Source organism: Enterobacter cloacae complex sp. SHL020 (assembly GCF_049236945.1).
In the GTDB taxonomy this organism is placed as follows: domain Bacteria; phylum Pseudomonadota; class Gammaproteobacteria; order Enterobacterales; family Enterobacteriaceae; genus Enterobacter; species Enterobacter dykesii.
On sequence record NZ_JBMKJF010000009.1, the window covers coordinates 57,672 to 166,500 of the forward strand.

Consider the following 108,829-nt stretch of genomic DNA (forward strand, 5'->3'; position numbering starts at 1 on the left):
GCGGCTTCGGCGGCCGGATCGAGCAGGCTGTCAGATACCGGGTATCCTGAAACGGCCTGCAGGCTCAGAGGGGTGATAAAGGCTTTACCGCCTTCCGTTATCGCGACCCGCACATCTGCCCCACGCTCGCGCAGACGACGCACCAGCTCCGGCGCTTTATAGGCGGCAATACCGCCGCTCACGCCAAGAACGATTTTTTTACCGGCCAGGCTCATCATGATTCTTTCCTGTTGGGTTTCACCAGAGAGCGGGCATTTTATCACAATCCCCAAAGCGGAGTGATTTTGTACTTCGTCCACTTTGCGAGGCGCTACGCAAGAACGCAATGTGGCCGTCGAGCGACGGATTGGCCTGTGGCAGCATGAGGTTAAAAAGGGGAGAAAGAGCATGGAAGAAGAGGATGAGCAGCTGCTGCCGCGCGAAAAACTGCTGCGCTATGGCGTCACCCTGTTAAAAGACGATGAACTGCTGGCGCTCTTTTTACGTACCGGCACGCCAGGAAAGACGGTATTTACGCTGGCAAAAGAGCTGATAGCACATTTCGGTTCACTGTACGGTTTACTGACCGCCGATCTGTCGCAGTTTAAGCACGTTGAGGGGATCGGCGTGGCGAAATATGCCCAACTGAGAGGCATTGCTGAACTCGCCCGCCGTTTTTACAACGTCCGCATGGAGAAGGAAGATCCGATCCTGACGCCCGCGATGACGCGCGAATTCCTGCAAAGCCAGTTAACCGATATCGAACGCGAGATCTTTATGGTGATCTTTGTCGATAACAGAAATCGGGTGCTGAAACATAGCTGTCTCTTTGCGGGGACGTTGAGCCACGTTGAGGTGCATCCGCGTGAAATTGTGCGGGAAGCAATAAAAGTGAATGCAGCGGGCGTGATCCTCGCGCATAATCACCCCTCTGGCTGTGCAGAACCGAGCAGAGCGGACAAAGAAATCACCGAACGCATTATCAAATGCTGTCAATTCATGGACATTCGTGTGCTGGACCATCTGATAATTGGCCGCGGTGAGTACATTTCTTTCGCAGAACATGGCTGGATTTAGGCTATTTCTCGCGATCCATCGGGATCTTTGTCTGTTCGGGACTTGAGCACACCGCCGAGTCAGCGTATACTACGCCACCTTTGAGAATCTCGGGTTTGGCATTTGGGCCTGGCAATCGAGAGTTCACTTAGAACTATGCGATGACCGGGCTGTAAAGCCTGACGAGGCGCCGATACCCCATACGAAGCTCGAGCTAATTTGATTTTTGGAGAATAGACATGTCCCGAGTCTGCCAAGTTACTGGCAAGCGTCCGGTGACCGGTAACAACCGTTCCCACGCACTGAACGCGACTAAACGCCGTTTCCTGCCGAACCTGCACTCTCACCGTTTCTGGGTTGAGAGCGAGAAGCGTTTTGTCACCCTGCGTGTATCTGCTAAAGGTATGCGTGTAATCGATAAGAAAGGCATCGATACAGTTCTGTCCGAACTGCGTGCCCGTGGCGAAAAGTACTAAGTACTTAAAGAGGAAATAAATCATGGCTAAAGGTATTCGCGAGAAAATCAAGCTGGTTTCTTCTGCTGGTACAGGTCACTTCTACACCACCACGAAGAACAAACGTACTAAGCCGGAAAAACTGGAACTGAAAAAATTCGATCCAGTTGTACGCCAGCACGTACTGTACAAAGAAGCTAAAATCAAATAATTTTAGTCTCCTTGTATCGAAAAACCCCGCAACTGCGGGGTTTTTTGCATTCTGTATCTCAACGGAGGAACCATGCCTGAATTACCTGAGGTAGAAACCAGCCGTCGCGGCATTGAGCCCCATCTGGTCGGCGCGACGATTCTTCACGCGGTGGTCCGCAATGGACGTCTGCGCTGGCCGGTGTCCGATGAGATCCATGCCCTGAGCGATAAACCCGTCCTTAGCGTACAGCGCCGCGCTAAATACCTGCTGCTGGAACTGCCCGACGGCTGGATTATTATCCACCTGGGGATGTCCGGGAGCCTGCGCATTCTTACCGAAGAGTTGCCTGCGGAAAAGCATGACCACGTCGATCTGGTGATGAGCAACGGCAAAGTGCTCCGTTACACCGACCCACGGCGCTTTGGCGCGTGGCTGTGGACGAAGGAGCTGGAAGGGCATAACGTGCTGGCGCATCTGGGCCCGGAGCCGCTCTCAGACGCGTTTAACGCGGAATACCTCAAGGCGAAGTGTGCGAAGAAGAAAAGCCCGATTAAGCCCTGGCTGATGGATAACAAGCTGGTGGTCGGCGTGGGGAATATCTACGCCAGCGAATCGCTGTTTGCGGCCGGGATCCATCCCGATCGGCTGGCCTCTTCGCTGTCTGCGCAGGAGTGCGAGCTGCTGGTCCGGGTGATTAAAGCCGTATTACTTCGCTCGATTGAGCAGGGCGGGACAACGTTGAAGGACTTCCTGCAAAGTGACGGCAAGCCGGGCTATTTTGCCCAGGAGCTGCAGGTGTATGGCCGTAAAGGCGAACCGTGCAGAGTCTGCGGCACGCCAGTGATTGCCACGAAGCACGCCCAGCGCGCCACGTTCTACTGCCGTCAGTGCCAGAAATAGGGTTACTTTAGCTTTTCCATCAATGCCTGGTGGACGTTAGTCGGCAGGAAATGTGTGACGTCGCCGTGATGACGCGCCACCTCTTTTACCAGAGTAGAAGAGATAAACGACCACTCTTTGGAGGGCATCAGGAAAACGCTCTCCAGCTCCGGCATCAGGTGGCGGTTCATGTGCGCCAGCTGCATCTCATACTCGAAGTCTGCCACCGCGCGTAAACCACGGATAAGAATGTTTGCCTGCTGAGCGCGGGCGAAGTTAGCCATCAGGTCGCTAAACCCGACCACCTCAACATTCGGCAGGTGCGAAATGGCATCGGTGGCGAGCTGTACGCGCTCGTTGAGGTCAAACATCGGCTTTTTGCTGGGGCTGGCGGCAATGGCCAGGATCACCTTGTCGAACATGCACGCCGCACGGGTGATGATATCAAGATGACCGTTGGTGATAGGATCGAAGGTACCCGGATAAATCGCTTTTGTGCTCATGGCTCACGTTTTCTCTGAGTAGCCGCGGCAGAGCGCCCACAGCTCGGTGTATTTGTTGAAAGTATACTGGGCATTCACTACCGCGAGTAACCAGCCCTGCTTGCCGTCCAGCACGCCACCACGCAGCAGCAGCGTTTTCAGAAACGCGCCCAGCGTGTGGGTGAAGATTCCCGTCAGCGAGGCCTTCTTGCCGCGCTGGTGACGCTCCTGCGCCCATGCGGTGGCATAGTTGAGCTGTTTACGCTGGAAGCTCGCGAAATCACGGCAGGTCAGGTGCAGCAAATCGCCCTTCAGGGGGATGACCTGAGCGCTATCGCAGCTCAGGGATTCATGCACCAGATTGTCGTTGTACTGATACCGCTCGCGCTCGTAGAGGCGCATCACGCGGTCAGGATACCAGCCGCTGTGGCGCATAAAACGGCCAAGGAAGTAGTTGCGGCGGGCAATGCTGTACACGGCGCCAGGCTGGGGCGAGGAAAGTACAGCCTGAATGGCCTGCTGAAGCTCCGGCGTGATGCGTTCGTCGGTGTCGAGCATCAGGACATAATCACCTGTGGCATACCCCTGTGCGCGCTGGCGCTGGATGCCGTAGCCTTGCCAGTCAGCGTCGACAAAGACGTTTGCGCCCGCTGCCCGGGCAACATCCACCGTGTTATCCGTACTTCCGGAGTCAAGAATGACTATCTCGTCAGCCCAGGCAACCGATGCCAGGCAGTCCGGAAGCAGGTCGGCGGCGTTTTTGGCGATCATGACGACCGACAGACGCGTTGACATTAGTGGCTCCGCTGGGGCAGATAAGGTTGCAGAAGCTGCAGCAGTCGGGTCAGTGCGCCCTGGTTCTGGTGCAGCACTTCGACGGCATGACGCCCGTACCACAGGCGATAATCTTCGTCAGTCAGAAGGGTCGATACCTCTTTGACCACCGAATCCGCATCGGTCACGGTAATTAAACCATCGGCCTGCTGTAATTTCGCGCAGATATCTTTGAAGTTAAACGTGTGTGGCCCCATCAGTACCGGAATGGCGTGGGCTGCCGGCTCCAGCGGGTTATGGCCTCCGCGTTCGACCAGGCTGCCACCGACAAACGCGAGGTCAGCAATGCCGTACAGCAACATCAGTTCGCCCATCGTATCGCCAATCACCACCTGGGTGCTGCCGGAAGGGATTTCACCGCTACTGCGCAGCGTGAAGCTGAAGCCGCCTTTCTGAACCATTTCACGGGCATCTTTAAAACGCTCCGGATGGCGAGGCACGAGGATCAGCAGTAAATCAGGGAATTTTTCCAGCAGCTTGCGGTGAGCCTGCAGGATGATCTCTTCTTCGCCATCATGGGTACTGGTCGCAATCCAGACCTGACGACGCGGGGCCCACTGGCGACGCAGCGTGATCGCGCGGGCGGCGAGTTCAGGGGTAACGGAAATATCAAACTTCAGGCTGCCCGTTACCGCAAGCTGGTTGCGTTTCAGGCCCAGAGAGATAAAGCGTGCCGCATCTTCTTCGTTCTGCGCGGCAATCAGCGTAATTTTGCTCAGCAGGCGGCGCATAAATTTACCCAGCTTGCCGTAACCTTTCGCCGAGCGCTCTGACAGGCGCGCGTTGGCAATGACCAGCGGGATTTTACGGGCATGCAGGGCGGAAATCATATTCGGCCACAGTTCGGTTTCCATCACGATCACCAGCTTCGGGCGCACGGTGTTGAGGAAACGATTCATGGCGCAGGGCAGATCGTAAGGCAGATAGACGTGCTGCACGTCTTTACCGAAAGCGGATAACGCGCGCTCCGAGCCGGTTGGCGTCATCGTCGTGACGGTGATTGGCAGCGAAGGGTAGCGGTGACGCAGGGCGCGAACCAGCGGGATCGCCGCCAGCGTTTCACCGACAGAAACGGAATGCAGCAAAATACCGTCCGGTACGACTTTATTGCGGCAGAAGCCATAGCGTTCAGCCCAGCGTTTACGATACGCAGGCGCTTTCCGGCTACGAAGCAACAGTCTCAGCCACACCAGTGGCTGAATGATGTAGAGCAGAGCGGTATACAACAATTCCAAGCGATTATCCGTTTTTTTAGTTTCGGCGGGCAAATTCTAAGCATTTAGGCCAGGTAAAGCTATCTCTTATGCCAGATACCGTTTCAAACGGAAATAACGTCGACCCAGCCGCCAGCGCAGACGCGGGCTTTTTGCACTTTTCCAGATGAGTTTCCAGATGCCTGTTTCGAAGAACTCTTTAATAATCATTGATTTCTTCTTCTCATCCTTCATGTTGTCGAAGGTGTGAATAATGCCCAGTCCCTCTTTGGCAATTTGCCAGTGGCAGGCAGGGATCCCTTTCACTTTATCCGGGTAGCGCTGATTGATGGCATCGAGCATCTGCAGGATTTTCATGTAGTGACGCGCGGAGCGAATCAGCGTGTCGTCATTATCCGGCATATGGGACACCGATGCGGAGTGAATGTAGTAGTCGTAATAACGTTCACTGGTGTACTGAACCCGCTCTGCCGCAAGCAGCACTTCGGTGGTCCACGGGATATCCTGATGGCGCAGGCCGGGTTCGAAATGGAAATTGTGTTTACGGATAAAGTCGTGGCGATAGATGTTCAACCAGGTGACGTGAAGGAATTTACGCGAATCCAGCGCCATTTTTAACCATGCTGGGCCTGCCATGACGCCAGTCGAAGGCAGTTTGTCTTCAGGGAAGATCGGACGTGAAGGTTTCTTGTTGTTTTCCCAGACGTAGTTCCCGTTACAGGTGGCGACATCCAGATCCTGCGTGACGGCCATATCCAGCAGGTGCTGGTACATGCCGGGTTTAAAGACATCATCAATATCCGGGAAAGAGAGATATTGACCCGTCGCAACGGCCAGACCGGTGTTACGCGCGATGGATACGCCCTGATTTTGCTGTTCTATAACCTGCATCTGCGGCAGTTTTTCTCGCCAGTTTTCGACGATCTCCATCGAGCGGTCAGTAGAGCCATCGTTGACAATGATGACTTCCATGCTGTCGATGCGTTGATTGACAAGGCAGGTAAAGAACTGATCCAGGAAAGCTTCACCGTTATAAACGGCAACCACCACGCTTAACAATGGGGCTGAATTTTGCATAAGAAACCTGATTATTTTTGATTGTCGACCAGAGCAATATATTGCTGGCAAATGGCATTGATACCGAACGACGCGATGGTTGCATCGCCAACGACCGGCGGGGCGGTATAAATATCCGCCAGCGTTTTTGCCAGTGATTCGTCATTTAACTCTGCCAGCCCGCGCGCTAAAGCGCCGGTGAGGATTTCGGCGGGGCCTCCGGGGCAATTTGTACTAACCGGTGGCGTCTGGCAGATAATGGCTTCGACCAGCACATTACCAAAACCTTCGCAGTCAGAACTTAACACTAAAAGGCGTGCCCCTTTAATCCAGGGATAGGGATTGGACTCGAACGGGCGGAAAACCGTTTTGTTTTCAATACCCAGCTCGGCAGCAAGCTGCTTGAGTTTTTGAATTTGAGCGTCAGATCCATTGCCCATCATGACCAGCGTTGTGTCAATTTTACTCAGGGCGAACGCACGTAAGAGTCGGTCGTGGCGTTTGTGCTCATGGAAGCGGCCAACATGAATAATGTAATCCTTTCCCTGCATCTCGAAGGGCGCATCCGCCAGACGCTGAATTTCAGGAATATCGAAAGGATTATGGATAACCGCTTTGCGTCGAAGATTGAGTGCCAGCGTCTCGGAAAGATCTTTCAACACGGCGCCTGAGACGGCGACAACGTTGCGGTTTTCGTAGGTATGACGGATTTTAAGATGTTTAAACCAGCGTGAAAGTCCGCTGCGATGGCGAAGATAGGAAAACGAGAACATGCCGTGCACGCAGAACCAGACTTTGTCTCGTTCCAGCGCGCGGCAGTGCGCCACAATGCGGTCTGTTTTGTGCAGGTGAGAGAACACCACATCAAATTTGCCGCTGCGTTCAGCCCGCTCAATCGCCTGATCCAGAAGTTGGGCGCGGCGTGGGATTTCCGTCAGCTTTCGCCACGGTTTTTTACATGTGTCCTGAACAACCTGATAATCGATGCCTTCCGGGATGGTGTAGTCGCACACTTTCCGCAGAGAGAATAGAGAGACCTGATGCCCCATTTCTATTAATCCACGGGAGAGTGTAAGAACCGTTTTTTCGGCTCCTCCACCGGGTAAACCATCAATAATCATTAGGATGCGCATTTTTAATCCAGTAATTTTTGATAAAGCGTAATAAGCTGACTTGATAGTTTTTCGGGAGTGGCGTCTTTTACACGTTCACGTGCCGCTCGTCCCATATTGTTATTTTTTTCCAGTGAAGGGATAGCGGCTACCGCTTCCTTCAATGTACTGATATCAAGTGCGTCACAATAAAATCCGTTCTGGCCTTGTTGAATAAACTCTGCACCACCGCAACTCTCTGAAGTAATGACGGGCAAGCCGCAGGCCATCGCTTCAAGAATGACGTTAGGAAAGGGATCATACAGCGTTGGCAACAGTAAACCATCGGATAGCTGATAAAAAGGCAGAGTTTCTTTTTGTACCCCCAGGAAACGGATTTGGCCCTCGCAGCCTAACGAACGGGCGAGGTCGCGATAACGACGTTCTGCTTTATCTTGCCCAACCACAATCAGCCAGGCTGATGTTCCAGCAATAGCGCGTATGGCGCTGGCTAATCCTTTTCGTTCAAACCCTGAGCCTACGAAACAGAACACAACGGCATCGGCTGGCAAACCAAATTGCTGGCGCAGCATCGCACGCTGTGCCTCCCGGGCCGGAACGAAGCGGCTGGAATCAATAGAATTATAAATCACATGAATTTTATTTGCGTCAATATCAAAGTCTTCAACGATTTCGCGTTTGATCATCTCCGCATTACAGATTACGGCTTTTAACTCAGGCGCCTGATACATTTCCCGTTCCGCACGCATCACGTAGCGGTGATAGCGGTCATACATCAGCATTTGCGCACGCCAGGCAGGTAAAATGCGCGCGCGCTGCAGCAGCCAGCGACGATGCACCCCATCACCCGCACGATAGATATCACAACCCGGGATGCGCTCATGGCTTTGAACAATATCAAACTGCTGTTGCTGCCACAGCGCGCGCGCGGCCTGTGCAAATCCGCGTTCCCGACTGATGCGACCCCATTTTTGAGGGTTGCAAATGTGGATATGCCAGTCGTCTTGCTTCTCTCCCTGCCACTCACGCGTGATGACGTTGAGCTCAAGGTTTTGATTGCTCAGAGCGGTGAGAGCGCGCGAAACGAAGCGTTCCGCTCCGCCATCAGGGCGATATTTTTGGCGAACAATGGCCAGACGATGGTGTTTCATGACAGATATCTCCTTGCAGCGGAGACGACTGCATCAACGGGAATGGCGTCGAGATAGCGTTCTTTCGTTTTGGTATCAATGGCATCCGGATCGGGTAGCGGGCCGTAATCGCCGGCCCAGATCACTTCCCCTTTAACCTGCCACGGTGACCAGAACGTCAGTTTTGATGGACCAAACAATGCCACGCAGGGCGTTTGCAGCGCGGCGGCCATATGCATTGGCACGGAGTCAACGCCAATAAAAAGACGCGCATGATCAATAAGTGAGGCCAGCTGGCGCAACGTTAGCTGGCCCGCCAGCGAGACGACTCCCGTCTTTGGCGAGGCGGCGATAATGCGATCGATCATCGCCAGCTCTTTTTTATCCGGCCCCGCGGTGAGCACAACCGTATGACCATCCTGCTGCAGTGCAGTAATGGTTTGCGCCATTTTGTCTTCGCTCCAGCATTTAAAGAACCAGCGGGACGTCGGCTGGATCACGATGTAGCTGTCGCCCACACCCGTCTGCGTCAGTCTTTGACGGGCATGATCCCAGTCTTCTGCAGTATAGGCCATGGTGACGGCAGGCCGCGGCGCGACCGGTAATGGTGCCAGAATGGAGAGATTCTGTTCGACCGTATGCAGGGATTTGTGGCCGTCGACAGAAACCAGAACGGTGTGACAAAAACGCCAGAAGGCGCTGTTGCGTTTGTTAAACGCGAATCCAAGGCGAACGGGAGCTTCGGTGAAACGGGTGACGATCGCGCTACGCCATTGATCGGCAAGGTTAATCACCAGATGATAATGCTGATTTCTTAACGCACACAGCAACTGCCACTCTTTTTGAAGATGCTTCAGCGTGCCAAGCTGTTTCCATTTACGATCGATTCCATAAATTGTACCGATCGCCGGATGCGCGGCGAGCATATCGCGCGTTTCTTCATACAGCAGGACATCGATCTGCGCCTGCGGCCATTTTTGACGTAGCGAATCAATGACGGGAGTGGTCAGCAACATGTCGCCATGATGGCGGAGTTTGATCAGTAAAATGCGCAAATCAGGTGTGTCAGGTAAGTTATTCATCATCATCTTATCGGCGTTGTACTGATGGCAATTCTAATAGACCTGATAGCGACTTGCACTCTTTCTCCATAATCTCAGTAATTTCCCCGGAAGGGTTTACTCATGCTTTGGAGAGTGCGTAACATAGCGCTAACTTTCCTGTCTTGCGGACTCATTATGAACAAACCAGCGTTTATCATCACAATTGATACTGAGGGCGATAATCTCTGGCAAAATCACCGCGTCATTAAAACGGAAAATGCGCGTTATCTGGCGCGTTTCCAGGCGCTTTGTGAGCGTTTCGGCTTTAAGCCCGTGTGGCTGACCAATTACGAGATGGCGATCGAGCCCGTTTTCATCGAATTCGCCAGGGACGCGATCGCCCGCGGTCAGGGGGAGGTGGGAATGCACCTTCACGCATGGAATAGCCCACCGGAACACGATCTCACGGGAGACGACTGGCGCTGGCAGCCTTATCTGATTGAATTTTCAGATGAGGTGCTGCGTGAGAAAGTGCTGTTCATGACCCGCCTGCTGGAAGAGACCTTCCAGACCAAAATGCTAAGCCACCGTGCCGGACGTTGGGCATTTGACAGTCGCTACGCAAAATTGCTCGTTGAACTGGGCTACCAGGTTGATTGCTCCGTGACGCCACGCGTGAACTGGCGCAATGCGAAAGGCGCCCCGCAGGGTAATGGCGGAACGGATTATCAGCATTTCCCCGACCACGCCTATTTCATGGATTTAGACAATATTTCCCGGGCAGGCAATAGCCCATTACTCGAAGTGCCGATGAGCATTCAGTATAAACACCCGGCGTGGTTGAACACGATCAAACAGGGTTACGACAGGCTTCGGGGTAAATACCGCTCTCCCTCTGTGAACTGGCTAAGACCGTCCGGTGGGAATGCGGCGCAAATGATTCAGGTCGCACAGCAATGTCTGTCGCAGGGAAGTGAGTACGTGGAGTTTATGCTTCATTCGTCGGAATTTATGCCTGGCGGAAGCCCGACGTTTAAAGATGAGGCGGCGATTGAAGGGTTGTATCAGGATTTAGAAGCGCTCTTTAGCTGGTTATCCGACAAGACGGTCGGGATGACGCTGGCGGAGTTTTATCAATACAAGAAAAAATAATGCCCGCCAGGCGGGCATTACCATTAACGTTGCCTGGTTTGCGAAAAAGGAGTACTCAGTGCAAATACGGTGACAAAGAAGATTACGGCCTCTGAACTCAATAGTATGACGTCCGTCAGGCCATAGAGTAACAAAAGAAGCATGGTCGTCAGTAGCAGACCATTTCTGTTTTTAAGGGCGTAAACGATCATCGATATATAGAAAAACACTAATATCGCCAGCCCGGGGATCCCCTGCAGAGAATATTTCTCAATAAACTCATTGTGCAGATGCACCCTGATAAACTCGAGTGCAGTCGCGAGATGTGGATGCCCATCTTTCACATATTGCTGTGTCCATACTTCGCGGTCTTCAACTGACTGCCCGAAAGGATGAGCCAGCCCGTTTTGAATACCTACATTCCACATAGAAAAACGTGCACCGAGTGAAGTTGCATCATTGCCTTTTTGATAATTTTCAACTTCAGCTTGTGTTTGTTGTATCTTTGGTAAAATTAATGGCTTGTAGCTGACGATAACAATACCCGCCACAATACATAAGAAAATCAGCGTAGATTTAAGGTGGATTCTTCTGAAATGGTAAAGCGTGAGTACAATCGCCAGGAGTAGATATAACCCCATTGCGGCACGGGTGCCCGTTAACAGAATAACGAAGTAAGATATTAAAATGATGAACCCTGCGGTTATATACAGTTTTATATTTTTCTGTAGATACAAGCTGTACACGAACGCCAGTGAAAGTACTGAGTAAACATAGGCCGACACGGTCGCACGATTTATAGCCATTTCGATACGCCCCATACCCTGTGAAGCCTGCCATAAGCCATAGCCAGTGGCGAGTATAAACCCTGCACCAGAGGCGTATAAAAAATATTTCTGGAAGGATGCCTTATCAATATAAGACTTAAACCGGTCAAGATAGAAGATAAGGATGCTCGCCAGGATCAACTTTTTACTTGCACCGAGATAATCGCTATAAACGTTCAGGCCTTCGCTATGATACTCATACACCAGATACCAGCCAAGATTAAGCAATCCAATCAATAAAATCGGCAATGCGATAGAAAAAGGACGCACTGTGATTTTTTTATATTCGCACGCTAAGCCGATAATGCTGGCATAAATCGCAATATAGAAAAACTCTCGCTGCTTACCTGAACTCAGCAGCGCCAGCGCAAGCGAAATAAGGCTCAAAATCAGCGTCAGCTGATAAAGCCGCAGTTTTACTTTTTCCATAATGCCTCAATGACCCTTTTTTTGTAGCTGAAACGTACATCTCTTGAGAAGAAGAAAGAGAGAGAATAAAGTGCATTGACCCGCTGTTTGACCAGTTTGAGTTGCAGGTCAGTCAGATGCTGTCGGTGGTTACGGTAGATATCAAACCAGTGACAATTAACAAGATGCTGAAAAGAACGAGGGAATGTTTTTTCCATTTGTAATGTGCATTCAACCAGCGTAGCGATTTTAGTGGCGTCGAGACGGCTCGACAAACTGTCGTTACGTTTGATGTAATAATAATGTCCCTGACGCTGATAGACTATTTTACTCGATTGCATCAGCATGCCGGGAAACACGGCGAAATCTTCATAGCAGACCATCGAAGGAATCGGGTTATTTACATACAATTTCCGATGAATGAATTGCCCGATGAGATGTGCCTGAAAATCTTTGTGCTGCAGGAACCGCTTTATTGCCTCATATTGCGACAAAGCAACCGGAGAGAACCCCTGCCACTCGGCTGTAATTTTTTTTGTGTCGCGAATTTCCAGCAGGCGCGTCAGTAGCATATCAGGGCGCTCTGTTTTGAGAAAAGCCACGGCGTCCCTGATGCTGCCCGGTTTCATCCGGTCATCGCTATCCAGCATGGTAATGTATTCACCTGTGGCCAGCGAGAGGGCACTGTTTCGAACATGGCCTACGTTACGGTACTCTACGTATCGGGATTGCGCATTCGGAAGCATTGGCAGCCACGCTTCAATAATATCCTGCGTTGAGTCACTGGAACTGTCGTTAAAGATAATGATCTCTACATCATCGCCCGCACCCTCAATCGCGTTTTGCAGGCTTTCTAGCGTAGTGTGAAGCGTATCTTTGGCGTTATGCGCGGCAATAATGATGCTTAGAAAAGCCATAATAATTAGTTTCCCTGAGCATCAAAGGAGTATGCTTCTGTATTAATTGTGGGTAACTCGCAAATGAAGTGTTTGAGTTCACGTAGCGCTTCGTCTGTTACAGCGAAGAGTTCTTCCCGGCCCTGTGAGAAGTAATATCGTGTTTCAAAAACATATGAGCAAATGTTGTCATCATTACCAATCAGCAATACGTTGCCCAGCGGACGCTGTTCATAGTGACAACAAGGCCCAAACAGTAAGATTACCGGCACACCGACAGCATCGGCAATGTAGACATTCCCCGAGTCAGACGCGATATAGCAATCCATTTTAGAAATGGCCCACGGCAGCTCTTCAAGCGAGATTTTGCCAATCAGATTAATAAAGTTGGGCAGTTCACCATAAGCGCGGGTGATGTCATCCATCCACGATTGTTCATTCGGCGCGCCAAAGACATAAAACTCGCAGGGCAGGTCGGCGAGACGATCGGCAATTTGCTTCCAGATGACAGGCGGAACGGTTTTCGCTTTATTCCCGGCTGCTACGCTGATGCCAATGCGGATCACGCCGGGTTTATCGAGGATTGCCGGATAGGTCGCAGGTTTGAAAAGCGGCTTTGTGGCGTGCTTTGGCGAGTCTTGCCAGGTTAAGGTTCGATCGGCCAGTTTGAGATAGTTCGTGACCGACAGCGTCTTTCTACCGTGCTCAACAGTACCATCTGCCGTTGCATAGAAAATACCGTGATACCATCTGCGCGTGTAAGTGCTTAAAAACTGTTTGTTTTTAGCGTTACATACGGAGGCGAAAAAGAGGTTCACGCTGTTGGGTTGCAGGAGATAGACATTGTCATAGCGGTTCATGATCCGGCAGGCAAAGACCAGCTTTCGCCACAGGTTACGCTTATGCTGCTCGATAAAAAAAATCTCGTCGATCGTCTCATCATGCTTTGCCAGCGCACCTACGCTACGGCTGATGAGCACGTCGCTTTTTTGCAGGTACGCCAGAAGGGGCGTTGCATTAACAAAATCGCCGATTTTTGCTGTCTGAATGACCAGATTTTTACCCGTCTCTTTGCGGAACAGCTTCCGGATAAGCTTCACCGGAAAGAGTAAAATCAGCAGAAATACGTAACTCATGCGTTAGATATCCCTGTTGGAAAGCCAACGGCTGCCCTGTAAAAATGAAAAAATAGCATCTGCGCTGATATCCTTCGTTTGCTGGGTCGGGCTGACCATCTGATGCTGGTTTTTGCCGTAACCCCCGATCAATCCAGGATCGGTCGGACCAAAAATCGTAATATTCGGACGATCCAGCGCCGCGGTTAAATGGCTTAAACCTGTATCAACGGAAACAACAGCATTCGCTCCCGCCAGCTGCGCTGCAACCTGCGCCAGCGTGAGTTTCGGCAATACTTCGACGTGTGAAAAGCCTGCTGCCAGACGCTCTGCGCGCTGCCGCTCATGTTCAGCGCCCCAGGGCAGTTTAATATGGATGCCGGTAGGTTGCATTAGTTCAATCAGGCTTCGCCAGTGCGTTTCCGGCCAGTGTTTATCGTCGCGCGTTGTGGCATGCAGGAAGACAAGATAAGGCTGAACACAGGGATCTGTATTGCGCAAAAAGTGCTGCGCAATGGCGTAGTCGCCTTGGGTTTCCGGTTTCGCATAGCCCAGGCTTTTTGCAAACAGCTCGCGGGTACGTTCAACGGCATGCTGTTGCTTTGCGATGCGGTGGCGGCGGTTATAGAACAGGGTCGCCAGCGGTTCGCGGGCGGAGTGCCAGTCCATGCCGTGCTTTACGCCGTGTGCCAGACGCGTCACCAGCGCGGCGCTTTTCACCAGCCCCTGGGCGTCGATGATAGCGTCGTAATGCTGTACCTGCACCGCCTCGCGGAAGGCCTTGCGTTCGGCTTTAATCGGCGCGGAGAACCACGCTTTGCGCCAGCGGCGAATCGCCACCGGTATCACGCGGTCAACCGCTTCATGCCAGGTGGGGATCTGCGCGAAGCCTTCTTCCACCACCCAGTCAAAACGAATGCCGGGAACGGCCCGCATGGCGTCCGTCAGTGACGGGAGCGTATGCAGCACATCGCCCATCGAAGAAGTTTTAACGATCAGTACCCGCATTCGTTATCCTTCTTCACTCAACAGCAGTTCGTTAAGCTCTTCGAGAACGCGCTCTGGCGTAATGTCGATCAGGCTCTGATGGTAGCCTTCTGCGGCATCGCCCTTGCGCACTTTGTGGTAGCCGGTGATCAGGCGGATGACGCGCGCTTTATGAGAAAGCGGGGGGGTGAAGTCCGGGCTGCTTGGGCCATACAGCGCCACCAGCGGGCGGTTGAGCGCGGCGGCGACGTGCATCAAGCCCGAATCGTTGCTGACCACAGCCTTACAGGCGGCAATCAGAATAACCGCCTGTTCAAGCTGCGTTTCTCCCGCCAGGTTGCGGCACCAGGCCTGCTGTTCATTACTGAGCGTCGCGAGAATTTCGTTGCCTGCCTCGTGGTCTTTTGCCGAACCGAACAGGACAATCTGATAGCCTTCGTCAATCAGCTGTTTCGCCAGCTCCGCATAGTGATAGTGCGGCCAGCGTTTTGCCGGGCCGAACTCGGCGCCGGGGCAGAAGCCAATCATCGGGCGTTCAGACGAAAGACCAAACGCGTTACAGGTCTGTGATTTTTCACCGTCGTTGACCTGAAGCTGTGGCCAGAGCAGCGGCTGCGGCAGATCTTTCGCACTGCGCATCACGCCTTTGTCGTAGGCCAGCGCCACATAGCGCTCCACCATCAGCGGCCAGGCCTCTTTATCCAACACCCGCGCGTCGTTCAGCAGGCCGTAGCGCATTTCGCCGCGCCAGCCGGTGCGATGTGGAATGCCCGCAAAGAAAGGCACCAGGGCGGATTTAAAGGAGTTTGGCAGGACATACGCCCGATCGTAGCGCTTCTCGCGCAGGCTATGGCCGAGCTTGCGGCGTTCGCCGATTTCCAGCGCCCCGTGGCCAAGCGGCATCGGGATGGCTTCATTCACTTCCGGCATACGCGACAACAGCGGACGGCACCAAGCGGGTGCCATCACGTCGATTATCGCCTGGGGATAGCGCGCCTTGAGCGTGCGATAGAGACTTTGCGACATCATCATGTCGCCCACCCATGACGGGCCGATCACCAGAATCTTCATACTTATGCGTCGCGGTTCAGCCAGGCCATATATTCCGTTACGCCTTCGGCAACGGTCTTGAACGGCTTGTCGTAGCCTGCGGCGCGCAGGTTGGTGAGGTCAGCCTGGGTGAACGCCTGGTAACGGCCTTTCAGCTTGTCCGGGAACGGAATGTACTCGATGCTGCCTTTTTTGTGATACGCCAGCGTTGCGTCAGCCACCGCCTGGAAGGACTCCGCGCGGCCGGTACCCAGGTTGAAGATGCCGGATACGCCGTTTTCCCAGAACCACAGGTTCACTGCGGCCACGTCACCCACGTAGACGAAGTCACGCTTAAAGCCGTCGCTGCCTTCGAACAGCTTCGGGCTTTCGCCGTTGTTCAGCTGGGTGTTCAGGTGGAACGCCACGCTTGCCATGCTGCCTTTATGGCCTTCGCGCGGTCCGTAGACGTTGAAATAACGGAAGCCGACGATCTGCGAGTTCGCTTCTGGCAGCACCTGACGCACGTACTCGTCGAACAGGAATTTGGAGTAACCGTAGACGTTCAGCGGCTGCTCGTACTCGCGGGACTCGATGAAGTCAGAGGTGCGGCCGCCGTAGGTTGCCGCGGAGGAGGCGTACAGGAACGGAATTTCACGCTCCAGGCAGTAGTGCAGGATCTCTTTAGAGTACTGATAGTTGTTGTCCATCATGTACTTACCGTCCCACTCGGTGGTGGAAGAGCACGCACCTTCGTGGAAGATGGCTTCGATCTCGCCGAACTCTTCGCCTGCCATAATCTGGATAAGGAAGTCTTCTTTATCCATGTAGTCAGCGATGTTCAGATCCACCAGGTTGACGAACTTGGTGCCGTCTTTCAGGTTGTCAACCACCAAGATGTCGGTGATGCCTTTGTCATTGAGAGCCTTAACAATATTGCTGCCGATAAAGCCCGCGCCGCCGGTAACGATGATCATAACTGTAACCTTTGAAGTGTGGAGCCCGGGGACAATCCCGGACGCTAATGTCTCTATCATATCATTAGTATGGCTGCCCTTCAGCCATTCACCTTCACAGCGCAGGGGTACGCGTGATTTATGCTGCAAAAACAACAAGAGATGACGTGTCATCTCGTCATGAACTATAGGTTTGGGTAATATGTCCCGAAATTTGCCGAGTCTGGAGAATTGCAATGCGTGGTGATTTTTACAAACAGTTAAACAGCGACCTCGACACCGCACGTGCGGAAGGGTTGTTCAAGGAAGAGCGTATTATCACGTCTGCCCAGCAGGCGGACATCACCGTTGCCGACGGCAGCCATGTGATCAACTTTTGTGCGAACAACTACTTAGGTCTTGCGAATCACCCTGAGCTGATTGCCGCTGCAAAAAACGGCATGGACACCCACGGTTTCGGCATGGCCTCCGTACGCTTTATCTGCGGTACGCAGGACAGCCACAAGCAGCTTGAGCAAAAGCTGGCGAGCTTCCTCGGAATGGAAGACGCGATTCTGTACTCCTCCTGCTTTGACGCCAACGGCGGTCTGTTTGAGACCCTGCTTGGCGCAGAAGATGCGATTATCTCCGACGCCCTGAACCACGCCTCCATCATCGACGGCGTACGCCTGTGTAAAGCGAAGCGTTTCCGCTACGCCAACAACGACATGGCCGAGCTGGAAGCCCGCCTGAAAGAGGCGCGTGAAGCTGGCGCTCGCCACGTGCTGATCGCCACCGACGGCGTGTTCTCCATGGACGGCGTGATCGCTAACCTGAAGGGCGTGTGCGACCTGGCGGATAAATACGACGCGCTGGTGATGGTCGATGACTCTCACGCGGTCGGTTTTGTCGGCGAAAACGGCCGCGGTTCCCATGAATACTGTGACGTGATGGGCCGCGTGGACATCATCACCGGTACGCTGGGCAAAGCGCTCGGCGGCGCGTCCGGCGGCTATACCGCCGCGCGTAAAGAGGTGGTCGAGTGGCTGCGTCAGCGCTCCCGCCCGTATCTGTTCTCCAATTCCCTGGCGCCGGCCATTGTTGCCGCCTCCATCAGGGTACTGGAGATGGTGGAGTCCGGCGCTGAGCTTCGCGACCGCCTGTGGTCCAACGCCCGTCTGTTCCGCGAAAAAATGAGCGCCGCAGGGTTTACCCTGGCCGGTGCTGCCCACGCGATCATTCCGGTGATGCTGGGTGATGCGGTCGTCGCGCAGCAATTTGCTCGCGAGCTGCAGAAAGAAGGGATTTACGTCACCGGGTTCTTCTTCCCGGTGGTGCCAAAAGGTCAGGCGCGTATCCGCACCCAGATGTCTGCGGCGCATACGCCTGAACAAATTGAACGTGCGGTAGAAGCCTTTACCCGCATCGGCAAACAGCTGGGCGTAATTGCCTGAGGACGTGTGATGAAAGCGTTATCCAAACTGAAAGCGGAAGAAGGGATTTGGATGACCGACGTGCCGGAGCCGGAAGTCGGTCATAACGATCTGCTGATCAAAATTCGTAAAACCGCCATCTGCGGTACTGACGTTCACATCTACAACTGGGACCAGTGGTCGCAGAAAACCATTCCGGTACCGATGGTTGTCGGTCACGAATATGTCGGCGAAGTGGTGGGTATCGGCCAGGAAGTGAAAGGCTTCCAGATTGGCGACCGCGTCTCCGGTGAAGGCCATATTACCTGCGGCCACTGCCGTAACTGCCGCGGCGGGCGTACGCACCTGTGCCGTAATACCATTGGCGTGGGCGTAAACCGTCCGGGCTGCTTCGCGGAATACCTGGTGATCCCGGCGTTTAACGCGTTCAAAATCCCGGACAATATCTCTGACGATCTGGCCTCCATCTTCGACCCGTTCGGCAACGCGGTGCACACGGCGCTCTCCTTCGACCTGGTCGGTGAAGACGTGCTGGTCTCCGGCGCGGGCCCAATCGGCATTATGGCGGCTGCGGTGGCGAAGCACGTGGGTGCGCGCAACGTTGTGATCACCGACGTGAACGAATACCGTCTGTCGCTGGCACGCAAAATGGGCGTCACCCGTGCGGTAGATGTCTCGAAAGAGAGCCTGACCGACGTGATGGAAGAGCTGGGCATGACCGAAGGCTTTGACGTGGGTCTGGAGATGTCCGGCGCGCCGCCGGCGTTCCGCACCATGCTCGACACCATGAATCACGGTGGCCGTATCGCGATGCTGGGTATTCCGCCGTCAGATATGTCTATCGACTGGAACAAGGTCATCTTCAAGGGGCTGTTCATCAAGGGCATCTATGGCCGCGAGATGTTCGAGACCTGGTACAAGATGGCGGCGTTGATCCAGTCCGGTCTGGATCTGTCCCCGATTATTACTCACCGTTTCTCCATCGATGAGTTCCAGCAGGGCTTCGACGCGATGCGTTCCGGCCAGTCAGGAAAAGTTATCCTGAGCTGGGATAAGTAATCAAAAAGGGGCCTCAGGCCCCTTATTTTATTGCTTCTTTTTCTCTTCGTCCGTCAGGTAGCGCACCTTGCGGGTGTAGTCCTGACCTTTGAACAGCAGTTTGTTATCCGGCGATTCAAGGTACTTCTGCCATTCGGAGAGAGGGAAGCCGCCGTGCGCGCCAATCACCTCTTTCGGTACCACGGCTTCCTGGCCGCCGATTTTTTTCGAGACCGGCCAGTTCATCCAGTCACCCAGGTTAACCGTTTTTAAATCCAGCATGTCCAGCAGCGCGGCGAGCGGCAGCTGATCGGTCGGCGGCTGCGTATCATCCATCAGCTCCCAGGTATCCTGGAACAGCGTCAGCCACAGCGGGCAGATACGGCGCCAGGTTGTTTTGGTTGCCGCAAGAAACGCGCCGTTAACGTGATCGACCAGATACGGGCGCACCGTCTCCTTGTAATACGCCGGCACTTTCTCCGCTGGCGCACCGTCCAGCTTGGCAATCATTTTGCCCTGACGGAAGCTGGAGTAGATGTGCATATCGGCCATGTTGATTTCGGGCATCTTGAGCAGGTTGAGATCGGAATCGATCATCAATACGCCTTCACCGCGCGCCTGCAGCGGGGCGTTAAGCTTCACCAGACGGCTGAGATAGATCTGCTTATAGCGGTAACTTTCCTCACGAACCGGAAGATTTAGCGTCACTACGCGGGTTTTAGGCGGCAGTACCCCAAAGGCGGATTCAGGCTGATCGCTGACGATGACGATTTCGCTCACCCCGGTGGCATAACGCTCCGCGAAGGTGGCAGAGAGCAAGGCTTCTTCGACAAAATCTGCGCCGGTACACGGAATCACAATAGAATCCACCGCTGCAAGCGCGCCCGTCACGGGCAGAGAGCTGTAAGGAATGTTGTGTCGCCCGGTGATATGACGATAGCGAGCATTAAGAAATTTAAACATAGTTATCTCGTTTGGTTAGTGCGCGCCAAGCACGGCTTCGACACCGCTGACATAGTTTTCGATAGCATAGGTATGACAGACGTTCTGGTATGCAGCCGCAGCCAGTCGAGCCCGCAGATCCGCGTCTGCCCAGATAATGTCCAGATGCTGTGCAAGCTGTGAAACATCGCCCCAGGGGAAGAGCAGCCCTGTCGAATCATGATCAATCAATTCCGCCGTACCGGTCACCTGAGAGCCAATAACGGGGATATTGAGAAGCATCGCTTCCAGCACCACGCGCGGCAGCCCTTCGCTTTTCGAGGCCAGAATAAAGGCGTCAAACGTAGCGAGGTAATCAAAGGGGGTATTCTGAAAACCGGTGAAGATGACGCGGGATTCAATTCCCAGCGCTCGGGCCTGTTCTGTTAAAGCGCGGCGTTCGGCACCTTCGCCGACCAGCACCATTTTCCATTTCGCCTCGGGATGCTTCTGGCTGAACTGTGCCAGCGCCGCCAGCGTGTGGTGATTGGCTTTGCGAGGGATTAACGACCCAATACTGCCGAACACAAACGTGTCGTCATCGATATTCAGGCGCTGGCGCATCGCGCGTCGATCAGGTAAAGGCTGGTTGATGTCGATGGCATTATTGACCGTCGTACACAGTTCGGGCCGGACGCCATGCTGAAGCAACACGCGTTCAACGCCGTGCGAGACGGCGATGATTTTTGTGGCATGGGCATTAACCAGCTTTACCAGCGACGGGGTCAAAACAGGCTCAATGCGGCAGTGCTGGATCAATCGCGCCTGCAGGTTCGCCGCCGCCAGATAGCCTTCCTCGTTTGAGCCCGGCTGGTTATTCATATAGAGCGTATCGAAACCGCCCTGCGTGAAAAGGGTCTCGATTTTGCTGACGTTTGGCCTGATGCGCCACATGATATCCACGTGACGCGTCAATGCCTTGCGGGCGCTGCGTGAGAAAAACAGCAGGCTACGTCCCGCTTCCTTCAACAATTTGGCCCAGACCGGCTGCGGACGTTGAGGGATCACGATGAGCGGGATGCCGATGCCGTTGAGCACCTGGCCAATCGTCTCACCTTCAGCACGACTATAATCACTGTAAAAACAACAGGTAATATCGAATTTATCGCGATTGATTCGCTTCAGGAGCTCAAGCATACTGTTGGTGCCTCCCCCCCATTCTTTACCCGTATCCAGGAGGAGAATTTTACTTTTGTGCGGCATGTCTGAATCCGTGTGCTACCCTTCACCTGACTGCATTATAAAGAATCTGTTGAAATAAAATAGATTTTTCTATTTTATTGCGTTTCAGGATTAGACCAAATTTCAAGCGTGCTTATTTTAAAAGTGTGAATCAGGACTTTAATCGTCTCTACTCATTTATATAGTATTAATAATATTAACTTAGGCTGCTATTGAGAGTGGGAAAATGTTTAAAATAACGGTCTGCTTATTAACGTTTAATTCTGAACGATTATTGCACGATGTTATCCCGCCTCTTTTGAAAATAGCGGATGAAATTATCGTGGTCGATTCTGGCAGTACGGACAAAACACGATATATTTGTGAAAGCTTTGGACTGCAACCCGTCTATAAAAAATTTGGCTGGCATGGTGAGCAGATGAACTATGCCATATCCTTAGCCAGCCATGACTGGGTCCTGTGCATCGACAGCGACGAAATACTTGACCAGGAAACGGTGAATGCCGTTTTAACGTTAAAAGCAGGCGATGAGCCTGACCCCGGAATGGCATGGCGAATATGCCGTCACTGGTTTGTTCTGGGTGAAGAAGTCCGGACGATTTATCCTGTTTCATCTCCCGATTATCCTGTGCGTCTTTTTAACCGTAACCAGTCCCGGTTTAATAACAGACCGGTAGACGATCAGGTCGAAGGTTTTCTCCGCTGTGAACGTATTCCGGGTTATGTAAAACATGATACGTTTCCCACGCTGCATGAGCTTTTTAACAAATTAAATTGTTATACAACCCGCCTGGTTCAACATCAAAAAATACGGCCCTCTATTGGGCGCGGCGTAATCAGCGCCATCGGGGCTTTTTTCAAATGGTATCTGTTTAGCGGCGCCTGGCGTAAGGGCAAAGTGGGGGTGGCGACGGGACTGTATGCCACAGCCTATAGCTTTTTGAAGTATTTCAAATCCTGGTATCAGCATCAGGAAAAAAAAGAGTCCGTTGCTAACGAGCAGACGGACTCTCAGATTGCGAAATAAGCGTCAGGCTTTCTTGCCCCATCCCTGCCACTGCTGCTGGACGTACTTCACCAGGGTACTGTTACTGATGCTGTCTCCGATGACGGAGAAGAAGCGGGTCGCATAGACCGGTTCAGGCGGTTGCTTCGGTACACAGCGCTTCACGCCGCGGAACGGATTACGCGGCGCTGTCGGGACGGGCTGCGCAGAATTTGGTGTAGAGGTATCTACCTGCGGCTCGTTCAGCAGATCGCTCGGACGCACCAGCGTGATATCGGCAGGCAAGGTCGGCAGCATCTGCTGCAGAACGCGAACGGTAGACGGGTGCGGATGACCGATGGCGATGGCTGAGCCATTGCGGCGTGCCAGCTGTACCGCGCGATTAAACTGCATGCGAATATCGGCTTCGTTCTGGGTATCATCCAGGAACACCTTGCGCTTAATCACCTTTACGCCCGTTCCCTGAGCGGCACGCATTGCCTGGCTGTTGCCTATGGTCATGCTGTCGAGGAAGTAGAGGTTGTAACGCTCCAGCGCCTGCATCACTTTGAGCATCCCGTACAGGCTTGATGTCATCGCGCTGCCCATATGGTTGTTCAGCCCTACGGCATACGGCACTTTGTTGTAGGCGTCGCGGATGATGCGCTCGATCTCCTCGCTGCTCATGTCCGGGCGCAGAGTGTCTTTTTCCAGCGGCTGCTTGCTGAGCGGGGCCATGGGCAGATGGATCAGCACCTGATGACCGCTGTTATGGGCTTTGGTCGCCATCTCACGCGCGTGGGGGGCATTCGGAAGGACGGCGACAGAGATGGCCGACGGCATCGCCAGCACCTGATTTTCATAGTGTGGACGATAACCGAAGTCATCAATCACGATAGCGAGTTTACCTGCATATACCGGTGCAGCCAGCGCCAGCGCGCTGACGACGGAGAAAACCATTCGACGAAATTGAAGCAAAACTTATCTTCCCAACCACGGCTGTGGATTGACCGCCTGACCCTGGCGACGAATTTCGAAATAGAGTGACGGGCGGCCCTGACCGCCACTGCTGCCCACAAGGGCGATGGGTTGGCCGGCGCGCACCTGCGTGCCGACGCTGACCAGCGCGCTCTGGTTGTAGCCGTAAAGGCTCATATCACCTTTACCGTGTTCGACCACGACCACAAGTCCGTAACCCTGCAGCCAGTCGGCCAGAATCACGCGGCCATCGGCAATGGCTTTTACTTCGCTACCTTCAGACGCACCGATAACTATCCCTTTCCAACGTAGCTCACCCTGCAGCTGTTCGCCATAACGATGCAGAATTGAACCGCGAACGGGCCAGAAAGCCTGACCGCGAGGAGAGCCCAAACCGCCGGTACGCGACATCAGGGAGCGTTCGCTCTCGCTTGGCTTGTAGGTAGTCCCTTTGCGGGAGGCTTCCTGCTGCTTATCGCGAACGGCCTGCGCCTCGCGAGCTTCTTTTTCGGCGCGCGCTTTCGCCGCCGCTTCCGCACGGGCGATGCTGTTACGCAGTTTGGATTCGTTGGCGCGCATTTCGCTGAGCTGGCTCTGGCCTTCCTGAATGGAGGATTCAAGGCCAGAAAGGGTTTTCTTACGCTCGTTGCGCGCCTGCTCAAGCTTCGCCTGCTGGGCCTGCTGATCGTAGAGCAGAGTTTGCTGCTGGCTCTGCTTCTCTTCCAGCTCGGCTTTTTGCGTGGAGACCTCTTCGCGCGTCTGCTTCAACTGCGCGATCGTCTCCTGACGCGCCTGGTTGAGATAGCCAAAGTAGGCCTGCAGGCGCTGGCCGCGCTGGCTCTCTTCGCCGCTGAGGATCAGCTGGAGACCGGTATGTTCACCCTGGCGAAATGCGGCATCAAGCTGTGCGGCAAGATTGCGCTCCTGCGCATCACGCTGGCGCTCGAGTTTGGCAATCGACGCGTTCATCTCGTCGATCTGCTTGTTCAACAGGGCGAGGGTGTTTTGCGTTTCACGGAGTTTACGCGCGGCGGCGGAGATCGCCTCTTCCTGCTGCTTAAGCTGGGCGAGGAGGGCAGAGCGCTGCTGCTGCTGTTGGCGTACCGCACGCTCTTTGGCGGCGATATCGGCCTGAATGGATTTCAGCTGGTCGCGGTCATCCGCGTGGGCGGATGCGGCGCACAGCAATACGCCAGCGCTGAGTGCGCTGGCGTAAAACAGAGGTCTGACTGATAACCTAAGCGGCTTCACGACCCATGTGATTGAAAAAATCGCCTTTCCCCTCATGGGGAGCGATTATTCCACGATGAACAGCGGCTTACCAGTCATCTCTTCAGGGATCGTCATACCCATCAGCGACAGCATGGTTGGCGCGATGTCAGAAAGCTTGCCGCCTTCCACTGCTTTCAGTGATTTATCACCCACATAAATCAGCGGAACAGGCAGGTTAGTATGGGCCGTGTGGGCCTGGCCGGTCGCCGGGTCGCGCATCTGTTCAGCGTTACCGTGGTCAGCGGTAATCAGCAGCTGGCCGCCGACGGATTCAACCGCTTTCGCAACCTGCTCAACGCAGTGATCCAGCGCTTCAACCGCCTTCACTGCCGCTTCCATCACCCCGGTATGCCCAACCATGTCGCCGTTCGGGTAGTTACAGATGATGGTGTCGTACTTACCGCTCTCGATGGCCGCAACCAGTTTTTCAGTCAATTCTGCAGAGCTCATTTCTGGCTGCAGATCGTAGGTAGCGACTTTGGGAGAGTTGATCAGAATGCGGTCTTCGCCTTTGAACGGCTCTTCAACGCCGCCGTTAAAGAAGAAGGTCACGTGCGCATATTTCTCGGTTTCAGAGATGCGCAGCTGCGTTTTGTCGTTTTTCGCCATCCACTCGCCGAAGGTGTTGGCCAGCGAGGCTGGCGGATACGCGCAAGGCGCTTTGATGTCTGCGGCGTATTCAGTCAGCTGGATGAAATCGAGTTTCACCACTTTCTTACGGGCAAAACCGTCGAAGTCGCTGTTGACGAAAGCACGGGTAATTTCACGCGCGCGGTCAGCGCGGAAGTTCATGAAGATCAGCGCGTCGCCATCTTCCATGGCGGCGTCGGCCTGGCCTTCAGCGCGAATGACGGACGCTTTGACGAATTCGTCGTTTTCATCACGTGCATAGGCCGCTTCCAGCGCTTCGACGGCGGTCGCGAACTGGAACTCACCTTTTGCCTGGGTCATCAGGTCATAGGCCTGTTCAACGCGATCCCAGCGGTTGTCGCGGTCCATAGCGTAGTAACGGCCAATGATGGACGCTACGCGGCCTTTACCCAGCGCGGCGAATTTCTCTTCGAAGGCCTGCAGAGAGCCTTTTGCGCTGCGTGGTGGCGTATCGCGACCGTCCAGGAAGGCGTGCAGATAGATTTTTTCCGCACCGCGCTCGGCGGCCAGTTCAACCATCGCCATGATGTGATCTTCGTGGCTGTGAACGCCGCCAGCAGAGAGCAGGCCCATGATGTGTACGGCCTTGCCAGCGGCAACGGCTTTATCGACCGCGCCAGACAGCGTTGGGTTGGAGAAGAAGGTGCGTTCTTTGATTTCAACGTCCAGACGCGTCAGATCCTGATACACAATACGCCCGGCGCCCAGGTTTACGTGACCGACTTCGGAGTTGCCCATCTGGCGGTCCGGCAGGCCCACTTCCAGGCCAGACGCGTCAATCAGCGTATGCGGACGTTTCGCCCACAGGGCATCCATGACCGGGGTTTTGGCGTTGAAAATAGCGTTATCCTGGCTATCTTCACGGTAGCCATAGCCATCCAGAATCACCAGTACCATAGGTTTTTTAGAAACCGACATTGCGACAACCTCATGCTCAAGAGTCAAAATTTGCGTAATTTTACTACAGCTGAATCGATCAAATAGCCGCAGAAGATCAAAGAAAGCGCAGGGGCAAGATGTTCACCAGACCATTTTGAGGCATTTTTTTAGGTGGCATGCCGCAGAAAATGGATTAGGTTATGGTCGCTGGCTGTATTTGCCAGAACGCACAGGTATACTCCTGTCCTGGTTTTTTTTATCACTTAGTCGGGAGTAGTTACCCTCCATGCAAGAAATTATGCAATTCGTTAGCCGCCATCCGGTTCTGAGCATCGCGTGGATTGGCCTGCTGGCTGCTGTGCTGTTCACCACATTTAAGAGCCTGACGTCTAAAATTAAGGTTATCACCCGTGGTGAAGCGACGCGTCTGATCAACAAAGAAGATGCCGTCGTGGTCGATCTGCGCCAGCGTGACGATTTCCGTAAAGGTCACATTGCGGGCGCAATCAACCTGCTGCCAGCTGAAATCAAAGCGAACAACGTCGGTGAGCTTGAGAAACACAAAGCCCAGCCGATTATCGTTGTCGATGCGACCGGCATGCAGGCACAGGAATCTGCCAGCGCGCTTCATAAAGCAGGCTTCGAAAACGTAACGGTGCTGAAAGAAGGTATTTCCGGCTGGAGCGGGGAAAATCTTCCTTTGGTACGCGGTAAATAAGGAGTTCAGTCATGGCCAATATTGAGATCTATACCAAAGCGACGTGCCCGTTCTGTCATCGTGCGAAAGCGCTGCTGAACAGCAAAGGCGTCACGTTCCAGGAACTGCCGATCGACGGTGACGCGATTAAACGCGAAGAGATGATCAAACGTAGTGGTCGCACGACGGTTCCGCAGATTTTTATTGATGCGCAGCACATTGGCGGCTGTGATGACTTGTATGCGCTCGACGCCCGTGGTGGACTCGATCCGCTGCTGAGCTAAGAGACTTTAGGACAATTAAAAAGGGTATTTCCATGTCAGAACAAAACAACACCGAGATGACTTTCCAGATCCAGCGTATCTACACCAAGGACGTCTCTTTCGAAGCGCCAAATGCGCCACATGTTTTCCAGAAAGACTGGCAGCCAGAGGTTAAACTTGATCTGGATACCGCATCTACCCAGCTGGCAGATGACGTGTATGAAGTCGTGCTGCGTGTGACCGTTACCGCATCTCTGGGCGAAGAAACTGCATTCCTGTGTGAAGTTCAGCAGGGCGGCATCTTCTCTATCGGCGGTATCGAAGGCAACCAGATGGCGCATTGCCTGGGTGCGTACTGCCCGAACATTCTGTTCCCGTATGCGCGTGAATGCATCACCAGCCTGGTTTCTCGCGGTACATTCCCGCAACTGAACCTTGCGCCAGTTAACTTTGATGCGCTGTTCATGAACTATCTGCAGCAGCAAGCTGGCGAAGGTGCTGAACAACATCAGGATGCCTGATGAGCACTGTTAATGCGTCAATGACTGTGATCGGTGCCGGCTCATACGGCACCGCTCTTGCCATCACGCTGGCAAGAAATGGTCACGAAGTGGTTCTCTGGGGCCACGACCCAAAACATATCGCAACGCTGCAACGCGACCGTTGTAACGTGGCGTTTCTTCCGGACGTTCCGTTCCCCGACTCCCTGTACCTTGAAAGCGACCTTGCGACCGCGCTGGCGGCCAGCCGCAACATTCTGATTGTGGTTCCGAGCCATGTATTTGGCGACGTGCTGCGTCAGATTAAGCCGCTGATGCGCCCGGATGCGCGCATTGTCTGGGCGACAAAAGGACTGGAAGCCGAAACCGGACGCCTGCTGCAGGACGTCGCCCGCGAAGCGCTGGGTGATGCGATCCCGCTGGCGGTCATCTCCGGCCCGACCTTTGCCAAAGAGCTGGCCGCTGGCCTGCCGACGGCGATTTCGCTGGCCTCCACCGATCGGGCCTTCTCCGACGATCTTCAACAGCTGCTGCACTGTGGTAAGAGCTTCCGCGTCTACAGCAACCCCGATTTTATCGGCGTGCAGCTGGGCGGTGCGGTGAAGAACGTGATTGCGATTGGAGCAGGGATGTCAGACGGCATTGGTTTTGGTGCCAATGCGCGTACGGCGCTGATCACCCGAGGGCTGACCGAGATGTCCCGCCTGGGCGAAGCGCTGGGTGCCGATCCGGCCACCTTTATGGGGATGGCTGGCCTGGGCGACCTGGTGCTGACCTGTACCGACAACCAGTCTCGTAACCGCCGCTTTGGCATGATGCTCGGACAGGGCAGCGATGTTAAAAGCGCGCAGGAGAAGATTGGTCAGGTGGTTGAAGGCTACCGCAATACCAAAGAAGTCCGCGAGTTGGCGCACCGTTTCGGTGTCGAAATGCCAATAACCGAGGAAATTTATCAGGTATTGTATTGCGGAAAAAATGCGCGCGAGGCAGCATTGACCTTATTAGGTCGTGCGCGCAAGGACGAGCGCAGCAGTAACTAGTCGGAACCGTTGTCACCTGAATGACCCAGCCAGCGCAGAACTGGCTGGTCATTAACTATCGTCTGGAGTAAGCAATGCCGTGTGAAGAACTGGATATCGTCTGGAACAATATTAAAGCCGAAGCCCGGGCGCTGGCCGACTGTGAGCCTATGCTGGCCAGTTTCTACCACGCAACGCTACTTAAGCACGAAAACCTCGGCAGTGCGCTGAGCTATATGCTCGCAAACAAGCTGGCTTCCTCGATCATGCCTGCTATTGCCATTCGTGAAGTGGTGGAAGAGGCTTACGCCGCAGACCCGGAAATGATCGCCTCTGCCGCCTGCGATATTCAGGCCGTGCGCACGCGTGACCCGGCGGTCGATAAATATTCTACTCCGCTGCTGTACCTGAAAGGCTTCCACGCGCTGCAGGCTTACCGCATCGGCCACTGGCTGTGGAATGAAGGCCGCCGCGCGCTGGCGATCTTCCTGCAAAACCAGGTTTCCGTGACGTTCCAGGTCGATATTCACCCGGCGGCAAAGATTGGCCGCGGGATCATGCTCGACCACGCCACTGGGATTGTCGTCGGGGAAACGGCGGTCATTGAAGATGACGTCTCGATCCTGCAGTCGGTTACCCTGGGCGGTACCGGTAAAACCAGCGGCGATCGCCATCCGAAAATTCGTGAAGGTGTGATGATTGGTGCGGGCGCCAAAATTCTCGGCAATATCGAAGTTGGGCGCGGCGCGAAGATCGGCGCAGGCTCCGTGGTGCTCCAGCCCGTGCCGCCGCATACCACCGCCGCTGGCGTACCGGCTCGCATCGTCGGTAAACCAGACAGCGATAAGCCGTCCATGGACATGGATCAGCACTTCAACGGCATTCACCATACCTTCGAGTATGGTGACGGCATTTAACTTCTGAGAATGGCGCCCGGGTAACCCAGCTGGCGCCAGGCTTCATACACCACCACCGACACCGCGTTCGACAGGTTCATGCTGCGGCTGTCCGGCATCATCGGAATACGGATTTTCTGCTCAGCGGGCAGGGCATCCAGGATCGTGGCCGGCAGGCCGCGGGTTTCCGGGCCAAACATCAGATAGTCACCTGCCTGATAGCTCACGGCGCTGTGCGCTGGCGTGCCTTTGGTGGTCAGGGCGAACATGCGCTGCGGCTTCTCTGCTTCCAGAAACGCGGCGTAATCGTGATGGCGAACGACGGCGGTAAATTCATGATAATCCAGCCCTGCGCGACGCAGGCGTTTGTCGTCCCACGTAAAGCCCATCGGCTCAATGATATGCAGACGAAAACCGGTGTTGGCACACAGGCGGATGATATTGCCGGTATTCGGCGGAATTTCTGGTTCGAATAAAACGATGTTAAGCATGCTGCCCCCTTAATTGCGGGGGCAGAATAGCAGAAAAGAGAGGAACTACGCGACGCCGGGTTCCTGCGAGCGGCTGTACAGCATTTTGTAGACGGTTGCCGCAGCGGCCACCAGAGCGGGCACGCTGAGGATCATTAAAATACTGTCTGCCTGCCACTGCATAGTGAGAAGCTGGGCGCTGGTCATGGTTCCCGCCACGCCGCCGAAGCGGCCGATCCCCTGCATCCAGGCGATGCCCGTCGCGCGGCACTCGGTAGGGTAAAAGGTGGCGGCCAGGGTTTGCATGCCCGATTGCGCGCCGTTCATCGCGATCCCCATCAGGAAAATCAGCCCGCCAAACAGAGCGATATGGTTATGCTCAATGCCAAGCAAAAGAATGAGGCCAATTGTCAGCACGAAACCACACGCGACCACTTTATGCGCTTCCCAGCGGTCCATCATCCAGCCCGCGAGCAGAATGCCTGCGGTACCGCCGAAGGTGAACAGCGAGGTGAGCCAGGCGGATTCCGCCAGAGCATAGCCCATCCCCTGCATCAGCGTTGGCATCCAGCTAAGCAGGACGTAGTAAATCACCAGCCCCATAAAATAGGTCACCCACAGCATCAGGGTGCCGGGCAGCCAGGGCATAGAAAACAGCTGCGACACGCTCCCTTTTTTAGAGGCGACCTTCTCCTCCGCCAGGAAAAAGCCCGTGACGCTATCCAGCGTGCTGCGGGCGAACCGGCTGGCGATACGGCGGACCTGCATGACGTCTTTCCCGCGCTGCACCAGAAACTTCACGGACTCCGGTAAAAACAGCGCCAGCAGCAGCGTTAAAATCAGCGGCGCAATCGCCCCGGTCAGCAGCACGCTTCGCCAGCCGTGGTGGGGGATAAGCCAGGAAGAGATCGCGCCGCCGCCCGCCGCGCCCAGAGGGAAGCCGCAGTACATGGTGTTAATCGCCATGGCGCGGCAGCGCTGGGGGGCAAACTCGGAGATCAGCGTGATGGCGTTAGGCATTGCGGCACCGAGCCCGAGGCCCGTCAGAAAGCGCCACAGCGTGAGCATATTCAGACTTTGCGCCCAGGCCGTCCCCAGGCTCGCAAGGCCGAAGAACAGGCACGAAAAAACTAGCACGCGCTTGCGCCCCATCCGATCCGATACCGGACCGGCGATCAGCGCGCCCAGCGATAGCCCCAGCAGCGCAGCGCTCAGCACCGGCCCTAGATCCTGTTTGTGTATTCCCCATTCTGCCGACAGCGTAGGCGCGATGTATCCCATCGCCGCCGTATCAAAACCATCGATCGCCAGAACCAGAAAGCCCAGCACAATGAGCAGCCAGTGAAATCCTGAAAAGGGACTCTCATCGATCACCTGCTGAATATCCACCTTACCTGAATACGCCATACGCTCCACTCCGATCTGATGTTGTTTTTGTGTTCTTGTATTTGCTTGTCTATACAATTGCGGACGGCAGGTGGATGTCAAATTTTCTTATCCAATATGTTATCTGGATGTTATTTTTGGCGTAAAAAAGCGCCCGAGGGGAAAATCGGGCGCGAGAAAAAGGTGTATTAACGGAGGAGAATTTAGGCCGCGTTTCCCTGAGCAAGTGGCGCCAGCGCCGCCGGTAATTTATTTAACTCCTGCACCAGAGAATCTCTGCTGATTTCACCGATCGTTTTCGCTCCTGTCAGCGTCATCGCCACCTTCATCTCTTTTTCGATCAGGTTGAGCAGATTCGCCACGCCTGCCTGGCCCGCCGTCGCCAGCGCATACAGATACGCGCGGCCCAGCAGCACGCTGTCGGCGCCCAGCGCAATCATACGCACCACGTCCAGCCCGTTGCGGATGCCGCTGTCGGCCAGGATCGCAATATCGCCTTTCACCGCATCGGCGATGGCCGGCAGGGCGCGGGCGGAGGAGAGCACCCCGTCAAGCTGGCGTCCGCCGTGGTTAGAGACCACAATCCCGTCTGCGCCAAAGCGCACCGCGTCGCGGGCATCTTCCGGGTCGAGGATCCCCTTGATCACCATCGGGCCGTCCCAGAACTCGCGGATCCACTCCAGGTCTTTCCACGAGATCGACGGATCGAAGTTGTTCGCCAGCCAGCCAATGTAATCCTCCAGCCCGGTCGGTTTACCGAGGTAAGCCGAGATATTGCCCAGATCGTGCGGACGACCGTTCAGGCCGACATCCCACGCCCACTGCGGGTGAGTAACCGCCTGCCAGTAGCGGCGGAGTGCAGCATTCGGGCCGCTCATGCCGGAGTGGGCATCACGATAGCGTGCCCCAGGTGTTGGCATATCGACGGTAAAGACCAGCGTGGAGCAGCCTGCCGCTTTGGCGCGCTCGAGCGCGTTGCGCATAAAGCCGCGATCGCGCAGGACGTACAGCTGGAACCACATCGGGCGTTTGATGGTCGGGGCGACCTCTTCAATCGGGCAGACGGACACGGTGGAGAGGGTAAACGGAATGCCTTTGGCATCCGCCGCGGCGGCAGCCTGCACTTCACCGCGGCGGGCATACATGCCGCATAAGCCTACAGGCGCGAGCGCCACGGGCATGGAGAGCGTTTCGTTGAACAGCTTTGTCTCAAGGCTCAGGTCAGACATATTCTTCAGCACGCGCTGGCGCAGAGCCACTTCCGACAGATCTTCCACGTTGCGGCGCAGGGTGTATTCGGCATACGCCCCGCCGTCGATATAGTGGAACAGGAACGGGGGCAAAATGCGCTGCGCCGCGGCGCGATAGTCACTGGCTGCTGAAATAATCATGCTTTGTTCTCCCTGGAAATATCACTGTCGCCAGGCAGACGGGTAATACGTGCCTGTCGGGCCTGGTCTTCATCGAATCGTTTAATGGTGGTGTGCACGAAACCGAGATGCGCCATCATCGCTTTGCGCGCGGCCTCGGCATCACCGGCCAGAATGGCGTTGAGCACCGCCTCGTGTTGTTCGGTCAGCTGGGCAAACACCGGCGGAACCAGATACATGCGCTGGCGGCTCTGCTTCACGGAGGATTGCAGCAGGTCGAAGAACCCGCGCATGGTCTGGAGCAGCACCACATTGTGCGACGCCTCGGCAATCGCCAGGTGAAAACGGACGTCCGCCTGGGAGGCGATATCCGGGTCGCTGCTTTGCGTGGCCTCAAAGCAGGCGATAAGTTTCTCTTTGTCGGCGTCGGTTGCCCGCATGGCCGCGTGCCAGGCGGTACTGGTTTCGATGGCGTGACGCGCTTCAAGGATGTCGAAGCTGTAGTCCGGGTCGTTCTCCATCAGCGTCTTCAGCGGCTGAACGATGTTTTGCTCGGACCAGTCGTCATGCTGCCAGCGTACAAAGGTGCCGCCGCCGCGACGGCTCACCAGCACTCCTTCGCTGACCAGCGTCGCCAGCGCCTCGCGCAGTGAATTGCGCGACACGCCAAGCTGGGCGGCGAGCTGGCGTTCGGCGGGCAACTTCATGCCCGCTTCCAGCTGTTGTTCTTCTATCAGCGCCCGCACGCGAGAGGCAATCTCGTCGGACAGGCGTCTGGGCATCACTATCATGGGATCATCCAGGTTAAGACATAGGCCTGCAGGGTGGTGATCACCCCGACCATGCAGGTGAATATCAGGCTGTGTTTCACGGTAAAGCGGAACAGGTCCGACTCTTTACCGACCAGTCCCACCGCCGCACAGGCAATGGCGATGGATTGTGGGGAGATCATTTTTCCGGTCACGCCGCCGGTGGTATTTGCGGCCACCAGCAGAACATCCGACACGCCAATCTGCTGGGCCGCCGTGGCCTGCAGCGCGGCAAACAGGGCGTTAGACGAGGTATCGGAACCGGTCAGGAACACTCCCAGCCAGCCGAGGAACGGCGAGAAGAAGGTGAAGGCGTGGCTGGTGTGCGCCAGCGCCAGTGCCAGCGTCGATGACAGGCCGGAGTAGTTCGAGATAAACGCGAACGCCAGCACCATGCCGATGGAGTAAATCGGCAGCATCAGCTCTTTAACGGTCGCGGCAAAGGTCTGCACCGCGGCCGCAGGCTTCATGCGCAGCCACACCACGGAAAGAATAGCGGCAAACAGGATGGCGGTCCCGGTGGCGGAGAACCAGTCGAATTTATAGACCGCGGCATACGGCGTGGCGGCGTGCACGACCGGCGGCATACGGGCGACCATCTTGTCGAGGAACGGTACGGAGATGTTAATCACCATGTCGTACAGCGCGCCGCCCGGGGCGAACAGGGCTTTAAACGGCGGGATGCTCCACAGCGTGACCGTGGCGGTCAGGAACAGGAACGGCGACCAGGCGCGGATTACCTGTCCTGCGGTGTAGCCGGTGCGGGCCAGCGTTTGATCGACCTGCGAGGCACCCATGTCGGCGAAGCGGAAGATACGCACCGGCTGCCAGCGCTTCAGGAACAGCGTCAGACAGACCAGCGACACCAGCGAGGAGATGATGTCAGGCAGCTCCGGGCCGAGGAAGTTCGAGCTGAGGTACTGGGCAATCGCGAACGAACCGCCCGCCACCATCACCGCAGGCCAGGTCTCCTTCACGCCGCGCCAGCCGTCCATAATCGCCATGATCCAGAACAGGACGATAATGGTCAGGAAGGGCAGCTGGCGGCCAACCATCTGGCCGATCTCGAAGCTGTCCAGCCCGGTGACCTGTCCGGCCACCAGAATCGGAATACCCATCGCGCCAAACGCAACCGGTGCGGTGTTCACAATCAGGCACAGGCCCGCGGCATAGAGCGGGTTAAAGCCCAGACCCACCAGCAGCGCGGCGGTGATCGCCACCGGTGCGCCAAAGCCTGCCGCGCCTTCCAGAAATGCCCCGAAGGAGAAGCCGACAATCAGCATTTGCAGGCGCTGGTCCGGCGTGATGGAGAGAATCGACGAGCGGATGACGTCAAACTGCCCGGTTTTCACCGAGATTTTATAAACAAACACCGCCGCGATAATGATCCACGCAATCGGCCACAGGCCGTAGAAGAAACCGTAGACGACGGAGGCCAGCGCGCGATCGACCGGCATTTTATAGAAGAACAGCGCCACCATCAGGGCGATAGCAACGGTATACGTCGCGGCGAGGTAGCCCTTCAGCTTGAGCTTAATCAGCGCAAAGAAGAAGAACAGGATCGGAAGCGATGCGATCAGGCTCGACAGCCAGATATTACCGGCCGGGTCGTAGTTTTGTTGCCAGAGGCTCATGCAGGTCTCCTGGGGACCAGACAGCCTGCGCTGCGGGTGAGTCTCCGCTCAACTCTGCGTCACAGGTTGTGTAAAAGTGGTCCTGCCAATGTTGTGTTGTAGGGTTAATGACAATGAATGGTTAATCAAATGTTGTGAGTGGGCAATGAGTTTGTGAGCGAAAATAATGGAATTGTGAACCGGAGAAGAAAGAAAAGGGGAATTGGTTGGGCCAATTTGAAGCGGGGCTCCACAGTATAATTGTGGGCCCCGCAGAAGAGTTAATCGAATTTCAGGAATTAGACAGCATTTTGAATAGAAGCGGTATTTCCGATGACTATCAAACCATCTTGTTGCTTAAGACGGTTATCTTTAATCTCCAGCTCAATAACATCGGAGATCACTTTTCGAAGAACACTACTGGTTGATTTAAAACCAAGCATCCTTGAGACAGATGTAATGATTTCATCTTCAGTTGCTCCCAGGCTTGCGCTAACGATGTCAAATATACCCGAAGCGATTTCTATAGGTGCGATCAGTTCTGGTTTACGCAAGCCTGCAGACAAGACGTTCTGTCTATTACGAAGTCGAATAGTTACTTCCTTGTGTATGAAAAATTCATGTTCCTTATAAATATTACCTTTCCTGCAGGCAATTTGAGCAGCATGACTAACAACGCTTTCTATCCGTGCACCAGCCCGTTGTAATCCCCATGCGGAGCGAAGACGAGTTATTACTTCGTTAATATGGATAGGAGATTCTGTGAAGACTATTTTTTCAACCATGTCAGCAAGTATGCCGGTTGGTGTTTCATGTAAAGCATATGAAAGATTGGCTTCGGGCTGTGCTTCTTCATAACTCACAGACTGGTCATTAGCGGAATCAGTTCTATCAAAACCAACCTCAATAACATCTTCTCGTTCCACTGCCACGATATCTACAGGAACAGCTCGGGAACGCCCGTATGTAAGTTCTGCTCTGCTATTCAGTTCTGCTTTTGCATTATCAATAGCATCAATAACTTTTTGCAATTGTTCCTCTGGTCTTTGGAACCAATCCGTACTCCAGATTCGGTGTATTATCCAACCATGATCTTCAAGAACGGCTTGACGTAAACGATCACGCTCTCGGGCAGACCGAGAGGAATGATAAGCACTGCCATCACATTCGATCCCGAGAAGATAACGTCCCGGTAATTCAGGATCGGCAATTGCTAGATCGATAAAGAAGCCAGCAATTCCTACTTGCGGGTGTACTTGATAGCCTCGGTTCTGAAGTGCTGAGGCGACTTGTTCTTCAAATACGCTATCCATCGGACGCCCGGAAGCTGTGGACATTGATAAGCGTCCTGTACGGGCATATTGAAGGAATAGTTTGAACGCTATTACGCCAACACCTTTCGCTCGCTCAAGATCAATATCTTCATCGGTGATCGATGCAAAAACCTCACATCGACGTTTTGCACGGCTAATCAGCACATTCAGCCGTCGCTCACCACCTTGCGAACCCAGAGGGCCGAATCGCATTGCCAGATAGCCTTGTTTATTGCGCGCATACCCTACAGAGATCATGATGACATCACGTTCATCACCTTGGATATTTTCCAGGTTTTTAATGAAGAATGGCTCTCCTGGATGGGCATTAAAGAAATCCTCATATTGAGGATTTAAACGGCGAAGAACCTCTAACTCATCCTGAATAGCCTTACGTTGTGAAACCGAGAATGTAGCGACTCCCAGTGACAATTCGGGATTCTGCTGTACATGCTCAAGAATTGCGGTAGCAATTCTTTTTGCCTCAATAGGGTTGGCATTACCTGCACCTGATTCGAAAACACCGTTTTCAACATAATGGAATCGCAAGCCCATACCCGCCTCTTCAGTGTATGGGCTTGGTACTATAAACAATTTGTTTTCGTAGAACTGACTATTAGAAACCGCAATAAGCGACTGGTGTCGACTACGGTAATGCCAGCGGAGCATTCGCTGTGGCAAGCCTCTGGCAACAAACAATCCAAGTATGCTTTCGATATCTGCTACTTGCGTCGAATCTTCATCCCCATCATCGTTACTGGCTTCAGTCATACGAGAGAAGAAACTGGTTGGCGGCAATTGCCTTTCGTCCCCGACAACAACAACTTGCTGACAGCGCGCAATTGCACCTATGGCATCGACAGGCTGAATCTGGCTGGCTTCGTCCATAACGAGCAAATCAAATTTTTGCTTACCTGGGATCAAGAATTGTGCGACAGAGAGTGGGCTCATCATCATGACCGGTTTGATTGCCTGAATTGCCGGGCCCGCTTTAAGCATCAATTGGCGAATAGGCATATGGCCTCTTTTCCTCGCCATTTCGGCACGCAGGACTCCAACCGGACCTGCCGCTCCGATTTTTGAAGGAATACGACGATGGTGTGCCCGAGCGACCTCAATACTTGAGCTCTTGATACGGCGTAAATCCATTTCGGCAAAGTACTGCACTTTTCGGTTATGAAGTTCACCGTCGAAGCGGGAAAGAGACGGTGTCTCTTTAGCCATTAAACTGAACAGCGATTCATAATAGGTATATTCGACCGAACTATAACAAGTTGATAATGGTAAGCGCCCATCCTCAAGCCGTTCTACAACTTCTGAGAGTCCCAAATTATTTGCCTGGTTGCTCCGGTGTTGCCAGGCAACCCATTTAGACAGTTGTTCGGCATTTTCAGTCCAGGAGGTTAGTTTTTGCAGGACACTATCGATACGTAAATGCTGATTATCCAAATGGAAGAATTCGTCGGTGGACGATTCGAGTTCGTTGGCCAGATTTTCAAGTTCATTAATGATAGAGACACGTGTCGCTGAAAGTTTATTAGCGGAGTTCAGTAACTCACCACGATCGTTTACGGTCGCGCATATGAAGCGTAAGTCACCGTGTTTTTCAATCCATGTACAATCGCTAACGATATTTTGCCAGTTGGACAGTGTACCTCGCCATGCACTACCCAATGCTGCGCTTCCCAATTCGTATTGGGATTCGATGGCCTTCTTTTGATATTGCAATGCGATAATCTTCTTGACCAGCGCCAGACGTTCACCAGGGCGATCTGGCGGATCTTTAAACACCTGTTGCGATGTTGAATCTATACGACTAAGTTTTTCAGCCATAGCTTCAACATAGCTTAATGGAACACGCTTAATAGAATAATGATTATCAAACCAGGATTCTGCAGTTGCGCCAAAAGCCTTCCAAAGTTGTTTCAGTTCAATATCGGCTTGATTAAGAAGCTGCTCCAGTTTCTGGCTAAAGTGCCTCAACGTTTCACGATCAGACAGTTGGCTCGCCAGTAAACGTGCTTCTGAACCAACATCTTTAAGCGTTGCCATCCATTCTACTAATGCCTTCAGAGCACTGCTGTCACTGTTTTCACCACGCCAATGTGAGCCAAACGCACTGTTCCCAAACTCGCTAGCGTTGGCGATGTTTTTTCGTAGCGCTTGCGCCTGAATAACCTTATCCAAAAGCTCAATTTGCTGCTGAATAGGTTGATTTGTATTTCGAATGAGGGAGTGAGCAAGTGCACGTGAACGACGCCATTCGCTGTTCAGTATTTTGAACATCCCAGTATGTATCGCAAGGTTATGACGAATTTGTGTGAGTTCGGTATCCCATATGGTCTCCGAAACATGGGGATCGATTTTCTGACGCAAAGAATGTAAATCAGCGATTGAATTGACCAACTCTCTGGCTTGTTCGACACCATGCTCCCATACGGAAGCGACAAAAGCTTGCGGGCTCGCATCGGGGGCATCAGCTACGCGTATGCTGAGTTCAATCAGATTATTGATTTCCTGAGATGAACGATACAGAGATTCAGTACCTAGCTCTTTCGTCAGATGGGCCACTGTTAATTGAATTTGCGGTAATAGTGGTAGTAATGCTCTGGCAGCTGAGAAGGCATCTGGCAAAAGATCCTCTGGGACTGTTTGCAGTTCATCTCTGAATTCAAGTAGAGGGGTATCAAACTGTTCATCATGAAGCAGGTCTTTGATTTCCTCGAAATTATTTTGATACGTTGTACCCTGCTCAATTAGACTTTTTATTTCGTAAAGAGAGTTAGACCAGACAGGATTAACTAGTGCAGCTTCCTCTAACTCAGGTGCCTGATTTATGAGGTTAGCAATCTGAAAAATTATGTCCGCCTCGTTGAAAAGTACTGGTTCAGGTGTTATTCCAACTCGTACAGCTAAAGTCGCTATAGTGTTTTGAAAGTCATGTACTTTGTGTAACAACGTAGTAATTTTTGGCATCAGGCGATCGAGTTCACCCGGTAAAACGGATTCTCGTTTGACACCATTCCAGGGATGATTATGGGGTAGCCCAATATTCTCAATTCGTTCAATAAGCTCTTTAACGAGATCCAGTCGTTTTATCAGATCGTTATTACTCCATTCATCGAAGCCATGAAGAATGAAGTCCGTAGGTGTTTGTTCATTTTGACGCAATCTTACCAATTGCCCAATCACCTGATAAGGGCTCAAACCCGAAGGTGTATAGACTTTGTGGAGGCGCGCTGGGTGGGCATTCAGAGAGTCACGAGCTTCGGTTAAGTTCTCAATTAATTCATCAGGAAATTCACCGCGGGGCGAACCTAAATCCCATACTCGCTTCAACTCCTCGAGTAAAAGTCGTTTATTGGCCTTGTTGCTATGAAGTTCTAAACAGGCATCACCGACTCCTGTTTGGTCGAGACGGCGTTTGACGACTTCAAGAGCTGCCATTTTTTCTGCAACAAAAAGTACTGTTTTTCCATCCGCGATAGCCGACGCAATAATATTGGCTATTGTCTGTGACTTACCCGTGCCAGGAGGTCCTTGTATGACAAGGTTTTTACCTCTCCTTACTTCATGGATCGCCAGCGTTTGAGAGCTATCGCTATCCATAATATGAAGCATATCTTTAGGCGTGATAAGGTGGTCTATAGAGCTGTCTTCTGAAAGTAGTCCGTCGCTTTCATCAAACCCTTCTTCCATGAGGGCGCGAATAAGATATTTTGATGTAATAGCTTCATCATCGGGCCAGTTTGCAGGATCGAGATCTCGATACATCAAAAATTTAGAAAATGAGAACAAACCAAGGATGATGTCATTTGTTATAACTTCCCAGTCTGTTTTCAATGCTATTGATTGCTGTACAGCTTCAAAGTAACTACTTATGTTAATTTCATCATCATCAGATTGCATTACAGGTAATGTGATCTGATGTACGCGCTCAAGGAATGCTTCCAAAGAGAGGTTAGGAATGATGTCTTCTGAACGTGCTTTTAGTTTAAATCTTTCTCCAGCACTACCGCGTTCCAGACTTACTGGCACTAGTATCAGAGGAGCATAACGGACATTCTCTTTATTGGCGGGATCTACCCACTTTAATGTGCCCAGTGCCAGGAAAAGAATGTTTGCGCCTTGCTCCTCTTCAAGCGTTTTGGAGTCGTGGTACAAATCAAGTAATCGAGTTTGCAACCCTTTAGGGGTTAAACGAGTCTGCAGTTTAGTATCAAGATGCTGCGATTTTATTTCGGTGTTTGTTTCATCAAATTGATAAATAAAAGATTTTTCGTCTGAAAGACCATCTTCAGTCTCCTGATCGTCTTCTTTACCTGATTTACCATGCAAAAATGTGAACGTTTTTTTTTCATTAAACAGAAGGTTGTAGACCAGTTCAGAACGTTCATCAATCACTTCCAGGAAACGTGTATTCTTCGATCGCGGAATGTTGAGTAATCGGTTTCTTGCGCCTAAATCCAGAAGTTCAGCCCTGGCTTTTTCAAGTTTTTGTTCTAAAGAAAGGGCGCTGTTTTGAAAGGTAGAGCTCTCAGTAGAATTCATAAAATTTATAACCTAATGCAATGACATACCATCATGCCAAAGAAATATATTATATTTCAATGACGTGCCGTGTGTATTAGTTAGATCTAAAGGAATGAATGTCCACTTTACTCTTAAGAATGAGAATTGTGAACCTGCAGATTTTACTCTTGCTTGTTTACATTTACGGGCAGTAACCCTGTTGTTTTGGACAATAAAAAACCCAATACATTCTTCCAATGAATATATTGGGCTGGTTTGTATAAAATTTTACTTAGATTAAGTATCAGAACGCGGTCTTACAAAAACCCGTCATCTCTTTCAGGCCCATTTCGCGGCCAAGCTCGGTCATCGGGTGCACCACCACCAGACCACGGACGCTTTTCTTCAGCTTGCCCATGTCGGCCTGTTCTTTTTTGGTGATCGCGCGGCGGTGCGGCATGTTCATCAGCTTCTGCGCTTCTTTGCTCAGCTTCTGGCCTTTCACTTCGCGCAGGCGCTCGATTTCTGTTTCCAGCGTGGCGGCTTCTTTTTCCAGCTCGGCGTACTTCTCGGCGGAATCGACCAGTGACAGGCCAGCCATCTGATGGCGGATCAGATCCAGGCGGTCGCTCAGGCGTTTAATTTCGTTCTTTTCGACTTCTTTCATGACAAATAACTCTGAAAACGGGGAATTTACAGGGAAGGATACACCAATGTGAGCAGGCTTACTTCTGAAACGCTTTTTTTAAGCTGATTCGGGAAATCAGCTCAGTCAGGGAGAGAACCATCGTGGAACGGACAACCTGTTGATAACGCAGCTTTTGCATCGCGTAGAGCTCAGGGTCGCTGTTATCAAAATGGGGAGCAGGGGGCAGCGCGGTGACGCAGTGCAGCTCGCCGAAGGGCCCCAGGATCTCATCATCGGTAAAGGTGTACTCGTTACCGTCATGATTGAGTTCTTCGCGCAGCGCCATTAACAGCTCCGCATCTTCATACTCTTGTCGGTTGAGCACGCCAAGACCATAAATCAGCTTCAGACGCACGGATAGATCGCCCAGCGGTCCGTCTCCGTCCAGTAACGGTTCTACAGCATACTTTACCGCGTAGTCGTCTTTGCGAAACACCTGAAGCACCAGGATATTCACCGCCTCGGTTAACAGCTCGACGGCGGCAATCAGGAAGCTTCGTACGGTTTTGCCAGCATTCAGACGCTCAAGCACACGATTTTCAAAGGCCTGGGTTTGTTCCATTATTGCCTGCATATCTGACAATCTATTATTTGGGCGCAGGTTAACCTGCGCCGCACTGTGCATCATTTGGTTGCGTTGTATGCGTTAACCGCCTCCACAACCACGTCGCTGTTGGCGTCCAGACCGGAAATCTGCGCCAGCGCAGCCTGCGCGCCTTTGTCATCAATCAGCTGAGCCAGTTCCTGCGCCTGTGGGTCCTGCTCGCTGCGGTAGTGCATCGCGGCTGCAATGCCTTTCACCAGGTTGGCGTGCGGCAGGCCGTATTCCAGCGTGCCCAGCAGCGGCTTAATCAGACGGTCGCCCGCGCTCAGTTTGCGCAGAGGCTGACGGCCCACGCGCTCAACGTCATCTTTCAGATACGGATTTTCAAAGCGACCGAGTATTTTCTGGATGTATGCTGCGTGTTTATCAGCATCAAAACCGTAGCGTTTGATCAGCACCGCGCCGCTCTCTTCCATTGCCCCTTTTACCACCGCGCGGATCTTCTCATCGAGGATCGCATCACGAATGGTCTGATGACCGGCCAATTTTCCGAGGTACGCGGTTATAGCATGCCCGGTGTTCAGCGTGAAGAGTTTGCGTTCGACAAATGCCATCAGGTTATCGGTTAATTCCATTCCCGGAATGGTCGGCAGGGCGCCTTTAAACTGGGTTTTATCAACGATCCACTCGCTGAAGGTTTCCACAGTCACTTCCAGCGGGTCGTTGGTGGCGGATTCAGACGGCGGAACGATGCGATCCACGGCGGAATCCACAAACCCGACGTGCGCTTCAACCCAGGCTTTGTCTTCATCTGCTACAGCGTTGAGCACGTGGCCTTTCAGCTGCGTGGTGCCGCGCACCATGTTTTCACAGGCGATGATGTTCAGCGGGGTGTCGATGCCCTGCGCTTTACGTTTTGCCAGGCCTTTCGCAACCGCAGGGGCGATACGCTCAAGAACGACCGGACCCACGGCCGTGGTGACCAGATCGACGCTGGCGATCAGGTCGATAACGTCTTCCCCGATGCTGCTCACCGCGTTGACGCCGGATACCGTCTCAACCTGCTCGTTTTCACCGACTACATGGACCTGATAGCTATGACGCGCATTCAGGGCATCCAGGACCACCTGATTCACATCGGCGAATGTCAGCGTAATGCCCGCATCTGCCAGCAGTTTACCGATAAAACCACGACCGATATTACCTGCGCCAAAATGTAATGCTTTCATAGTGTTAACCTTCATCAATGTTTTTACCCGAGAGGGCTGGGGTGAGGAACGTTTCCCCTCACCCTAGCCCTCTCCCCAGAGGGGAGAGGGAAGAGGACTTATTTGTTAAGAAGTGCCAGGACTTCTTCCACGCTGGTAGTGCTCGCCAGACGCGCAATGACAGACTCATCGTCCAGCGCGTTGGTCAGGCTGGTAATCACCTGAATGTGCTCGTTGTTGCGAGCGGCGATACCAATCACCAGACGGGCGATGTCGTCTTCTTCTTCACCGAAGCGCACGCCCTGCGGATACTGACAGAATACGACGCCGGTTTTCAGGACGCGATCTTTCGCTTCAACCGTACCGTGCGGCACCGCGATGGATTCGCCCAGGTAGGTTGGCGTCAGTTTTTCGCGTTCCAGCATCGCGTCAACATATTCAGGCTGAACGTAGCCTCCTTTCACCAGCTGCTCGCCGGCAAAGCGAATCGCTTCTTCTTTGGTTGCCGCTGTGCGACCGAGGAAGATGTTTTCCGCACCCAGTTTGAACAGGTGGGCGTTGCTCTCGTCAAAGCTGTCCTGCAGGCTTGAGCGCACTTTCACTTCGTTGTCTTCGTGACGCTGCGCCGCAACCAGACGTTCGGTCAGGCTGGTGTACAGGCCGCTGTCGAGGAAGTTAGTCAGCGAAATGTGCTGTGCCTGCGGTACCTGGCGCATGGCGCGTTCAGTCAGGTCGCGGTGCGTGATGACCAGGTCAACGTCCGGCGGCAGGCTGTTAATGGCGCTGTTGGTGACGGAGATGTTGGTCAGGCCCGCATCCTGCACTTTCTTACGCAGCACGCCTGCACCCATTGCGCTGGAACCCATACCGGCGTCACAGGCAACGATGATTTTACGCACGTGGCTCAGGTCGTTAGAGACATCACCAGCCGCCAGCGGGGTCGCGCCTTTGGATTCGGCTTTCATGTCGTGCATACGACGGGTCGCCGCTTCGATATCGTCGTCTTCTTTCACTTTGCTGGTTTTCAGCAGGATAGAAGAGACCACGAAGGAGACCGCCATTGCCGCACAGATGGCCGCGATGTTCGCGAAGTACGCCCCTTTTGGCGTCATCGCCAGCACCGCCAGGATAGAACCCGGAGAGGCTGGAGACACCAGACCGCCGCCCAGCACGCTCAGGGTGAACACGCCGGTCATACCGCCAAGGATAACGGCCAGGATCAGACGTGGGTTCATCAGCACGTACGGGAAGTAAATTTCGTGAATACCGCCCAGGAAGTGAATGATTGCCGCACCGCCAGCAGACTGCTTAGCGCTGCCGCGACCAAAGAACATGTACGCCAGCAGAACGCCCATACCCGGACCCGGGTTAGCTTCAATCAGGAAGAAGATGGATTTGCCGAGATCGTGAGACTGCTGAATACCCAGCGGCGAGAAGATGCCGTGGTTGATGGCGTTGTTCAGGAACAGGATTTTCGCCGGTTCAACGAAGATAGACGCCAGCGGCAGCATGTCGTGCGCAACCATGAAGTTAACGCCTGCCGCCAGAATTTTGGACAGCACTTCAACCGCAGGGCCAATGCCGAGGAACGCCAGAATCGCGAGGATCATCCCGATGATGCCCGCAGAGAAGTTGTTCACCAGCATTTCGAAGCCGGATTTGATCTTACCATCAACCCAGACGTCGAATTTCTTAATCGCCCAGCCGCCCAGAGGACCGGCAATCATTGCTCCGAGGAACATCGGCATATCCGCACCGACGATAACACCCATGGTCGTGATAGCGCCCACTACGCCACCACGGTCACCGCCCACCAGACGACCACCGGTGAAACCGATGAGCAGCGGCAGGAGATAGGTAATCATTGGGCCAACAAGTTTCGCCAGCGTTTCGTTAGGCAACCACCCTGTCGGAATGAACAATGCAGTGATGATACCCCACGCGATAAACGCGCCGATATTAGGCATCACCATGTTGCTGAGGAAACGACCAAAGCTTTGAACTTTGATCTTGAAATCGGATGACATAAAACACCCCTTCTTCTGTTTACGCTTAGGCTTGCGGCCCGAGGTTTATTGTTAATGAGGCGGCAGAGGTAGCCGGGCCCTGTTCTGATGCTGTGAAATCTGGCACTGAATCGTTCAACTGTCCAGACAGCGAAAATTTGTGTGACGCATGTCACGTAAAGATAGGGGGTGAGGATGTCAATGAGGTGATCCTGGTCACAAAAAAGGTGGGCAAAAAAAATACGATGGCGAGAAATACGGCAAAAACCACCCTTTTCTGTGATGGTTGTCACGCTTTGGTTTTGTGTGTTTGTTTCTGGATTGTGACTGATTTCACAAAATATTTTTATGCAGATTTCTCCGGCTGTGATCGGCGGCAAACTCTGTTTAGCGATTCGGCGTCAGGATGGCATAGCGCAACACGTTAAGCTAAAAAACCACTTTTGATGTGTGGTATGGCGAAAAGTTAAAACGTGGATTACGCTCATATTGTAAGGTTAAGTATATTATTATTCAGGATATATTTTGACACGCTTATAAACTTGCACGGAGATATTATAAAAACCGATACTCCCCGGCTCTGAAATAACCAGCATACCTTATGTATTTCAAAATAAATTAATTAGGTTGCGTACTGTTTTATTAATTCAATGAGTTGACGTTGTTTAAGTGAGGAGAATATGTTTCTCAACTATTTTGCGCTGGGCGTATTGATTTTTGTATTTCTGGTTCTGTTTTATGGAATCATCGCCATCCATGACATTCCTTATAATATGGCCAAAAAGCGTAACCATCCGCATGCCGATGCGATTCATACGGCAGGCTGGATTAGCCTGTTTACGCTCCATGCCATCTGGCCGTTCCTGTGGATATGGGCCACGCTGTACCGTGAAGATCGCGGCTGGGGGATGCAAAACCACATCACCAAGCCTGATGAGGTTCCGGGCATGGATGCGCTGGCCAAACGCGTGGCAGAATTAGAACAAAAGCTGGCCGCGGTAAAGCCTGCTGCTGATAATAACACGCTGGAGCGCTAATCATGGATCTGTTGATTATTTTGACCTACGTGGCATTTGCCTGGGCCATCTTTAAAATATTCCGCATTCCGGTAAACCAGTGGACGCTTGCCACCGCAACATTAGGCGGGGTGTTTATTGTTGCCGGACTTATTCTGTTAATGAACTATAACCATCCGTACACCTTTACGGCGCAAAAAGCGGTTATTTCTATTCCGATTACGCCGCAGGTTACCGGGGTGGTTAGTGAAGTGACCGATAAAAATAACCAGCTCATTAAAAAAGGCGAAGTGTTATTTAAACTGGATCCGGCCCGCTATCAGGCGCGCGTCGACAGACTCCAGGCCGACCTGGTGACCGCGACGCATAATATCGACAATCTTAAAGCGCAGCTGGCGGAAGCCGTCGCCAATACGACGCGCGTTTCCGCAGAGCGTGACCGCCTGTATAAAGATTATCAGCGCTACCTGAAAGGCAGCCAGGCGAAGGTGAATCCGTTCTCTGAAAGCGATATCGACAACGCGCGGCAGAACTATCTCGCGCAGGATGCGCTGGTAAAAGGCTCCGTTGCTGAACAGACGCAAATTCAAAGCCAGTTGGACAGCATGGTGAACGGCGAGCAGTCGCAGATTGCCTCCTTACGCGCGCAGCTTGCCGAAGCCAAATACAACCTGGATCAGACCGTGGTCCGTGCGCCAAGCGATGGTTATATCACCCAGGTGCTGATCCGTCCGGGGACGTACGCCGCCGCGCTGCCGCTGCGTCCGGTGATGGTCTTTATTCCTGAACAGAAGCGTCAGATCGTGGCCCAGTTCCGTCAGAACTCGCTGCTGCGTCTGAAGCCGGGCGATGAAGCGGAAGTGGTGTTTAACGCACTCCCGGGTCAGGTGTTTACCGGTAAGCTCACCAGCGTTCTGCCAGTAGTGCCAGGCGGGTCTTATCAGGCACAGGGTGCGCTGCAGGCACTGACAGTCGTGCCGGGTACGGATGGCGTACAGGCGTTGATTGAGCTGGAGCCTAACGCCGATGTCGATGCCCTGCCAGACGGTATCTATGCCCAGGTGGCGGTCTACTCGGACCATTTCGCCCACGTCTCGGTGATGCGTAAAGTATTGCTGCGCATGACCAGCTGGATGCACTACCTCTATCTCGATCACTAATCCTTCCGGGGCAGGAATGCGACACGCAAACCTGCCCTTTTTTCATCGCTTGATCCATACTGACTTTTTTCCGGCATCAAGGATCAGGCAATGAAACTCATCGGTAGCTACACCAGTCCCTTCGTGCGAAAGATCTCGATTCTCCTGCTGGAGAAAGGGATTGAATTTGAATTCATCAATGAACAGCCCTACAACGCTGAAAACGGCGTCGCGCAGTACAACCCGCTGGGGAAAGTCCCGGCGCTGGTGACGGACGAGGGCGAATACTGGTTCGATTCCCCGATTATTGCGGAGTATATCGAGCTGCTGGGCGTTGCCCCGGCAATGCTGCCGGCTGACCCAAAAGCGGCGCTGGCAGTGAAGCAAATTGAAGCCCTGGCCGATGGCATTATGGATGCGGCGTTAACCTCCGTGCGTGAACAGGCAAGGCCCGCCGCCCAGCAGTCGGAAACGGAACTGTTACGCCAGCGGGAAAAAATCAGCCGCAGCCTGGACAGGTGCGAACAGCTTATCCGGGAAGGAAAGATTCAAACCGACAGCCTGAACCTGGCAACCATCGCCATCGCCTGCGCCATCGGCTATCTCAACTTCCGCCGGGTTTCTCCTGGCTGGTGCGTCGACCGTCCGCTGCTGGTGAAACTTGCAGACACGCTTTTTAGCCGCGAGAGCTTTGCCCGTACCGAACCGCCAAAGGCTTGACGCGGGTTATAACACTTAGGCGTCGGAGGTTGTACAATCCCTCCACATGTTAACTCCCTCTCCCGTCGGGAGGGGGGAAGATATTTACTCGCCAGGCGCCTTCATGACTACTCATCATTCGCTGTACAGCCAGATCCCCGCTACCGACCGTCTCCTTCGCGAGCCCCGCATTCATGCTGCCGTTGAGCGTTTTGGCCATACCGCGACGGTGGAGATGTTACGCCTGCTTCAGGACGAAGCCCGATGCGCTATTCAGTCAGAAAACGCCTTGCCCGAATGGTGCGCGGCGTGGGAGCAGGAAGTTGAGCACCGGCTGGATGAGAAAGCGCAAAGCGCGTTACGCCCGGTGATTAACCTGACCGGTACCGTCCTGCATACCAACCTGGGACGCGCGCAGCAGGCGGAAGAAGCGGTGGCTGCGGTTGTACAGGCCATGCGGGCGCCCGTGACGCTGGAGTACGATCTGGACGGCGCCGGACGCGGGCATCGTGACCGGGCGCTGGCGGACCTGCTGTGCCAGCTGACCGGCGCGGAAGATGCCTGCATTGTGAATAACAACGCCGCAGCGGTGCTGCTGATGCTGGCGGCCACCGCCAGCGGCAAAGAGGTGGTGGTTTCCCGCGGCGAGCTGGTGGAGATTGGCGGGGCGTTTCGTATTCCGGACGTGATGCGCCAGGCGGGCTGCACGCTGCATGAGGTGGGCACTACCAACCGCACCCATGCGAAAGATTATCGCGCGGCGGTGAATGAAAATACCGCCCTGCTGATGAAGGTTCACACCAGCAATTATCATATTGAAGGCTTCACCAAAACGGTTGAAGAGGGCGAGCTGGCGGCGATTGGCCGCGAACTGAATATTCCGGTGATTGCCGATCTCGGCAGCGGCTCGCTGGTGGATCTGAGCCTTTATGGGCTGCCGAAAGAGCCGATGCCGCAAGAGATGATTGCCGCAGGCGTCAGCCTGGTCAGCTTTTCCGGCGACAAGCTGCTTGGCGGGCCGCAGGCCGGGATTATCGTCGGCAAGCGCGAGCTGATTGCGCAGCTCCAGCAGCATCCGCTCAAGCGCGCCCTGCGAGCCGATAAAATGACGCTGGCCGCGCTGGAGGCGACGCTGCGGCTCTATCTCCATCCGGAGAAACTGGCCGACCGCCTGCCCACGCTGCGTCTGTTAACCCGCGATGCCGCTTCGATTCGCGCCCAGGCCGAATTACTGCTGCCGCGCATTGCCCCGTGCTACCCCGATTTTGACGTTCGCATTGAACCCTGCCAGTCGCAGATTGGCAGCGGTTCGCTGCCGGTGGACAGGCTGCCGAGTGAAGCGCTCACGTTCACCCCGCGTGACGGGCGCGGCAGCCACCTTGAAGCCCTGTCGTCGCGCTGGCGTGGCCTGCCCGCGCCGGTTATCGGGCGGATTTACGATGGCCGAATGTGGCTGGATCTGCGCTGCCTTGAAGATGAAGAGCGATTTCTGGAGATGTTGTTGAAATGATTATTGCCACCGCCGGTCACGTCGACCACGGAAAAACCACGCTACTGCAGGCCATTACCGGCGTAAACGCCGATCGCCTGCCGGAAGAGAAAAAGCGCGGCATGACCATCGATCTGGGCTATGCCTACTGGCCCCAGCCTGATGGTCGCGTGCTGGGCTTTATTGATGTGCCGGGGCATGAAAAGTTTCTGTCCAACATGCTGGCGGGCGTGGGCGGCATCGATCATGCCCTGCTGGTGGTGGCCTGCGATGACGGCGTGATGGCGCAAACCCGCGAGCACCTGGCGATCCTGCAGCTAACCGGCAACCCGCAGCTGACCGTGGCGCTGACCAAAGCCGATCGCGTGGATGATGCGCGCATCAGCGAGGTGCGCGAAACGGTCCAGGCGACTCTGCGGGAGTATGGTTTTGCCGACGCATCGCTTTTTGTCACCGTGGCGACAGAAGGGCGTGGTATCGACGAACTTCGCCACCATTTGCAGAACCTTTCAACACGTGACCACGCCAGCCATCATCGTTTCCGTCTGGCGATCGACCGGGCGTTTACCGTAAAAGGTGCGGGGCTGGTCGTGACCGGCACCGCGCTGAGTGGTGAAGTCAGCGTGGGAGATACGCTCTGGCTGACGGGCGTGAATAAACCGATGCGCGTGCGCGGGCTGCATGCACAAAACCAGCCCGCTGACCGTGCCCACGCCGGGCAGCGTATCGCGCTGAACATTGCCGGGGATGCGGAAAAAGAGCAGCTTAATCGCGGAGACTGGCTGCTGGCCGATGCCCCGCCGGAACCGTCTGAACGCGTGATTGTCTCCCTGCAGACACACATGCCGTTGACCCAATGGCAGCCGCTGCATATTCACCACGCGGCCAGCCATATCACCGGGCGCGTGTCGCTGCTGGAAAACGACCTTGCCGAGCTGGTATTCGATTCGCCGCTCTGGCTGGCAGATAACGATCGTCTGGTACTGCGTGACATTTCTGCAAGGGAAACGCTGGCGGGCGCGCGCGTGGTGGCGCTTAACCCACCCCGACGCGGCAAGCGTAAGCCGGAATATCTGCAGTGGCTGGCCGCGCTGGCAGAGGCCAGCGATGATAACGCCGCGCTGCGGGTGCACCTCGATCGCGGGGCGGTGAGTCTGCGTGATTTTGCATGGGCACGCCAGCTGAGCGGGGAAGGCTTACGGCAGCTGACCCAGGAGCCGGGCTTTATTCAGGCCGGCAACAGCCTGCTCAATGCCCCGGTTGCTGCGCAATGGCAGCGTAAGATACTGAACACGCTTGCGACTTACCATGAACAGCATCAGGACGAGCCTGGCCCGGGGCGCGAGCGTCTGCGACGCATGGCGCTGCCGATGGAAGACGATGCGCTGGTGCTGCTGCTGATCGAAAACATGCGCGAAAGCGGAGTGATTAAAAGCCACCACGGCTGGCTGCACCTGCCGGATCACAAGGCCGGGTTCACCGCCGAGCAAGAGGCCATATGGCAAAAAGCGGCCCCGCTGTTTGGCGATGAGCCGTGGTGGGTTCGCGATCTGGCTCGCGAAACCAACACCGACGAGCAGGTGATGCGTCAGGTATTGCGCCATGCGGCGCAGCAGGGGCTGATAGTCGCGATCGTGAAAGATCGTTATTACCGTAACGATCGCATTGTGGCGTTTGCCAACCTGATCCGCGAGCTGGATCAGGAGCGGGGCTCTACCTGCGCAGCCGATTTCCGCGATCGGCTGAACGTGGGCCGCAAGCTGGCGATACAGATCCTGGAATATTTCAACCGTATCGGCTTTACCCGCCGTCGGGGTAATGACCATCTGCTTCGTGACGCGCAGCTATTTCCCTGAGCGCTACGTGTGGCGGGAGAGTTTTTGCTTTGCCAGCCATACCGCGCCCAGTCTTCCTGCCTGGTTACCCAGCTCGCAGGGCAGAATGGGCACTTTGAGTGCTTCCCATTCCTCGAATTGCTCCAGGTACTTATCGAGCAGGAGATAAATTTTCTCCTGCTCGCTTACCCCTCCGCCAATCAGCACTGCCTGTGGATCGAACATCGAGATCACGCTATAAACGCCGCGCGAGAGAAAATGCGCCCAGGCTTCAATAGCTTCGCGCAGATGCACGTCGCTCTCCATACGTTTAAACAGCTCCTTGCCGTCAGGCATTTCTTCTTCTGAAACGGCCAGCGCGCGGCGGCAGGCTTTCATCAGGCCGCTGGCAGACGCAACCTCGTGCATCGGTTCGCCCTGGTCCCCCACGGGCAGCACGCCAAATTCGCCGGCGCGGTAATGCGACCCGCGATAGAGATCGCCTTCCATCACAATCCCGCCACCGATGCCCGTGCCGATGGTGATACAGACGAAATGCTCGTAATCCTTACCCGCGCCCTGCCAGCGCTCGCCCAGCGCCGCACAGTTGGCGTCGTTTTCCACGGTGACGGGAAGATCGGTCAGATCGGCGAAGAGTTCGCACAGGTTTTCGCTGTCGAGATAGTCGAGCGCGCCCGCTTTAGCCGCTTCGCCGCTATGGTGGTTAATATGGCCGGGAAAGCTCACGCCGATACCGACGATATCGTATTCGTCCTGATACGCTTCAACTACCGCTTTCCACTTCTTTTTGAAGGTGTTTTTATCCTCAGGGGTATCGTACTCGTCTGTCGTCAGCTCCTTGCCATTTTCATCAATCACGCCGTGCTTGATATGGGTTCCGCCTACGTCAAAACCGATAAATAGCTGCATCGCATCGTTCCTTATGAGCTCTTGACTTGTTAAGTATGGCTCAGTGGCAGAAACGAAACGTAAAGTACGGTAATCCGTGATACGGCTCGTAAACCCGTCACCCACTGGCGAGAAAAACGCCAGCCGGAACTACCCTTGTTGTACACCAACAGCAAGGAGACGGTCATGACAAACAATCCTCCCTCATCGCGTATCCAGCCCGGCGAGTATGGTTTTCCCCTCAAGCTGAAGCCTCGTTATGACAACTTTATTGGCGGCGACTGGGTAGCTCCCGTCGACGGCGAATACTATTCCAACCTGACCCCCGTAACCGGCCAGCCGCTGTGCGAAATAGCCAGCTCCGGCAAGCGCGATATCGATCTGGCGCTGGATGCGGCGCACAAAGCGAAAGATAAATGGGGCCATACCTCAGTTCAGGACCGCGCGGCTATTTTGTTCAAAATCGCTGACCGGATGGAGCAGAATCTGGAGCTGCTGGCGACGGCGGAAACCTGGGATAACGGCAAGCCGATCCGGGAAACGATGGCGGCAGACGTGCCGCTGGCCATCGACCACTTCCGCTATTTTGCCTCCTGCATTCGCGCTCAGGAGGGCGGAATAAGCGAGGTAGACAGCGACACCGTGGCGTATCATTTCCGCGAACCGCTGGGCGTCGTCGGGCAAATCATTCCGTGGAACTTCCCGCTGCTGATGGCGAGCTGGAAGATGGCGCCCGCGCTGGCGGCCGGCAACTGTATTGTGCTCAAACCGGCGCGTCTGACCCCGCTCTCGGTACTGCTGCTGATGGAAATCGTTGGCGATCTCCTGCCGCCGGGCGTGATTAACGTGGTCAACGGTGCGGGCGGTGAGATAGGGGAATATCTGGCCACCTCAAAACGTATCGCCAAAGTGGCGTTTACCGGGTCGACGGAAGTGGGCCAGCAGATTATGCAGTACGCCACGCAGAACATCATTCCGGTGACCCTGGAGCTGGGCGGGAAATCCCCGAACATCTTCTTCGCGGACGTGATGGAGGAAGAGGATGCCTTCTTCGATAAAGCCCTGGAAGGGTTTGCGCTGTTTGCGTTTAACCAGGGCGAAGTCTGCACCTGCCCGAGCCGCGCGCTGGTGCAGGAGTCCATCTATGAGCGCTTTATGGAGCGGGCCATTCGCCGCGTAGAGTCTATCCGCAGCGGTAACCCGCTCGATAACGTCACGCAGATGGGGGCGCAGGTCTCGCACGGACAGCTGGAAACTATCCTCAACTACATCGACATCGGCAAGAAAGAGGGGGCGGATATTCTGACCGGCGGTCGCCGTAAGGTGCTCGGTGGGGATCTGCAGGAAGGGTATTACCTTGAGCCGACGATCCTGTTCGGTCAGAACAACATGCGCGTCTTCCAGGAGGAAATTTTCGGACCGGTACTGGCCGTGACCACCTTCAAAACGATGGAGGAGGCGCTGGAGATTGCCAACGACACGCCGTATGGCCTGGGAGCCGGCGTCTGGAGCCGTAACGGTAATCTGGCTTATAAAATGGGCAGAGGCATTCAGGCCGGGCGCGTCTGGACCAACTGCTACCACGCCTATCCGGCGCACGCGGCATTTGGCGGTTATAAGCAATCGGGCATCGGGCGTGAAACCCACAAGATGATGCTGGAACATTATCAGCAGACGAAATGTTTGCTGGTCAGCTACTCCGATAAACCGCTGGGGCTGTTCTAGTCGCCCAGCTCAGGCCGTCCATGGGCGGTCTGAGCTATTTGCTGGCGCAGGCAGTTCAGAACGCCATCCAGAACGTATTGCACGCGCCAGGGTTGGTATTCGCGTTTGCGGAAGATGGCCGTCAGATCGAGCCACCACTCTTCCTGATGCGGGAAGCAGGGGACCAGCATCCCTTGCGTTAATTCTTTTTTCAGACTCTCTTTTGGCGCAAAAACAATCCCAAGATTATTTCTTGCCAGCTCCAGGGCCGTCTGCGTATTGTCGCAAATATAATTACCGGTCACCCGGTAGTCATGCACGTTATCGCTGCCATGCACGCGGAAACGCCATATATTTGCATCATCGACCAGCATGGAGTCAATGAGAATACAGGAGTGATTAATTAAATCTTCAGGTCCCTTTAAGGGATGTTTATTTAAATACTCAACGGTTGCAAATGCCGTAACGGAATATTTTGTTAACACGCTGGCAACCAGACTTTCGTCTTTCGGCTGCGCATAGGTAATTAAAATATCGCAGTCATCTGGAAACGAAACACCTTCAGCAAATTCATTGCGATCCAGATTGTACGTTTTCAGGGATATGCGGATGTCACCGATATCCTCGATTTTGTGGATCACATGTCGAGACAGATAGGTCACAATACCCGTAGGGGCGTAAATCGTGACCTTACCGCGTTTTTCATGCTTGTAATCAGCAATGAAATTAACAAGTTGCGTGTTTTTATCCAGCGTGGCGTTAACGTAGGGAAGTAACGCTTCACCGAACTGAGTAAGCGCCAGCTGGCGCGTGGTGCGTTCAAAAACCTTGAGTCCAACCCGTGTTTCAAAATCAGACAGATATTTACTGACGTTGGCCTGCGCCATGCCCAGCAGGGCGGCGGCATCACCAATGCTGCGAGTTGCTGCGATGACGGATATGATTTTTAATTCGCGTGGCTTTAGCTGTAAATTACTCATCCTGCGCACCCATCTATATGATTTTATATATAATATTATATAAACCGCAGCGTTGCATTGGCAAATTTGTAACCATTATTATGCGCCTCGCTTGTTTGGCATTTTAATGGATTACATGTAATGACTATTAAATACAATTTACTCATCGCTGCCACGATATTTGCAACATCATCAGCAATGGCCGGTGACTTTTCACTAGGAGCGGGGGCTGTATTTAATGAGTCTCCTTACAAAGGCTATAACGAAAATACGACCGCAGTACCGTTAATTAGCTACGAAGGCGATAGCTTTTATGTTCGCCAGACCACGGGCGGATGGATCCTGTGGAAAGACGCAAAAAATGAACTCAGCCTGACCGCATCGTGGATGCCGCTGCATTTCGATCCAGATGACAACGACGACCATCAGATGAAAAAGCTTGATGAGCGTAAAGCTTCTGCCTTCCTCGGCGGCGCGTACTACCGCCACGAAAGCTGGGGTTCGCTGAAAGTGGCGGTCTCGGGCGATGCCACGGATGAAAGCGGCGGTATGATCGGCGAGGTTTCATACTTCCGTCCAATCAGGATGGAACGCCTGACCCTGACGCCCTCTGTCGGTATTTTCTATAGCGACGAAAGCTATAACGACTACTACTACGGTGTATCCGGCAGCGAGTCTCGTCGCTCAGGTCTGGATGAATACACCGCCGGTGACAGCTGGACACCATACGTTGGCCTGGCGGCCAAATATCAGTTAACCCAGAAGCTGTATCTCAACGCCAGCGCGGTCTACACCGTATTGCCTGACGACGTGAAGAACAGCCCGATGATCGACCGCGACGACAGCTTCGCGCTGATGACCGGCCTGACCTGGCGTTTCTGATGCGCTAAAGCCGGGTGGCGGCTTCGCTTACGCGGGCCTACATGGACTGCCATCGCAGTTTTACGTAGGCCCGCGTAAGCGAAGCGCCGCCGGGCATATTTGATAGTACCCATCTCCCGTTTCCCTTCCCGTAATGACTCCCTCCTTAATATTCCTGATACGCTAATGCGATCTGCGCCATCAATAAAGGTGCGCATCATGTGTATCATTCTTAAAGAAATTTAAACCGGGCACTCTCGCCCGGATTTGGCGACGGGCGCGAATTAAGCACGGATATCAGGAGTCGTTATGTTTTATCCGGCTTACATTCATTCTGACTTCGACGGTAGTGCCAGCGGCTTTTTCCCTGACGTTCCAGGCTGAGGCAGCACGTCGCGTGCTGCCTGGGTAAAAAATTAATTATATAGAGCTGCTGTCGCTCTCAGGATATCAGCAAAGGAATAGATATCATCGACTGTCGTTATAGGATGACGCGTTTCGTTTTTTTCTATGTCGAAAAGTCCGATGTATTTTTGCGTACGATTAAAATGCAATCGGCAAAGGGGTTTGCGGTTGTTGTCATCTACAAGAATACCAAAGTAACTTTTGGTATCTCTGTGAGTTATACGGGGTGCCTCCAGTACTGCTCTGGTGATTGCTTTAACAATATGATATCCCTCGAGCTCCTCTAGCGTTGTAACCACATCACTTTCATCTTTATATTCGTCTTCCTCAATCTGTGATGACTCATTTGGAGTATCGATGATCGCTGGAGTTATGCCCGTAATAGCTGACTTAAGTCGCTCATTAACCTGATCATTTATGTACTGGCTTGCAGCTTTTTTGGTCAAGTTAAAAAAAGACTCTCTGACTTTTTGAGTCAGAATCCCATCATAAACCCGGGATGCAAAAAATTTCACAAAGTCATCTTCAGGATTATTTAGCTGAGAATGCAGGATTTTTTTTGATTTGGCTGACATATTTTAATTCACCAGCAGCATTGATAATTGATTCTAAGTCAAACGAAGACTTAGTTAATTTTTTTAGCTCAGGTATTATATTTTCGTCAATATCAAGAAGATCTACTTCCAAAAATGGTTTTTCATCCATTTTATTGGGAGCATCCAGATCTGTAAAAAATTTATAATTTTGTCCATTGGTGAGGATTGAAATTCTGGCGTTTGTTACATGAAAATACCTGAATAACTGCGAAGCATGATTTATATTTAATGGTTCGCCAATTTTCTTACATTCAATAAGTATCTGAACGTCATTATTTTTCATTATGGCATAATCGATTTTCTCGCCCTTTTTTGTACCAACATCACAGACAAATTCAGGTGTTACCTCTGAAGGATCAAAAACATCATAACCCAGAACGTTATGAATGAATGGCATTACGAATGCAGTTTTTGTTGCTTCTTCAGTATTAATTGCATCAAGTTGTTGTTTTATTTTATTTGATAAGGCATTTAACCTTTCTGTGAATTCCATGGGATGTCCTTATTTTTAACTGTGTGTCTTTATGGAATAACACTAAAATGCATGTCAGACAATGGTATGTCTGAGTTGGACGGCTGCAAAAAAACAATATCGAGGGTTAGATCACATTGTCTTTCAGTCGATGATAATCCGTGAACTCGGCATCACTGAGCTTGATAAAAATATTATATATCCATAAAGGTGACATTATTCTTGTTTATGTTTATCCACCCAAATCCGCATCTCTGCTACTCCCCTATTTGCCCAACTGAACCGAGGTATAAAGGTTGGCGTGCAGTGCTGGCGCTGGAGATGATTTTATAGGAGGTGTCGCTCTCTTCAGGGAATGGAGACAGCGTGGATCAGGCCGGTGCGGCGATGGCGTGGAAGGCGAAGCAGCTTATTCGCACGCAGTTTCATTTACCGCTTTCGACGCCGCAGCTGGCAAAAGCGTTGCACTGCAATGCCGATTACCTGGGGCACGTATTTCGCCGGACTTTCCATTTAACCCTGACGGAGGTGATACATCGCCAGCGCGTCAGGGCAGTGGAAAAGCTGTTGCTGGATGGATCTGCGTCGCTTACCTAAGTAGCAAACCGCTGTGGTTTTAATGACGTGGGCTATTTTCGGCAAATATTTTCAAAGCATACGGGCTTAACACCTGCCGTCTGGAAACGGCGGTATTGTAAAGAGCATAATAATTCCAGCTGAGCGCCTCCTATTTGACCTATCACACCTTCGCTGAATCGGGCAATATGTAAGATGTGTGCAGTACCGGCTTTTAATGCACGCGAGGCGTAACACATGAACCGATTTATCGTGGCGGATGCGGAAAAATGCATTGGGTGCCGCACCTGCGAAGTGGCCTGCGCGGTGTCGCATCTGGACATCGTCTCCGCAAATGCCTTTTCGCCCCGCCTTCGGGTGGTTAAGGGGGACGACTACACGACGGCAGTGGGTTGCCATCAGTGCGAGGACGCGCCGTGTGCTAACGTCTGTCCAACCCATGCCATCAGCCTTACGGCGGGAGCCTGGCTCGTTGAGCAGACGCGCTGCATTGGGTGCAAAAGCTGTGTGGTGGCGTGTCCGTTTGGGGCGATGCAGGTGCGCCTGGAGGGAAATAAGCCGCAGGCGCTGAAATGTGATTTGTGTGTGCATCGCGAAGGCGGGCCGGCCTGCGTGGAGGCCTGTCCAACCCACGCGCTGCGCTGCGTTGATCCAGTCAGTATTCGGGCTGAAAAGCTTACTGCATTTTATTGAAATTCCAGGTGAACGTCAGGCTGTAGCGCCAGTCCCTGTTGCGACTGTCTGTCGGAACATCCCCGACGGGTCTTGCAGCCTCAACCGTGACGCTATAGTGGCGCGTATCGCCTATCATCACCCCGGTAGCAATTGACCCGAGCCGTTGATGAGGCAAACCGGACGTGTTAAACCAGGTTTGCGCGGTATCGGCCAGGATATAGGGTTGGATGGTGGCAAGCCAGGTGCTCTCTTTTCGCATCTTGATATAGCGCAGTTCTACCTGCCCGCCGTAGCCGTAATCACCGCTTGCTTCACTGTCCTGATATCCACGGCCAAAGCGCTGGGCACCGAAGCTAACGCGTTCGGGCTCTGGTAACGTGTTATTTGACCAGTCTCCCTCCCAGGATGTTGATAGCCGCCATTTATCGGCAAACAGCCAGGCTGCGTCTAAATAGCTTTTTGTAAGCGTAAAATTGATATCGGGTTTAGGGACTGAGACGATATCGGCACCCATCGCATCAATACCCTGTCGTACGTTGAGTCTGCCGCTGATGCTGGCGGCTGTGAATTGATGCACACCGTTGATACCCACTTCCAGCGCCGGATAACGCGCGTGTTGGTTGACGGAGTCAAGACTATAGGTTTTGCCCTGCAGTCTGGCCTGTAGAGCATAATCATCCTGGCGGTCGGTATAATCAAAACCGCCGGTCAGATTAATTTGTGATTTTTGCGTCAGCAGCAATGGATAGCCAAACGTCACGCCGCCGTTGTATTGCGTGGTTTTTTGCTTCGAATCGACCTGAATATTATTGGGCAAAGAGAGCAGGGGGGAAAAATCTCGCGGATCTTCACGGTAATAGCTGCCTTTGAGCTGCATGGTCAGCCCTTCATCGTTTAAAAACTGCTGCCAGTTCAGACCCACATAGCTCTTTCGCGTGTCGCTATCTAAAGGCACAAGCGTGGCCACGCCCAGCTGATCGCCATAGCTTGTCAGGTTGCTGAGCGTGCCGTTTAGCATCATTAAATCTTGCCCTTTACGGGTATCGATCGTCGAGGCGATATTCCAGCTCCGCTCCTGATTACCGGTTATTTTCATCGCCGCCGCGCCATAGATATTGGTTGGCAGCTGCGCGTTAGCCGTGACCGGAACGTTCGGGGTGCGGGTCATCAGCTGGCTATATCGATCGAACGTATCCTGAGACAGCGGTTTTTCCGCCATGATTTTTTCTGACAAGCGTTTAAGGCGCGCGGCGATATTGGGGTTGTTACTGGCTATGTCGCTGTGCGCCACGTACCCTTCGACCAGGACAATTTTAATATTTCCCTGCTGGAAATTATTATCGGGCAGCCAGGCATAGGAGAGGGGAAAACCGTCGGCCTTGTAGCGCGCCGTAATATCGTTTACCAGCCCCGTGAGCGTTTTTAGCGGTACGGTTTTTCCGGCGTAAGGCCTGAAGGGCTGAAGTAATTCCTTTAAGGGATAACGCGTGCCGCCAATAAACTGAATGTGATTAATGGTAATGGGCGTTTCAGGCGTCAGCGTTGACTGTGGTTTTTCTATTTTGACTTTCGGCTGTGGCACGGCCTCAGTCTGTTCTGGGGCAACGTTACGAGAAACTTGCGCCGGGTTATCGGGGTTAATAATAGAGGGCAGAGTATCGGCGCGGGCCATGCTCAGCACAACCAGCCCCGTCAGCGAAAAAAGGAAGTGGTGTTTCATCGCGCTATCCCTGTTCATCATTCCCGGTTAGGGGGAGTGTCGCTGTACGAAGCGCCCCTGAAGCAGGGGCGCAGAAAGGCAATAACCGTTTTACTGTTTTGGCGTCAGTAGACTCGTGGTTAACGTGTTGAGCCCGTTAATCGGATTCGTCGTGGACGTGTTTTGGGTTGTGCCTGCATTGGCCGTTACACCCGCAGTCAGCGTATTGAGGGTGGTATTGACCGTTGTGCTCAGGCTGTTGCTGGTCGCTGTCACATTGGCATCGGCTGTCAGCGAGCCTGTGCCGCCGCTTCCGCCTCCGGTGGTTGATGCAGGTTTCACTAGCGCACCGCTATCCGTGACCGTCTGGCCGACATTTTGAACGACCTGACCGACACCGCTAAGCCCGCTATTGCTGTTGCTGACGTTGGTCCCCACGCCGCTCACGGTGTTACCCACCTGGGTCAGCAGGCCGTTGACCGGTGTGCCGAGACCCGTTGTGGTGCCCACGCTTTGCGTCACGCCTTGTACTCCGCCCAGCGTCTTGTTAGCCAGGGTCGTGGTATCGGTTGTTACCTGAGTGACCGCAGGGCTGCTTACCGTGTTGGTGAGACCCATGCCGGTGTTACTGACCAGTTGCCCGGTACTGTTGACCACGCTGCCCGTCAGGCCGGTTACACCGCTAACCGGTGTTCCGGAAGTGGAGCTCGCCAGGCCCGTGCCTACCGTTGAAACGGTATTGCCCAGGGAGGTAACCGACGTGGTCACGCCTTTAACCGTTGTGCCCACACCGTTCGCGTTGTTTGGATCGCCAACGCCAGTCGTGACGCCTGTCCCCACGGTGGACACGGCGCTGCCAACACCGCTGACGGTGGTTGAAACGGTTGACGTGACAGGATTATTTGTCGGGATCTGGCTTCCAAGGCCATCCACCGTAGAGCCAACGCTGGTCACCGTTTTGCCGGCATCACCCAGCACAGTATTCACACCTGCAGTGGTTGTGCCGCCACTGCCCGTGTTGCCTGTTCCGGTTCCTCCGCTGCCGTTACCTCCGGTCCCCGTTCCTGAGCCAGTTCCGGAGCCAGATCCTGTCCCTGAACCTGAGCCAGATCCGTTACTATCTGAACCGCCATTATTAGCCGTTGTGCCACTTCCATCACCCGAGCCGGTATTACTTCCGGTAGCAGGGTTATTTTTGGCTGTTGAGTGAGATCCGCCACCGCTTCCACTGCAGGCAGAAAGAGAGAACGCGAGCAGTACCGCAGCAGCAATTACGCTGATGCGACTAGCATTATTAGGTAGCATAAAAATACTCCACGCAATAGAACGCCGAGCGGCGTATTAGTGAGTATATGCAGTATTTTAAAAATGCACACAGACTCGCTTCGAGGATATTTGCTTACCAACTTTGTTTGTTTTAAATGTTATATAACAATGAGTTAATGAAGTTATTATTTAACGTCCACTTAATTATTTTTGAATTACTATAGTGCCATTAAAACAACAGGAATTATCCTAAATAACCCCTTTAAATAATAGGGAAATAAAGCTGAAGGATATATCCTTTATAAAATATATAGATCACCGAAAAAATAAGGCTCTTCATCCGAAGAGCCTAATTATTTAACAATTACCTTCGCGCCAGGCTTTTTCAATTTCTTCGGCGAGAATTTTAACACCCGCTTCGATTTTTTCCGGATCGGGCACGTAGTTCATGCGCATGCACTGGTGAGTATGCGGCCACGGCTTATCCAGTCCCGGGAAGAAATAATCGCCCGGTACCATCAGCACGCCGCGCTTTTTCAGGCGCTGGTAGAGCAGTTCGGTGGTGATAGGCAAATCCTTAAACCACAGCCACAGGAAAATCGCTCCTTCAGGTTTATGGATCAGGCAGCGTTCTTCCGGCAAGTAGCGGCGAAGTATCGCAATCGTCTCCTGTACGCGCTGGTAATAGAATGGCTTGATCACGTCATTCGACAGACGCAGCAGGTCGTTGCGCTTAATCATTTCGCACATCATCGCCGGGCCAATGCCGCCCGGTGAAAGGCTAATAATGCCGTTCATATTGGTAATGGCGGTGATGATTTTCTCGTTGGCGATGATGATGCCGCAGCGACTGCCCGGCAGACCCAGCTTAGAGAGGCTCATGCACAGGACAATGTTCGGGTTCCACAGCGGACGTGCTTCGCTGAAGATAATGCCCGGGAACGGCACGCCGTAGGCGTTATCGATCACCAGCGGAATGCCGTGCTGATTCGCCAGCGCATCCAGCTTCATCAGTTCGTCGTCGGTGATCACGTTGCCCGTTGGGTTAGTCGGGCGCGATACGCAGATCATGCCCGTCTCTTCACCAATATGCAGGTGTTCAAAATCGACGTGATATTTGAACTGGCCTTCCGGCAGCAGCTCGATGTTCGGGCGCGCGGAGACGAACAGATCCTCTTCCAGGCCGGAATCGGCGTAGCCGATGTACTCCGGTGCCAGCGGGAACAGCACTTTTTTGGTGGTGCCGTCGGCGCGACGCCCTGCGAACAGGTTAAACAAGTAGAAAAACGCGCTCTGGCTGCCGTTTGTCAGTGCAATATTCTGTGGTTCGATATCCCAACCCAGCTCGTCACGCAGCATTTCGGCGAGGAGTGCCAGCAGTTCGGTTTTACCCTGCGGGCCGTCGTAATTGCAAAGCGCATCGGTTGCTTTGCCGCTTTCCAGCATCTGAGCGAGCAGCGTCTGGAAATAGGTATTCATCTCCGGGATTTGAGCCGGGTTTCCGCCGCCGAGCATGATTGCGCCCGGTGTGCGCAGCCCGTCGTTGAGATCCTCCATCAGGCGAGTAATGCCTGAATGGCGGGTAAATTTGTCGCCGAAAAGTGAAAACGTCATAGCAGGTGATCTGTCGAGCTTATTTTGAAAGTGGGTAACCATAACGCTAGCACCGTGCTGGTGCAAATCGGGTGATGTGGTCGGATTTGTTGTTTTGTATGGCTTATTTGGATTTATGTAGTGAATAGTTCTGGTGGATTTTCCCTCAGCCCAGCCCTCTCCCACAGGGAGAGGGAACTGGAGTGTGTCGTTATTGATTACCTGCCCATACCACCATCACCTTATCGCCATTGTGCTCGCGCACGAAGCCATACCCCTCGTTCAGCGACAGCGTGGTTTGTTTGCCTTCACCAATCGCCGGGTGGCGGGCGCGGAACTGGCCCAGCGTTTGCCAGTGGGCGACGGTTAAGGCCTGCTTGCCCGTGACGTCCTGCCAGTTCATATCCGAACGGGTGCCCTGTAATGGGTCAGAACCCGTCGGACCGAACGGACGCTCGGATTCATCACCGTAATAGATTTGTACGCTGCCGGGTGCCAGCAGAAGCAGCTCCGCCGCGCGCTGGCCCCCTTCGCGGAACAGACGCGTATCATGTGATGAGAGATAGCTCAGCACATTGAAGCTTTGCAGCTTTTCCGCCATCTGCTGCCAGGTGAGATCCATATCGGCCAGACAATCCACCGCTTTTGCCGCCTGCTCCTGATAATCAAAGTTGATCATCGCATCAAAACCGTGGCGGTAATAATCGCTTTGCATCACCCCGTGGCCCCAGGATTCTCCGGTCATCCAGAACGGTGCGTTGTCGAGCTTTTTGTCCGGGTTCGCCCCTTTCCAGGCGGCCAGCGCCTGGCTTGCCTGGTCTTTCAGCTGTTGCCAGGCCGCAAGCTCAACGTGTTTCGCCGTATCCACCCGGAAACCGTCGATGCCGTAGTCACGTACCCACTGGCTCAGCCAGTGGGTCAGATAATCGCGCGGGGTATATCCCGGGATGGCCTTCGCGTGGGTGTCGGGCTTGTGTTGGTAAAAGTTTGGCAATCCGGAAGGCGTCGTTGATTCCGTTTTCAGATCCGGCAGAAATGCCAGCGACATGGTCAAATCGTCGAAGCCGGGGTTATCGTAATCGCCGATATCCGTGCGGATCCACTTTTTGCCCCACCATTTCTCCCATGCGGCTTTGTCGCTAAAGTTGATGTAGTCGTTAAAGCTGTGCCAGCTTTGGCCCGCGCCCGGCTTCCAGTCCGTCCAGCGTTCTCCCAGCGTCTTTTTCAGCTCATCTCCCTGCAGATACAGCGAGCCAAACTGGTACTCCTGCATATCAGCAAGCGTCGCGTAGCCGGCGTGGTTCATGACGATATCGAACAGAACGCGGATCCCGCGCTTGTGCGCTTCGTCGACAAGATGGCGTAAATCATCTTCGGTGCCCATATTGGCGTCGAGCTTCGTCCAGTCCTGAGTGTAGTAGCCGTGATAGGCGTAATGCGGGAAATCCCCTTTAGTGCCACCGCCTACCCAGCCGCGGATTTGCTCAAGCGGGGAGCTTATCCAGAGCGCGTTCACTCCCAACTGCTGTAAATAATCGAGCTTGCCGGCAAGTCCTTTGAGATCCCCGCCGTGGAAGGTGCCAATCTCCTGCATACCGTCTTTATGACGACCGTAGCTGTTGTCGTTGCCCGGGTCACCATTCACATAACGGTCGGTCAGCACAAAATAGACGGTGGCGTTTTGCCAGCTAAACGGCGCAGGCTTGTCGGTCTCGGCGCGCTCAAGCAGCAGCAGGCCGTTACTGTTGGCGGCTGGCTGCAGGGTGATTTTTTCATTCTGCACCGTCGCCGTCTGTTTACTGTAGTAGTCGCGGACGACGGAGCCCTCCGGGAAGGTACTACTGACGTCCAGCGTCAGCGGTTTACCGTCCCACTTCGGACACTGGAGGATGACGTTTGCAACCGGCTGTTCTGCGACACTCTGAATCGTCAGCAGCAGGGTGGGCGTGCCGGAGCGGGTATCAATCCGCATCTGGTAGTCACCGTCGCGAAAAAGGCGCCACTGCGGCGGCGTGCCGTCACAGGGCTTGAGCGACAGCATCTCATTGAGTTTTATCGCGTCCGCAGGCTGCCAGCACGTCTTGTCAAAACTCAGCGTCAGAGGACGCGTACCCTTCGCAAGCTTTGCCTGGCTGGTGAAGACCCCGGTGCCTTCGGCGCTAAATGCGCTAAACCCCGGCGATGACCAGTCGGCATGCGCCAGTGCGGGTAACATCAGAAAGGCTAATGCGGTACGTTTCATTCCTTTTTCCTGTCGCGGCATTTTTGACCAGTGTGCCATCAGGCGGGGAGCTGAAACTCATCCCCTGTCGCTTTCTGCCGGGAGGATGCGTGAGGATGAGTGATCTCGCGCAAAATTAGGCAGTTATCTGCGATAGCGCGCACATTTTTTCGGAAATGATGTTTTTATGAGCAAGTTTCAGGTGACATAGTTTCGGAATTGGACTATTTCTATACGTGCTCTTGAAGTCTATTTTTGATATGATTTGAGATTCCGCTCTCAAATTTGTGAAAAAAATAAGGTGTTGGGATGATTACATCCGACCAGGAGACCTAATGATATCGACTCCCATTCGACGATATGGGGCTGCGATACTCATGTTACTCACCACGGCATTTTCGGGTGAGGTGCTTGCGAAGACGCACACGGATACAACGAGTAAGAAAGCCCACGTAATACAGACGACAAGTAGTAAGGTTAGCAGTAAACAAGAGTATTCTCGCAATAGTGCAAAGAGTAGTTCACTTCCTGATTTGCGAAAATACCCTTCCGGAACACCAAGGAAAAAAGCGTTTCTCCGGACGGTAATGCCTTACATCACGAGTCAAAATGCCGCGATTACTGCGGATCGTAACTGGCTGATTTCCAAACAGTACGATAGCCGCTGGTCGCCGTCAGAGCGCGCGCGTCTGAAAGATATCACGAAGCGCTACAAGCTGAGCTGGAACGGTAACACGCGTCGTGTGCCGTGGAATGCTCTCCTTGAGCGTGTAGATATCATCCCGGGCAGCATGGTTGCTACCATGGCTGCTGCCGAAAGCGGCTGGGGTACTTCTAAGCTTGCGCGTAGCAACAACAACCTTTTCGGCATGAAATGTGTGAAAGGTCGTTGTAATAATGCCCCTGGCAAGGTGAAAGGCTATTCGCAGTTTGAATCTGTGAAAGATTCCGTCAGCGCTTACGTAGTGAATCTGAACACGCACCCGGCCTACTCATCGTTCCGTAAATCACGCGCTCAGCTGCGTAAAGCGGACCAGGAAGTGACGGCCAGTACGATGATCCACAAGCTGAAAGGTTATTCGACAAAGGGACAGAGCTATAACAACTATCTGTTCGCCATGTACCAGGATAACCAGCGCTTAATCGCCGCCCATATGTAATCTCAAAGAAAACTCCTTCCACTGGAAGGCGTTTTCTTTTCTATATCAGCACCTCGCTGTGGCGATCCCGATACTCCTTCGGCGTGGTGTCATACTCCTTGCGAAACACGGAATAGAAGTATTGCAGAGACGGGTAACCGCACATCTGCGAGATTTCGTTGATCGACAGCGACGTTGAAATGAGCAGGCTGCGTGCTTTCTCCAGCTTTTCAGCATGGATGACGGCATGAATGGTTTCGCCCACCTCTTCTTTAAAACGCTTCTCCAGATTCGAACGCGAAATGCCCACCGAATCCAGCACCTGATCGACCTTTATCCCTTTGCAGGCGTGGTTGCGAATGTAGTGCATGGCCTGAATAACGGCCGGGTCGCTTAAGGAGCGATAATCGGTTGAGCGACGTTCCACGACGCGGACAGGAGGCACGAGCAAGCGCTGAAGCGGCAGAGATTCTTTATCGAGCAGACGATGCAGCAGCTTCGCCGCCTGATAGCCCATCTGACGCGTGCCCTGAGCAACGGAGGATAGCGCCACGCGGGACAGGTAGCGGGTCAGTTCTTCATTATCGATGCCAATCACGCACAGTTTTTCGGGCACCGGAATGTGTAAGTGTTCGCAGACCTGCAGCACGTGACGCGCGCGAGCGTCCGTCACGGCGATAATACCGGTTTGCGGCGGCAGCGTTTGCAGCCAGTCCGCCAGGCGGTTTTGCGCGTGCTGCCAGTTTTCCGGCGCGGTCTCCAGCCCCTGATAGACCACGCCACGGTATTTCTCCTGCGCGACCAGCTGGCAAAACGCGTGCTCGCGTTCAACGGCCCAGCGCTTGCCGCTGGTGGCGGGTAAACCATAAAACGCGAAGCGGTGAACGCCTTTCTCTTTTAAATGGAGAAAGGCGGCCTCGACCAGGGCATGGTTATCGGTGGCAATATAGTGAACCGGCGGATAGTGTTCGGGCGAATGATAGGAGCCACCGACGCCCACGATCGGAACGTCGACGTCGGTCAGCAGTTGCTCAATAACGGGGTCGTCATAGTCGGCGATGACGCCATCGCCCAGCCAGTCTTTGATGTTCTCCAGACGGGTGCGAAAATCTTCTTCAATAAAAATATCCCATTCAGATTGCGACGCCTGCAAATATTCACCCACGCCTTCCACCACCTGACGGTCGTAGGCCTTATTGGCATTGAATAACAACGTAATGCGGTGACGCTTTTCAAACATGGCTCACTTCCCAATTAAGTCACAATACGGTTATCAGGCCCGTCGCTTGGTGGCCGAGTCCATCCAGACTGCCAGTAAAAGAATGGCCCCCTTGACGATATACTGCCAAAACGTCGGGACGTCCATCATACTCATCCCGTTATCCAACGACGCCATGATAAATGCCCCCATGACCGCGCCCGCCACGCTCCCGATACCCCCTGCGAGGCTGGTGCCGCCAATGACGCAGGCGGCGATAGCATCCAGCTCGGCGATATTACCGGCGGAGGGCGAGCCGGCGCCCAGACGCGAGCTGAGGATCAGCCCGGCGATAGCGACCATCAGGCCGTTAATGGCGAAAACCGCGAGTTTGGTGCGTTCGACATTGATACCCGAGAGACGTGCAGCTTCAAGGTTGCCGCCAATGGCATAAATACGGCGACCAAACGCGGTGCGCGTGGCCATAAACATGCCGCCCAGCAGCAGAAGCGCCAGCAGCAGGACGGGTGTCGGAACGCCGCGATAGTCGTTTAAAAGCCAGATGGCGCCGAGCACAATGACCGCCGTGAGCGCCTGACGCCCCACTACCGACGTTGACGCCGGAGAAGCCAGCCCCAGCGACTGACGACGCATGCGTCCACGCCACTGCCACGCGGCAAACGCCAGCAACCCCACCACACCGATCGTAAAACCTATGCTATCTGAGAGATAACTCTGGCCAATCTGCGACATGGCTGCACTGGTCGGGGAGACGGTGGTACCGTTAGTGATGCCGATTAAGATCCCGCGGAAGGCCAGCATCCCCGCCAGGGTGACAATGAACGATGGCACCTTACGGTAGGCAACCCACCAGCCGTTCCAGGCCCCCAGAACCAGACCCAGCACCAGCGTGACCGCCACGGTTAGCGGCAGCGGCCAGCCGAGCCAGACGTCAAAAATCGCCGCGACGCCGCCGAGCAGCCCCATCATCGACCCGACCGAAAGATCGATCTCCGCGGAGATAATCACGAACACCATGCCAACGGCGAGAATGCCGGTGATGGCGGTCTGGCGGAGCAGGTTGGAGACGTTACGCGCGCTTAAGTAAGAGCCATCGGTCATCCAGGTAAAGAACAGCATGATGACGATAATGGCCGCGATCATCACGAAAACCTGCAGGTTAAGCGCTTTTAGCCCCGCGAACGCACCGGGCGTCGGAACAGCGACTTTGATATCAGACGGATTGCTTTTCGACATGACGTTCGCTCCTTAAAGCGGCTTCCATCACCTGCTCCTGCGTCAGGTTCTGGTTAATCAGGTTGGCTTTCAGTTTTCCCTCATGCATGACCAGCACGCGGTCGCTCAGGCCGAGCACTTCGGGTAACTCAGACGAAATGACAATGACGGCAATCCCTTGCTGTACAAGCTGATTAATCAGTTTGTAGATTTCATATTTGGCACCGATATCAATCCCGCGCGTGGGCTCATCAAGGATTAATATGCGTGGATTGAGAAGCAGGCAGCGCGCCAGAATCGCCTTCTGCTGATTTCCCCCGCTCAGGCGGCCTATCGCCAGCTCCGGCGAGGAGGTTTTGACCTTCAGCCGGGCGAGTGACTGGAGAATGCACTGCTGCTCGGCGGCGTCGTCCAGGCTGCTCAGCGCGCCGGAGAACCGATCGAGTGCCGCAAGCGTAATGTTTTTACCCACCGCCATCACCGGTACGATGCCGTCTTTCTTACGATCTTCTGGCACCATGGCAATACCGTGGGCAATCGCCTGCTGGCAGTTGTCGATTTTCACCGGCTGGCCGTCGATATAAATGGTGCCCTCCCAGCGCCCCGGCCACACGCCAAACAAACATTGTACGGCTTCGGTGCGCCCGGCACCGACTAACCCGGCAATACCGAGAATTTCGCCGCTGTGCAGAGAAAATGAGACGTTATTGACGCGCTTGATGTGGTGGTTAACGGGGTGCCACGCGGTCAGGTTTTCCACGCGCAGCACTTCATCGCCCGTTGCGTGGGGTTCATTCGGGTAAAGTGCCGTCAGCTCGCGGCCCACCATCATGGTGATGATGTCATCTTCGCTCATCCCGGCGGCTTCACGCGTGCCGATGTGCTGCCCGTCGCGGATCACGCAGATGGTGTCCGAAATGGCTTTGACCTCGTTCAGCTTGTGCGAAATGTAGATACAGGCGATGCCGTGGTTTTGCAGATCGCGGATGATGTTGAGCAGAACCGCGGTTTCCTGTTCGGTAAGCGAGGCTGTAGGCTCATCAAGGATCAGCAGCCTGACCTGCTTATTGAGCGCTTTAGCGATTTCGACCAGCTGCTGTTGCCCCAGGCCCAGATCCCCCACGCGGGTATCCGGTGAAATGTTGAGGCTCACCTGCGCCAGCAGCTTTTCGCAGCGGAGCGTCATGGTGTCGTAATCCAGCACGCCGTGGCGGGAAATTTCGGCCCCGAGGAAAATGTTTTCCAGTACGGTGAGATGCTTCACCAGCGCCAGCTCCTGGTGGATGATGGCGATGCCTTTGCGTTCGGTATCGCGGATGTGTGTCGCCTGAATCACTTCGCCGGCAAAGACGATTTCGCCTTCATAGCTGCCGTGTGGGTAGATCCCGCACAGTACTTTCATCAGCGTCGACTTGCCCGAGCCGTTCTCGCCGCACAGTGAAACCACTTCGCCGGGGTTCAACCGGAGGCTGACGTTGTCGACGGCTTTCACCGTGCCGAAGCGTTTGGTGATGCTTTTCATTTCAAGTAAATAGGGCATAACCGCTCCACATAACCCGAGGGAAGAACAGTACAACGTGATGCGCCCCCGCAGAGCAGGGGCCGCGCCGGATTACAGTTCGCTCTTCTTGTGGAAACCGTCTTTAACCACGGTGGCGTCAATGTTCTCTTTATTGACTTCAATCGGCGTGAGCAGGCGAGCCGGAACGTCTTTCAGGCCGTTATTAAGCGTTGCGTCTGCTTTAGGTTGTTTGCCATTGCCCAGCTCTACGGCGATTTCCGCCGCCGTATTGGCCAACTGGGTAATCGGTTTGTAGACCGTCATGGTTTGGGTGCCTGCGATAATGCGTTTTACGCCAGCGAGATCGGCATCCTGTCCTGAAATGGCGACTTTACCGGCCAGCCCCTGGGCGCTCAGAGCCTGGATAGCACCGCCTGCAGTGGCATCGTTGGAGGCCACAACCGCATCAATTTTGTTGTTGTTGGCCGTCAGCGCGTTTTCCATAATTTTCAGCGCATTTTCTGGTAGCCAGCCGTCGGCCCACTGATCGCCAACCACTTTAATTTTCCCGTTGTCGATGTAAGGCTTAAGGACTTTCATTTGCCCTTCGCGGAACAGTTTGGCGTTGTTATCTACCGGAGAGCCGCCCATCAGGAAATAATTGCCCTGAGGCACTTTGTCGATCAGGCTTTGCGCCTGTAATTCCCCGACTTTTTCATTGTCGAATGAAATATAATAATCAATATCCGCATTATTAATCATGCGGTCATAGGCCAGGACTTTTATGCCTTCCTGTTTGGCTTCTTTCACCACGTTACTTAATACCTGGCCGTTATAGGGGATAATGACCAGAACATCGACGCCACGGTTGATCATATTCTCGATCTGCGACATTTGTGTTTCTTCGTTGCCGTTAGCCGACTGAACAAACACGCTGGCGCCGAGGGATTCTGCTTTCTTCACAAAAATATCGCGATCTTTTTGCCAGCGCTCCAGGCGCAGGTCGTCAATCGCCATGCCAATTTTGACCTCTTTGGCATGCCCTGCAAAGCTTGCAAGGAGGAGCGTAGTGCAGAGCGTTAGAGTCAGGTTCTTTATCTTCATAATTATTAGGCCTTTTTGTAGGGGTATGTGTTGCTGAGATAAAAGAAACATTCACTGCTGAGACGCAGCAAATTTTTAACGCGGAAAGGCGGGCTGGCAATTACAGATTTTTATCTTCTCATTATGATATTTGGTTTATTTCTGAATTTATGACCGCGATCGGATTTTAAAATACGTAACGTCTTAATTACATTTGATTCTGGAATATGCGCCGAAAAATAGTTTGTCTGCGCATTATTTTGCGAGCCAGCGCACAGTTGTGCATTCTCTCAATAGCAGTGTGAAATAACGTAATTGAGCAACCCAAAATGTCTATTCACTATTACTCCTGTATCAACGACTCGCCGCATACCCTGATTATGGAGCTCAATATGCAAGCTTATTTCGACCAACTCGATCGTATTCGTTACGAAGGCCCGAAAACGACCAATCCTTTAGCATTTCGTCACTACAACCCGGATGAGCTGGTGCTGGGTAAGCGCATGGAAGATCATCTGCGCTTTGCCGCCTGTTACTGGCATACCTTCTGCTGGAATGGCGCCGATATGTTCGGCGTGGGTTCCTTTGACCGCCCGTGGCAGCAGCCTGGTGAGGCTATCGAGCTGGCAAAGCGCAAAGCCGATGTGGCGTTTGAGTTCTTCCACAAGCTGAACGTGCCGTACTACTGCTTCCATGACGTGGACGTGTCGCCGGAAGGAGCGTCGCTGAAAGAGTACCTGAACAATTTTGCGCAGATGGTGGATGTACTGGCGGCAAAACAGCAGCAAAGCGGCGTGAAGCTGCTCTGGGGCACGGCAAACTGCTTCACCAACCCACGCTACGGCGCGGGTGCGGCCACCAACCCGGATCCGGAAGTGTTTAGCTGGGCGGCCACGCAGGTTGTGACGGCAATGAACGCTACGCATCAGCTGGGTGGCGAGAACTATGTCCTGTGGGGTGGCCGCGAAGGCTATGAAACCCTGCTCAATACCGACCTGCGTCAGGAGCGCGAGCAGATTGGCCGCTTTATGCAGATGGTTGTCGACCACAAGCACAAAATCGGCTTCCGCGGCACGCTGCTGATCGAGCCGAAACCGCAGGAACCAACCAAGCACCAGTATGACTACGACGTCGCGACCGTGTACGGCTTCCTGAAGCAGTTCGGCCTGGAAAAAGAGATTAAAGTTAACATTGAAGCCAACCACGCCACGCTGGCGGGCCACTCTTTCCACCACGAGATCGCGTCTGCGATTGCGCTGGGCATCTTCGGCTCGGTCGATGCGAACCGTGGCGACGCGCAGCTGGGCTGGGACACCGACCAGTTCCCGAACAGCGTGGAAGAGAATGCGCTGGTGATGTACGAGATCGTCAAAGCGGGCGGTTTCACCACCGGCGGCCTGAACTTTGATGCCAAGGTACGTCGCCAGAGCACCGATAAATACGATCTGTTCTACGGCCACATTGGCGCGATGGACACCATGGCGCTGGCGCTGAAAGTGGCCGCGCGCATGATTGAAGACGGCGAGCTGGATAAACGCGTAGCGAAGCGTTACAGCGGCTGGAACAGTGAGCTGGGCCAGCAAATCTTAAAAGGTCAGTTATCGCTGGCGGATATTGCGAAGTACGCTGAACAACAGCAGCTGGCGCCGCAGCACCAGAGCGGGCACCAGGAGCTGCTGGAAAATCTCGTAAACCACTATCTGTTTGATAAGTGATTGAGCTGAAGATGCACGTAGGCCCGGTAAGCGTTAGCGCCACCGGGCATTTCTGTTAAAGGAGTCACCGTAATGTATATCGGGATCGATCTTGGCACATCGGGTGTGAAAGCCATCCTGTTGAGCGAGCAGGGCGACGTGTTAGCAACGCAGACGGAAACGCTGCAGGTTTCACGTCCGCATCCGCTGTGGTCGGAGCAGGATCCGGAGCAGTGGTGGCAGGCGACGGATCGCGCAATCAAAGCCTTAGGTGAGCAGCAAAGCCTTCGTGACGTGAAAGCGCTGGGAATTGCCGGACAAATGCACGGCGCTACGCTGCTCGATAGCCAGTATCGCGTGCTGCGTCCTGCGATCCTCTGGAACGATGGCCGCTGTGCGGAAGAGTGCGCGCTTCTTGAGGAACGCGTGCCCAATTCCCGCGAGATTACCGGCAACCTTATGATGCCCGGCTTTACTGCGCCCAAATTGCTGTGGGTGCAGCGCCATGAACCGGAGATTTTCCGTCAGGTGGCGAAAGTCCTGCTGCCGAAAGACTATCTGCGTTTTCGCATGACGGGCGATTTCGCCAGCGACATGTCCGATGCCGCGGGCACCATGTGGCTTGACGTGGCGAAACGCGACTGGAGCGAGGCGATGCTGGATGCCTGCCATCTGACCCGGGAACATATGCCCGGGCTGTACGAAGGCTGTGAGGTGACAGGCGCACTGCTGCCAGCCGTTGCTGAACGCTGGAATATGCCAGCCGTACCGGTGGTGGCCGGGGGCGGCGATAACGCGGCGGGCGCTGTCGGTGTCGGCATGGTTGAGGCGGGGCAGGCGATGCTGTCGCTGGGAACGTCCGGCGTCTATTTTGCCGTCAGCGACGGGTATCGCAGTAATCCTGAAAGCGCTGTGCACAGTTTCTGTCATGCCCTTCCCGGGAAATGGCATTTGATGTCGGTGATGCTCAGTGCGGCATCCTGCCTGGACTGGGCGGCAAAACTCACCGGCATGGCCGACGTTCCGGCGCTCATTTCCGCAGCCCAGCAGGCGGATGACGCTGCGGGTACCGTCTGGTTTTTACCGTATCTTTCCGGCGAGCGTACGCCGCACAACAACCCGGAAGCGAAAGGGGTGTTCTTTGGCTTAACTCATCAACATGGCCCGGCAGAGCTGGCGCGCGCGGTTCTGGAAGGCGTGGGGTATGCGCTGGCCGACGGGATGGACGTTGTGCACGACTGCGGCCTGAAACCGACGAGCGTCACCCTGATTGGCGGCGGTGCGCGAAGCCCTTACTGGCGTCAGATGCTGTCTGATATCAGCGGATTGCAGCTGGATTTCCGCACCGGAGGGGATGTCGGGCCCGCGCTCGGTGCCGCGCGTCTGGCGCAGATAGCCATTCATCCGGAACAACCGCTTTCGCAACTGTTGCCGCAGCTTACGCTTGAACAGGCGCATCTCCCTGACGCGGCGCGCCATGCGCGGTACGTGGAAAGGCGCGACGTGTTCCGCAAAATCTACCAGCAGCTGCTGCCGCTCATGTCGTAAATACGCTTGTCCGGGAGAGGCACGAGGATGTCCTTTTTTGGTCTGTGCGTGCCTTCATTTCCTTGCCAGTATGGTGTCACACCCACTGGCGAGGAGATCCATCATGTCACGCACTGCATTAATCAACATTGATACTCAGCAGTCATTTCATCATCGCAATTACTGGCAGGAAAGCGAGATCCCAGCCTTTCAGCAGGCGATGCTGGGGCTGATTGAAGGCTGCCAGGCGCGCAATATTCCGGTCGTTGATATTTTCCATGTGGATGAAGATGGCCCCTTCACGCTGCAAAGCGGCTTTGTCAAACCGATGGCCTTTTTGCGTCATCAGCCGGATGTGGTTTTCCAGAAACACGTCCATAATGCCTTCACGGATACCGGGCTTGACCGCTGGCTGCGCGAGCGTGATATCAACCAGCTGATTATCTGCGGCATTCGTACTGAACAATGCTGTGAAACCACCGCCCGGGTGGCATCCGATCTGGGTTATGCTGTGACCTTTGTTAGTGAGGCAACGCTGACGTTTCCCATGACGTACAAGGGGATAACCCTTAGCGCAGCGGAAATTCGCCATCGTACCGAGACGGTGCTGACCGGGCGTTTTGCCGAGATTAAAACGGTAGCGGAGACGCTGGAGTCATTGTAATGCGCATCGACGTCTGGTTCGTGATGTTGCCCGGGGTGCTGTCATTAGACATGACCGGACCGGCAGAGACCTTTGTGCTCGCAGGCGACGCGTTTCGCCTGCATTACATTGGCCCGCAATCTGAGGTTCCGACGTCCATTGGCCTGACGATGAGCGGCATCCAGCCGCTGCCGGATCGTCTCCCGGAAGGCAGCCTGCTGGTGCTGCCGGGTGTGAGCGACTCCCGCAGTCAGTTTTCAACGCCACAGGCGCAGCAGATCCAGCACTGGCTGATGCGCCTGCAGCCGCAGATCCAGCGCCAGGAAATCACCGTGATGTGCGTCTGTTCAGGGGCCTTACTGGCGGCGAAATCGGGCCTGCTGAACAACCGACAGTGCACGACCCATCATGACGTTATTAGCCGTTTACGCACCGCGACCCCCACGGCGACGATTAAAGAAAACCGCATCTTTGTGCAGGATGAGAACATCTGGACCAGCGCAGGGATCACTTCTGGCATCGATCTGGCGCTGCACATGATTAACCGCCTGTGCGGCCCCGAAAAGGCGCTGACCGTAGCGCGTGAGATGGTGGTCTGGTTCCGCCGTTCCGGTGACGATCCCCAGCTATCCCCGTGGCTGCGCTACCGCAATCATCTTCATCCGGCGATCCATCGGGCGCAGGATGCGCTCACCGCCGAGCCGCAAAAAACGTGGAGCTTGCCTGACATTGCCGCGCTGGCGCACGTCAGCCCGCGTCATCTCACCCGGCTTTTCCAGTCATATTTAGGGATTAGCGTTCGCGATTATTTGGAACAGCTGCGTCTGGCGGTGGCGGAGCAGTGGCTATTGCAGGGGCGCGGCGTGGAGCAGGCTTCACTGGCGGCAGGGTTTTCCTCCCCGCGCCAGTACCATCGCGCCCGGCAGCGCAGCGTTAGCTGACGAAGCGGCGAACGTCTATTTTTTGCAGCAGCATCGACAGCAGCAGGCTGATCGCCAGCGTGGCGGCAAAAATCCAGACCATATCCAGCACCGGCCAGCTTTTTAGCTCAACGCCTCTCGTGCGCAGCGCGTGGATCACCAGCGCGTGAAAACCGTAAATCCCGAGAGAGTGCCGCGAGATAAGACTCAGCACGGGCAGGGCGCGCGCGTTCAGGGTATTTTTGGCGAGCGTGAGCAGCGAAACGGCACAGATAAAGACCATCGGCCCGCAATAGAGATACCAGGTATCGGCAAAATTGCCGCGCCACTGCAGCTCGTGCAGCGTCCCGCGTGAAATCACCGCCACGCCAGCGATAAACAGCGCCCCGCAGAGCCAGTTCAGCCCGCGTTTTTGCGTGTCCATCATCCCGATGGCGCGCCCCAGCATGCCGTAAAGCACGTAGTAAAAAGTATCCCCGTTGATATAGAGATTGATCGGCAACCACTCAAATCCGTCGATTTTCTGTGAGAGCGTATTCGGGTTGGCGACAATGCCAATCACCACCACCAGGGCCAGAAGCATTTTCCCGCTGACGTGTTTTACCTGGATGAGCGGGGAGACCAGATAGATAACGATAATGGCGAAGAAGAACCACAGGTGGTAGAACACCGGTTTTTGCAGCACGTATTTCAGCGATAGCCCGGCGTTAATGGAGGTGAACAGGGTGATATAGAGCAGGGCAACGGCGCTGTAGAATCCCAGGCAGGCCGCTATGCGGATAAAATGCCTCGGCTGCGCGCTGCGCTCGCCAAAAAAGAGAAAGCCGGAAATCATAAAGAATAACGGCACGCTGACGCGTGACGCAGAGTTGAGAATATTGGCGATATCCCAGTTAACGGGGCTGATGCTGTGGGCATTCGTGACGTACCAGGTCGTCGTGTGGATCATGACCACCATCAGACACGCTATTCCTCGCAGGTTATCAATCCAGTTAATTTTTGACTGCATCGGTTCCTCGTATTCCCTGTAAATTGAGTGTGACTGCCATTGTCCAAAAGTCTTCGCTTGGAAAATTCTGAGTTTTATTCCGCAGGCTTGTAGGGAGGCCGCGAGATTCGCAGAATGCCGGACCGTAATCTATAAAAGCTTTGATACTAAAAATAACAGCCACTGACCAGGGCGGTAATAAAAATGATGATGAAGCGTGTGGCGTCACTCTTTCTGCTGGTGATCCTGGCGGGATGCAGCGCGTCGCAAGAAGCACCTGTGCAAAAAGCGCAGCAGGGTAAAATGAGCCCGGAACGTTCACTGAATATGGAAGCGCTCTGTAAAGATCGCGCCGCTCGCCGCTATAACTCGGACGTGCAGAAAATTGATGTCACCGGGTTTGAGCGTTTTCAGGGAAGCTATGAGCTGCGGGGGCATACGTCGCGCAAAGAGGGCTTTGTCTGCTCGTTTGATGCGGACGGTCAGTTTTTACACCTCTCCATGCGCTAGCCTGCTCGTATAATCAACAGCCAGACGCCGTCAGCGTTCTGGCCGGAAGGCTTATTTCCCCAATTTTCCCTAAACAACCCCGTTTCGTACTGTATATCTTGCAGCCAGCGGGTATACTGGTCCCTTCCATTTAAAACCACACGTATCCAGCACGAAATACTATGCAAAAGTTTGATACCAAGACCTTCCAGGGCCTGATCCTGACCTTACAGGATTACTGGGCTCGTCAGGGCTGTACCATTGTTCAACCTTTGGACATGGAAGTCGGCGCCGGCACTTCACACCCGATGACCAGCCTGCGCGCGTTGGGGCCTGAGCCGATGGCGACCGCGTATGTGCAGCCTTCCCGTCGTCCGACCGATGGTCGTTACGGTGAGAACCCGAACCGTCTGCAGCATTACTATCAGTTCCAGGTGGTGATTAAGCCATCACCCGACAACATTCAGGAACTGTACCTCGGGTCGCTGAAAGAGCTGGGTATGGATCCAACCATCCACGACATCCGTTTCGTGGAAGATAACTGGGAAAACCCAACGCTGGGTGCCTGGGGTCTGGGTTGGGAAGTGTGGCTGAACGGCATGGAAGTGACCCAGTTCACTTACTTCCAGCAGGTTGGCGGTCTGGAATGTAAGCCAATCACCGGTGAAATCACCTACGGTCTGGAACGTCTGGCCATGTACATTCAGGGCGTAGACAGCGTTTACGACCTGGTCTGGAGCGACGGCCCGCTGGGTAAAACCACCTACGGCGACGTGTTCCATCAGAACGAAGTGGAGCAATCCACCTATAACTTCGAATACGCGGACGTGGACTTCCTGTTCACCTGCTTCGAGCAGTATGAGAAAGAAGCGCAGCAGCTGCTGGCGCTGGAGACTCCGCTGCCGCTGCCCGCCTACGAGCGTATTCTGAAGGCCGCCCACAGCTTCAACCTGCTGGACGCCCGCAAAGCTATCTCCGTGACTGAACGTCAGCGCTACATTCTGCGTATTCGTACCCTGACCAAAGCCGTTGCAGAAGCTTACTACGCGTCCCGTGAAGCCCTTGGCTTCCCGATGTGCAACCGAAACAAATAAGAGGCGGCCATGTCTGAGAAAACTTTCCTGGTGGAAATCGGCACCGAAGAGCTGCCACCAAAAGCCCTGCGCAGCCTGGCTGAATCTTTCGCTGCGAACGTGACCGCCGAGCTGGATAACGCTGGCCTGGCACACGGTAAAATTGAGTGGTTTGCCGCACCTCGCCGTCTTGCGCTGAAAGTGGCAAATCTGGCGGCGTCTCAGCCGGATCGCGAAGTCGAAAAACGTGGCCCGGCGATTGCCCAGGCGTTTGACGCGGAAGGCAAGCCGAGCAAAGCGGCTGAAGGCTGGGCGCGCGGCTGCGGCATCACCGTCGATCAGGCCGAGCGTCTGACCACGGATAAAGGCGAGTGGCTGCTGTACCGTGCGCACGTGAAAGGCGAAAGCGCGGAAGCGCTGCTGCCGGACATGATTGCCACTTCTCTGGCGAAGCTGCCGATTCCTAAGCTGATGCGCTGGGGCGCGTCCGACGTGCACTTCGTGCGTCCGGTTCACACCGTGACCCTGCTGCTGGGCGATACCGTTATCCCGGCGACCATTCTGGGCGTGGCGTCCGATCGCGTGATCCGCGGCCACCGCTTCATGGGTGAGCCTGAGTTCACCATCGACAATGCTGACCAGTACCCGCAGATCCTGCTGGAGCGCGGTAAGGTTATTGCCGACTACGAGCAGCGTAAAGCCAAAATTAAAGCGGACGCTGAAGAAGCGGCGCGCCAGATTGGCGGTAACGCAGACCTGAGCGACAGCCTGCTGGAAGAAGTGACCTCTCTGGTTGAATGGCCGGTTGTGCTGACGGCGAAGTTCGAAGAGAAATTCCTGGCCGTTCCGGCTGAAGCGCTGGTGTACACCATGAAGGGTGACCAGAAGTACTTCCCGGTTTACGCCAACGACGGCAAGCTGCTGCCAAACTTCATCTTCGTGGCAAACATCGAATCGAAAGATCCGATCCAGATTATCTCCGGTAACGAGAAAGTCGTTCGTCCGCGTCTGGCGGATGCAGAGTTCTTCTTCAACACCGACCGTAAAAAGCGTCTGGAAGATAACCTCCCGCGCCTGCAGACCGTGCTGTTCCAGCAGCAGCTGGGTACGCTGCGCGACAAGACCGACCGTATTGCGGAGCTGTCCGGCTGGATTGCCCGTGAAATCGGTGCGGACGTCAACCACGCGACTCGCGCGGGCCTGCTGTCCAAGTGCGACCTGATGACCAACATGGTGTTCGAATTTACCGACACCCAGGGCGTGATGGGCATGCACTACGCGCGTCACGATGGCGAAGCGGAAGATGTAGCCGTCGCCCTGAACGAGCAGTATCAGCCGCGCTTTGCGGGTGACGAACTGCCGTCTAACCCGGTTGCCTGCGCCGTGGCGATCGCCGATAAGATGGACACCCTGGCGGGTATCTTCGGTATCGGTCAGCATCCGAAAGGCGACAAAGACCCGTTTGCGCTGCGTCGTGCTGCGCTCGGCGTGCTGCGTATCATCGTTGAGAAGAACCTGAACCTCGATCTGCAGACCCTGACCGAAGAAGCGGTGCGTCTGTACGGCGACAAACTGACTAACGCGAAGGTTGTGGATGACGTGATCGACTTCATGCTCGGTCGTTTCCGAGCGTGGTATCAGGACGAAGGTTACACCGTTGACACCATTCAGGCGGTGCTGGCGCGTCGTCCAACCCGTCCGGCTGATTTCGATGCGCGTATGAAGGCGGTTTCCCACTTCCGTACCCTGGAAGCGGCATCTGCCCTGGCCGCGGCCAACAAGCGTGTATCCAACATTCTGGCGAAATCCGACGAGACGCTGAACGAGCGCGTGAACGCCGCAACCCTGAAAGAGCCGGAAGAGATCGCGCTGGCGATGCAGGTTGTGGTGCTGCGCGACAAGCTCGAGCCTTACTTCGCGGAAGGTCGCTACCAGGAAGCGCTGGTGGAGCTGGCCGAGCTGCGTGACGTGATCGACGCCTTCTTCGAGAAAGTGATGGTGAACGTAGAAGATAAAGAGCTGCGTATTAACCGTCTCTCTATGCTCGATAAACTGCGCGAGCTGTTCCTGCGCGTGGCGGATATTTCGCTGCTGCAGTAATGGGCCCGCTGTTACAAATGCTAAAAACCCGCTTCGGCGGGTTTTTTTATGGGTCTTTTGTAGGCCGGATAAGCGCAGCGCCATCCGGCAGGTTTAGCCGATCGCGATTGTGCCTTCGTCTGTCTGTAGCCAGCGCGGTGCCTTCAGCGTATCGGCAAAGTAGCTGACCAGCCCGCACAGCAAATCTTCCATAACGATTTCAGATTGTCGCGGCAGTGAGCCGTTCATCAGCATCTGCGTAAGCTCCTGACAGTAGCGCCCCAGCTGATCGCATTCGGGTTCGAAAGACGGAACGCGTGACGGGAGTTCCTTCACGGTCAGTCTGGCTTTTAAAGCGTCCGGAACAGGTTCCAGAAGCGTGGGTTGCAGAAGATTCAGACAGGCATAAAGTCTGCCGTAAAGCGCCATTTTTGGGGCGGGTTCTTCGCAATCTACCAGTGCGTCGGTAAAACGTTCGCAGTTATCCGCCAGTTCGGTGAAGTCGGTGGCGTGGTTGAAGGGCAGGGTGAATAAAGAATGAGCTTGGGTTGGGGTAGTAGCCATATTGGCAGCCTCCGATAAGTGATAAAGCTTCCACCACCGGAAATGCTAACTTCGCTGGTGGTGGACTGAACAGAGTTAGCATTACCGGCCTTATCGGATACCGGCGCATCTTTCGATGCCCCTGCTCAGCCCACCATTGAGATGTAGCAAAGCATGCTGCACATAATGTGCCGCCGATAAGATAAGCCAGGATGCTAAACCCGGCACCTGATTTTGCAGGTGCAAGGAGAACTTACTGCTCATCAAAACAGGCGGCAATAGATTTGAGCTATGCCACTGAGGATATTACCATTTCTGGAAAGAGACTCGCAAAATTACCGCAATGAAAAGCATACTGCGGGCAGAGGTCTTACAGCGACGCTATGGTCCGGCTGTAAATCGCTGAGGCGTTTCCTGCAGGCCGGGGCGAGGCGCATGGATGCGCCGAGAGGGCGGGCTTTACAGGGATGTTACCTCCGCCCGTCCCCGATAAGCCGGAAGGAATAAGCCGAAGGTACCGCGTAGCGGCGATTTACCGCCGGGAGCCCGGGTAGCCAGGGTGGTGGCGGCTGAGCCACCCTGGCACGTTCACGGGTATTGTCTTTACAGAGTAGCAAGGAACATAAAGTGAACGGAATGACCACCAGAGCCGTATGCTTCCCCTCACCCCAGCCCTCTCCCTCAAGGGAGAGGGGGCCGTCAGTGCAGACAATATTTGGTGAGGATCCCTCAGCCCAAAGGGAGAGGGAGTACAAATCGCCCAAAATTTAACCTTGAAACCGTCAACACATTACCGCTATCCTTAACGCGTTAACTTTCTCGCGCTGGAGTGCCCCCCAAAAATGAACAAACACGACTGATGAATTTCGACCCTTGCTAAACGCCACCGCGTCTGCAGGGGATGTTTTGATTTCATTCAGGAGTGCTTATGGCTCATTTTGCGCAGTCCCCTTCTTTTATTTTGCATCAGGTCACCTGTCAGTTTCTGACGGGCGATACCCTTTTTGGTCCGCTGAATCTCACGCTGGAACCCTCCCTGTGCGCGCTGGTTGGCCGCAACGGCAGCGGGAAAACGCGTCTGCTGCGTCTGCTGGCGGGGCTGGACGAACCGGCTTCCGGTCATATTGAACGCTTTGGCTCGCATGCCTGGGTGGCGCAGCAGCACGTCATTTCGCCGCAGACGACGCTTGCTGAACTGCTCGGGTATGACGCGATTTTTACGGCGCGTAAGCGCATCGACAGCGGCGATTACCAGCCTGACGATCTGGACACGCTCGACGGCCGCTGGGATGTGGCCGAGCGCCTGAGCGAGGCGTTTATCAATGCGAATCTCCCGCCGTTTGACCCGGATAAACCTGCCGGTGAGCTCAGCGGCGGCGAGCGCATTCGCGCCCTGCTGTGCGGGGCGTTTACGGCTGAGGCGGATTTCATGCTGCTGGACGAACCCACTAACCATCTGGACCGACAGGGCCGGGCGTGGTTCTACGATCAGCTCAGCCGTTTTCAGGGCGGCGTGCTGGTGGCTTCCCATGACCGCGAGCTGCTGGAGCAGGTGCCGCGTATCCTTGAGCTGAGCGCCTCGGGTCTGCGCAGCTACGGCGGGAATTATGCTGATTATCAAACCCAGCGCGATGCCGAACAGCAGGCGGCCCGCGCGTCGCTGGAACATGCTGCAACCGAGCGTAAACGCACTCGGGCACGCATGCAAAAAGAGCATGATGACAGCCAGCGGCGTTCGGCAAAGACATTGCGGACCGTCGATACCCTGAATATCGCGTCGTTCGAGCGGGTCAAATATAAAGGCGCGGCAAAGGAGCGGATCGGCTCCTGGAAAAAACAGCACAGCGAGCAAAATGAAGCCCTGAACGCCGCGGTAAGCAAGGCGCGTGAACGCGTTGAAGAAGATAACCCGGTAATGTTCACCCTGCCGGGGAGTCAGATCCCGGAGGGGAAGCAGGTACTGGTGCTGGAGGATCTGGTGCTGCCGCATGTGCCTGTTCCTCCACTCAACTGGCGGATGGACGGACCGATGCGCGTGGCGTTAAAGGGACCGAACGGCTGCGGAAAATCGACGCTGTTAAAAACCATCCTCGGCGAGATTGCTCCCCGTTCGGGTACCTGTAGGGTTTCCGTCAGCTGCGCTTATCTCGACCAACATCTTTCCCGGCTCGATCTTTCGCAGTCGGTCATGACGCATCTCAACCTGAGTCATACGCCTCTGGAAGAAGGGGTATTGCGAACCCGTCTGGCGCAGCTTCAACTGGGTGCTGACAAAGTTACGCTCCCGCTGGCGGAGCTCAGCGGCGGCGAGCGTCTCAAGGCCGCTCTGGCCTGCGTGCTGTGGCGCGCGGAGGCTACCCAGCTTTTGCTGCTGGATGAACCGACCAACCATCTGGATTTGGCCTCAGTCCAGGCCATTGAAGCGGCACTGGCCGGTTTCCCCGGCGCGCTGCTGGTGGTATCACACGACGAGGCTTTTTTAAGAGGTTTAACGTTAACGCATGAGTGGGTATGGGAAGAGGCGGGCTGGCGTTGCGAGAGCCTTTAAAACACAAGCCCCCGCAGAGGCGGGGGCATTCAATCTTCACTACGCTATCTGTTTGCTGAGTGCAGGGTTGGCCTGAATCAGGCGCATCAGCCTTAACTCGGTTGGGGTGGGTTTCTCACGTTTTGACTCCCACTCCTGCACCATAGCCACGCTGACACCCATCGCTCTGGCGAATTCTTCTGTTTTCAGTCCTGTCCCTTTGCGCAATTGCTCGTATTCTGTAAAGGGATTGGATTTTTGTTGCAGGGTAATCGCCTGCGGTACGTCTTTAAAAATGATCTGTTCCAGGCTGCTCAGCAGCTCAAACTCAGGATCTTTATATTCCATTGAGGACTCCTCTTAAATCTCACATCGTGATCAAGAACATCAGAGAGCCAGTTAAGAATAGTCCCTAATACGAACCCAGGATCGTCACGGGTGTGATTAATCGTGCGATAACGATCGCTTTACGCGATTCAGCGATATGGATAGTTATGCTAATTACCTGATTAGTCATATGTCGGCTTCGGCAGGTATTTTTTTGTAAATGGTAAGAAATAAATCGGCAATAGCCGTTTTGCATGAAAAGAGTATCTTGCAAGGCTGACCTGGACTATCCTTGTCAGCGTCGGGCACGCATGTGCCGGTGTGCGCTTTTTTGGGTGAAAGGAGTAATAAAATGGCGACAGGAAAGTCCTGCTCTCGCTGGTTTGCGCCTATTGCGGCGTTGTTGATGGTTGTTAGCCTGAGTGGGTGTTTTGATAAAGAAGGCGATCAGCGCAAAGCGTTTATCGATTTTCTGCAGAATACAGTGATGCGCAGCGGCGAGCGGTTGCCGACGCTGACTGCGGATCAGAAAAAACAGTTTGGCCCCTTCGTGTCCGATTACGCCATTCTTTATGGTTATTCACAGCAGGTGAGTCAGGCGATGGATTCCGGTATCCGCCCGGTAGTGGATAGCGTGAACGCCATTCGCGTTCCGCAGGATTATATGACGCAGCGCGAACCGCTTCGCCAGTCCAACGGTGCGCTTGGCGTACTGAGCCAGCAGTTGCAGAATGCGAAAATGCAGGCTGACGCGTCACGTTCTGCGCTGAAGCAGGGTGACGATCTCAAACCTGTCTTCGACAAAGTGTACGAGAAAGTGGTGACGAAACCGTCTGAAGCGCTGCAACCGCTGATTCCGGCCGCGCAAATCTTCACGCAGCAGCTGGTTCAGGTGGGTGACTTTATCGCCCAGCAGGATACCCAGGTGAGCTTTGTTGCCAACGGCATTCAGTTCCCGACCTCGCAGCAGGCAAGCCAGTACAATACGCTGATTGGGCCGCTAGCCTCCCAGCATCAGGCCTTTAGCCAGGCCTGGAGTGCCGCAGTCACGGCCACAGAATAAACCGAAAAAACCCCGCTTCTTGCGGGGTTTTTTTATGCATATCGAAAATAACGCTTGTCATTCATCTACCACATCGGTATAACTATCCCCGTCGGTTTGTTACACAGACCTAAAGCAGTTTAGTAAAGCAGTCCAGATTGTTATCCATAGATACCCTTCGTAGTGACCCTTCCTTCATCGCTTAAAAATCTGTAACGCAATCCATCAAGCCGGAAGGCACAATATATTTGTTAATAAGGTAATTTCTATGTCTGCTAAAATGACTGGTCTGGTAAAATGGTTCAACGCTGATAAAGGTTTCGGCTTCATCACTCCTGACGATGGCTCTAAAGATGTGTTCGTACACTTCTCTGCTATCCAGAACGATGGCTACAAATCTCTGGACGAAGGTCAGAAAGTTTCCTTCACCATCGAAAGCGGCGCTAAAGGCCCAGCAGCTGGTAACGTTGTAAGCCTGTAAGCTTCCAACCCAGTAGCACAAAATTCAAAAACCCGCCTTCTGGCGGGTTTTTTCGTTTCTATCGTTGCACCTGCGGGTTCACGCAGTTTATCTCCACCTTTCCGCTAAGAGCGGCGATAAGGTTATCGACCGCAGTGGCCGCCATGTTGTAGCGCGTCTCATGGGTGGCTGAGCCGATGTGCGGCAGCGCAACCACGTTAGGCAGCGAAAGCAGCGGCGAATCCACCGGCAGCGGCTCTTGCTCAAACACGTCCAGACCTGCGGCATGGATCTCACCGTTTTGCAGGGCCTCAATCAGCGCCTTCTCATCCACCACCGGGCCGCGACCCGCGTTGATGAAAATGGCGGATTTCTTCATTTTTTCAAATGCGGATTTGCCAATTAGATGACGCGTTTCGTCCGTCAGCGGCAGTACCAGACAAACAAAGTCTGCTTCCTGCAGCAGGGTATCCAGCTCGCAGTAACGGGCGTTGAAGCGTTCTTCGGCTTCACCGTGATGGCGACGCGCGTTATACAGAATCGGCATGTTAAAACCAAAATGCGCGCGCTGCGCGAGCGCCAGCCCGATACGCCCCATACCGACAATGCCCAGCGTTTTGCCGTGAACGTCCACGCCGAACCAGTCCGGTCCAATGCTTTTTGTCCATTCGCCCGCTTTGACGCGCTCAGCCACTTCCACCACGCGACGGGCCGTGGTGAGCATCAGCGCCATCAGCGTGTCGGCCACGGTTTCCGTCAGGGCATGCGGCGTATGCATCAGCAGGATCTTGCGGGCGTTAAGGGCATCCACGTCGAAGTTGTCGTAACCCACGGAAACGGTAGAGGTAGCACGAAGCTTCGGCATTTTCTCCAGCAGGGCGACATCCACTTTCTCGCTTGAACCCAGCAGGCCTTCGGCGCTGGCGAACGCTTCGGCGTGCTGAGCCACGGTTTCCGGGCTCAGGTTTTTCACCTGCGTGACGGTGAAGTGTTCTTCAAGACGTTTCTGCAGATCTTCCGGCAGTGCTTTGTACAAAATGACGGACGGCTTCATGCTAATCTCCGTTGATTTTTAAGGATTCAGGCGTGGCGTGCGCCAACAGGGTGTTGTTGATTATTAGCAGGCTTAACAATCAGAGTAAGCCACACGGAGGCGAAAAGCGCCACCCCCATAAAGATGTATGATGCGGACGGACTGCCGGTGGCACCGTTCAGGTAGCCGACGAACCAGGAGCCGCAGAACGACCCCAGCGCACCCATGCTGTTAATCAGCGCCATCGCGCCACCCGCAACGTTACGCGGCAGCATTTCCGGGATGATGGCAAAGAACGGACCATACGGGGCATACATGGCGGCACCGGCGACCACCAGCAGGGTATAAGAGGCCCAGAAGTGATTTGCACCCACGGCCCACGAGCCGATAAAGGCAAAAGCAGCGATCAGCAGCAGCGGCCAGACAAACAATTTTCGGTTCTGTAGCTTGTCCGACGCCCAGGAGACGACGATCATGGCGATGGTCGCGGCCAGGTACGGTACGGAAGAGAGCCAGCCCACTTCTACCATGCCGAGGTTCTCGCCGCCGCTGCGGATAATCGACGGCAGCCACAGCACAAAGCCGTACACGCCAATGCTCCAGGTAAAGTACTGCGCGCAGAGCAGGATCACGTTGCGCGAGCGGAAGGCTTCACCGTAGTTGCGTACCGCCTTCAGACCTTGCTGTTCTTTATCCAGCTGCGCCTGCAGCGCCGCTTTTTCATCTTCGGAAAGCCATTTCGCCTGGGCAGGTTTATCTTTTACCAGTACCCACCAGCAGAATGCCCAGATCACTGCCGGCACCCCTTCGATGATAAACATCTCGCGCCAGCCGAAGGACTGGATCAGGTAGCCAGACACCACCGACATCCACAGCACCGTGACCGGGTTACCGAGGATCAGGAAGGTATTCGCGCGCGAGCGTTCAGATTTGGTAAACCAGTTGCTGATGTAGATCAGCATCGCCGGCATGACCGCCGCCTCAACGACACCTAGGATAAAGCGAATGGCGGCCAGGGCAGGAATATTGTTTACCACGCCGGTCAGTGACGCGCAGGCGCCCCACAGGATCAGACAGACGAAGATCAGCTTACGCACGCTGCGGCGTTCTGCATAAATCGCGCCCGGGATCTGGAAGAAGAAGTAGCCCAGGAAGAAAAGGGCACCCAGCAGGGAGGAGATACCTTTGGTGATGCCAAGGTCCTCTGTGATCCCCGCCGCGGACGCGAAGCTGAAGTTGGCACGGTCAAGGTACGCCAGGCTGTACGTGATAAACACGATTGGCATGATGTACCACCAGCGTTTTACTGCATTGGTCGAACTGTTCATAGGCTTGCCTCTGTTGTTGAGGTTGTTACCGCCGTTGTCTGTAGGGTACACGGTGGCTTAATTATTTGGTGTGGCTTGCTGCCCTCACCCTGGCCCTCTCTCACAGGGAGAGGGAATTTAAATGCCGAGCTCTGCTCGCGTTGGTAATCCTTCGCTGTCGCCCTGCACCTGAATGGCCAGCGAGCCAATCTTGTTGCCCCGCGCCACGGCCTGCGGCAGCGTTTTGCCTTCCAGCAGGGCGCTAATCACGCCCACGGCAAAACCGTCGCCCGCGCCGACGGTGTCGACAACGTTCTCAACCTTCACCGCCGCGACCGCGCCCTGTTGGCCGTCGGCCGTCTTAAACCATGCGCCATCGGCGCCGGTCTTCAGCACCACCGCTTTTACCCCTTTATTCAGGTAGAAATCGGCAATGCCTTCCGGCGTGCTTTTGCCGGTCAGGGTCATCCCTTCTTTCAGGCCCGGCAGAACCCAGTCCGCCTGGAACGCCAGACGGTTGAGCTTCTCGACCATTTCCGCTTCGCTTTTCCACAGCACCGGGCGCAGGTTTGGATCGAAAGAGATCGTTTTTCCCTTGGCTTTCAGCGTGGCTGCCGCGTGATCCAGCAGCTCATACGAGGTGGCGGATAGTGCTGCCGCCACGCCGCTCAGGTGCAGATGGCGCGCAGAGGCGAAATAGTCGGCGTGGTAGTCTTCTACAGAGAGGTGGCTTGCCGCCGATCCTTTACGAAAATACTCCACGATGGGATCGGTTCCATTTTCGACTTTAGATTTAAGCTGAAAGCCGGTAGGGAAGCGTCCATCGAGGGTGACGCCTGCGGCATCAATTCCCTCTTTTTTCAGCGAGTCGAGAACGAAATGGCCAAAGCTGTCGTCCCCCACGCGGCTGACCCAGCCGACGTTCAGGCCGAGACGCGCCAGGCCGGTCGCGACGTTTAGCTCTGCGCCTGCGACGCGTTTGATAAAGTGCTCTACCGCGCTCAGCTCGCCCGTTTCGGTGGCGACAAACATCGCCATGGCCTCGCCGATCGTGATGACATCCAGCGTCTTGTGCATGGTTTACTCCTCGCGCAGCAGGTTGACGTAATGGCGGGTAACGGCGGTTAAATCCGTCCCTTCCAGCGGGAACTCGATACCGCGCGGGGCATCAGCAGGCAGCTGGCCGAGCAGATCCAGCCAGCGCGCATCAGCGTGGTCCGGCGCCACGGCGCGGAAGTTATCTTTATGCGGCACGGCGGCTTTCACGTGGATATAGCTCACCGCAGGGGCAAGGTGACGGGCGGCCTCTTCGGGGGAGTCACCGACCCACAGCCAGTTGCCCATGTCGAAGGTCAGCGTGATGGGTAAAGCCATTTCCCGACAGGCGGCCTGGAAGCGCTGCATAGGCGCGAGCTGTCCGCAGTCGGTCTGATCGTTCTCCACGACCAGCGCCATGCCGCTTGCGTTCAGCAGGCTACGCAGGGTGTCGAGAGGCTGCACATCGCGGAAATGGCCCAGGGAAACCTTCAGCCACAGGGCGTTCAGGGTGCTGGCCTCAGAGAGATAGCGGGTCAGGTCCGGGTTGAGGGTGCCGTCGGGCATAAACAGGGCGGCGGGGGCGGAGTAGCACGCCAGCAGGCCCAGCAGCTCAATGGATTCGCCCAGCGCAGGCAGCGTCAGCAGCTCTTCGCTGCTGAAAAGTTCCCGGCGGATCTCCACGCCGTCTGCCCCCGCGCCTGCAATAACGGGAAGCATTGCCCGCTGGCCGCCTGCCTGTCGCACCTGTTCCGCACCGTACGCGGCGGTGACCACCATAATTTTCCTGCCCATCTTCGGACTCCATCGCAACATATCAATACTATTACGCTAGATGGAACCGGTTCCAAAGAAAAGGTCAGGATGTCGAATTTATGATCGGTATCACAAGGGAAAATTAACGCACAGTGGAGCCGCGAACGATCAGCTCTCCGGAGAAGACCTGCTCGCGAACGGCATCGCTGGTGCCTTCAATGCGACGAACCACTTGTTCAACAGCAGCATAGCCAATCTGCCAGGTGGGTTGTTTGAGTGTGGTGATGCCGACGCCAGCCAGCTCCGCCCACTCCAGTTCATCAAACCCCAGCAGACCGATATCGCTGCCCCAGTGCAGGCCAATGCGCTTGAGCGAGCGGGCGACCTGAAGCGTCAGCGCCCCGTTGGCGGAGATAACGGCTTTGCGCATCCCGCGACGGCGCGTGTGGAACTGGCGCAGGGTGTTGTCGAGCTGGTCGGCTTCGTGAAGCGGCGTTTCGGCATTTTCGGCGATCACGCCGGGATATCGCTCCAGCGTGGCGCGAAATGCGCTAAGACGCTCGCGACGGGTATTGACCATCCCTAGCGGTTCACTCAGAAACAGAATGGCCTCGAAACCCTGTTCGATCAGATGTTCGGTGGCGGTCGTGGCGGCCTGGGTGTTATCCAGCCCGACCACATCGCAGGCAAATTCCGGGATTTTACGGTCGATGAGGACCATAGGCAGAGAGGACTGCTGCAGGCGGTTTAAACCCTCTTCCCGCATGCCCACCGCGTTCACCACGATCCCTTCGACCTGATAGCTGCGCAGCAGATCGAGGTAATGCAGCTCCTGGTCGACTTCGTTGTTGGTATTACAGACCAGCGGCGTGAAACCTTTCTCGCGACAGGCGGCTTCAATACCGCTGAGCACGTTAACGGAATAGGGGTTGGTGATATCGGCGATGATTAGCCCGATAAGGCGGGTGCGGCCGCGTTTGAGCCCCCGCGCCATGAGGCTGGGACGGTAGTCGAGATCGGCAATGGCCTGTTCAATACGCGCCAGCAATGCGTCGGACAGCAGGTGTTTCTCGCCGTTGAGGTAGCGCGAAATGCTGGTTTTACCGGTTTTGGCGGCTTTCGCCACGTCGCTGATGGTGGCCCGGGCTGGTTTGCTCATCGCTGATTTCCCTGAATTTAGTGAGAATACCTTAACGGGAAAATCAGACGAATCAAGTAATTTGCCCGGTGGCGCTGCGCTTACCGGAGGGTGCGGTCTGGTGCCCTCACCCCAACCCTCTCCCACGGGAGAGGGTGCAACCACTAAAAACGGCAACGAGCGTTGCCGTTTTGCTTTTACCTACTGAATTGGGCTTAACGTAATCTCAACGCGGCGGTTCTGCGCTTTGCCTTCCGCCGTGCTGTTGCTGGCGATAGGGTTGGCAGGGCCCATGCCGCTGGTGCGGATACGGTTCGCTTCAACACCCTGGGTAATCAGCGAGCTGGCCACGGAATCGGCGCGCTGCTGAGACAGACGCATGTTCAGATCCTGGCTGCCGGTACTGTCGGTATAGCCAATCACGTTAACGGCGGTTTTATTGTACTCTTTCAGCACCATCGCCACGCCGGTCAGGGTGTTTGCGCCTGCTGGTTTCAGCGTTGCGCTGCTGCTATCGAAGGTCACGTTGTTCGGCATATTCAGGATGATGTTATCGCCGCTGCGCGTCACGCTCACGCCGGTTCCCTTCATTTTGTCGCGCAGCTTCGCTTCCTGCACGTCCATGTAATAGCCAACGCCGCCGCCCAGTGCCGCACCCGCCGCGGCGCCAATCAGCGCGCCTTTACCGCGGTCTTTCTTGGAGGAGGAGAGCGCCCCAACGCCTGCGCCGACCAGCGAGCCGATACCCGCGCCAATGCCGGATTTACCCGCTTCACGCTCACCGGTGTAAGGGTTAGTTGTGCAGCCAGAAACAGCCAGTGCACCGCTCACCAGAGCGGCAATAACGAGTACGCGTTTTTTCATCTTCTTTCCTTAATCCTTTTTATTCTTTGCCACGGCGAGCGTGGCAGTTGATTATGACGTCCAGATACGGAGAAAATTCCGGGTATAACTCTGAAATTTGTGACAAACCATAAACTGCCTCAGAAAGAAGGCCGTAAACCTGCACGCAACCAGGAGCGCACGCTTGAGCACCTCAACGAAAACCATTCTGACCGCCGCCCACTGGGGGCCGATGCTGGTCGAAACCGATGGCGAAAATGTTCTGTCGTCCCGCGGGGCACTGCCAACCCAACATCCCAACTCGTTACAGACCGTCGTTCGCGATCAGGTGCACAGCAAAACGCGCGTGCGCTGGCCGATGGTGCGTAAAGGTTTTCTGGCCTCGCCGGATAAACCGCAGGGGATCCGCGGTCAGGATGAGTTTGTTCGCGTGAGCTGGGATGACGCGCTGGCGCTGATCCACGCCCAGCATAAGCGCATCCGCGACAGCTACGGTCCGTCGTCCATTTTCGCCGGGTCCTATGGCTGGCGTTCGAACGGCGTGCTGCACAAGGCCTCGACGCTGCTGCAGCGCTACATGAGCCTGGCGGGAGGCTATACCGGCCATCTGGGGGATTACTCCACCGGCGCGGCGCAGGCGATCATGCCGTACGTCGTGGGGGGGAACGAAGTGTACCAGCAGCAGACCAGCTGGCCGCTGGTGCTGGCACATACCGACGTGGTGGTGCTCTGGAGCGCTAACCCCCTCAACACGCTGAAAATTGCCTGGAACGCCAGCGACGAGCAGGGCATCGGGTATTTCGACGCGCTGCGCAAAAGCGGCAAGCGCATCATCTGCATTGACCCTATGCGCTCTGAAACCATGGATTTCTTCGGCGACAGCGCCGAGTGGATTGCCCCGCATATGGGCACCGACGTGGCGATGATGCTGGGGATTGCTCATACGCTGGTAGAAAACGGCTGGCACGATGTCGAATTCCTGACGCGCTGTACCACCGGCTTCGATAAATTCGCCGACTACCTGACGGGCCAATCCGATGGGGTAGCAAAAACGGCAGAGTGGGCGGCAGATATTTGCGGCGTACCTGCGGAGAAAATCCGCGAGCTGGCGGCGTTGTTTCATAAAAATACCACGATGTTGATGTCCGGCTGGGGAATGCAGCGTCAGCAGTTTGGTGAGCAAAAACACTGGATGCTGGTGACCCTTGCCGCGATGCTTGGGCAGATCGGCACGCCGGGCGGCGGTTTTGGTCTCTCCTATCACTTCGCGAACGGCGGTAACCCGACGCGTAAAGCGGCGGTGCTGGCGTCTTTGCAAGGCTCGGTACAGGGCGGCGTGGATGCGGTAGATAAAATCCCGGTGGCGCGGATCGTTGAAGCTCTGGAAAACCCCGGCGGGTTTTATCAGCACAACGGCCTGGACCGCCACTTCCCGGACATTAAATTTGTTTGGTGGGCGGGCGGATCGAACTTCACGCACCATCAGGATACCAACCGCCTGATCCGCGCCTGGCAAAAGCCGGAGCTGGTGGTGATTTCCGAGTGCTTCTGGACCGGCTCTGCCAAACACGCCGACATCGTGCTCCCGGCGACCACCTCGTTTGAGCGTAACGATCTCACCATGACCGGCGACTACAGCAACCAGCATATGGTCCCGATGAAGCGCGTAGTGGCCCCGCGAGACGAAGCACGGGATGATTTTGACGTGTTCGCTGAACTGAGCGAGCTGTGGGAAGCGGGCGGTCGCGAGCGTTTTACCGAGGGGAAAAGCGATCTGCAATGGCTGGAGAGCTTCTACCAGATTGCCGGCCAGCGCGGCGCGGCGCAGGGCGTGACGCTTCCGCCATTTGCTGAGTTTTGGGAGGCGAACCAGATCGTCGAGATGCCGGAGAGCGAACAGAACGCAAAGTTTGTCCGTTTCGCCGATTTCCGCCGCGACCCGGAGAGCCACCCGCTGAAAACCGAGAGCGGAAAGATCGTGATCCACAGCGAGCGCATCGCCAGCTTTGGCTATGCCGACTGCCCGCCACACCCGATGTGGCTCGAGCCGGACGAATGGCACGGCAACGCCCAGCCGGATCAGCTGCAGGTGTTGTCTGCGCATCCCGCGCACCGTCTGCACAGCCAGCTTAACTATACGTCCCTGCGCGAGCAGTATGCGGTCGCCGGGCGAGAGCCGATCACGCTGAATACCCTCGATGCGAAAGCGCGCGGGATTGAGGACGGCGACGTGGTGCGCGTCTGGAACTCGCGCGGGCAGGTGCTGGCAGGGGCGGTAGTGAGCGACGGAATTAAACCGGGCGTGATCTGCATTCATCAGGGCGCATGGCCCGACCTTGAGCCCGCCGAGGGAGGGATCTGTAAAAACGGGGCGGTTAACGTGCTGACCAAAGATCTCCCCAGCTCGAAGCTGGGGAATGGCTGCGCAGGGAACACGGCGCTGGCCTGGGTAGAGAAATATCAAGGCCCCGAGCTTACCTTAACGGCGTTTGATCCGCCTGCCAGCTCATGATCCACGTCGGGTGCTGAGTGTCATCCTGCCAGGCGCTGTCTTCAATGCGAAAGCCCTGAGCATGGTAGAAATTCACCGCCCGCACATTTTTCTGATATACCTCCAGCGTTAAATGCGGGAAGCGCTGTTGAACATGGTTCAGCAGCGCGCGCCCGATGCCTTTCCCGATGCATGACGGTGCGACAAACAGCGCGCCGACAAACTGAGACTGCATCACGCTGATAAATCCGTATGGCTCGCCATCCTGTTCCCAGACCCAGGTTTCCGCCGACGGCAGATAAACGTCCCGCACCATGGCCTCGTTCTCTTTCCAGTAACCCGGCTCGATAAACGGATGCGCTTCCGTGGTGCTTTCAAGCCACAGGCTCAAAAGCGGCGCGGTATTCTCACTTTGCCATTTGCGGATCATGATGGCCTCCCGGATGACAGAAGCAGCCGGTAACGTGGTCGTTGACCAGGCCACAGGCCTGCATAAAGGCGTAGCAGATGGTGGAGCCGACAAACTTAAAGCCGCGTTTTTTCAGGGCCTTCGAGAGCGCATCTGAGGCCGGGGTAGAGGCCGGGATTTCCGCGAGCGTGGCGGCCCGGGTGACCTGCGGATCGTTGTTCACAAACGTCCAGACAAAATCTGAGAACGATTCGCCGTTTTGTTCCATCGCCAGGTAAGCGCGTGCGTTACCGATGATGGCCTGGATCTTACCGCGATGACGGATGATGCCGGCGTCCTGCACCAGGCGTTCCACATCTTCATCGGTCATCGCGGCGACGGCGACAGGATCGAACTGATGGAAGGCGTTGCGGTAGTTTTCGCGTTTCTTCAGCACCGTAATCCATGACAACCCCGCCTGCTGGCCCTCCAGGCAGATCATCTCGAAGAGTTTTTTGCCATCTGTTTCCGGTACGCCCCATTCCCGATCGTGATAGTCGATATAAAGCTGATCCTGGCTCACCCAACCGCAACGTTCCATCCGTCATCTCCCTTATTGATACTGATTTCGCAAATATTTCGTTCTGACTGGCTTGACGTGTTTACTATAAAGACAATAGTTAATACAAGGGCTATAAGCTCTTCCTGAATAACGACAAATATCGCCGAATTCGGCTCTCTCTGGGGTCGCGTTGATGATGATAAAAAAAATCAGTGGTCGCCATGCTGCTTCTGGCCTGGTGGGGATTTCAGCCTGCCTGTTTTTTAGTAATACAGCGTCTGCCTGGCAACAGGAATATATCGTTTCAGACGCCCAAAATAATACGGCGGAACGCTATACATGGGACGCGGATCACCAACCGCGTTATGAGGATATTTTGGCTGAGCGCATTCAGTCTTCACAAAATGCGCCGGGTCTTGCCCTGAATATACCGTCTGGCAGCGCGACGGAGGGGGCAATGAGCGTGGGCTGGAATTTTCCGGTTTCAGCGCGTATCACCACCGGCCCGGTAGTCGCGTGGCGCTACGACGGCACGGCTCCTATGATGATCAACGAGTTTGGTGATAGCGCGTCGACGCAGGCAATCACCGACCCGCTCTGGCATGCCAGCGTCAGCACGCTGGGGTGGCGCGTGAATACCCAGTATGGCGACCTCCGGCCATGGGCGCAGATTAGCTATAACCAGCAGTTTGGTGAAAACCAGTGGAAATCGCAGTTTGGCATGCCGCAAACGCCAGCCCCTGCCCAAAACGGTAGCTGGATGGACGTCACCGTGGGAACGGATATTCCCTTTAATACGCACGTGGCGGCCTATGCGTCGCTGGCTCAGGGGGAGCACACCACCACCGGTGAGGAGTTTTTATACACCCTCGGCGTTAGCGCAAATTTCTAGAGTTGTTACTTTTTTAAACGTTACGATAACATCTCGAATACAACAACCACGGGCTATACAGCGATAGCAGGTACTAACACGCTGTCGCTTTATTCCCGGGCCAGGCCATTCATTCCCGATTCCAGGCATTTCATTCCGTTCCGCCTGCATTTCATGCCGTTTTACCCCAGGCGTATTAAGGTTTTGTTTATCGTTGTCCTCAGCGAACTTCCTTAATTTCTCTTGCAGGACAACTGCCATGAACACATCAACTTATAACCGCACGCGCTGGCTCACGCTCTTTGGCACCATCGTCACCCAGTTTGCGCTGGGGTCGGTCTATACCTGGAGCCTGTTTAACAGCGCGCTTTCCGACAAACTCGGCGCGCCGGTCAGCCAGGTCGCGTTCTCCTTTGGTCTGCTGAGCCTCGGTCTGGCGATTTCGTCTTCGGTCGCTGGCAAGCTGCAGGAGCGTTTTGGCGTGAAGCGTGTGACCATGGCGTCCGGCATTCTGCTGGGGTTGGGCTTTTTCCTTACGGCGCACTCCAGCAACCTGATGATGCTGTGGCTGAGCGCCGGCGTGCTGGTGGGTCTGGCCGATGGCGCAGGTTACCTGCTGACCCTGTCGAACTGCGTGAAGTGGTTCCCGGAGCGTAAAGGCTTAATCTCTGCGTTCGCCATCGGCTCCTATGGCCTGGGCAGCCTCGGGTTCAAATTTATCGACTCCCATCTGCTGGCGTCCGTTGGCCTCGAAAACACCTTTATGATCTGGGGCGCAATCGTGCTGGTGATGATTCTGTTCGGCGCCACGCTGATGACCGATGCGCCGCAGCAGGAGGTCAAATCCGTTAACGGCGTGGTGGAGAACGACTTCACTCTCGCGCAATCTATGCGTAAACCGCAGTACTGGATGCTGGCGGTGATGTTCCTGACGGCCTGCATGAGCGGTCTGTATGTCATCGGCGTGGCGAAGGATATCGCGCAGGGGATGGTGAAGCTGGATGCGGCTACGGCGGCGAATGCGGTGACGGTCATCTCCATTGCCAACCTCTCCGGTCGTCTGGTGCTCGGTATTCTGTCTGACAAGATTGCCCGCATCCGTGTGATTACGATTGGGCAGGTGGTTTCGCTGGTCGGTATGGCGGCGCTGCTGTTCGCTCCGCTGAATGAAGCCACCTTCTTTGCGGCGATTGCCTGCGTGGCCTTTAACTTCGGCGGCACCATTACCGTCTTTCCGTCACTGGTGAGCGAGTTCTTTGGCCTGAACAATCTGGCGAAAAACTACGGCGTTATCTATCTTGGCTTCGGGATCGGCAGTATCTGCGGCTCGCTGATTGCCTCCCTGTTCGGCGGGTTCTACGTGACCTTCTGCGTAATATTTGCCTTGCTGATTATCTCGCTGGCGCTCTCGACCACGATTCGCCAGCCGCAGCGCGAAGTATTCAAGGAAGCGCACGCTTAAGCTGTATGAAAGAGGCCTCCGTGGCCTCTTTTTTCTTTATGCGAGACGCTTCCCGTCTCGATATTTTGTAAAAATTTACACCGATCACACTCTCTGCTGCCACTTTTCTCTCCCGCTGTGGTCTACTTACCGCGCTTGTAGACGTTTCTCATAACGCTTCCTTACGCATTTACTTACTCTGTCCGCTTTCTCTTTGAGATTCGACGGGTCTTTATACCCCTTCCCCCAGGGTTGTTTGCATGAAATACATTAGGTCTCTTACCCAGCAAAGATTGTGTCTGATGCTGGCTGTCTATATCGGATTATTTCTGAATGGCGCGGTACTGTTCAGAAGAGTGGAAGGGTATGTTGAAAACCTTACCCTAAGTAATGGTATATTTGCCGCAATTGAAGTATTCGGCTCCGTTCTCGCGACCTTCTTCCTCTTACGCCTCCTGTCCCTTTTTGGTCGACGTACCTGGCAAATTTTGGCCTCGCTGGTGGTGATTATTTCCGCCGCCGCAAGCTATTACATGACCTTTATGAACGTGGTCATTGGTTACGGTATCGTTGCCTCGGTGATGACCACGGATATCGACCTCTCGAAAGAGGTGGTAGGGAAAGGCTTTATCGTCTGGACGGTTTTAGCCTGTCTGATCCCGCTGTTCTTTATCTGGAGCAATACGTGCCGCTATACGCTGTTACGCCAGCTGCGCACCCGTGGACAGCGGATCCGCAATATCGTCGTCGTCCTGCTGGCCGGTCTGCTGGTGTGGGCGCCTATCCGCCTGATGGAAACGCAGCAAAAACGCGTCGAAAAAGCGACGGGCGTGGATATGCCAAGCTATGGCGGCGTGGTGGCAAACTCGTATTTGCCATCTAACTGGCTGTCAGCGTTAGGGCTGTATGCCTGGGCGCAGGCGGACGAATCCAGTGATGTGAAATCGCTGATCAATCCAACGAAACAATTCACCTACCAGCCGCCAGCCGACGGGATTGATGATACGTACGTCGTCTTTGTCATAGGCGAAACGACGCGCTGGGATCATATGGGTATTCTCGGCTATAACCGGGATACCACGCCAAAGCTGGCGCAGGAGAAAAACCTGGTGGCCTACCGTGGCTACTCCTGCGATACCGCAACCAAGCTCTCGCTGCGCTGCATGTTTGTGCGTGAAGGCGGTGCAAGCGATAACCCGCAACGCACGCTGAAAGAGCAGAACGTGTTTGCCGTGCTGAAGCAGCTTGGATTTAGCTCTGACCTGTTCGCCATGCAAAGTGAGATGTGGTTCTACACCAACACGCTGGCAGATAACATCGCGTACCGCGAGCAGATTGGCGCCGAACCGCGTAACCGCGGCAAAAACGTCGACGACATGCTGCTGCTGGAAGAGATGTCCCAGTCCCTCAAGAACCATCCGCAGGGTAAGCATCTGGTTATTCTGCATACCAAAGGGTCGCATTACAGCTACTACCAGCGATACACGCGTGATTTCGCGAAGTGGCAGCCTGAGTGCGTGGGCATTAATAAAGACTGCAGCAAGCAGGAGCTGATCAACGCCTACGACAACTCGGTGCTGTACGTGGATACCTTCCTGAGCCGGGTGATCGACCAGCTGCGCGATAAAAAAGCGATTGTGATTTACGCGGCAGATCACGGTGAATCCATCAATGAGAAAGAGCATCTGCACGGTACGCCGCGCAAGCTGGCACCGCCGGAACAGTTCCGCGTGCCGATGATCATGTGGATGTCGGATAAGTATCTTGAAAATCCGGAGAAGGCGAAGATGTTTGCTCAGCTGAAAAAAGAGGCGGAGATGAAGGTGCCGCGTCGCCACGTTGAGCTGTACGACACCATTATGGGTTGTCTCGGTTATACCTCACCGAACGGTGGGATTAACGAAAACAACAACTGGTGTAAACTCCCTGATAACAGCGTAAAAGCCGCGCAGTAGCTGCTCTGGCGAGAATATCGCCAGTTGAATGGCTTTTTGAAAATAAGGGATTGACGGGGGCGCACCTCAGCAGTAAGATGCGCTCCGCATTCGGCGAGTAGCGCAGCTTGGTAGCGCAACTGGTTTGGGACCAGTGGGTCGGAGGTTCGAATCCTCTCTCGCCGACCACATTCTGAAAAGGGCTAACCGCAAGGTTAGCCCTTTTTGCATTATGATCTTATACCGTCAGAGTATCCAAAACGCCCCTTAGGCCTGCTTCTCCCTGCCTGTTAACGATTTTGTGACATAATCCATTGTATTTTTTTATATATAGATTGATCTTTTTTCGCGTTGCTTATGGATAACCTCAGCATTTTTCGCTGTGCGTTTTAACGTTCGCGGTATTTAGTGCTCAGATAATCACCATTCCGCAAGAAAATTTACCCATTCTGAATAAAAGTTAATCACTGATTGTTGCGAAATATGAAGAGACTTGTGCTGCAAGATAGCGAGTAGCATAAATTTCCCTGCTGAAAACTGGCATACATAGTTTTTTTAATCTTTGTTTGCGGTTTCTCACACTCAGCGTAAATCCCCGTCACCTGTATTGACGTTTTCACATTCTGTTGACAGATTGTAGGGCATGAGGGGCATTTCAGGGACGATCTGCGCTGCAACTCAAACGCTCTTCTGAAAGGATTCTCCATCCCTTTAAAGCCTTCGGGCATCTCCGACCGGACCGGGTAAAAAATAAATAAAGGTCTGGCGGCGTAACACAACAAAGCAAAACATCACATTGGAGCAGAATAATGAGTATTTCCTTGAAGAAGTCAGGGATGCTGAAGCTTGGTCTGAGCCTGGTGGCTATGACCGTGGCAGCAAGCGTACAGGCAAAAACCCTGGTTTACTGTTCTGAAGGCTCGCCGGAAGGCTTTAACCCACAGCTCTTTACCTCTGGTACGACTTACGACGCAAGCTCTGTACCGATCTATAACCGTCTGGTTGAATTCAAAACCGGTACCACGGAAGTGATTCCGGGTCTGGCCGAGAAGTGGGACGTCAGCGAAGACGGTAAAACCTATACCTTCCACCTGCGCCAGGGTGTGAAGTGGCAGGACAGCAAAGAATTCAAACCAACGCGCGACTTTAACGCCGACGACGTTGTGTTCTCCTTTGACCGTCAGAAAAACGCTCAGAACCCGTACCATAAAGTGTCTGGCGGCAGCTATGAATACTTCGAAGGGATGGGTCTGCCGGACCTGATCGCTGAAGTGAAAAAAGTGGACGATAAAACGGTTCAGTTCGTGCTGACGCGTCCGGAAGCGCCATTCCTGGCTGACCTGGCCATGGACTTCGCCTCTATTCTGTCCAAAGAGTACGCGGACAACATGCTGAAAGCCGGTACGCCGGAAAAAGTCGACCTGAACCCAATCGGTACCGGTCCATTCCAGCTGCTGCAGTACCAGAAAGACTCCCGTATTCTGTATAAAGCATTCGAAGGCTACTGGGGCACCAAGCCGAAGATTGACCGTCTGGTCTTCTCCATCACGCCTGATGCATCAGTGCGTTATGCAAAACTGCAGAAAAACGAATGCCAGGTGATGCCGTACCCGAACCCGGCAGACATCGCCCGCATGAAGCAGGACAAGAACATCAACCTGCTGGAGCAGGCTGGCCTGAACGTGGGCTATCTCTCCTTCAACACCGAGAAGAAACCGTTTGATGACGTGAAGGTGCGTCAGGCGCTGACCTATGCGGTGAACAAAGAAGCGATTATCAAGGCGGTTTACCAGGGCGCTGGCGTTGCTGCCAAAAACCTGATCCCACCAACCATGTGGGGCTATAACGACGACGTTAAAGACTACACCTACGATCCTGAGAAAGCGAAAGCGCTGCTGAAAGAAGCGGGCCAGGACAAAGGCTTTACCGTTGAGCTGTGGGCGATGCCGGTACAGCGTCCGTACAACCCGAACGCACGCCGTATGGCGGAAATGGTTCAGGCTGACTGGGCTAAGGTTGGCGTTCAGGCCAAGATTGTGACCTACGAGTGGGGCGAGTACCTGAAGCGCGCCAAAGCGGGTGAACACCAGGCGGTAATGATGGGCTGGACCGGTGATAACGGGGATCCGGACAACTTCTTCGCCACCCTGTTCAGCTGCGCGGCGGCGAAAGACGGTTCTAACTACTCTCGCTGGTGCTACAAGCCGTTTGAAGACCTGATCCAGCCGGCGCGTGCGACCGACGATCACAACAAACGTATCGAACTGTACAAGCAGGCGCAGGTTGTTATGCACGATCAGGCTCCGGCGCTGATTGTTGCTCACTCCACCGTGTACGAACCAGTGCGTAAAGAAGTGAAAGGCTACGTGGTTGATCCACTGGGCAAACACCACTTCGAAAACGTATCTGTTGAATAATAAGTAGGGTGTTCTCCCTCTCCTCTTGGGAGAGGGCAGGGGTGAGGGGATGCATGCACGCCCTTCACCCTAACCCTCTCCCGCTAGGAGAGGGAATTTACATTTGTGAGCAATACAGACGTCACGCCACTGGTCGTGCGTCATCAGAGAGAATCCGGGTTATGTTGCAGTTCATCCTCCGACGTCTGGGACTTGTTATCCCCACGTTTATCGGTATCACCCTTCTCACTTTTGCCTTCGTCCATATGATCCCCGGCGACCCGGTAATGATTATGGCGGGCGAGCGTGGTATTTCCCCTGAGCGCCATGCACAGCTGCTGGCGGAACTCGGTCTCGATAAGCCGATGTGGCAGCAGTACCTCCACTATATCTGGGGCGTATTGCACGGCGACTTAGGGATTTCGCTGAAAAGCCGTCTTCCGGTGTGGGACGAGTTCGTGCCGCGTTTTAAAGCGACGCTGGAGCTTGGCGTCTGCGCTATGATTTTCGCCACTGCGGTGGGTATTCCTGTCGGGGTACTGGCTGCCGTCAAGCGTGGCTCTATTTTTGACCACACCGCCGTGGGCCTGGCGCTGACCGGCTACTCCATGCCTATCTTCTGGTGGGGCATGATGCTGATCATGCTGGTATCGGTGCAGCTTAATCTGACACCGGTCTCAGGGCGCGTCAGTGATATGGTCTTCCTGGATGACTCCAACCCGCTTACCGGTTTTATGCTGATTGATACAGCTATCTGGGGCGAAGAGGGCAACTTCATTGATGCCGTGGCGCATATGATCCTGCCTGCCATGGTGCTGGGCACCATTCCTCTGGCGGTGATCGTGCGAATGACCCGTTCATCGATGCTGGAAGTGCTGGGTGAGGATTATATCCGCACCGCGCGCGCCAAGGGTCTGACGCGTATGCGCGTCATCATCGTTCACGCGCTGCGTAATGCCATGCTGCCGGTGGTGACCGTTATCGGTCTCCAGGTGGGGACGTTGCTGGCGGGGGCGATCCTGACCGAAACCATCTTCTCCTGGCCGGGCCTTGGACGCTGGCTGATTGACGCGCTGCAACGCCGTGACTATCCGGTTGTGCAGGGCGGTGTACTGCTGGTCGCGACGATGATTATCCTCGTCAACCTGCTGGTCGATTTGCTGTACGGCGTGGTGAACCCGCGTATTCGTCATAAGAAGTAAGGGACCATCATGTCACAAGTCACTCAAAATAAAGTGGTCGCTGCACCGGTTCCTATGACGCCGCTGCAGGAATTCTGGCACTACTTCAAGCGCAATAAAGGCGCGGTGGTAGGGCTGGTGTATGTCGTAATCATGATCCTGATTGCGGTGTTTGCGAACTTCCTCGCACCGTATAACCCGGCGGACCAGTTCCGCGATGCGCTGCTCGCGCCGCCTGCGTGGCAGGACGGCGGCAGCCTGGCGCACCTGCTGGGTACCGATGACGTGGGCCGCGACGTGCTGTCGCGTCTTATGTACGGCGCGCGCCTGTCGCTGCTGGTCGGCTGCCTGGTGGTGGTGTTGTCTCTGATTATGGGGATCGTTCTCGGCCTGGTTGCCGGTTACTTCGGCGGCATCGTTGATAACATCATCATGCGTATCGTCGATATCATGCTGGCGTTGCCAAGCCTGCTGCTGGCGCTGGTGCTGGTGGCGATCTTCGGCCCGTCGATAGGCAACGCCGCGCTGGCGTTGACCTTCGTGGCGCTCCCTCACTACGTGCGTTTAACCCGTGCGGCGGTGCTGGTGGAAGTGAACCGCGATTACGTCACCGCTTCTCGCGTGGCGGGTGCCGGTGCGATGCGCCAGATGTTCGTCAATATCTTCCCGAACTGCCTTGCGCCGCTGATTGTTCAGGCGTCGCTCGGTTTCTCTAACGCCATTCTTGATATGGCCGCTCTTGGCTTCCTGGGCATGGGTGCGCAGCCGCCAACACCGGAGTGGGGCACCATGCTCTCCGACGTGTTGCAGTTCGCACAAAGCGCCTGGTGGGTTGTCACCTTCCCGGGTCTGGCAATCCTGCTGACGGTGCTGGCATTTAACCTGATGGGTGATGGCCTGCGTGATGCGCTTGATCCCAAACTGAAGCAGTAAGAGGCACGAGATGGCGTTATTAAATGTAGATAAATTATCGGTGCACTTCGGCGACGAAGGCACCCCGTTTCGCGCCGTGGACCGCATCAGCTACAGCGTAAATCAGGGCGAAGTGGTTGGTATCGTCGGGGAGTCCGGCTCCGGTAAGTCGGTGAGCTCGCTGGCGATCATGGGGCTGATTGATTACCCGGGCCGCGTGATGGCGGAAAACCTGCAGTTCAACGGTCAGGATCTGAAGCGCATTTCTGAAAAACAGCGCCGCCAGCTGGTGGGTGCCGAAGTGGCGATGATTTTCCAGGATCCCATGACCAGCCTGAACCCTTGCTACACCGTTGGTTTCCAGATTATGGAAGCGATTAAGGTGCATCAGGGCGGGAATAAGAAAACCCGTCGTCAGCGGGCGATCGACCTGCTGAACCAGGTGGGTATTCCTGACCCGGCATCACGCCTGGACGTTTACCCGCACCAGCTCTCCGGCGGGATGAGCCAGCGCGTGATGATCGCGATGGCGATTGCCTGTCGACCAAAACTGCTGATTGCAGATGAACCAACGACGGCGCTGGATGTGACCATCCAGGCGCAAATCATCGAACTGCTGCTGGAGCTGCAGCAGAAAGAGAATATGGCGCTGGTGCTGATTACGCACGATCTGGCGCTGGTGGCCGAAGCCGCGCACAAAATCATCGTGATGTATGCCGGCCAGGTGGTCGAAACCGGAAATTCACACGATATTTTCCGCGCGCCGCGTCATCCGTATACCCAGGCGCTGTTACGCGCGCTGCCGGAGTTTGCCCAGGACAAAGCGCGTCTGGCATCGCTGCCGGGTGTGGTACCGGGTAAATATGACCGTCCGCAGGGCTGTCTGCTCAATCCGCGCTGTCCGTATGCGACGGACAAATGCCGGGCAGAAGAGCCAGAGCTGAACCAGCTTGCTGACGGTCGTCAGTCGAAATGCCACTACCCACTCGATGATGCCGGGAGGCCAACACTATGAGTACGCAACAGGCCACCACGCAACAACCGCTGCTGCAGGCCATCGATCTGAAAAAATACTACCCGGTGAAGAAGGGGCTGTTTGCCCCTGAACGCCTGGTGAAAGCGCTGGACGGCGTCTCTTTTAACCTCGAACGCGGCAAAACGCTGGCGGTAGTAGGGGAGTCAGGCTGCGGCAAATCCACGCTGGGCCGTCTGCTGACGATGATTGAAGTGCCGACCGGCGGCGAACTCTACTATCAGGGGCAGGATCTGCTCAAGCACGATCCGCAGGCGCAGAAGCTGCGTCGCCAGAAAATCCAGATTGTGTTCCAGAACCCGTATGGTTCTTTGAATCCGCGTAAAAAAGTCGGGCAGATTCTGGAAGAGCCGCTGCTGATCAACAGTAATCTGAGCAAGGAGCAGCGCCGTGAAAAAGCGCTGGCGATGATGGCGAAGGTCGGCCTCAAAACCGAGCATTACGATCGCTATCCGCACATGTTCTCCGGCGGCCAGCGTCAGCGTATTGCTATTGCGCGCGGGCTGATGCTCGATCCGGACGTGGTGATTGCCGATGAGCCGGTCTCCGCGCTCGACGTATCCGTACGTGCGCAGGTGCTGAACCTTATGATGGATCTCCAGCAGGAGCTGGGGCTGTCTTACGTGTTCATCTCCCACGACCTGTCGGTTGTCGAGCACATTGCTGATGAAGTGATGGTGATGTACCTGGGACGCTGCGTGGAGAAGGGGACTAAAGACCAGATCTTTAATAACCCTCGTCACCCGTATACCCAGGCGCTGCTGTCTGCGACGCCGCGTCTGAACCCGGACGATCGTCGTGAGCGTATTAAGCTGACGGGTGAACTGCCAAGCCCGCTGAATCCGCCTCCGGGATGTGCATTCAACGCCCGCTGCAGCCGCCGCTTTGGCCCGTGCACCCAGCTCCAGCCGCAGCTGAAGGAGTATGGCGGCCAGCTGGTTGCCTGCTTTGCGGTCGATCAGGATGAAAATGGCGAGAAGCCACATCCATAACGAAAAAACCGGCGCTAAGCCGGTTTTTTTATGTCTGCTTGATTATTTCCGCAGGCGAATCTGGTCGACGGCGTGCTTCTCGCTCTTGGTGAGGATCAGGCTTGCACGCTCGCGCGTCGGCAGGATGTTCTCTTTGAGGTTCACGTAGTTGATCTCATTCCACAGCCCCGTGGCCACGCCGATCGCTTCTTCTTCAGAAAGCTGGGCATAGTGGTGGAAATAGGAATCCGGATCGGTGAAGGCCCCTTCGCGGAACTTCAGGAAGCGGTTGATGTACCAGTTTTGCAGCAGGTCTTCCGGCGCATCGACATAAATAGAGAAATCGACGAAATCCGAGACGAATACGTGATGCGGGTCGTGAGGATAGTCCATCCCGCTTTGCAGTACGTTCAGACCTTCCAGAATCAGGATATCCGGCTGGACCACGGTTTTATCCCCACCCGGGATGCGATCGTAGATCAGGTGCGAATAGACTGGCGCAGTCACGTGCGGCACGCCGGATTTCAGGTCAGAGACAAACTTCACCAGACGGTGCATATCATAAGAAAGCGGGAAACCCTTCTTCTTCATCAGACCGCGTTCTTTTAACACCTCGTTCGGGTGCAGGAAGCCGTCGGTGGTGATCAGCTCCACGCTGCGGTGTTCCGGCCAGCGACTCAACAGCGCCTGCAGGACGCGCGCGGTGGTACTTTTACCCACGGCCACGCTGCCTGCGATACTAATGATATAAGGAATGCGTTGACCGTTCGTCCCGAGAAACTGCTCCAGCACGGCCTGACGACGCAGGTTCGAGCTGATATAGAAGTTAAGCAAGCGAGAGAGGGGGAGATAAATTTCTGCCACCTCTTCCAGGGACAGATCCTCGTTTATCCCTTTTAACCGCGCGATTTCACCTTCCGTCAGCGTCATAGGGACGGAATCACGCAGGGCAGCCCACTGGCTGCGGTTAAAGTGAAGATAAGGCGTCATTAACGTTTGCTCTTTTTTGCTCATAAGCATGCTTCAGTGAGCCAGCATCACACTGCCGGATCATGGCTCATCACACAGTTAATTTTGGACAATGGGCAGGAGGTTAACACCAGATGACGGGAATAATAAGAAAAAAGATGGAAAGCGCTGCGTTACGCGGAAGCCGTCACGCTACGGTGAATACGGTGCAAATCACGATGATATGTTGAATATTTGACCTCAAATGACTACTTTTACAGCGTCTGATACGCTGTTCGCATAAAATGTGAGCGAAAGAACGTTTTATGCAAATTTTTAGTTGCATGACCGCGCAGGTATCCATAGAATGCGCGCTACTTGATGCCGACTTAGCTCAGTAGGTAGAGCAACTGACTTGTAATCAGTAGGTCACCAGTTCGATTCCGGTAGTCGGCACCATCAAGTCCGGTGGGGTTCCCGAGCGGCCAAAGGGAGCAGACTGTAAATCTGCCGTCACAGACTTCGAAGGTTCGAATCCTTCCCCCACCACCACTTTCTGGCAGCGTAAATGCCGCCGGAGCTGGTTGGAAAAATTAGCCAGCTCAAACTGAAAAAGAGAGAAATCTCTTTTTTTGTTACAGAAAGAACTGGGTAGCCGAGTTTCAGGATGCGGGCATCGTATAATGGCTATTACCTCAGCCTTCCAAGCTGATGATGCGGGTTCGATTCCCGCTGCCCGCTCCAATACGTGCTGATATGGCTCAGTTGGTAGAGCGCACCCTTGGTAAGGGTGAGGTCCCCAGTTCGACTCTGGGTATCAGCACCACTTCACTTCTCCTTCCCGTTTCTCTCTGTTTCAATTTTACTGTATTCAACAATTCAGGCATTTCGCCTGGTTGATGTGGTGATATCACCGATTTATCCGTGTCTTAGAGGGACAATCGATGTCTAAAGAAAAGTTTGAACGTACAAAACCGCACGTTAACGTCGGTACTATCGGCCACGTTGACCATGGTAAAACAACGCTGACCGCTGCAATCACTACCGTTCTGGCAAAAACCTACGGTGGTTCTGCTCGTGCATTCGACCAGATCGATAACGCACCAGAAGAAAAAGCTCGTGGTATCACCATCAACACCTCTCACGTTGAGTACGACACCCCGACTCGCCACTACGCACACGTAGACTGCCCAGGCCACGCCGACTATGTTAAAAACATGATCACCGGTGCTGCGCAGATGGACGGCGCGATCCTGGTTGTTGCTGCGACTGACGGCCCAATGCCTCAGACTCGTGAGCACATCCTGCTGGGTCGTCAGGTAGGCGTTCCTTTCATCATCGTGTTCCTGAACAAATGTGACATGGTTGATGACGAAGAGCTGCTGGAACTGGTAGAGATGGAAGTTCGTGAACTGCTGTCTCAGTACGATTTCCCGGGCGACGATACCCCAATCGTTCGTGGTTCCGCTCTGAAAGCGCTGGAAGGCGACGCAGAGTGGGAAGCGAAAATCATCGAACTGGCTGGCTTCCTGGATTCTTACATCCCAGAACCAGAGCGTGCGATTGACAAGCC

94 protein-coding genes, 5 tRNA genes and 5 pseudogenes (1 of these 104 running past the window's edge) are annotated in these 108,829 nt (G+C 54.6%); 49 read left to right on the forward strand and 55 right to left on the reverse strand.

Annotated elements, in window-relative coordinates:
- Positions 1-215, reverse strand: the 5' portion of a protein-coding gene (gene coaBC / locus ACOTZB_RS18645) for a bifunctional phosphopantothenoylcysteine decarboxylase/phosphopantothenate--cysteine ligase CoaBC (RefSeq protein WP_024906629.1). Its footprint begins 997 nt before the window's first position; 215 of the gene's 1,212 nt are visible here — the first part of the coding sequence; the start codon lies at positions 213-215; its stop codon lies off the left edge, out of view.
- A gap of 172 nt (positions 216-387) precedes the next feature.
- Between coaBC and radC the strand changes: the two genes are divergently transcribed.
- The 4 genes from radC to mutM all read left to right on the forward strand — a co-directional run bounded on the left by radC (position 388) and on the right by mutM (position 2,583).
- Positions 388-1,056: a RadC family protein gene (radC, locus tag ACOTZB_RS18650; RefSeq protein WP_193805432.1), complete on the forward strand. Its 669-nt coding sequence runs from the start codon at positions 388-390 to the stop codon at positions 1,054-1,056.
- A 218-nt stretch (positions 1,057-1,274) separates the two neighbouring features.
- Positions 1,275-1,511, forward strand: coding sequence for a 50S ribosomal protein L28 (rpmB, locus tag ACOTZB_RS18655; protein WP_002436699.1), 237 nt, complete (start codon positions 1,275-1,277; stop codon positions 1,509-1,511).
- A 22-nt stretch (positions 1,512-1,533) separates the two neighbouring features.
- The gene (rpmG, locus tag ACOTZB_RS18660; protein ID WP_003024094.1) at positions 1,534-1,701 is read left to right on the forward strand and encodes a 50S ribosomal protein L33; all 168 of its coding nucleotides are present in this window, start codon (positions 1,534-1,536) and stop codon (positions 1,699-1,701) included.
- Between the two features lie 72 nt (positions 1,702-1,773).
- A complete protein-coding gene (mutM, locus tag ACOTZB_RS18665) occupies positions 1,774-2,583 on the forward strand; it encodes a bifunctional DNA-formamidopyrimidine glycosylase/DNA-(apurinic or apyrimidinic site) lyase (protein ID WP_023309890.1) in 810 nt (269 codons plus the stop codon).
- Positions 2,584-2,585: 2 nt separating this feature from the next.
- Here the strand turns inward: mutM and coaD are convergent, their stop codons facing one another.
- The 7 genes from coaD to rfaQ all read right to left on the reverse strand — a co-directional run bounded on the left by coaD (position 2,586) and on the right by rfaQ (position 9,478).
- Positions 2,586-3,065 carry a pantetheine-phosphate adenylyltransferase gene (gene coaD, locus ACOTZB_RS18670; RefSeq protein ID WP_023334018.1) on the reverse strand — a complete coding sequence of 160 codons (480 nt, stop codon included), beginning with the start codon at positions 3,063-3,065 and terminating at the stop codon, positions 2,586-2,588.
- 3 nt (positions 3,066-3,068) lie between these two features.
- A complete protein-coding gene (locus ACOTZB_RS18675) occupies positions 3,069-3,839 on the reverse strand; it encodes a glycosyltransferase family 2 protein (RefSeq protein ID WP_023309892.1) in 771 nt (256 codons plus the stop codon).
- Positions 3,839-5,113: a lipid IV(A) 3-deoxy-D-manno-octulosonic acid transferase gene (gene waaA, locus ACOTZB_RS18680; RefSeq protein WP_029740803.1), complete on the reverse strand. Its 1,275-nt coding sequence runs from the start codon at positions 5,111-5,113 to the stop codon at positions 3,839-3,841. The genes ACOTZB_RS18675 and waaA overlap by 1 nt, the downstream gene beginning before the upstream one ends.
- 66 nt (positions 5,114-5,179) lie before the next feature.
- On the reverse strand, positions 5,180-6,169 hold the full coding sequence (locus ACOTZB_RS18685) for a glycosyltransferase (protein ID WP_421628119.1): 990 nt from the start codon (positions 6,167-6,169) through the stop codon (positions 5,180-5,182).
- An 11-nt stretch (positions 6,170-6,180) separates the two neighbouring features.
- A complete protein-coding gene (locus ACOTZB_RS18690; RefSeq protein ID WP_421628120.1) occupies positions 6,181-7,281 on the reverse strand; it encodes a glycosyltransferase in 1,101 nt (366 codons plus the stop codon).
- Between the two features lie 2 nt (positions 7,282-7,283).
- Positions 7,284-8,411 (reverse strand): glycosyltransferase family 4 protein, encoded by a 1,128-nt coding sequence (locus tag ACOTZB_RS18695; RefSeq protein WP_421628122.1) that lies wholly within the window; start codon positions 8,409-8,411, stop codon positions 7,284-7,286.
- Positions 8,408-9,478: a putative lipopolysaccharide heptosyltransferase III gene (gene rfaQ, locus ACOTZB_RS18700; protein WP_421628123.1), complete on the reverse strand. Its 1,071-nt coding sequence runs from the start codon at positions 9,476-9,478 to the stop codon at positions 8,408-8,410. Before rfaQ ends, ACOTZB_RS18695 begins: the two co-directional genes overlap by 4 nt.
- Positions 9,479-9,628: 150 nt before the next feature.
- Between rfaQ and ACOTZB_RS18705 the strand changes: the two genes are divergently transcribed.
- The gene (locus ACOTZB_RS18705) at positions 9,629-10,585 is read left to right on the forward strand and encodes a polysaccharide deacetylase family protein (RefSeq protein ID WP_421628125.1); all 957 of its coding nucleotides are present in this window, start codon (positions 9,629-9,631) and stop codon (positions 10,583-10,585) included.
- A 23-nt stretch (positions 10,586-10,608) separates the two neighbouring features.
- Here ACOTZB_RS18705 and ACOTZB_RS18710 read toward each other — a convergent pair whose 3' ends face one another.
- The 6 genes from ACOTZB_RS18710 to rfaD are packed head-to-tail and all read right to left on the reverse strand — an operon-like array spanning position 10,609 to position 16,803.
- Positions 10,609-11,820 (reverse strand): O-antigen ligase family protein, encoded by a 1,212-nt coding sequence (locus ACOTZB_RS18710; RefSeq protein ID WP_421628126.1) that lies wholly within the window; start codon positions 11,818-11,820, stop codon positions 10,609-10,611.
- Entirely contained in the window at positions 11,808-12,716 is a 909-nt protein-coding gene (locus ACOTZB_RS18715) for a glycosyltransferase family 2 protein (protein ID WP_421628127.1), read from the reverse strand. Before ACOTZB_RS18715 ends, ACOTZB_RS18710 begins: the two co-directional genes overlap by 13 nt.
- A gap of 5 nt (positions 12,717-12,721) precedes the next feature.
- A complete protein-coding gene (locus ACOTZB_RS18720; protein ID WP_421628128.1) occupies positions 12,722-13,831 on the reverse strand; it encodes a glycosyltransferase family 9 protein in 1,110 nt (369 codons plus the stop codon).
- A 3-nt stretch (positions 13,832-13,834) separates the two neighbouring features.
- Positions 13,835-14,818, reverse strand: a complete 984-nt coding sequence (rfaC, locus tag ACOTZB_RS18725; protein WP_047743192.1) for a lipopolysaccharide heptosyltransferase RfaC — start codon at positions 14,816-14,818, stop codon at positions 13,835-13,837.
- Positions 14,819-14,821: 3 nt separating this feature from the next.
- Positions 14,822-15,868 (reverse strand): ADP-heptose--LPS heptosyltransferase RfaF, encoded by a 1,047-nt coding sequence (rfaF, locus tag ACOTZB_RS18730; RefSeq protein WP_032661897.1) that lies wholly within the window; start codon positions 15,866-15,868, stop codon positions 14,822-14,824.
- 2 nt (positions 15,869-15,870) lie between these two features.
- Positions 15,871-16,803: an ADP-glyceromanno-heptose 6-epimerase gene (gene rfaD, locus ACOTZB_RS18735; protein ID WP_008502707.1), complete on the reverse strand. Its 933-nt coding sequence runs from the start codon at positions 16,801-16,803 to the stop codon at positions 15,871-15,873.
- Positions 16,804-17,018: 215 nt separating this feature from the next.
- Between rfaD and kbl the strand changes: the two genes are divergently transcribed.
- Together kbl and tdh are read left to right on the forward strand one after the other, a co-directional pair.
- The gene (gene kbl / locus ACOTZB_RS18740; protein ID WP_421628130.1) at positions 17,019-18,215 is read left to right on the forward strand and encodes a glycine C-acetyltransferase; all 1,197 of its coding nucleotides are present in this window, start codon (positions 17,019-17,021) and stop codon (positions 18,213-18,215) included.
- A gap of 9 nt (positions 18,216-18,224) precedes the next feature.
- Positions 18,225-19,253, forward strand: a complete 1,029-nt coding sequence (gene tdh / locus ACOTZB_RS18745) for an L-threonine 3-dehydrogenase (RefSeq protein WP_023309906.1) — start codon at positions 18,225-18,227, stop codon at positions 19,251-19,253.
- 27 nt (positions 19,254-19,280) lie between these two features.
- Here the strand turns inward: tdh and ACOTZB_RS18750 are convergent, their stop codons facing one another.
- Both ACOTZB_RS18750 and ACOTZB_RS18755 read right to left on the reverse strand, forming a co-directional pair.
- The gene (locus ACOTZB_RS18750; RefSeq protein ID WP_421628132.1) at positions 19,281-20,195 is read right to left on the reverse strand and encodes a hypothetical protein; all 915 of its coding nucleotides are present in this window, start codon (positions 20,193-20,195) and stop codon (positions 19,281-19,283) included.
- Between the two features lie 15 nt (positions 20,196-20,210).
- Positions 20,211-21,416, reverse strand: coding sequence for a glycosyltransferase (locus ACOTZB_RS18755; RefSeq protein ID WP_421628134.1), 1,206 nt, complete (start codon positions 21,414-21,416; stop codon positions 20,211-20,213).
- A gap of 205 nt (positions 21,417-21,621) precedes the next feature.
- Between ACOTZB_RS18755 and ACOTZB_RS18760 the strand changes: the two genes are divergently transcribed.
- Positions 21,622-22,422: a glycosyltransferase family 2 protein gene (locus tag ACOTZB_RS18760; protein ID WP_421628136.1), complete on the forward strand. Its 801-nt coding sequence runs from the start codon at positions 21,622-21,624 to the stop codon at positions 22,420-22,422.
- Positions 22,423-22,425: 3 nt separating this feature from the next.
- Here ACOTZB_RS18760 and ACOTZB_RS18765 read toward each other — a convergent pair whose 3' ends face one another.
- The 3 genes from ACOTZB_RS18765 to gpmM are packed head-to-tail and all read right to left on the reverse strand — an operon-like array spanning position 22,426 to position 26,199.
- Positions 22,426-23,358, reverse strand: coding sequence for a divergent polysaccharide deacetylase family protein (locus ACOTZB_RS18765; RefSeq protein WP_047651778.1), 933 nt, complete (start codon positions 23,356-23,358; stop codon positions 22,426-22,428).
- 3 nt (positions 23,359-23,361) lie between these two features.
- Complete coding sequence (gene envC, locus ACOTZB_RS18770) at positions 23,362-24,621, reverse strand: murein hydrolase activator EnvC (RefSeq protein ID WP_257833121.1); 1,260 nt, start codon at positions 24,619-24,621, stop codon at positions 23,362-23,364.
- 33 nt (positions 24,622-24,654) lie between these two features.
- Positions 24,655-26,199, reverse strand: a complete 1,545-nt coding sequence (gene gpmM / locus ACOTZB_RS18775; protein WP_421628138.1) for a 2,3-bisphosphoglycerate-independent phosphoglycerate mutase — start codon at positions 26,197-26,199, stop codon at positions 24,655-24,657.
- Positions 26,200-26,446: 247 nt separating this feature from the next.
- Here gpmM and ACOTZB_RS18780 point away from each other — a divergent pair, with 247 nt between their 5' ends.
- The 5 genes from ACOTZB_RS18780 (at position 26,447) to cysE (ending at position 29,556) form a co-directional block, all read left to right on the forward strand.
- A complete protein-coding gene (locus tag ACOTZB_RS18780) occupies positions 26,447-26,878 on the forward strand; it encodes a rhodanese-like domain-containing protein (RefSeq protein WP_023309913.1) in 432 nt (143 codons plus the stop codon).
- Between the two features lie 11 nt (positions 26,879-26,889).
- Positions 26,890-27,141, forward strand: a complete 252-nt coding sequence (grxC, locus tag ACOTZB_RS18785) for a glutaredoxin 3 (RefSeq protein ID WP_023309914.1) — start codon at positions 26,890-26,892, stop codon at positions 27,139-27,141.
- 32 nt (positions 27,142-27,173) lie between these two features.
- On the forward strand, positions 27,174-27,641 hold the full coding sequence (gene secB / locus ACOTZB_RS18790) for a protein-export chaperone SecB (protein ID WP_003860835.1): 468 nt from the start codon (positions 27,174-27,176) through the stop codon (positions 27,639-27,641).
- Positions 27,641-28,660 carry an NAD(P)H-dependent glycerol-3-phosphate dehydrogenase gene (gene gpsA / locus ACOTZB_RS18795; protein WP_421628140.1) on the forward strand — a complete coding sequence of 340 codons (1,020 nt, stop codon included), beginning with the start codon at positions 27,641-27,643 and terminating at the stop codon, positions 28,658-28,660. Before secB ends, gpsA begins: the two co-directional genes overlap by 1 nt.
- Before the next feature lie 74 nt (positions 28,661-28,734).
- Complete coding sequence (gene cysE / locus ACOTZB_RS18800) at positions 28,735-29,556, forward strand: serine O-acetyltransferase (protein ID WP_008502718.1); 822 nt, start codon at positions 28,735-28,737, stop codon at positions 29,554-29,556.
- Here the strand turns inward: cysE and trmL are convergent.
- The 10 genes from trmL to ACOTZB_RS18850 form a co-directional block, all read right to left on the reverse strand.
- Positions 29,553-30,026 (reverse strand): tRNA (uridine(34)/cytosine(34)/5-carboxymethylaminomethyluridine(34)-2'-O)-methyltransferase TrmL, encoded by a 474-nt coding sequence (trmL, locus tag ACOTZB_RS18805; RefSeq protein ID WP_033147028.1) that lies wholly within the window; start codon positions 30,024-30,026, stop codon positions 29,553-29,555. The genes cysE and trmL overlap by 4 nt on opposite strands.
- Positions 30,027-30,071: 45 nt before the next feature.
- Positions 30,072-31,412 carry an MFS transporter gene (locus ACOTZB_RS18810; protein ID WP_421628142.1) on the reverse strand — a complete coding sequence of 447 codons (1,341 nt, stop codon included), beginning with the start codon at positions 31,410-31,412 and terminating at the stop codon, positions 30,072-30,074.
- Between the two features lie 182 nt (positions 31,413-31,594).
- Entirely contained in the window at positions 31,595-32,782 is a 1,188-nt protein-coding gene (gene lldD / locus ACOTZB_RS18815) for a quinone-dependent L-lactate dehydrogenase (RefSeq protein ID WP_223535460.1), read from the reverse strand.
- The gene (gene lldR, locus ACOTZB_RS18820) at positions 32,779-33,552 is read right to left on the reverse strand and encodes a transcriptional regulator LldR (RefSeq protein WP_023294814.1); all 774 of its coding nucleotides are present in this window, start codon (positions 33,550-33,552) and stop codon (positions 32,779-32,781) included. Before lldR ends, lldD begins: the two co-directional genes overlap by 4 nt.
- Entirely contained in the window at positions 33,549-35,204 is a 1,656-nt protein-coding gene (gene lldP, locus ACOTZB_RS18825) for an L-lactate permease (protein WP_421628145.1), read from the reverse strand. Before lldP ends, lldR begins: the two co-directional genes overlap by 4 nt.
- Positions 35,205-35,482: 278 nt before the next feature.
- Complete coding sequence (locus ACOTZB_RS18830) at positions 35,483-41,047, reverse strand: DUF3320 domain-containing protein (protein WP_421628146.1); 5,565 nt, start codon at positions 41,045-41,047, stop codon at positions 35,483-35,485.
- Between the two features lie 265 nt (positions 41,048-41,312).
- Complete coding sequence (locus ACOTZB_RS18835; protein ID WP_010436679.1) at positions 41,313-41,675, reverse strand: YibL family ribosome-associated protein; 363 nt, start codon at positions 41,673-41,675, stop codon at positions 41,313-41,315.
- 58 nt (positions 41,676-41,733) lie between these two features.
- Positions 41,734-42,324, reverse strand: coding sequence for a mannitol operon repressor MtlR (mtlR, locus tag ACOTZB_RS18840; RefSeq protein WP_023309920.1), 591 nt, complete (start codon positions 42,322-42,324; stop codon positions 41,734-41,736).
- Complete coding sequence (mtlD, locus tag ACOTZB_RS18845) at positions 42,321-43,469, reverse strand: mannitol-1-phosphate 5-dehydrogenase (protein WP_023309921.1); 1,149 nt, start codon at positions 43,467-43,469, stop codon at positions 42,321-42,323. Before mtlD ends, mtlR begins: the two co-directional genes overlap by 4 nt.
- 98 nt (positions 43,470-43,567) lie before the next feature.
- Positions 43,568-45,475, reverse strand: coding sequence for a PTS mannitol transporter subunit IICBA (locus tag ACOTZB_RS18850; RefSeq protein ID WP_023309922.1), 1,908 nt, complete (start codon positions 45,473-45,475; stop codon positions 43,568-43,570).
- Between the two features lie 659 nt (positions 45,476-46,134).
- Between ACOTZB_RS18850 and ACOTZB_RS18855 the strand changes: the two genes are divergently transcribed.
- From ACOTZB_RS18855 to selB, 5 genes are all read left to right on the forward strand, one after another.
- Complete coding sequence (locus ACOTZB_RS18855; protein ID WP_045400278.1) at positions 46,135-46,491, forward strand: DUF3302 domain-containing protein; 357 nt, start codon at positions 46,135-46,137, stop codon at positions 46,489-46,491.
- Positions 46,492-46,493: 2 nt separating this feature from the next.
- Complete coding sequence (locus tag ACOTZB_RS18860) at positions 46,494-47,630, forward strand: HlyD family secretion protein (RefSeq protein WP_421628148.1); 1,137 nt, start codon at positions 46,494-46,496, stop codon at positions 47,628-47,630.
- A 90-nt stretch (positions 47,631-47,720) separates the two neighbouring features.
- Complete coding sequence (locus ACOTZB_RS18865; RefSeq protein ID WP_033147022.1) at positions 47,721-48,329, forward strand: glutathione S-transferase; 609 nt, start codon at positions 47,721-47,723, stop codon at positions 48,327-48,329.
- Between the two features lie 103 nt (positions 48,330-48,432).
- Positions 48,433-49,818 carry an L-seryl-tRNA(Sec) selenium transferase gene (selA, locus tag ACOTZB_RS18870; protein WP_196350877.1) on the forward strand — a complete coding sequence of 462 codons (1,386 nt, stop codon included), beginning with the start codon at positions 48,433-48,435 and terminating at the stop codon, positions 49,816-49,818.
- Positions 49,815-51,653 (forward strand): selenocysteine-specific translation elongation factor, encoded by a 1,839-nt coding sequence (gene selB / locus ACOTZB_RS18875; RefSeq protein ID WP_421628149.1) that lies wholly within the window; start codon positions 49,815-49,817, stop codon positions 51,651-51,653. The genes selA and selB overlap by 4 nt, the downstream gene beginning before the upstream one ends.
- Positions 51,654-51,656: 3 nt before the next feature.
- Here the strand turns inward: selB and ACOTZB_RS18880 are convergent, their stop codons facing one another.
- Positions 51,657-52,541 carry an ROK family protein gene (locus ACOTZB_RS18880; protein ID WP_223604870.1) on the reverse strand — a complete coding sequence of 295 codons (885 nt, stop codon included), beginning with the start codon at positions 52,539-52,541 and terminating at the stop codon, positions 51,657-51,659.
- 165 nt (positions 52,542-52,706) lie between these two features.
- Here ACOTZB_RS18880 and aldB point away from each other — a divergent pair, with 165 nt between their 5' ends.
- A complete protein-coding gene (gene aldB, locus ACOTZB_RS18885) occupies positions 52,707-54,245 on the forward strand; it encodes an aldehyde dehydrogenase AldB (RefSeq protein ID WP_421628152.1) in 1,539 nt (512 codons plus the stop codon).
- On the opposite strand, the gene ACOTZB_RS18890 is transcribed toward aldB, so the two are convergent.
- Positions 54,242-55,204, reverse strand: a complete 963-nt coding sequence (locus ACOTZB_RS18890; RefSeq protein ID WP_193805457.1) for a LysR family transcriptional regulator — start codon at positions 55,202-55,204, stop codon at positions 54,242-54,244. The genes aldB and ACOTZB_RS18890 overlap by 4 nt on opposite strands.
- 120 nt (positions 55,205-55,324) lie before the next feature.
- Here ACOTZB_RS18890 and ACOTZB_RS18895 point away from each other — a divergent pair, with 120 nt between their 5' ends.
- Together ACOTZB_RS18895 and ACOTZB_RS18900 are read left to right on the forward strand one after the other, a co-directional pair.
- Complete coding sequence (locus ACOTZB_RS18895; protein WP_421628154.1) at positions 55,325-56,065, forward strand: MipA/OmpV family protein; 741 nt, start codon at positions 55,325-55,327, stop codon at positions 56,063-56,065.
- Positions 56,066-56,353: 288 nt separating this feature from the next.
- Positions 56,354-56,425, forward strand: a pseudogene (locus ACOTZB_RS18900) (type II toxin-antitoxin system HicB family antitoxin); the annotation flags it as partial.
- A 35-nt stretch (positions 56,426-56,460) separates the two neighbouring features.
- Here the strand turns inward: ACOTZB_RS18900 and ACOTZB_RS18905 are convergent.
- Together ACOTZB_RS18905 and ACOTZB_RS18910 are read right to left on the reverse strand one after the other, a co-directional pair.
- Positions 56,461-57,538 (reverse strand): annotated as a pseudogene (locus ACOTZB_RS18905) (type I restriction endonuclease).
- A gap of 195 nt (positions 57,539-57,733) precedes the next feature.
- Positions 57,734-57,835: pseudogene (locus tag ACOTZB_RS18910) on the reverse strand (hypothetical protein); the annotation flags it as partial.
- Between the two features lie 48 nt (positions 57,836-57,883).
- On the opposite strand from ACOTZB_RS18910, the pseudogene ACOTZB_RS18915 reads away from it, so the two are divergent.
- Together ACOTZB_RS18915 and ACOTZB_RS18920 are read left to right on the forward strand one after the other, a co-directional pair.
- Positions 57,884-58,237, forward strand: a pseudogene (locus ACOTZB_RS18915) (helix-turn-helix transcriptional regulator); the annotation flags it as partial.
- Positions 58,238-58,330: 93 nt separating this feature from the next.
- The gene (locus ACOTZB_RS18920; protein ID WP_193805460.1) at positions 58,331-58,786 is read left to right on the forward strand and encodes a 4Fe-4S dicluster domain-containing protein; all 456 of its coding nucleotides are present in this window, start codon (positions 58,331-58,333) and stop codon (positions 58,784-58,786) included.
- Here the strand turns inward: ACOTZB_RS18920 and ACOTZB_RS18925 are convergent.
- The 5 genes from ACOTZB_RS18925 to ACOTZB_RS18945 form a co-directional block, all read right to left on the reverse strand.
- Positions 58,770-60,488, reverse strand: coding sequence for a ShlB/FhaC/HecB family hemolysin secretion/activation protein (locus ACOTZB_RS18925; protein WP_421628156.1), 1,719 nt, complete (start codon positions 60,486-60,488; stop codon positions 58,770-58,772). The two genes, ACOTZB_RS18920 and ACOTZB_RS18925, sit on opposite strands and share 17 nt — an antisense overlap.
- A 90-nt stretch (positions 60,489-60,578) precedes the next feature.
- On the reverse strand, positions 60,579-61,445 hold the full coding sequence (locus ACOTZB_RS18930) for a collagen-like triple helix repeat-containing protein (protein WP_421628158.1): 867 nt from the start codon (positions 61,443-61,445) through the stop codon (positions 60,579-60,581).
- Positions 61,446-61,450: 5 nt separating this feature from the next.
- On the reverse strand, positions 61,451-61,687 hold the full coding sequence (locus ACOTZB_RS18935) for a hypothetical protein (protein ID WP_421628159.1): 237 nt from the start codon (positions 61,685-61,687) through the stop codon (positions 61,451-61,453).
- 403 nt (positions 61,688-62,090) lie between these two features.
- Entirely contained in the window at positions 62,091-63,347 is a 1,257-nt protein-coding gene (avtA, locus tag ACOTZB_RS18940) for a valine--pyruvate transaminase (protein WP_039261150.1), read from the reverse strand.
- Positions 63,348-63,537: 190 nt separating this feature from the next.
- Complete coding sequence (locus tag ACOTZB_RS18945) at positions 63,538-65,568, reverse strand: alpha-amylase (protein ID WP_421628161.1); 2,031 nt, start codon at positions 65,566-65,568, stop codon at positions 63,538-63,540.
- Positions 65,569-65,882: 314 nt separating this feature from the next.
- On the opposite strand from ACOTZB_RS18945, the gene ACOTZB_RS18950 reads away from it, so the two are divergent.
- On the forward strand, positions 65,883-66,707 hold the full coding sequence (locus ACOTZB_RS18950; protein WP_059347330.1) for a protein bax: 825 nt from the start codon (positions 65,883-65,885) through the stop codon (positions 66,705-66,707).
- A gap of 40 nt (positions 66,708-66,747) precedes the next feature.
- On the opposite strand, the gene xylR is transcribed toward ACOTZB_RS18950, so the two are convergent.
- From xylR to xylF, 4 genes are all read right to left on the reverse strand, one after another.
- Positions 66,748-67,926 carry a D-xylose utilization transcriptional activator XylR gene (gene xylR, locus ACOTZB_RS18955; RefSeq protein ID WP_021242460.1) on the reverse strand — a complete coding sequence of 393 codons (1,179 nt, stop codon included), beginning with the start codon at positions 67,924-67,926 and terminating at the stop codon, positions 66,748-66,750.
- Positions 67,927-67,959: 33 nt separating this feature from the next.
- Positions 67,960-69,141 (reverse strand): xylose ABC transporter permease XylH, encoded by a 1,182-nt coding sequence (gene xylH, locus ACOTZB_RS18960; protein ID WP_421628163.1) that lies wholly within the window; start codon positions 69,139-69,141, stop codon positions 67,960-67,962.
- Positions 69,119-70,660: a xylose ABC transporter ATP-binding protein gene (locus tag ACOTZB_RS18965; protein WP_421628164.1), complete on the reverse strand. Its 1,542-nt coding sequence runs from the start codon at positions 70,658-70,660 to the stop codon at positions 69,119-69,121. The genes xylH and ACOTZB_RS18965 overlap by 23 nt, the downstream gene beginning before the upstream one ends.
- A gap of 72 nt (positions 70,661-70,732) precedes the next feature.
- Positions 70,733-71,725, reverse strand: coding sequence for a D-xylose ABC transporter substrate-binding protein (xylF, locus tag ACOTZB_RS18970; RefSeq protein WP_032650791.1), 993 nt, complete (start codon positions 71,723-71,725; stop codon positions 70,733-70,735).
- Between the two features lie 371 nt (positions 71,726-72,096).
- Here xylF and xylA point away from each other — a divergent pair, with 371 nt between their 5' ends.
- The 4 genes from xylA (at position 72,097) to ACOTZB_RS18990 (ending at position 76,509) form a co-directional block, all read left to right on the forward strand.
- Positions 72,097-73,419, forward strand: a complete 1,323-nt coding sequence (xylA, locus tag ACOTZB_RS18975; RefSeq protein ID WP_421628186.1) for a xylose isomerase — start codon at positions 72,097-72,099, stop codon at positions 73,417-73,419.
- Positions 73,420-73,491: 72 nt separating this feature from the next.
- Positions 73,492-74,946 (forward strand): xylulokinase, encoded by a 1,455-nt coding sequence (xylB, locus tag ACOTZB_RS18980; protein WP_421628166.1) that lies wholly within the window; start codon positions 73,492-73,494, stop codon positions 74,944-74,946.
- A 103-nt stretch (positions 74,947-75,049) separates the two neighbouring features.
- On the forward strand, positions 75,050-75,589 hold the full coding sequence (locus ACOTZB_RS18985) for an isochorismatase family protein (RefSeq protein WP_421628167.1): 540 nt from the start codon (positions 75,050-75,052) through the stop codon (positions 75,587-75,589).
- Positions 75,589-76,509 carry a GlxA family transcriptional regulator gene (locus ACOTZB_RS18990; protein WP_421628169.1) on the forward strand — a complete coding sequence of 307 codons (921 nt, stop codon included), beginning with the start codon at positions 75,589-75,591 and terminating at the stop codon, positions 76,507-76,509. Before ACOTZB_RS18985 ends, ACOTZB_RS18990 begins: the two co-directional genes overlap by 1 nt.
- On the opposite strand, the gene ACOTZB_RS18995 is transcribed toward ACOTZB_RS18990, so the two are convergent.
- Positions 76,502-77,497 carry an acyltransferase gene (locus tag ACOTZB_RS18995; RefSeq protein ID WP_421628171.1) on the reverse strand — a complete coding sequence of 332 codons (996 nt, stop codon included), beginning with the start codon at positions 77,495-77,497 and terminating at the stop codon, positions 76,502-76,504. The two genes, ACOTZB_RS18990 and ACOTZB_RS18995, sit on opposite strands and share 8 nt — an antisense overlap.
- Positions 77,498-77,680: 183 nt before the next feature.
- Between ACOTZB_RS18995 and ACOTZB_RS19000 the strand changes: the two genes are divergently transcribed.
- The 3 genes from ACOTZB_RS19000 to glyS all read left to right on the forward strand — a co-directional run bounded on the left by ACOTZB_RS19000 (position 77,681) and on the right by glyS (position 81,138).
- On the forward strand, positions 77,681-77,986 hold the full coding sequence (locus tag ACOTZB_RS19000; RefSeq protein WP_193805470.1) for a YsaB family lipoprotein: 306 nt from the start codon (positions 77,681-77,683) through the stop codon (positions 77,984-77,986).
- 161 nt (positions 77,987-78,147) lie between these two features.
- The gene (gene glyQ / locus ACOTZB_RS19005; RefSeq protein WP_003860141.1) at positions 78,148-79,059 is read left to right on the forward strand and encodes a glycine--tRNA ligase subunit alpha; all 912 of its coding nucleotides are present in this window, start codon (positions 78,148-78,150) and stop codon (positions 79,057-79,059) included.
- Positions 79,060-79,068: 9 nt separating this feature from the next.
- Positions 79,069-81,138: a glycine--tRNA ligase subunit beta gene (gene glyS / locus ACOTZB_RS19010; RefSeq protein WP_126330509.1), complete on the forward strand. Its 2,070-nt coding sequence runs from the start codon at positions 79,069-79,071 to the stop codon at positions 81,136-81,138.
- Positions 81,139-81,231: 93 nt separating this feature from the next.
- Here glyS and ACOTZB_RS19015 read toward each other — a convergent pair whose 3' ends face one another.
- Together ACOTZB_RS19015 and ACOTZB_RS19020 are read right to left on the reverse strand one after the other, a co-directional pair.
- Entirely contained in the window at positions 81,232-81,642 is a 411-nt protein-coding gene (locus tag ACOTZB_RS19015) for a hypothetical protein (RefSeq protein ID WP_322626692.1), read from the reverse strand.
- A pseudogene (locus ACOTZB_RS19020) lies at positions 81,570-81,749 on the reverse strand (hypothetical protein); the annotation flags it as partial. The gene ACOTZB_RS19015 and the pseudogene ACOTZB_RS19020, both read right to left, overlap by 73 nt.
- 839 nt (positions 81,750-82,588) lie before the next feature.
- Here ACOTZB_RS19020 and ACOTZB_RS19025 point away from each other — a divergent pair.
- A complete protein-coding gene (locus tag ACOTZB_RS19025; protein ID WP_193805473.1) occupies positions 82,589-84,208 on the forward strand; it encodes an ABC-F family ATP-binding cassette domain-containing protein in 1,620 nt (539 codons plus the stop codon).
- 39 nt (positions 84,209-84,247) lie between these two features.
- On the opposite strand, the gene ACOTZB_RS19030 is transcribed toward ACOTZB_RS19025, so the two are convergent.
- A complete protein-coding gene (locus ACOTZB_RS19030) occupies positions 84,248-84,535 on the reverse strand; it encodes an HTH-type transcriptional regulator (protein ID WP_029740975.1) in 288 nt (95 codons plus the stop codon).
- Between the two features lie 331 nt (positions 84,536-84,866).
- On the opposite strand from ACOTZB_RS19030, the gene ACOTZB_RS19035 reads away from it, so the two are divergent.
- Together ACOTZB_RS19035 and cspE are read left to right on the forward strand one after the other, a co-directional pair.
- Entirely contained in the window at positions 84,867-85,577 is a 711-nt protein-coding gene (locus tag ACOTZB_RS19035; RefSeq protein WP_023309949.1) for a DUF3053 domain-containing protein, read from the forward strand.
- Positions 85,578-85,824: 247 nt separating this feature from the next.
- Positions 85,825-86,037, forward strand: coding sequence for a transcription antiterminator/RNA stability regulator CspE (cspE, locus tag ACOTZB_RS19040; RefSeq protein WP_003860775.1), 213 nt, complete (start codon positions 85,825-85,827; stop codon positions 86,035-86,037).
- A 58-nt stretch (positions 86,038-86,095) separates the two neighbouring features.
- Here the strand turns inward: cspE and ghrB are convergent, their stop codons facing one another.
- From ghrB to ACOTZB_RS19070, 6 genes are all read right to left on the reverse strand, one after another.
- Positions 86,096-87,070 (reverse strand): glyoxylate/hydroxypyruvate reductase GhrB, encoded by a 975-nt coding sequence (gene ghrB / locus ACOTZB_RS19045; RefSeq protein ID WP_193805474.1) that lies wholly within the window; start codon positions 87,068-87,070, stop codon positions 86,096-86,098.
- 26 nt (positions 87,071-87,096) lie between these two features.
- Positions 87,097-88,377, reverse strand: coding sequence for an MFS transporter (locus tag ACOTZB_RS19050; protein WP_023309951.1), 1,281 nt, complete (start codon positions 88,375-88,377; stop codon positions 87,097-87,099).
- 117 nt (positions 88,378-88,494) lie between these two features.
- A complete protein-coding gene (locus tag ACOTZB_RS19055; RefSeq protein WP_421628174.1) occupies positions 88,495-89,433 on the reverse strand; it encodes a sugar kinase in 939 nt (312 codons plus the stop codon).
- A gap of 3 nt (positions 89,434-89,436) precedes the next feature.
- On the reverse strand, positions 89,437-90,186 hold the full coding sequence (locus tag ACOTZB_RS19060) for a sugar phosphate isomerase/epimerase family protein (RefSeq protein WP_193805476.1): 750 nt from the start codon (positions 90,184-90,186) through the stop codon (positions 89,437-89,439).
- 103 nt (positions 90,187-90,289) lie between these two features.
- Positions 90,290-91,306 (reverse strand): LacI family DNA-binding transcriptional regulator, encoded by a 1,017-nt coding sequence (locus tag ACOTZB_RS19065; RefSeq protein ID WP_421628176.1) that lies wholly within the window; start codon positions 91,304-91,306, stop codon positions 90,290-90,292.
- Positions 91,307-91,486: 180 nt separating this feature from the next.
- Positions 91,487-92,149: an OmpA family lipoprotein gene (locus ACOTZB_RS19070; protein ID WP_008502762.1), complete on the reverse strand. Its 663-nt coding sequence runs from the start codon at positions 92,147-92,149 to the stop codon at positions 91,487-91,489.
- Between the two features lie 211 nt (positions 92,150-92,360).
- On the opposite strand from ACOTZB_RS19070, the gene ACOTZB_RS19075 reads away from it, so the two are divergent.
- Positions 92,361-94,640: a molybdopterin guanine dinucleotide-containing S/N-oxide reductase gene (locus ACOTZB_RS19075; protein WP_265575933.1), complete on the forward strand. Its 2,280-nt coding sequence runs from the start codon at positions 92,361-92,363 to the stop codon at positions 94,638-94,640.
- Here the strand turns inward: ACOTZB_RS19075 and ACOTZB_RS19080 are convergent.
- Positions 94,603-95,049, reverse strand: a complete 447-nt coding sequence (locus tag ACOTZB_RS19080) for an N-acetyltransferase (protein ID WP_032661790.1) — start codon at positions 95,047-95,049, stop codon at positions 94,603-94,605. The two genes, ACOTZB_RS19075 and ACOTZB_RS19080, sit on opposite strands and share 38 nt — an antisense overlap.
- Positions 95,027-95,608 carry a DNA-3-methyladenine glycosylase I gene (gene tag, locus ACOTZB_RS19085; protein ID WP_029741572.1) on the reverse strand — a complete coding sequence of 194 codons (582 nt, stop codon included), beginning with the start codon at positions 95,606-95,608 and terminating at the stop codon, positions 95,027-95,029. The genes ACOTZB_RS19080 and tag overlap by 23 nt, the downstream gene beginning before the upstream one ends.
- A 154-nt stretch (positions 95,609-95,762) precedes the next feature.
- Here tag and ACOTZB_RS19090 point away from each other — a divergent pair, with 154 nt between their 5' ends.
- The 9 genes from ACOTZB_RS19090 (at position 95,763) to dppF (ending at position 106,329) form a co-directional block, all read left to right on the forward strand.
- Positions 95,763-96,461 (forward strand): autotransporter domain-containing protein, encoded by a 699-nt coding sequence (locus tag ACOTZB_RS19090; protein ID WP_421628179.1) that lies wholly within the window; start codon positions 95,763-95,765, stop codon positions 96,459-96,461.
- Positions 96,462-96,699: 238 nt separating this feature from the next.
- Positions 96,700-97,902 carry an L-lactate MFS transporter gene (locus ACOTZB_RS19095; RefSeq protein ID WP_033146995.1) on the forward strand — a complete coding sequence of 401 codons (1,203 nt, stop codon included), beginning with the start codon at positions 96,700-96,702 and terminating at the stop codon, positions 97,900-97,902.
- 239 nt (positions 97,903-98,141) lie between these two features.
- The gene (gene eptB, locus ACOTZB_RS19100) at positions 98,142-99,836 is read left to right on the forward strand and encodes a kdo(2)-lipid A phosphoethanolamine 7''-transferase (RefSeq protein WP_045357276.1); all 1,695 of its coding nucleotides are present in this window, start codon (positions 98,142-98,144) and stop codon (positions 99,834-99,836) included.
- Between the two features lie 91 nt (positions 99,837-99,927).
- Positions 99,928-100,004 (forward strand) — tRNA-Pro (locus ACOTZB_RS19105).
- Between the two features lie 620 nt (positions 100,005-100,624).
- Positions 100,625-102,232, forward strand: coding sequence for a dipeptide ABC transporter periplasmic-binding protein DppA (dppA, locus tag ACOTZB_RS19110; protein ID WP_029742038.1), 1,608 nt, complete (start codon positions 100,625-100,627; stop codon positions 102,230-102,232).
- A 161-nt stretch (positions 102,233-102,393) separates the two neighbouring features.
- Positions 102,394-103,413, forward strand: a complete 1,020-nt coding sequence (gene dppB / locus ACOTZB_RS19115) for a dipeptide ABC transporter permease DppB (RefSeq protein WP_023334097.1) — start codon at positions 102,394-102,396, stop codon at positions 103,411-103,413.
- 9 nt (positions 103,414-103,422) lie between these two features.
- Positions 103,423-104,325, forward strand: coding sequence for a dipeptide ABC transporter permease DppC (gene dppC / locus ACOTZB_RS19120; protein ID WP_059445341.1), 903 nt, complete (start codon positions 103,423-103,425; stop codon positions 104,323-104,325).
- Positions 104,326-104,335: 10 nt separating this feature from the next.
- Positions 104,336-105,319: a dipeptide ABC transporter ATP-binding protein gene (dppD, locus tag ACOTZB_RS19125; RefSeq protein ID WP_008502772.1), complete on the forward strand. Its 984-nt coding sequence runs from the start codon at positions 104,336-104,338 to the stop codon at positions 105,317-105,319.
- On the forward strand, positions 105,316-106,329 hold the full coding sequence (gene dppF / locus ACOTZB_RS19130; RefSeq protein WP_126330539.1) for a dipeptide ABC transporter ATP-binding subunit DppF: 1,014 nt from the start codon (positions 105,316-105,318) through the stop codon (positions 106,327-106,329). Before dppD ends, dppF begins: the two co-directional genes overlap by 4 nt.
- Positions 106,330-106,371: 42 nt before the next feature.
- Here the strand turns inward: dppF and coaA are convergent, their stop codons facing one another.
- On the reverse strand, positions 106,372-107,322 hold the full coding sequence (gene coaA / locus ACOTZB_RS19135) for a type I pantothenate kinase (protein ID WP_032668002.1): 951 nt from the start codon (positions 107,320-107,322) through the stop codon (positions 106,372-106,374).
- A 317-nt stretch (positions 107,323-107,639) separates the two neighbouring features.
- Here coaA and ACOTZB_RS19140 point away from each other — a divergent pair.
- The 5 genes from ACOTZB_RS19140 to ACOTZB_RS19160 form a co-directional block, all read left to right on the forward strand.
- A tRNA-Thr gene (locus ACOTZB_RS19140) sits at positions 107,640-107,715 on the forward strand.
- A gap of 8 nt (positions 107,716-107,723) precedes the next feature.
- A tRNA-Tyr gene (locus ACOTZB_RS19145) sits at positions 107,724-107,808 on the forward strand.
- Positions 107,809-107,925: 117 nt separating this feature from the next.
- Positions 107,926-108,000 (forward strand) — tRNA-Gly (locus tag ACOTZB_RS19150).
- A 6-nt stretch (positions 108,001-108,006) separates the two neighbouring features.
- Positions 108,007-108,082: transfer RNA gene (locus tag ACOTZB_RS19155), tRNA-Thr, on the forward strand.
- 118 nt (positions 108,083-108,200) lie between these two features.
- Positions 108,201-108,829, forward strand: a 629-nt coding sequence (locus tag ACOTZB_RS19160) for a GTP-binding protein (protein ID WP_421628181.1), incomplete at its 3' end; no start/stop codon positions are given.

Bases quoted from the DNA above. Each gene is read 5' to 3' on its own strand.
- radC (WP_193805432.1), top strand. From the start codon at position 388: ATGGAAGAAGAGGATGAGCAGCTGCTGCCGCGCGAAAAACTGCTGCGC.
- rpmB (WP_002436699.1), top strand. From the start codon at position 1,275: ATGTCCCGAGTCTGCCAAGTTACTGGCAAGCGTCCGGTGACCGGTAAC.
- rpmG (WP_003024094.1), top strand. From the start codon at position 1,534: ATGGCTAAAGGTATTCGCGAGAAAATCAAGCTGGTTTCTTCTGCTGGT.
- mutM (WP_023309890.1), top strand. From the start codon at position 1,774: ATGCCTGAATTACCTGAGGTAGAAACCAGCCGTCGCGGCATTGAGCCC.
- coaD (WP_023334018.1), bottom strand. From the start codon at position 3,065: ATGAGCACAAAAGCGATTTATCCGGGTACCTTCGATCCTATCACCAAC.
- ACOTZB_RS18675 (WP_023309892.1), bottom strand. From the start codon at position 3,839: ATGTCAACGCGTCTGTCGGTCGTCATGATCGCCAAAAACGCCGCCGAC.
- ACOTZB_RS18685 (WP_421628119.1), bottom strand. From the start codon at position 6,169: ATGCAAAATTCAGCCCCATTGTTAAGCGTGGTGGTTGCCGTTTATAAC.
- ACOTZB_RS18690 (WP_421628120.1), bottom strand. From the start codon at position 7,281: ATGCGCATCCTAATGATTATTGATGGTTTACCCGGTGGAGGAGCCGAA.
- ACOTZB_RS18695 (WP_421628122.1), bottom strand. From the start codon at position 8,411: ATGAAACACCATCGTCTGGCCATTGTTCGCCAAAAATATCGCCCTGAT.
- rfaQ (WP_421628123.1), bottom strand. From the start codon at position 9,478: ATGATGATGAATAACTTACCTGACACACCTGATTTGCGCATTTTACTG.
- ACOTZB_RS18705 (WP_421628125.1), top strand. From the start codon at position 9,629: ATGAACAAACCAGCGTTTATCATCACAATTGATACTGAGGGCGATAAT.
- ACOTZB_RS18710 (WP_421628126.1), bottom strand. From the start codon at position 11,820: ATGGAAAAAGTAAAACTGCGGCTTTATCAGCTGACGCTGATTTTGAGC.
- ACOTZB_RS18715 (WP_421628127.1), bottom strand. From the start codon at position 12,716: ATGGCTTTTCTAAGCATCATTATTGCCGCGCATAACGCCAAAGATACG.
- ACOTZB_RS18720 (WP_421628128.1), bottom strand. From the start codon at position 13,831: ATGAGTTACGTATTTCTGCTGATTTTACTCTTTCCGGTGAAGCTTATC.
- rfaC (WP_047743192.1), bottom strand. From the start codon at position 14,818: ATGCGGGTACTGATCGTTAAAACTTCTTCGATGGGCGATGTGCTGCAT.
- rfaF (WP_032661897.1), bottom strand. From the start codon at position 15,868: ATGAAGATTCTGGTGATCGGCCCGTCATGGGTGGGCGACATGATGATG.
- rfaD (WP_008502707.1), bottom strand. From the start codon at position 16,803: ATGATCATCGTTACCGGCGGCGCGGGCTTTATCGGCAGCAATATTGTT.
- kbl (WP_421628130.1), top strand. From the start codon at position 17,019: ATGCGTGGTGATTTTTACAAACAGTTAAACAGCGACCTCGACACCGCA.
- tdh (WP_023309906.1), top strand. From the start codon at position 18,225: ATGAAAGCGTTATCCAAACTGAAAGCGGAAGAAGGGATTTGGATGACC.
- ACOTZB_RS18750 (WP_421628132.1), bottom strand. From the start codon at position 20,195: ATGTTTAAATTTCTTAATGCTCGCTATCGTCATATCACCGGGCGACAC.
- ACOTZB_RS18755 (WP_421628134.1), bottom strand. From the start codon at position 21,416: ATGCCGCACAAAAGTAAAATTCTCCTCCTGGATACGGGTAAAGAATGG.
- ACOTZB_RS18760 (WP_421628136.1), top strand. From the start codon at position 21,622: ATGTTTAAAATAACGGTCTGCTTATTAACGTTTAATTCTGAACGATTA.
- gpmM (WP_421628138.1), bottom strand. From the start codon at position 26,199: ATGTCGGTTTCTAAAAAACCTATGGTACTGGTGATTCTGGATGGCTAT.
- ACOTZB_RS18780 (WP_023309913.1), top strand. From the start codon at position 26,447: ATGCAAGAAATTATGCAATTCGTTAGCCGCCATCCGGTTCTGAGCATC.
- grxC (WP_023309914.1), top strand. From the start codon at position 26,890: ATGGCCAATATTGAGATCTATACCAAAGCGACGTGCCCGTTCTGTCAT.
- secB (WP_003860835.1), top strand. From the start codon at position 27,174: ATGTCAGAACAAAACAACACCGAGATGACTTTCCAGATCCAGCGTATC.
- gpsA (WP_421628140.1), top strand. From the start codon at position 27,641: ATGAGCACTGTTAATGCGTCAATGACTGTGATCGGTGCCGGCTCATAC.
- cysE (WP_008502718.1), top strand. From the start codon at position 28,735: ATGCCGTGTGAAGAACTGGATATCGTCTGGAACAATATTAAAGCCGAA.
- trmL (WP_033147028.1), bottom strand. From the start codon at position 30,026: ATGCTTAACATCGTTTTATTCGAACCAGAAATTCCGCCGAATACCGGC.
- ACOTZB_RS18810 (WP_421628142.1), bottom strand. From the start codon at position 31,412: ATGGCGTATTCAGGTAAGGTGGATATTCAGCAGGTGATCGATGAGAGT.
- lldD (WP_223535460.1), bottom strand. From the start codon at position 32,782: ATGATTATTTCAGCAGCCAGTGACTATCGCGCCGCGGCGCAGCGCATT.
- lldR (WP_023294814.1), bottom strand. From the start codon at position 33,552: ATGATAGTGATGCCCAGACGCCTGTCCGACGAGATTGCCTCTCGCGTG.
- lldP (WP_421628145.1), bottom strand. From the start codon at position 35,204: ATGAGCCTCTGGCAACAAAACTACGACCCGGCCGGTAATATCTGGCTG.
- ACOTZB_RS18830 (WP_421628146.1), bottom strand. From the start codon at position 41,047: ATGAATTCTACTGAGAGCTCTACCTTTCAAAACAGCGCCCTTTCTTTA.
- ACOTZB_RS18835 (WP_010436679.1), bottom strand. From the start codon at position 41,675: ATGAAAGAAGTCGAAAAGAACGAAATTAAACGCCTGAGCGACCGCCTG.
- mtlR (WP_023309920.1), bottom strand. From the start codon at position 42,324: ATGATGCACAGTGCGGCGCAGGTTAACCTGCGCCCAAATAATAGATTG.
- mtlD (WP_023309921.1), bottom strand. From the start codon at position 43,469: ATGAAAGCATTACATTTTGGCGCAGGTAATATCGGTCGTGGTTTTATC.
- ACOTZB_RS18850 (WP_023309922.1), bottom strand. From the start codon at position 45,475: ATGTCATCCGATTTCAAGATCAAAGTTCAAAGCTTTGGTCGTTTCCTC.
- ACOTZB_RS18855 (WP_045400278.1), top strand. From the start codon at position 46,135: ATGTTTCTCAACTATTTTGCGCTGGGCGTATTGATTTTTGTATTTCTG.
- ACOTZB_RS18860 (WP_421628148.1), top strand. From the start codon at position 46,494: ATGGATCTGTTGATTATTTTGACCTACGTGGCATTTGCCTGGGCCATC.
- ACOTZB_RS18865 (WP_033147022.1), top strand. From the start codon at position 47,721: ATGAAACTCATCGGTAGCTACACCAGTCCCTTCGTGCGAAAGATCTCG.
- selA (WP_196350877.1), top strand. From the start codon at position 48,433: ATGACTACTCATCATTCGCTGTACAGCCAGATCCCCGCTACCGACCGT.
- selB (WP_421628149.1), top strand. From the start codon at position 49,815: ATGATTATTGCCACCGCCGGTCACGTCGACCACGGAAAAACCACGCTA.
- ACOTZB_RS18880 (WP_223604870.1), bottom strand. From the start codon at position 52,541: ATGCAGCTATTTATCGGTTTTGACGTAGGCGGAACCCATATCAAGCAC.
- aldB (WP_421628152.1), top strand. From the start codon at position 52,707: ATGACAAACAATCCTCCCTCATCGCGTATCCAGCCCGGCGAGTATGGT.
- ACOTZB_RS18890 (WP_193805457.1), bottom strand. From the start codon at position 55,204: ATGAGTAATTTACAGCTAAAGCCACGCGAATTAAAAATCATATCCGTC.
- ACOTZB_RS18895 (WP_421628154.1), top strand. From the start codon at position 55,325: ATGACTATTAAATACAATTTACTCATCGCTGCCACGATATTTGCAACA.
- ACOTZB_RS18920 (WP_193805460.1), top strand. From the start codon at position 58,331: ATGAACCGATTTATCGTGGCGGATGCGGAAAAATGCATTGGGTGCCGC.
- ACOTZB_RS18925 (WP_421628156.1), bottom strand. From the start codon at position 60,488: ATGAAACACCACTTCCTTTTTTCGCTGACGGGGCTGGTTGTGCTGAGC.
- avtA (WP_039261150.1), bottom strand. From the start codon at position 63,347: ATGACGTTTTCACTTTTCGGCGACAAATTTACCCGCCATTCAGGCATT.
- ACOTZB_RS18945 (WP_421628161.1), bottom strand. From the start codon at position 65,568: ATGAAACGTACCGCATTAGCCTTTCTGATGTTACCCGCACTGGCGCAT.
- ACOTZB_RS18950 (WP_059347330.1), top strand. From the start codon at position 65,883: ATGATATCGACTCCCATTCGACGATATGGGGCTGCGATACTCATGTTA.
- xylR (WP_021242460.1), bottom strand. From the start codon at position 67,926: ATGTTTGAAAAGCGTCACCGCATTACGTTGTTATTCAATGCCAATAAG.
- xylH (WP_421628163.1), bottom strand. From the start codon at position 69,141: ATGTCGAAAAGCAATCCGTCTGATATCAAAGTCGCTGTTCCGACGCCC.
- ACOTZB_RS18965 (WP_421628164.1), bottom strand. From the start codon at position 70,660: ATGCCCTATTTACTTGAAATGAAAAGCATCACCAAACGCTTCGGCACG.
- xylF (WP_032650791.1), bottom strand. From the start codon at position 71,725: ATGAAGATAAAGAACCTGACTCTAACGCTCTGCACTACGCTCCTCCTT.
- xylA (WP_421628186.1), top strand. From the start codon at position 72,097: ATGCAAGCTTATTTCGACCAACTCGATCGTATTCGTTACGAAGGCCCG.
- xylB (WP_421628166.1), top strand. From the start codon at position 73,492: ATGTATATCGGGATCGATCTTGGCACATCGGGTGTGAAAGCCATCCTG.
- ACOTZB_RS18985 (WP_421628167.1), top strand. From the start codon at position 75,050: ATGTCACGCACTGCATTAATCAACATTGATACTCAGCAGTCATTTCAT.
- ACOTZB_RS18990 (WP_421628169.1), top strand. From the start codon at position 75,589: ATGCGCATCGACGTCTGGTTCGTGATGTTGCCCGGGGTGCTGTCATTA.
- ACOTZB_RS18995 (WP_421628171.1), bottom strand. From the start codon at position 77,497: ATGCAGTCAAAAATTAACTGGATTGATAACCTGCGAGGAATAGCGTGT.
- ACOTZB_RS19000 (WP_193805470.1), top strand. From the start codon at position 77,681: ATGATGATGAAGCGTGTGGCGTCACTCTTTCTGCTGGTGATCCTGGCG.
- glyQ (WP_003860141.1), top strand. From the start codon at position 78,148: ATGCAAAAGTTTGATACCAAGACCTTCCAGGGCCTGATCCTGACCTTA.
- glyS (WP_126330509.1), top strand. From the start codon at position 79,069: ATGTCTGAGAAAACTTTCCTGGTGGAAATCGGCACCGAAGAGCTGCCA.
- ACOTZB_RS19025 (WP_193805473.1), top strand. From the start codon at position 82,589: ATGGCTCATTTTGCGCAGTCCCCTTCTTTTATTTTGCATCAGGTCACC.
- ACOTZB_RS19030 (WP_029740975.1), bottom strand. From the start codon at position 84,535: ATGGAATATAAAGATCCTGAGTTTGAGCTGCTGAGCAGCCTGGAACAG.
- ACOTZB_RS19035 (WP_023309949.1), top strand. From the start codon at position 84,867: ATGGCGACAGGAAAGTCCTGCTCTCGCTGGTTTGCGCCTATTGCGGCG.
- cspE (WP_003860775.1), top strand. From the start codon at position 85,825: ATGTCTGCTAAAATGACTGGTCTGGTAAAATGGTTCAACGCTGATAAA.
- ghrB (WP_193805474.1), bottom strand. From the start codon at position 87,070: ATGAAGCCGTCCGTCATTTTGTACAAAGCACTGCCGGAAGATCTGCAG.
- ACOTZB_RS19050 (WP_023309951.1), bottom strand. From the start codon at position 88,377: ATGAACAGTTCGACCAATGCAGTAAAACGCTGGTGGTACATCATGCCA.
- ACOTZB_RS19055 (WP_421628174.1), bottom strand. From the start codon at position 89,433: ATGCACAAGACGCTGGATGTCATCACGATCGGCGAGGCCATGGCGATG.
- ACOTZB_RS19060 (WP_193805476.1), bottom strand. From the start codon at position 90,186: ATGGGCAGGAAAATTATGGTGGTCACCGCCGCGTACGGTGCGGAACAG.
- ACOTZB_RS19065 (WP_421628176.1), bottom strand. From the start codon at position 91,306: ATGAGCAAACCAGCCCGGGCCACCATCAGCGACGTGGCGAAAGCCGCC.
- ACOTZB_RS19070 (WP_008502762.1), bottom strand. From the start codon at position 92,149: ATGAAAAAACGCGTACTCGTTATTGCCGCTCTGGTGAGCGGTGCACTG.
- ACOTZB_RS19075 (WP_265575933.1), top strand. From the start codon at position 92,361: ATGCTGGTCGAAACCGATGGCGAAAATGTTCTGTCGTCCCGCGGGGCA.
- ACOTZB_RS19080 (WP_032661790.1), bottom strand. From the start codon at position 95,049: ATGATCCGCAAATGGCAAAGTGAGAATACCGCGCCGCTTTTGAGCCTG.
- tag (WP_029741572.1), bottom strand. From the start codon at position 95,608: ATGGAACGTTGCGGTTGGGTGAGCCAGGATCAGCTTTATATCGACTAT.
- ACOTZB_RS19090 (WP_421628179.1), top strand. From the start codon at position 95,763: ATGATGATAAAAAAAATCAGTGGTCGCCATGCTGCTTCTGGCCTGGTG.
- ACOTZB_RS19095 (WP_033146995.1), top strand. From the start codon at position 96,700: ATGAACACATCAACTTATAACCGCACGCGCTGGCTCACGCTCTTTGGC.
- eptB (WP_045357276.1), top strand. From the start codon at position 98,142: ATGAAATACATTAGGTCTCTTACCCAGCAAAGATTGTGTCTGATGCTG.
- dppA (WP_029742038.1), top strand. From the start codon at position 100,625: ATGAGTATTTCCTTGAAGAAGTCAGGGATGCTGAAGCTTGGTCTGAGC.
- dppB (WP_023334097.1), top strand. From the start codon at position 102,394: ATGTTGCAGTTCATCCTCCGACGTCTGGGACTTGTTATCCCCACGTTT.
- dppC (WP_059445341.1), top strand. From the start codon at position 103,423: ATGTCACAAGTCACTCAAAATAAAGTGGTCGCTGCACCGGTTCCTATG.
- dppD (WP_008502772.1), top strand. From the start codon at position 104,336: ATGGCGTTATTAAATGTAGATAAATTATCGGTGCACTTCGGCGACGAA.
- dppF (WP_126330539.1), top strand. From the start codon at position 105,316: ATGAGTACGCAACAGGCCACCACGCAACAACCGCTGCTGCAGGCCATC.
- coaA (WP_032668002.1), bottom strand. From the start codon at position 107,322: ATGAGCAAAAAAGAGCAAACGTTAATGACGCCTTATCTTCACTTTAAC.